Origin of the sequence: Pseudomonas sp. ABFPK (assembly GCF_001586765.1) — a bacterium.
Lineage (GTDB): Bacteria > Pseudomonadota > Gammaproteobacteria > Pseudomonadales > Pseudomonadaceae > Aquipseudomonas > Aquipseudomonas asiatica.
In genome coordinates, this window is the sequence record NZ_LQXW01000008.1 from 1 (window position 1) to 114143 (window position 114143).

At 63.0% G+C, this 114143-nt stretch carries 97 protein-coding genes, 4 tRNA genes and 1 pseudogene (1 of these 102 running past the window's edge); 63 read left to right on the forward strand and 39 right to left on the reverse strand.

Annotation, left to right across the window (positions count from 1 at the left end; translation table 11 throughout):
- Positions 1-103 precede the first annotated feature (103 nt).
- Positions 104-421 carry a hypothetical protein gene (locus WM94_RS30405; RefSeq protein ID WP_177342365.1) on the forward strand — a complete coding sequence of 106 codons (318 nt, stop codon included), beginning with the start codon at positions 104-106 and terminating at the stop codon, positions 419-421.
- On the opposite strand, the gene WM94_RS07055 is transcribed toward WM94_RS30405, so the two are convergent.
- Entirely contained in the window at positions 328-588 is a 261-nt protein-coding gene (locus tag WM94_RS07055) for a DUF2798 domain-containing protein (RefSeq protein WP_061550802.1), read from the reverse strand. The two genes, WM94_RS30405 and WM94_RS07055, sit on opposite strands and share 94 nt — an antisense overlap.
- A 113-nt stretch (positions 589-701) precedes the next feature.
- Between WM94_RS07055 and WM94_RS07060 the strand changes: the two genes are divergently transcribed.
- Entirely contained in the window at positions 702-1631 is a 930-nt protein-coding gene (locus WM94_RS07060; RefSeq protein ID WP_061550803.1) for a LysR family transcriptional regulator, read from the forward strand.
- A 41-nt stretch (positions 1632-1672) separates the two neighbouring features.
- Here WM94_RS07060 and WM94_RS07065 read toward each other — a convergent pair whose 3' ends face one another.
- The 3 genes from WM94_RS07065 to WM94_RS07075 all read right to left on the reverse strand — a co-directional run bounded on the left by WM94_RS07065 (position 1673) and on the right by WM94_RS07075 (position 4057).
- Positions 1673-2953 carry an OmpP1/FadL family transporter gene (locus tag WM94_RS07065; protein WP_039614588.1) on the reverse strand — a complete coding sequence of 427 codons (1281 nt, stop codon included), beginning with the start codon at positions 2951-2953 and terminating at the stop codon, positions 1673-1675.
- Between the two features lie 147 nt (positions 2954-3100).
- Positions 3101-3583: a hypothetical protein gene (locus WM94_RS07070; protein ID WP_003257336.1), complete on the reverse strand. Its 483-nt coding sequence runs from the start codon at positions 3581-3583 to the stop codon at positions 3101-3103.
- A 249-nt stretch (positions 3584-3832) separates the two neighbouring features.
- Positions 3833-4057: a hypothetical protein gene (locus WM94_RS07075; protein WP_003257337.1), complete on the reverse strand. Its 225-nt coding sequence runs from the start codon at positions 4055-4057 to the stop codon at positions 3833-3835.
- 951 nt (positions 4058-5008) lie between these two features.
- On the opposite strand from WM94_RS07075, the gene WM94_RS07080 reads away from it, so the two are divergent.
- Together WM94_RS07080 and rmuC are read left to right on the forward strand one after the other, a co-directional pair.
- The gene (locus WM94_RS07080; protein ID WP_024086418.1) at positions 5009-5428 is read left to right on the forward strand and encodes a tetratricopeptide repeat protein; all 420 of its coding nucleotides are present in this window, start codon (positions 5009-5011) and stop codon (positions 5426-5428) included.
- Positions 5429-5720: 292 nt separating this feature from the next.
- Positions 5721-7094 carry a DNA recombination protein RmuC gene (rmuC, locus tag WM94_RS07085; protein ID WP_176483534.1) on the forward strand — a complete coding sequence of 458 codons (1374 nt, stop codon included), beginning with the start codon at positions 5721-5723 and terminating at the stop codon, positions 7092-7094.
- On the opposite strand, the gene WM94_RS07090 is transcribed toward rmuC, so the two are convergent.
- Both WM94_RS07090 and WM94_RS07095 read right to left on the reverse strand, forming a co-directional pair.
- Positions 7066-10542 (reverse strand): hybrid sensor histidine kinase/response regulator, encoded by a 3477-nt coding sequence (locus WM94_RS07090; protein ID WP_039614586.1) that lies wholly within the window; start codon positions 10540-10542, stop codon positions 7066-7068. The two genes, rmuC and WM94_RS07090, sit on opposite strands and share 29 nt — an antisense overlap.
- Positions 10543-10773: 231 nt before the next feature.
- Positions 10774-11952: an MFS transporter gene (locus WM94_RS07095; protein WP_061550805.1), complete on the reverse strand. Its 1179-nt coding sequence runs from the start codon at positions 11950-11952 to the stop codon at positions 10774-10776.
- A gap of 260 nt (positions 11953-12212) precedes the next feature.
- On the opposite strand from WM94_RS07095, the gene WM94_RS07100 reads away from it, so the two are divergent.
- A complete protein-coding gene (locus WM94_RS07100) occupies positions 12213-14090 on the forward strand; it encodes an MFS transporter (RefSeq protein WP_015269262.1) in 1878 nt (625 codons plus the stop codon).
- A gap of 9 nt (positions 14091-14099) precedes the next feature.
- Here WM94_RS07100 and sugE read toward each other — a convergent pair whose 3' ends face one another.
- From sugE to rdgC, 3 genes are all read right to left on the reverse strand, one after another.
- Positions 14100-14417, reverse strand: a complete 318-nt coding sequence (gene sugE / locus WM94_RS07105) for a quaternary ammonium compound efflux SMR transporter SugE (protein WP_009686221.1) — start codon at positions 14415-14417, stop codon at positions 14100-14102.
- 230 nt (positions 14418-14647) lie between these two features.
- On the reverse strand, positions 14648-15613 hold the full coding sequence (locus tag WM94_RS07110; protein WP_061550806.1) for a bile acid:sodium symporter family protein: 966 nt from the start codon (positions 15611-15613) through the stop codon (positions 14648-14650).
- Positions 15614-15813: 200 nt separating this feature from the next.
- Entirely contained in the window at positions 15814-16734 is a 921-nt protein-coding gene (gene rdgC / locus WM94_RS07115) for a recombination-associated protein RdgC (protein ID WP_013971401.1), read from the reverse strand.
- A gap of 217 nt (positions 16735-16951) precedes the next feature.
- Here rdgC and WM94_RS07120 point away from each other — a divergent pair.
- The 4 genes from WM94_RS07120 (at position 16952) to WM94_RS07135 (ending at position 17453) form a co-directional block, all read left to right on the forward strand.
- Positions 16952-17027: transfer RNA gene (locus tag WM94_RS07120), tRNA-Val, on the forward strand.
- 13 nt (positions 17028-17040) lie between these two features.
- Positions 17041-17117 (forward strand) — tRNA-Asp (locus WM94_RS07125).
- Positions 17118-17287: 170 nt separating this feature from the next.
- A tRNA-Val gene (locus tag WM94_RS07130) sits at positions 17288-17363 on the forward strand.
- Between the two features lie 13 nt (positions 17364-17376).
- Positions 17377-17453 (forward strand) — tRNA-Asp (locus WM94_RS07135).
- A 208-nt stretch (positions 17454-17661) separates the two neighbouring features.
- Here the strand turns inward: WM94_RS07135 and map are convergent.
- Positions 17662-18459 carry a type I methionyl aminopeptidase gene (gene map, locus WM94_RS07140; protein ID WP_371264018.1) on the reverse strand — a complete coding sequence of 266 codons (798 nt, stop codon included), beginning with the start codon at positions 18457-18459 and terminating at the stop codon, positions 17662-17664.
- A gap of 317 nt (positions 18460-18776) precedes the next feature.
- On the opposite strand from map, the gene WM94_RS07145 reads away from it, so the two are divergent.
- The 8 genes from WM94_RS07145 (at position 18777) to WM94_RS07180 (ending at position 29741) form a co-directional block, all read left to right on the forward strand.
- Positions 18777-22802 (forward strand): bifunctional nitrate reductase/sulfite reductase flavoprotein subunit alpha, encoded by a 4026-nt coding sequence (locus tag WM94_RS07145; RefSeq protein WP_061550807.1) that lies wholly within the window; start codon positions 18777-18779, stop codon positions 22800-22802.
- Between the two features lie 292 nt (positions 22803-23094).
- On the forward strand, positions 23095-25647 hold the full coding sequence (gene nirB / locus WM94_RS07150; RefSeq protein ID WP_061550808.1) for a nitrite reductase large subunit NirB: 2553 nt from the start codon (positions 23095-23097) through the stop codon (positions 25645-25647).
- The gene (nirD, locus tag WM94_RS07155; RefSeq protein ID WP_061550809.1) at positions 25647-26009 is read left to right on the forward strand and encodes a nitrite reductase small subunit NirD; all 363 of its coding nucleotides are present in this window, start codon (positions 25647-25649) and stop codon (positions 26007-26009) included. Before nirB ends, nirD begins: the two co-directional genes overlap by 1 nt.
- Positions 26010-26160: 151 nt before the next feature.
- Positions 26161-27093 carry a pca operon transcription factor PcaQ gene (gene pcaQ, locus WM94_RS07160; RefSeq protein WP_039614581.1) on the forward strand — a complete coding sequence of 311 codons (933 nt, stop codon included), beginning with the start codon at positions 26161-26163 and terminating at the stop codon, positions 27091-27093.
- A 335-nt stretch (positions 27094-27428) separates the two neighbouring features.
- Positions 27429-28193, forward strand: coding sequence for an FKBP-type peptidyl-prolyl cis-trans isomerase (locus WM94_RS07165; RefSeq protein ID WP_003257347.1), 765 nt, complete (start codon positions 27429-27431; stop codon positions 28191-28193).
- Positions 28194-28485: 292 nt separating this feature from the next.
- On the forward strand, positions 28486-28926 hold the full coding sequence (locus WM94_RS07170) for a YkvA family protein (protein WP_061550810.1): 441 nt from the start codon (positions 28486-28488) through the stop codon (positions 28924-28926).
- A gap of 111 nt (positions 28927-29037) precedes the next feature.
- The gene (locus WM94_RS07175; protein ID WP_061550811.1) at positions 29038-29376 is read left to right on the forward strand and encodes a helix-turn-helix transcriptional regulator; all 339 of its coding nucleotides are present in this window, start codon (positions 29038-29040) and stop codon (positions 29374-29376) included.
- Positions 29373-29741, forward strand: a complete 369-nt coding sequence (locus WM94_RS07180; RefSeq protein ID WP_013971408.1) for a hypothetical protein — start codon at positions 29373-29375, stop codon at positions 29739-29741. Before WM94_RS07175 ends, WM94_RS07180 begins: the two co-directional genes overlap by 4 nt.
- A 48-nt stretch (positions 29742-29789) precedes the next feature.
- Here WM94_RS07180 and WM94_RS07185 read toward each other — a convergent pair whose 3' ends face one another.
- Positions 29790-30770: an EAL domain-containing protein gene (locus tag WM94_RS07185; RefSeq protein WP_061550812.1), complete on the reverse strand. Its 981-nt coding sequence runs from the start codon at positions 30768-30770 to the stop codon at positions 29790-29792.
- 116 nt (positions 30771-30886) lie between these two features.
- Entirely contained in the window at positions 30887-32968 is a 2082-nt protein-coding gene (locus WM94_RS07190) for a carboxy terminal-processing peptidase (protein WP_013971410.1), read from the reverse strand.
- Between the two features lie 144 nt (positions 32969-33112).
- Here WM94_RS07190 and WM94_RS07195 point away from each other — a divergent pair, with 144 nt between their 5' ends.
- Positions 33113-34075: an NAD(P)H-quinone oxidoreductase gene (locus WM94_RS07195; RefSeq protein ID WP_061550813.1), complete on the forward strand. Its 963-nt coding sequence runs from the start codon at positions 33113-33115 to the stop codon at positions 34073-34075.
- A gap of 123 nt (positions 34076-34198) precedes the next feature.
- Here the strand turns inward: WM94_RS07195 and WM94_RS07200 are convergent, their stop codons facing one another.
- From WM94_RS07200 to WM94_RS07225, 6 genes are all read right to left on the reverse strand, one after another.
- On the reverse strand, positions 34199-34852 hold the full coding sequence (locus WM94_RS07200) for an HAD family phosphatase (RefSeq protein WP_061550814.1): 654 nt from the start codon (positions 34850-34852) through the stop codon (positions 34199-34201).
- Positions 34853-34866: 14 nt separating this feature from the next.
- Positions 34867-35856, reverse strand: coding sequence for an ABC transporter ATP-binding protein (locus tag WM94_RS07205; protein WP_061550815.1), 990 nt, complete (start codon positions 35854-35856; stop codon positions 34867-34869).
- A gap of 1 nt (position 35857) precedes the next feature.
- Positions 35858-36652, reverse strand: a complete 795-nt coding sequence (locus WM94_RS07210) for an ABC transporter permease (protein WP_013971414.1) — start codon at positions 36650-36652, stop codon at positions 35858-35860.
- Positions 36642-37493 (reverse strand): ABC transporter permease subunit, encoded by an 852-nt coding sequence (locus tag WM94_RS07215; RefSeq protein WP_061550816.1) that lies wholly within the window; start codon positions 37491-37493, stop codon positions 36642-36644. The genes WM94_RS07210 and WM94_RS07215 overlap by 11 nt, the downstream gene beginning before the upstream one ends.
- A complete protein-coding gene (locus WM94_RS07220) occupies positions 37490-38296 on the reverse strand; it encodes an alkaline phosphatase family protein (protein WP_025338062.1) in 807 nt (268 codons plus the stop codon). The genes WM94_RS07215 and WM94_RS07220 overlap by 4 nt, the downstream gene beginning before the upstream one ends.
- 147 nt (positions 38297-38443) lie before the next feature.
- The gene (locus tag WM94_RS07225) at positions 38444-39508 is read right to left on the reverse strand and encodes an ABC transporter substrate-binding protein (RefSeq protein WP_013971417.1); all 1065 of its coding nucleotides are present in this window, start codon (positions 39506-39508) and stop codon (positions 38444-38446) included.
- Between the two features lie 315 nt (positions 39509-39823).
- Here WM94_RS07225 and phnR point away from each other — a divergent pair, with 315 nt between their 5' ends.
- Complete coding sequence (gene phnR, locus WM94_RS07230) at positions 39824-40537, forward strand: phosphonate utilization transcriptional regulator PhnR (protein WP_013971418.1); 714 nt, start codon at positions 39824-39826, stop codon at positions 40535-40537.
- Between the two features lie 100 nt (positions 40538-40637).
- Here the strand turns inward: phnR and WM94_RS07235 are convergent, their stop codons facing one another.
- The 7 genes from WM94_RS07235 to minC all read right to left on the reverse strand — a co-directional run bounded on the left by WM94_RS07235 (position 40638) and on the right by minC (position 47348).
- Positions 40638-42767: a mechanosensitive ion channel family protein gene (locus WM94_RS07235; RefSeq protein WP_061550861.1), complete on the reverse strand. Its 2130-nt coding sequence runs from the start codon at positions 42765-42767 to the stop codon at positions 40638-40640.
- Between the two features lie 44 nt (positions 42768-42811).
- Positions 42812-42979 carry a hypothetical protein gene (locus tag WM94_RS30410; protein WP_003260099.1) on the reverse strand — a complete coding sequence of 56 codons (168 nt, stop codon included), beginning with the start codon at positions 42977-42979 and terminating at the stop codon, positions 42812-42814.
- A gap of 188 nt (positions 42980-43167) precedes the next feature.
- Positions 43168-44457 (reverse strand): M18 family aminopeptidase, encoded by a 1290-nt coding sequence (locus WM94_RS07240; protein WP_039614573.1) that lies wholly within the window; start codon positions 44455-44457, stop codon positions 43168-43170.
- Positions 44458-44626: 169 nt separating this feature from the next.
- On the reverse strand, positions 44627-45262 hold the full coding sequence (locus WM94_RS07245) for an RluA family pseudouridine synthase (RefSeq protein ID WP_011532730.1): 636 nt from the start codon (positions 45260-45262) through the stop codon (positions 44627-44629).
- 155 nt (positions 45263-45417) lie between these two features.
- A complete protein-coding gene (gene minE, locus WM94_RS07250) occupies positions 45418-45672 on the reverse strand; it encodes a cell division topological specificity factor MinE (RefSeq protein ID WP_003252572.1) in 255 nt (84 codons plus the stop codon).
- 3 nt (positions 45673-45675) lie between these two features.
- Positions 45676-46488, reverse strand: a complete 813-nt coding sequence (gene minD, locus WM94_RS07255) for a septum site-determining protein MinD (RefSeq protein WP_013971423.1) — start codon at positions 46486-46488, stop codon at positions 45676-45678.
- A gap of 101 nt (positions 46489-46589) precedes the next feature.
- On the reverse strand, positions 46590-47348 hold the full coding sequence (minC, locus tag WM94_RS07260; protein WP_061550817.1) for a septum site-determining protein MinC: 759 nt from the start codon (positions 47346-47348) through the stop codon (positions 46590-46592).
- 111 nt (positions 47349-47459) lie between these two features.
- Here minC and WM94_RS07265 point away from each other — a divergent pair, with 111 nt between their 5' ends.
- On the forward strand, positions 47460-48395 hold the full coding sequence (locus WM94_RS07265; protein WP_024086430.1) for a lipid A biosynthesis lauroyl acyltransferase: 936 nt from the start codon (positions 47460-47462) through the stop codon (positions 48393-48395).
- Positions 48396-48544: 149 nt separating this feature from the next.
- Positions 48545-49693: a patatin-like phospholipase family protein gene (locus WM94_RS07270; protein WP_013971426.1), complete on the forward strand. Its 1149-nt coding sequence runs from the start codon at positions 48545-48547 to the stop codon at positions 49691-49693.
- A 99-nt stretch (positions 49694-49792) separates the two neighbouring features.
- Here the strand turns inward: WM94_RS07270 and WM94_RS07275 are convergent, their stop codons facing one another.
- Together WM94_RS07275 and WM94_RS07280 are read right to left on the reverse strand one after the other, a co-directional pair.
- Positions 49793-50536, reverse strand: a complete 744-nt coding sequence (locus tag WM94_RS07275) for a VacJ family lipoprotein (RefSeq protein WP_043936071.1) — start codon at positions 50534-50536, stop codon at positions 49793-49795.
- A gap of 73 nt (positions 50537-50609) precedes the next feature.
- Positions 50610-51908 carry a serine/threonine protein kinase gene (locus WM94_RS07280; RefSeq protein WP_061550818.1) on the reverse strand — a complete coding sequence of 433 codons (1299 nt, stop codon included), beginning with the start codon at positions 51906-51908 and terminating at the stop codon, positions 50610-50612.
- Between the two features lie 190 nt (positions 51909-52098).
- Here WM94_RS07280 and WM94_RS07285 point away from each other — a divergent pair, with 190 nt between their 5' ends.
- On the forward strand, positions 52099-52467 hold the full coding sequence (locus tag WM94_RS07285) for a hypothetical protein (protein ID WP_061550819.1): 369 nt from the start codon (positions 52099-52101) through the stop codon (positions 52465-52467).
- 127 nt (positions 52468-52594) lie between these two features.
- On the opposite strand, the gene WM94_RS07290 is transcribed toward WM94_RS07285, so the two are convergent.
- Positions 52595-54160 carry a hypothetical protein gene (locus WM94_RS07290; protein ID WP_061550820.1) on the reverse strand — a complete coding sequence of 522 codons (1566 nt, stop codon included), beginning with the start codon at positions 54158-54160 and terminating at the stop codon, positions 52595-52597.
- A gap of 197 nt (positions 54161-54357) precedes the next feature.
- Here WM94_RS07290 and WM94_RS07295 point away from each other — a divergent pair, with 197 nt between their 5' ends.
- The 3 genes from WM94_RS07295 (at position 54358) to WM94_RS07305 (ending at position 57441) form a co-directional block, all read left to right on the forward strand.
- Entirely contained in the window at positions 54358-55218 is an 861-nt protein-coding gene (locus tag WM94_RS07295) for a glycine betaine ABC transporter substrate-binding protein (RefSeq protein ID WP_013971431.1), read from the forward strand.
- A gap of 250 nt (positions 55219-55468) precedes the next feature.
- Positions 55469-55780: a DUF485 domain-containing protein gene (locus tag WM94_RS07300; protein WP_003260090.1), complete on the forward strand. Its 312-nt coding sequence runs from the start codon at positions 55469-55471 to the stop codon at positions 55778-55780.
- Positions 55777-57441 (forward strand): cation acetate symporter, encoded by a 1665-nt coding sequence (locus tag WM94_RS07305; RefSeq protein WP_013971432.1) that lies wholly within the window; start codon positions 55777-55779, stop codon positions 57439-57441. Before WM94_RS07300 ends, WM94_RS07305 begins: the two co-directional genes overlap by 4 nt.
- Positions 57442-57495: 54 nt before the next feature.
- Here WM94_RS07305 and WM94_RS28835 read toward each other — a convergent pair whose 3' ends face one another.
- Positions 57496-57648: a DUF3309 family protein gene (locus tag WM94_RS28835; protein ID WP_013971433.1), complete on the reverse strand. Its 153-nt coding sequence runs from the start codon at positions 57646-57648 to the stop codon at positions 57496-57498.
- A 281-nt stretch (positions 57649-57929) separates the two neighbouring features.
- Here WM94_RS28835 and WM94_RS07310 point away from each other — a divergent pair, with 281 nt between their 5' ends.
- Both WM94_RS07310 and csrA read left to right on the forward strand, forming a co-directional pair.
- Entirely contained in the window at positions 57930-58739 is an 810-nt protein-coding gene (locus tag WM94_RS07310; protein ID WP_061550821.1) for an SDR family oxidoreductase, read from the forward strand.
- Positions 58740-58859: 120 nt separating this feature from the next.
- Positions 58860-59048, forward strand: coding sequence for a carbon storage regulator CsrA (gene csrA, locus WM94_RS07315; RefSeq protein ID WP_003259056.1), 189 nt, complete (start codon positions 58860-58862; stop codon positions 59046-59048).
- Positions 59049-59162: 114 nt separating this feature from the next.
- On the opposite strand, the gene WM94_RS07320 is transcribed toward csrA, so the two are convergent.
- From WM94_RS07320 to mnmC, 5 genes are all read right to left on the reverse strand, one after another.
- Positions 59163-59390: a YheU family protein gene (locus tag WM94_RS07320; protein ID WP_013971435.1), complete on the reverse strand. Its 228-nt coding sequence runs from the start codon at positions 59388-59390 to the stop codon at positions 59163-59165.
- An 81-nt stretch (positions 59391-59471) separates the two neighbouring features.
- The gene (locus WM94_RS07325) at positions 59472-60656 is read right to left on the reverse strand and encodes an osmoprotectant NAGGN system M42 family peptidase (protein WP_061550822.1); all 1185 of its coding nucleotides are present in this window, start codon (positions 60654-60656) and stop codon (positions 59472-59474) included.
- 129 nt (positions 60657-60785) lie between these two features.
- Complete coding sequence (gene ngg, locus WM94_RS07330; RefSeq protein WP_061550823.1) at positions 60786-62531, reverse strand: N-acetylglutaminylglutamine synthetase; 1746 nt, start codon at positions 62529-62531, stop codon at positions 60786-60788.
- 3 nt (positions 62532-62534) lie between these two features.
- Positions 62535-64322: an N-acetylglutaminylglutamine amidotransferase gene (locus WM94_RS07335; protein ID WP_013971438.1), complete on the reverse strand. Its 1788-nt coding sequence runs from the start codon at positions 64320-64322 to the stop codon at positions 62535-62537.
- A 414-nt stretch (positions 64323-64736) separates the two neighbouring features.
- Positions 64737-66701 carry a bifunctional tRNA (5-methylaminomethyl-2-thiouridine)(34)-methyltransferase MnmD/FAD-dependent 5-carboxymethylaminomethyl-2-thiouridine(34) oxidoreductase MnmC gene (mnmC, locus tag WM94_RS07340; RefSeq protein ID WP_061550824.1) on the reverse strand — a complete coding sequence of 655 codons (1965 nt, stop codon included), beginning with the start codon at positions 66699-66701 and terminating at the stop codon, positions 64737-64739.
- Between the two features lie 153 nt (positions 66702-66854).
- Between mnmC and pap the strand changes: the two genes are divergently transcribed.
- Complete coding sequence (pap, locus tag WM94_RS07345; protein ID WP_013971440.1) at positions 66855-68348, forward strand: polyphosphate:AMP phosphotransferase; 1494 nt, start codon at positions 66855-66857, stop codon at positions 68346-68348.
- Between the two features lie 254 nt (positions 68349-68602).
- A complete protein-coding gene (locus tag WM94_RS07350; protein WP_061550825.1) occupies positions 68603-69565 on the forward strand; it encodes a DMT family transporter in 963 nt (320 codons plus the stop codon).
- A 123-nt stretch (positions 69566-69688) separates the two neighbouring features.
- Here the strand turns inward: WM94_RS07350 and WM94_RS07355 are convergent, their stop codons facing one another.
- The gene (locus WM94_RS07355) at positions 69689-71083 is read right to left on the reverse strand and encodes a class II fumarate hydratase (protein ID WP_054573483.1); all 1395 of its coding nucleotides are present in this window, start codon (positions 71081-71083) and stop codon (positions 69689-69691) included.
- Between the two features lie 155 nt (positions 71084-71238).
- Between WM94_RS07355 and WM94_RS07360 the strand changes: the two genes are divergently transcribed.
- From WM94_RS07360 to WM94_RS07390, 7 genes are all read left to right on the forward strand, one after another.
- Positions 71239-71763 (forward strand): DUF2059 domain-containing protein, encoded by a 525-nt coding sequence (locus WM94_RS07360; protein ID WP_003259051.1) that lies wholly within the window; start codon positions 71239-71241, stop codon positions 71761-71763.
- A gap of 10 nt (positions 71764-71773) precedes the next feature.
- Complete coding sequence (locus WM94_RS07365; protein ID WP_061550826.1) at positions 71774-72070, forward strand: BolA family transcriptional regulator; 297 nt, start codon at positions 71774-71776, stop codon at positions 72068-72070.
- Between the two features lie 226 nt (positions 72071-72296).
- The gene (locus tag WM94_RS07370) at positions 72297-73229 is read left to right on the forward strand and encodes a rhodanese-related sulfurtransferase (protein WP_013971443.1); all 933 of its coding nucleotides are present in this window, start codon (positions 72297-72299) and stop codon (positions 73227-73229) included.
- Positions 73230-73232: 3 nt separating this feature from the next.
- Positions 73233-73865, forward strand: a complete 633-nt coding sequence (locus WM94_RS07375; RefSeq protein WP_015269296.1) for a DsbA family protein — start codon at positions 73233-73235, stop codon at positions 73863-73865.
- Entirely contained in the window at positions 73858-75690 is a 1833-nt protein-coding gene (locus tag WM94_RS07380) for an ABC transporter ATP-binding protein (RefSeq protein ID WP_039614565.1), read from the forward strand. Before WM94_RS07375 ends, WM94_RS07380 begins: the two co-directional genes overlap by 8 nt.
- A gap of 238 nt (positions 75691-75928) precedes the next feature.
- On the forward strand, positions 75929-78385 hold the full coding sequence (locus tag WM94_RS07385; protein ID WP_061550827.1) for an EAL domain-containing protein: 2457 nt from the start codon (positions 75929-75931) through the stop codon (positions 78383-78385).
- Positions 78386-78415: 30 nt separating this feature from the next.
- A complete protein-coding gene (locus WM94_RS07390; protein WP_015269299.1) occupies positions 78416-79201 on the forward strand; it encodes a TenA family transcriptional regulator in 786 nt (261 codons plus the stop codon).
- Between the two features lie 125 nt (positions 79202-79326).
- Here WM94_RS07390 and WM94_RS07395 read toward each other — a convergent pair whose 3' ends face one another.
- The 3 genes from WM94_RS07395 to ubiG form a co-directional block, all read right to left on the reverse strand.
- Positions 79327-80067, reverse strand: coding sequence for a YciK family oxidoreductase (locus tag WM94_RS07395; protein WP_015269300.1), 741 nt, complete (start codon positions 80065-80067; stop codon positions 79327-79329).
- A 92-nt stretch (positions 80068-80159) separates the two neighbouring features.
- On the reverse strand, positions 80160-80831 hold the full coding sequence (gene mupP, locus WM94_RS07400) for an N-acetylmuramic acid 6-phosphate phosphatase MupP (protein WP_024086445.1): 672 nt from the start codon (positions 80829-80831) through the stop codon (positions 80160-80162).
- Positions 80832-80833: 2 nt separating this feature from the next.
- A complete protein-coding gene (ubiG, locus tag WM94_RS07405) occupies positions 80834-81532 on the reverse strand; it encodes a bifunctional 2-polyprenyl-6-hydroxyphenol methylase/3-demethylubiquinol 3-O-methyltransferase UbiG (protein ID WP_003260863.1) in 699 nt (232 codons plus the stop codon).
- Between the two features lie 111 nt (positions 81533-81643).
- On the opposite strand from ubiG, the gene mtnA reads away from it, so the two are divergent.
- The 7 genes from mtnA to rpsA all read left to right on the forward strand — a co-directional run bounded on the left by mtnA (position 81644) and on the right by rpsA (position 93202).
- Complete coding sequence (mtnA, locus tag WM94_RS07410) at positions 81644-82720, forward strand: S-methyl-5-thioribose-1-phosphate isomerase (RefSeq protein WP_061550828.1); 1077 nt, start codon at positions 81644-81646, stop codon at positions 82718-82720.
- 366 nt (positions 82721-83086) lie between these two features.
- Positions 83087-85852 carry a DNA gyrase subunit A gene (gene gyrA, locus WM94_RS07415; RefSeq protein ID WP_061550829.1) on the forward strand — a complete coding sequence of 922 codons (2766 nt, stop codon included), beginning with the start codon at positions 83087-83089 and terminating at the stop codon, positions 85850-85852.
- Positions 85853-86119: 267 nt separating this feature from the next.
- The gene (gene serC, locus WM94_RS07420) at positions 86120-87205 is read left to right on the forward strand and encodes a 3-phosphoserine/phosphohydroxythreonine transaminase (RefSeq protein ID WP_015269304.1); all 1086 of its coding nucleotides are present in this window, start codon (positions 86120-86122) and stop codon (positions 87203-87205) included.
- Complete coding sequence (gene pheA, locus WM94_RS07425; RefSeq protein ID WP_013971453.1) at positions 87205-88299, forward strand: prephenate dehydratase; 1095 nt, start codon at positions 87205-87207, stop codon at positions 88297-88299. The genes serC and pheA overlap by 1 nt, the downstream gene beginning before the upstream one ends.
- Before the next feature lie 211 nt (positions 88300-88510).
- Complete coding sequence (locus tag WM94_RS07430; protein WP_061550862.1) at positions 88511-90718, forward strand: bifunctional prephenate dehydrogenase/3-phosphoshikimate 1-carboxyvinyltransferase; 2208 nt, start codon at positions 88511-88513, stop codon at positions 90716-90718.
- A complete protein-coding gene (cmk, locus tag WM94_RS07435) occupies positions 90715-91401 on the forward strand; it encodes a (d)CMP kinase (RefSeq protein WP_003260862.1) in 687 nt (228 codons plus the stop codon). Before WM94_RS07430 ends, cmk begins: the two co-directional genes overlap by 4 nt.
- 124 nt (positions 91402-91525) lie before the next feature.
- The gene (rpsA, locus tag WM94_RS07440; protein ID WP_003252673.1) at positions 91526-93202 is read left to right on the forward strand and encodes a 30S ribosomal protein S1; all 1677 of its coding nucleotides are present in this window, start codon (positions 91526-91528) and stop codon (positions 93200-93202) included.
- Between the two features lie 246 nt (positions 93203-93448).
- On the opposite strand, the gene WM94_RS07445 is transcribed toward rpsA, so the two are convergent.
- Complete coding sequence (locus WM94_RS07445) at positions 93449-93904, reverse strand: transposase (RefSeq protein WP_039614560.1); 456 nt, start codon at positions 93902-93904, stop codon at positions 93449-93451.
- Positions 93905-94397: 493 nt separating this feature from the next.
- On the opposite strand from WM94_RS07445, the gene ihfB reads away from it, so the two are divergent.
- The 20 genes and pseudogenes from ihfB to rfbA form a co-directional block, all read left to right on the forward strand.
- A complete protein-coding gene (gene ihfB / locus WM94_RS07450; RefSeq protein ID WP_013971456.1) occupies positions 94398-94697 on the forward strand; it encodes an integration host factor subunit beta in 300 nt (99 codons plus the stop codon).
- 19 nt (positions 94698-94716) lie between these two features.
- Positions 94717-94980 (forward strand): lipopolysaccharide assembly protein LapA domain-containing protein, encoded by a 264-nt coding sequence (locus WM94_RS07455; protein WP_046615541.1) that lies wholly within the window; start codon positions 94717-94719, stop codon positions 94978-94980.
- 102 nt (positions 94981-95082) lie between these two features.
- A complete protein-coding gene (locus WM94_RS07460; protein WP_061550863.1) occupies positions 95083-96507 on the forward strand; it encodes an MBL fold metallo-hydrolase RNA specificity domain-containing protein in 1425 nt (474 codons plus the stop codon).
- Positions 96508-96741: 234 nt separating this feature from the next.
- Positions 96742-97803 carry an LPS O-antigen chain length determinant protein WzzB gene (locus tag WM94_RS07465; protein WP_061550830.1) on the forward strand — a complete coding sequence of 354 codons (1062 nt, stop codon included), beginning with the start codon at positions 96742-96744 and terminating at the stop codon, positions 97801-97803.
- Positions 97804-97882: 79 nt separating this feature from the next.
- Positions 97883-98443, forward strand: a pseudogene (gene rfbC, locus WM94_RS30720) (dTDP-4-dehydrorhamnose 3,5-epimerase); the annotation flags it as partial.
- Positions 98444-98470: 27 nt separating this feature from the next.
- Positions 98471-98857 (forward strand): FdtA/QdtA family cupin domain-containing protein, encoded by a 387-nt coding sequence (locus WM94_RS30725; RefSeq protein ID WP_223998121.1) that lies wholly within the window; start codon positions 98471-98473, stop codon positions 98855-98857.
- The gene (locus WM94_RS07475; RefSeq protein WP_061550832.1) at positions 98850-99317 is read left to right on the forward strand and encodes an acyltransferase; all 468 of its coding nucleotides are present in this window, start codon (positions 98850-98852) and stop codon (positions 99315-99317) included. The genes WM94_RS30725 and WM94_RS07475 overlap by 8 nt, the downstream gene beginning before the upstream one ends.
- Entirely contained in the window at positions 99310-100422 is a 1113-nt protein-coding gene (locus WM94_RS07480; protein WP_061550833.1) for a DegT/DnrJ/EryC1/StrS aminotransferase family protein, read from the forward strand. The genes WM94_RS07475 and WM94_RS07480 overlap by 8 nt, the downstream gene beginning before the upstream one ends.
- 3 nt (positions 100423-100425) lie before the next feature.
- Positions 100426-101697 carry an O-antigen translocase gene (locus WM94_RS07485; RefSeq protein ID WP_061550834.1) on the forward strand — a complete coding sequence of 424 codons (1272 nt, stop codon included), beginning with the start codon at positions 100426-100428 and terminating at the stop codon, positions 101695-101697.
- 6 nt (positions 101698-101703) lie between these two features.
- A complete protein-coding gene (locus WM94_RS07490; RefSeq protein WP_061550835.1) occupies positions 101704-103137 on the forward strand; it encodes a hypothetical protein in 1434 nt (477 codons plus the stop codon).
- 2 nt (positions 103138-103139) lie between these two features.
- Positions 103140-104405 (forward strand): hypothetical protein, encoded by a 1266-nt coding sequence (locus tag WM94_RS07495; RefSeq protein WP_177342367.1) that lies wholly within the window; start codon positions 103140-103142, stop codon positions 104403-104405.
- Positions 104344-105213, forward strand: a complete 870-nt coding sequence (locus WM94_RS07500; protein ID WP_256207003.1) for a hypothetical protein — start codon at positions 104344-104346, stop codon at positions 105211-105213. Before WM94_RS07495 ends, WM94_RS07500 begins: the two co-directional genes overlap by 62 nt.
- Positions 105210-106328, forward strand: a complete 1119-nt coding sequence (locus tag WM94_RS07505) for a glycosyltransferase family 4 protein (RefSeq protein WP_061550838.1) — start codon at positions 105210-105212, stop codon at positions 106326-106328. The genes WM94_RS07500 and WM94_RS07505 overlap by 4 nt, the downstream gene beginning before the upstream one ends.
- Positions 106318-107427 carry a DUF1972 domain-containing protein gene (locus WM94_RS07510; protein WP_061550839.1) on the forward strand — a complete coding sequence of 370 codons (1110 nt, stop codon included), beginning with the start codon at positions 106318-106320 and terminating at the stop codon, positions 107425-107427. Before WM94_RS07505 ends, WM94_RS07510 begins: the two co-directional genes overlap by 11 nt.
- A complete protein-coding gene (locus WM94_RS07515) occupies positions 107427-108416 on the forward strand; it encodes an SDR family oxidoreductase (RefSeq protein ID WP_061550840.1) in 990 nt (329 codons plus the stop codon). Before WM94_RS07510 ends, WM94_RS07515 begins: the two co-directional genes overlap by 1 nt.
- Positions 108413-109426: a glycosyltransferase family 4 protein gene (locus WM94_RS07520; protein WP_061550841.1), complete on the forward strand. Its 1014-nt coding sequence runs from the start codon at positions 108413-108415 to the stop codon at positions 109424-109426. The genes WM94_RS07515 and WM94_RS07520 overlap by 4 nt, the downstream gene beginning before the upstream one ends.
- A gap of 58 nt (positions 109427-109484) precedes the next feature.
- Positions 109485-111482 (forward strand): nucleoside-diphosphate sugar epimerase/dehydratase, encoded by a 1998-nt coding sequence (locus WM94_RS07525; RefSeq protein ID WP_061550842.1) that lies wholly within the window; start codon positions 109485-109487, stop codon positions 111480-111482.
- A gap of 101 nt (positions 111483-111583) precedes the next feature.
- A complete protein-coding gene (gene rfbB, locus WM94_RS07530) occupies positions 111584-112654 on the forward strand; it encodes a dTDP-glucose 4,6-dehydratase (protein ID WP_061550843.1) in 1071 nt (356 codons plus the stop codon).
- Positions 112651-113547 (forward strand): dTDP-4-dehydrorhamnose reductase, encoded by an 897-nt coding sequence (gene rfbD, locus WM94_RS07535; protein ID WP_061550844.1) that lies wholly within the window; start codon positions 112651-112653, stop codon positions 113545-113547. The genes rfbB and rfbD overlap by 4 nt, the downstream gene beginning before the upstream one ends.
- 5 nt (positions 113548-113552) lie before the next feature.
- On the forward strand, positions 113553-114143 hold the 5' portion of the coding sequence (gene rfbA / locus WM94_RS07540) for a glucose-1-phosphate thymidylyltransferase RfbA (protein WP_061550864.1). 291 nt of this gene lie beyond the right edge of the window; 591 of the gene's 882 nt are visible here — the first part of the coding sequence; the start codon lies at positions 113553-113555; its stop codon lies beyond the right edge, outside the window.

Below are 114143 nucleotides of genomic sequence, written 5' to 3' on the forward strand. Positions count from 1 at the left end.
CCGGCCCCTCCGCTACGCTACGGGGTTCCCTCGCGCCGGTCTTGCTCCCGGGAGTACGCGCTGCAGGCCCCATCCATGGGGCCTCAGCGCTTGACGGGCATCCATGCCCGTCACCTCCCTCCGCAAGCCCTCTGCTCGGCCTCCTGAAGTCGCGAAGATCAAGATCAAGATCAAGATCAAGATCAAGATCAAGATCAAGATCAAGATCAAGATCAAGAGCAAGAGCAAGAGCAAGAGCAAGAGCAAGAGCAAGAGCAAGAGCAAGAGCAAGAGCAAGAGCAAGAGCAAGAGCAGGAGCGGGGGGCTTGCCTGGGCTTTGGGGTTACTTCACTTTGCATGCACAGTAATCGCCACCAATCGCACAACCACCGGCCTGACCATCAATACACAGACGAACGCCACAGGCATCGCCAATTGGTAAGCCTTCAGCACGTTGCCAAGGTACTCAGGGTTGACCCCCGCATTCGCTGCCGTGATCACGAAACACATCAATAGCGCCATGATCGACGACATGTAGAAGGCAAAAACGTAGGGCGTGGCGCCCGGGGGCAATTTGCGTCGGCCGCGTGCCTGGGACAGGTTGCTCATGCGAACTCCTGAAAAGTAAGTAGAGGCGCAGGTTACAACGCACCCGGCAGCAGCTGTAGACCAGCCGCATTGAGTTCTTTATAAAGAGATTCTTACGAATCCAAGGGCTCAGCATGGACCTGCTCAACGCCATTCGCAGTTTCATCAAGGTGGTCGAAGCCGGCAGCATCGCCGCCGGTGCCCGCAACCTGGGCCTGAGCCCGGCCGCGGTTAGCCAGAACCTGGCACGCCTGGAAGGCCACTTGCAGGTTCGCCTGCTCAGCCGCACCACCCGCAGTATGGCGCTGACACCCGCCGGCACCCAGTATTACGAGCGCGTCAGGCACATCGAGCGCGACCTGGCCTTGGCCGAACAGGCCGTCACCACCCCCGACAGTGAGCCCCAAGGGCGGCTGTGCATTGCCTCGACGTCCGCCTTCGGTCGCCACGTGCTGGCGCCATTGATACCTGCGTTCAGCGCCCGCTACCCACTGCTTTCGATAGAGTTGGTAACGACTGATCGCCGGGTCAACCACGCGCGGGAGGATGTGGATGTAAGCCTGCGCATTACCCCGCAGCTAGAAGACCAGTTGCTGGCCAGGCATATCGCCCGCATCCCGTTCGTTTGCTGTGCCTCGCCCGGTTACCTGCAAAGCGCCGGCGTGCCGGCCACGCCCGAGGCCTTGCGTGACCACCGCTGCCTGGTGTTCCGCTACCCGGTGGATGGGCGCTTCCTGCGTTGGGGGTTCATGCGCGACGGGCTGCGGTTCGAGGCAGAGTTCGGCGGTGTCCTGATCAGCGACGACATCGATGCCCTGACCCAGATGGCGCTGCACGATGGCGGCATCACCCGCCTTGCCGAGTTCATCGTAAGGCCGCATCTAAATAACGGGGCGCTGGTGCCGTTGTTCGAATACAGCGATAGCGGCCAGGCCTATGCCCAGACCGAACCGATGGATATCTATCTGTGCCTGGCCGACCGCTTTGCCATGACCGCAAAAGTACAGGTGTTCATGGACTACCTGCGCGAATGCCTGGGCGATGACTGGCAGGTGAAGGTGTAAAAAAACCGCCACGAGGGCGGTTTTCATGTCACGCGTATGAATCAGAAGCGGTAGGTAAGGGATGCACCAATACCGTGAGCACTGTTCTCATACTTGGCCTGATAGGTGCCTTTCAGCGCCTGTTGTGTCGGCGAGCCGGACACATTGTTCACCTTGGTATCCTCTTCCCACAGATACGAGTAGGCAACATCGATGGTCATGTCGTCGTTCGGGCTCCAACCGGCACCAAAGCTGACAGCCTTGCGGTCGCCGGTAGGGATGCGCGGCGAGCGATCATGGTTGTTGGTGGGCGATTGGTCGACGGAGAAGCCTGCACGCAGGGTCCACTCCTTGTTCACCTTGTAGGCAGCACCAATGGCGTGTGCCCAGGTGTCATGCCAGTTTTGCTCTTCGGTGATGGTCTGCAGTGGGTAGCCCGTCGGTGCTTCGTTCTTGACAACGATGCTCTCCAGGCGGCTCCAGCGAGTCCAGGTACTACCCGCATAGAGTGTCCACTGGTCATCCAGTTCATGGGTGATCGAGAAGTCCACCGATTCTGGCGTCTTTATTTTCAGGCTGGCGTCGAATTTGCCGTTCAGGCCGAGGGCTGCAATCGGGTACGACACTCGCGTGTCGCCTTCAAGCTTGTAGTCGACCATGGAGTGATAGGTTAGGCCCAGGCGGGTACGGTCTGTGGCTTGCACGAGGACGCCAATGTTGTAACCGATCGCGGTGTCGTCGCCCTTGATCTTGATTTCGCCATCCGGCCCGTTCGGGCCCAGCAGCGCCTTGCTGGACAGATTCGAGCCCAGTTCACCCTTGATACGGTTGATGGTCGGACCGAAACCGATCGACACCTTGTCGTTGAAGGCATAGCTGATGGTTGGCTGGAAGGTGACAACCTCGACCTTGCTCTTCTTGCCCCAGTAGCGTGCCGCGTCGTCGCTGCCGTAGTCCGTGATCAGGCCGTATGGCACGTAAACGCCGAAACCGACGCTCCAGTGATCATCGATAGGTTTGACGTAATAGCCCATGGGTACACCCACGACCGGGACCATGTCGCCATCGGTTTCCCCCCCGAAATTGCTACCACGACCCGAAATATCAGTTTTGGCAATGACAGCCGCGCCACCCACGGTGACCTGTTCGCGCTTGAGGCGAGACATGCCCGCAGGGTTGCCATACACCGTGCTGGCATCTTCGGCAGAAGACGAACGTCCCGCAAAACCGGTTCCCATGCCGCTGATGCTTTGTTCGTTCAGCGCGAAACCTGCGGCGAGCAGTTGGCTGGAAGCAAGTGCAACGGCTACGCCGAGGGAGGCTTTGAGCATTACTTTTTTCATTATTAGAAAACTCCTTGGGATCTCCGGGGCGAAAAGCTACCAACAAATCACGCGCCGCGCTATAGCCTCAATCGCAGGAGATAGAGCGGTTTTGTAGGACAATCCGACCAAAATTCCCTTTTTTCCGGGCACGTTGTAGGACGCGTCTTAAGATGCCTGCGGCAATCTCTGATCTATGCAGGTATGCCAGGCGTGTGTGAAGTCGCGCAGGCGACCTTGGGGGTTGAAAATCTGTCGCCAGATTCGCGCAAGCGCGAGAAGGTCATCGGCGGCCGGCAGTGGCGTGGCCTGCTCTTCGATGAGCATCCAGGCAATCGCGGTTGAATAACGCAGGTTGACGGTGAGTTCCAGGTGCGGGCCGCCGAGGAAGGCGTGCTGGCTGGCCAGGCCGCGGACCAGGCTGGCCAGGTCGGGGTCACGGGCAAGATAGTCGTCCCAGATAGCCTGGTGACGGTGTTCGCCGATACGGTACAGACCGTGCCCACGACGGTCGTGCAAGGCCGACCCCAGGGCCGACTGGCTGGCGGCGATGCCAAGCAACAAGGCTTCGGCGCTGGCGCAGTGACGGTTCAGGTAGACCAAGGTGGGTCGGATCACATACTGACACAATTCATTCGCCGCGATACCCATGATGCCCTCGAGCAGTTAAGGGCCGGACGGGCGCTGGAGCTTGGCAGCTGGTGAGTGCTCAGGCCCGCCGGAAGCGGCAAGCACCGCTCGAGTTGAAGTGTAGTGTGATAATCGTGGTGTAAAGGGCTGTTTTTAAATCGATTGCTGCCTGACGTACTTGGCTATATGCCTTAAGGCAATTACGCCACGAACGTTCAGGCAGGCTTGCGATGGCATGATTCAGCGCTTGAATACCGCAGCATTCGCCGCTCACGCGGTGAGCGACTGGCGGGTTCGGGCGATGACCGCCTGCAGCGGTTCACTGCGGCTGTACTGTTCGGGGTACAGGCGCTCGGTGTGGCAGGCGACGCCGTGTTCGTCTACCAGGGTGAAGCTGAAGCTGCCTTTGCGAGGGGCAACGATAAGGCACTTCAACGGCGAGAAGGCCTGGGAGAGGGTGCCAATGGCAGCCTGAATCTGATGATGAGTTTGCATATTGTTGGAGGTTCCTGCTTTAAACACGGGGTTATGATCCGTGCATGATAGAAACGTTCCAGTGACGCCTTTATTAAGGGACGAACGAACCTGACTGGAACAGGGCAGCCAGAGGGAGCGCAATCAAAGGTGGGCGCGTGGGCTGACTGGTAGGTACTTCAGAGGGCAGGCAGCACGCCGGGGCCATGGTTCTAGGCCGTCGGGGTGGGATCCTGATCAATCTGTCACGTGATTCGTGCTTGAACAGCGCTGGGCTGGCGAGTGAATCATCGAATGGGCCGGTCCTGGTTTCAGCAGCGCCACCCTTGGGAGGAGTGTGTCTGCAAGGACGCTTGAGGCCAGAATTGACTTTCAGCTTGGTACTAACGATGCGCACCTTAACGAAAATACAGGTGCTTGGCAAGGACTTCGTGTAAGTACAGGTTAGCCGCGCAGTATGGCGCGTATTTTCCCTGATGGGAAGGGTCTGCAAAAGGCCCGCATCCGGCCTGATGTACCGATTTCGTGCATTCAATTGAAGGTTTTTGGTGCACTTGTTCACATTCGGAGCAGCGCTTGCAACTGCCTTGCAGCATGCCATGACAGCCTCGCCAATGCCTTGACTGGCCGGTTAAGTCAATGAAAAAAAACACTATTTTTAGCTGGTGAAAAAATCGTCAGTTTGAGCGAAAGCCCCAATTCATAGGGGTTTGCGAGGGATGCCAGGGGGTTGTCCACCGAGTTATCCACAGGAACTGTGGATTGTCCCTGGCGCTTGCTCTAGGACGGGCGTGCCAGCAATACAGTGAACTGTCCGACAATCGACATGCTTCAGGAACCCAGTTGGTCATCCACTTGAAAACGTCAAGAAAAGATCATTGAAAATTTTTTCAATCCTGCAGAAATCGGAAGGCCATGTCGCAAAAAAAAGGGTAGAGTGGCGCGCCTTTCGAGTTGCCAATCCTGTTGCTCATGAAGTTTCGCGGTAAACACCTCGCCAGCCCTGCTGCATCGACGCCTGCGCCTCCCCCCAAACGTTTCTCCCTCAAAGTGGCCTTGTGGTTGCTCGACAACCCGCGCCTGGGTGACAAGCCGCAGGTCAAGCACTTGGCCGGGCGCCTGTTGAAACAGCCGGCGCGTCAGGGTGTGGTAGTGGCGCAAAGCCGCCTGGGACAGATGTTGTGCCGTGATTGCGGCAATGCCCGTGACCGGCGTATTGGCCATGAACTGCTGCGCCAGGCGGCCCGCGCCGGTGATCGGCGCGCGCAACTGGAGTATGCGCGGCTGTGCCAGCACAACGAGCCGGAGCAGGCGCGGTACTGGCTGGAGCTGGCGGCGGGGCAGGGGTCGCAGGAAGCGCGGCGGCTTTTGCGGCAGTGGTTCCATGCCTGAGGTGTGTTGCCAGCACTGGCCTTTTCGCGGGTAAACCCGCTCCCACAGGAATAGCTATACCTCGGATACTGTGCAATCCCTGTGGGAGCGGGTTTACCCGCGAAGAGGCCGGAACAGGCAACACACCGCTCAGGCTGATAAGCTGCGATGCATTCATCCAGGATCATTCGGGGTAAGCATGACAGTGGATCTGGCCAGCATTCTGCTGGGCTTGGTGGCAGGTGCATTACCTTGCCTGGGTTGGGTCATGCAGGTGCAGCGTCGCCAGGGCACGCGGCAAGGCGAGCAGGCTTTGCTCGAAGAGCGCCTCAGTGCTGCCCAGCTGGCCCTGGCCGGCCTGCAGGCGCAACTGGACGCCTGCCGCGATGAAATCAGCGATCTCAGCGAAGCCAACACCGTCAAGCAGACCCAGCTGGCCGCCCAGGGCCGTGAGCTGGAACTGCTGCAGATCGACCGTGACAATGCCCGTGATGCCGCTCACGCCTGGAACCTCGAACGTGCCAACCGCGAAGCCGAACTGCGTCGCCTGGAGGCCCAGACCGCACGCCTGGACGCCGAGCTGCGCGAGCAGCAGGAAAGCCACCAGCAGCGCCTGGAAGACCTGCAGGAAGCCCGCGACACCCTGCGCGCCCAGTTCGCCGACATGGCTACCAAGATCTTCGACGAGCGCGAACAGCGCTTCGCCCAGACCAGCCAGCAGCATCTCGGCCAGTTGCTCGACCCGCTCAAGGAGCGCATCCAGGCTTTCGAAAAACGCGTGGAAGAGAGCTACCAGCAGGAAGCCCGCGAGCGCTTCTCGCTGGGCAAGGAGCTGGAGCGCCTGCAGCAACTCAACCTGCGCCTGTCCGACGAAGCCACCAACCTGACCCAGGCGCTGAAGGGCCAGAAAACCCAGGGCAACTGGGGTGAGTTGATCCTCGAACGGGTATTGGAGCATGCCGGCCTGGAAAAGGGCCGCGAATACCAGACCCAGGTCAGCTTGAAGAGCGCCGATGGCGAGCGCTTCCAGCCTGACGTTCTGATCATGCTGCCCGGCGACAAGCAGGTAGTGGTGGATGCCAAGGTCAGCCTCACCGCCTACCAGCAGTTCGTCGCCGGCAACGACGAGGCTGCGCTCAAGCAGCATGTGCAGTCGCTGCGCAGCCACGTCAAAGGCCTGTCGAGCAAGGACTACAACCGCCTCGAAGGCCTGCACAGCCTGGATTTCGTGCTGCTCTTCGTGCCGATCGAGGCCGCCTTCTCGGCAGCCCTGCAGGCCGAGCCGAATCTGTTCCAGGAAGCCTTCGACCGGCAGATCGTGATCGTCAGCCCGACCACCTTGCTGGCCACCTTGCGGGTGATCGACAGCCTGTGGAAGCAGGAACGCCAGGGCCAGAACGCCCGCGAGATCGCCGAACGCGCCGGCTGGCTGTACGACAAGTTCGTGCTGTTCATCCAGGACCTGGACGAGTTGGGCAGCCGCCTGCAGCAGGTGGACAAGGCCTATGCTGCCGCGCGTAACAAGCTATGCGAAGGGCGCGGCAACCTGGTCAGCCGCAGCGAACAGCTGAAGCTGCTGGGCGCCCGCGCCAGCAAGAGCCTGCCGGCCGACCTGCTGGAGCGGGCGCTGTCCGATGAGGCGTTGCCGGACGAAGCGCTTACTGAACCAGGCTCAGATGGCGATTGAGCATGGCACGCAGGGCCGCCGGCTTGACCGGCTTGGCCAGGTAGTCCAGGCCAGAGGCATGCACCATGGCGATGGTTTCCTTGCTGCCGTCAGCGCTGATCACCACGCCCGGCACCGGCTCGCCAAGGCGCGCGCGTAGCCAGCCCATCAGCCCGGTACCAGTTTCGCCGTCGTCCAGGTGGTAGTCCACCAGCGCCAGGTGCGGGCGCATGCCCTTGGCCAGCAGAGCTTCGCATTCGGCGCGGTTGCGCGCGGTCCACACCTGGCAACCCCAGCGGCTGAGCAGGCTGTTCATGCCGATCAGGATGCTGTCTTCGTTATCCACGCACAGTACCTGCAGCCCGGCCAGTGGCTGGCCGCCCTGTTCCACCGGGGCGGCGGGCGCCGGTGCGGCCTGGTGGGCAATCGGTACGCTGACGCGGAACACCGTGCCCTTGCCCGGCCACGAGCGCACTTCCAGCTTGTGCCCCAGCACCCGGCACAGGCCGTCGGCGATCGCCAGGCCCAGGCCCAGGCCCTTCTCGGCGCGGGTCTGGTGGCTGTCCAGGCGCTTGAACTCCTGGAAGATCACCTGCAGCTTGTCGTCGGCAATGCCGGGGCCGCGGTCCCACACTTCAAGCCACAACTGTTCACCCTGGCGCCGTGCGCCCAGCAGGATCGGGCTCTTGCCGTAGCGCAGGGCGTTGGTCAGGAAGTTCTGCAGCACCCGGCGCAGCAGCTTCATGTCACTGTCCACCCGCAGGCGGCTGCCGCGCAGGCGGAATTCCAGGCCCTTCTCGGCGGCCAGCACCTTGAATTCGGCACCCAGGGTGTCGAACAGCTCGTTGAGGGCAAAGGGTTTGGCATCCGGGGTAATCTTGCCGTTTTCAAGGCGTGAGATGTCCAGCAGGTCGCTGATCAGCTCTTCGGCCGAGCGCAGCGAACTGTCCATGTGCTGCACCAGCTGCCGGGCCTCTTCATTCATGCCCTCGGCCTGTTGCGACAAGGCGGCGGAGAACAGCCGGGCCGCGTTCAGCGGCTGCATCAGGTCATGGCTGACCGCAGCCAGGAAACGGGTTTTGGACTGGCTCACCGCTTCGGCACGGCTCTTGGCTTCGGACAACGCCTGGTTCAGTTGCGACAGCTCCTGGGTGCGTTCCGCCACCCGTTGCTCCAGGCGTTCGTTGGCATCGCGCAGGGCCTGCTCGGCCTCACGGAACGGGGTGATGTCGGTGAAGCTCATGACGAAACCGCCGCCCGGCATCGGGTTGCCGATCAGCTCGATCACCCGGCCATTGGGGAACAAGCGCTCGGAGGAGTGCGCACGGCCCTGACGCATCCAGTGCAGGCGACGCGCCACGTGCACCTGCGCCTCGCCCGGTCCGCACAGGCCACGCTCGGCGTTGTAGCGGATGATGTCGGCGATCGGCCGGCCCACGCTGATCAGCCCGTCGGGGTAGTTGAACAGTTCCAGGTAACGGCGGTTCCAGGCCACCAGGTGCAGGTTCTGGTCGACCACGCTGATGCCCTGATTGATGTTCTCGATTGCCCCTTGCAGCAGGGCGCGGTTGAACTGCAGCACCTCGCTGGCTTCGTCGGCGATGCGCACCACGTCTTCCAGCTGCATGTCGCGGCCTTCGATGGCGGCCTTGACCACGGCGCGGGTCGACGACGTGCCGAGTACGCCGGCCAGCAGGCGTTCGGTATGTTCGATCCAGTCGCCGTCGGCGTTCTGGTTGGGGTTGAAGCCCTTGCCCTGGCGGTAGGCGAAGCGGATGAAGCTCTGCCGGGCGCGTTCTTCACCAACGAAGCGCGAGGCCAGGGTCAGCAGGTCGTCGATCTGCACCGCCAACAGCGGCTTGCTGCTGGGCCTGGCGCTAGTCTGCTGGCCGATGAAGCGGCCGGCCTGCCAATGCTCGGAAACCCGCGTGCGCGAAAGCACCGAGACCCAGGCGAACAGCGTGAAGTTACCCGCCAGCGACAGCACCACGCCTTGGGTCAGCGGGCTGATCGGCAGGTTTAGCGGATTGCCGTGCAGCCACGCCAACCCCGGAAACAGCTGCAGCGACCATCCCAGGCTGTGCGCCGCGATCGGCAGGACGAGGGTGTAGAACCAAAGGAAGATACCTGCAGCCAGGCCAGCGAATACGCCGCGGCGGTTGGCCTGCTTCCAGTACAGCGCACCGAGCATGGCCGGGGTCAGCTGGGTCACGGCGGCAAAGGCGATCTGGCCGATGGTCGCCAGGCTGGCGGTGGAACCCAGCAAGCGGTAGCTGACATACGCCAGCAGCAGGATCACCACGATGGTCACCCGGCGTACCGAGAGCATCCAGTGGCGGAATGCCTCGAACGGCCGCTCGGCGTTGGTACGGCGCAGCAGCCAGGGCAGCAGCATGTCGTTGGAGACCATGGTCGACAGCGCCACGGCCTCGACGATGACCATGCCCGTGGCCGCCGATGCACCACCGATGAATGCCAGCAGGGCCAGGCTCGGGTGTGCCTCGGCCAGAGGAAGGCTGATGACGAACGAATCGGAGATCACCGTGCCCGGCAGCAGCATCTGCCCGGCCAGGGCGATCGGCACCACGAACAATGCGGCGAGTGCCAGGTACATAGGGAATACCCAGCGCGCCAGGCGCATGTCCTGGGGTTCGATGTTCTCCACCACGGTGACGTGGAATTGCCGTGGCAGGCAGATGATCGCCATCATCGCCACGGCGGTCTGCACCACCATCGACGGCCAATTGATGGTCTCCTGCCAATAGTCCTGAAGGTGGATCGACTGGCGCGCCTGGCTGAACAGGTCGTCGAAGCCGTCATACAGGTTGAAGACGACGAAGATGCCCACGGCGAGGAAGGCCAGCAGCTTGATCAGTGATTCGAAGGCAATCGCCAGGACCATGCCACGGTGGTGTTCGGTCACGTCCAGGCTGCGGGTACCGAAGACGATGGCGAACAGTGCCAGTACCAGGGATACAACCAGTGCGGTGTCCTGTACGCGGGTGCCGGTGGCGTCGGCGTTGGCGCCGATCAGCAGGTTCACGCCCAGCACGATGCCCTTGAGTTGCAAGGCGATGTACGGCAGCACGCCTACCAGGCAGATGAGCGCCACGACCACCGCCAGGGACTGCGACTTGCCATAGCGCGCGGCGATGAAGTCGGCAATCGAGGTGATGTTCTGTTGCTTGCTGATCAGCACCATCTTCTGCAGCACCCAGGGCGCGAAGATCAGCAGCAGCACCGGGCCCAGGTAGATCGGCAGGAATGCCCAGAGCTGTTCGGCGGCCTGGCCGACCGCGCCGAAGAAGGTCCAGCTGGTGCAGTAAACGGCCAGCGACAGGCTGTACACCCAGGCACGCAGCTTCGGCGGCAACGGGGTGCTGCGGCGGTCGCCGTAGAAGGCGATGGCGAACATGATGGCCATATAGGCCAGGGCGACCACGGCGATCAGCCCGCTGGACAACGACATGAAGACTCCGAAGCAAAAAGATAACGCGGTCCCGATCAATCAGTCTGGCACGCAGGTGCCGCTTCGTCAGCGCAGACGATGGTCGCAGTGGCAGGTGGTCGCAGGGTTCTCTTTAACCTGTGCCGGCCCTTTCGCGGGTGAACCCGCTCCCACAGGTACTGCACAGGCTTCGAAAGCGGCGCTGTCCCTGTGGGAGCGGGTTCACCCGCGAAGAGGCCAGCAGAGCGGACATCATCCTTTGCGGGTACCCAGCCAATAAAACACCCCCGCCAGTATCACCGACAACACCAGCAGGTAGAAGATCGCCCCCGGCCACAGATGTACCAGGGCAAACCCCACCATCACCGGCCCCAGCGCCGCACCGAGGTTGGACAGGTTCTGCGCACCGTAATACACCCCACGCAAGTGCTCCGGTGCGATCAGGTCGATGAACATGTACTCGGCCGGGATCACGATGATCTCGCCCAGGGTGAACACCAGCATCGCCAGGCACCACGCCAGCGCCGAACCGGCCAGGGCAAAGCCCAGCAGCCCGGCGATGAACAGGCCCATGCCGGCCAGCAGCCAGGGCATCAGGCGCTGGCGGCTGATGCGGCGGCCGATCAGGTACTGCAGGGCAATCACCGTCACCGCGTTGGTGGTCACCAGGTAACCGATCAGGCGCGCCGCCTCGGCCGGGCTGCTGGTTATCACCAAGTACTGCGACAGGTAGGCAGTGAACTGGCCGAATACTACCGCGCTCAGCACCCCGCCCAGGGTGAAGCATACCAGCCGTCGGTCACGGGCCAGACCCAGCGCCACCTGGCCAAAGCCGACCCCGGGTTTGTCCGGCACACTGGCCTGCAGGCCGCGGTCCCCCAAGCGCCAGTAGGTCAGGCACATACCCAGGCCGAGCAGGGCGGAGGCAATGAACGGCATATGGTCGTTCAGCTCCAGCATGGCCACGCCCAGCAGCGGGCCGGCGGCGTAGCCGACGTTGCTGAGGGTGTACTTGATGGCGAACACTTCGGCCCGTGTCTCCACCGGCAGCAATGCGCAGAAGCCCGCCTTGGCAGCGATGTCGACCACTGCCAGGGCCAGGTTGATCAGTACCAGGCAGATAAAGAACAGCAGCGCCGAGTTACTGGCGACCGCGCCGACGAAAGCCAGGGCAAACAGCAGGGTGCTGGCGCTGACCAGGGTGTGGTTGCGCAAGGTATCCACAAGGTGGCCGCCATACAGGCTCAGCAGCGAGGCGATGATCAGCGCACCACCGATCAGCAGGCCGATCTGGCTGATCGGCAGCTGGAAGTTGTCAGCCAGGTACACCACCAGGTAGGGCAGGGTAAGGGCACGGGCGACGGTGAGGGTGAAGGTGGTGCCGAGCAGCAGGCGCACACTGTGCGGGTAGCGTTTTATGGCGGCGAGCATTACACATCCTTGTTGTTCTGTTTTGCCGGGGGCCAGCATATGCCAACAGAGGCCTGCTGCGCAGGCCTTTCGCGGGCACACCCGTTCTCACATACCCTCAAGGCATGTGATATCCCTGTGGGAGCGGGCGTGCCCGCGAAAGGGCCGGTACAGCCCTCCAAAATCCTTGAGCGCTTGCCAGTCAGTGCATTTCCCATGCAGATTTGTGGCTTGTCGCGCCCTGCGCGCCTCCAATTGAAAAGCCCTCAGGACCAAGGACGATGAGTCACTCCTCGCAATTCACCTTGCTCGGCAAGCGGCGTTTCCTGCCGTTTTTCATCACCCAGTCGCTGGGTGCCTTCAACGACAACCTGTTCAAGCAGTCGCTGATCCTGGCGATCCTGTTCAAGCTCAGCCTGGGCGATGGCGACCGTTCGATCTGGGTCAACCTGTGCGCCCTGCTGTTCATCCTGCCGTTCTTCCTGTTCTCTGCGCTGGGCGGGCAGTTTGGCGAGAAGTTCGCCAAGGATGCGCTGATCCGGGCCATCAAGCTGGCCGAGATCGCGATCATGGCGGTAGGCGCGCTCGGTTTCATCACCAACCACCTGGCGCTGATGCTGGTGGCGCTGTTCGGCATGGGAACCCACTCGGCGCTGTTCGGCCCGGTGAAGTACTCGATCCTGCCGCAGGCCCTGCGCGAGGAAGAGCTGGTCGGCGGCAACGGGCTGGTGGAAACCGGTACCTTCCTGGCCATCCTCGCCGGCACCATCGGCGCCGGGGTGATGATGTCGGCCGACAGCTATGCCACCGTGGTGGCTGGTGGCGTGGTCGGCACCGCCGTGCTCGGCTACCTGGCCAGCCGCTGGATCCCGCGGGCCGCTGCCGCTTCACCGCAAATGCCGCTGGACTGGAACATCTTCAGGCAGTCGTGGGCGATCCTGCGCATGGGCCTGGGGCAGCCGCCGGCGGTGTCGCGCTCGATCGTCGGCAACTCGTGGTTCTGGTTCGTCGGTGCCATCTACCTCACGCAGATCCCGGCCTACGCCAAGGACTGGCTGCACGGTGACGGCACGGTGGTGACCCTGGTGCTGACCCTGTTCTCGGTGGGGATTGCCTTGGGTTCGCTGCTGTGCGAGCGGCTCAGCGGGCGCAAGGTGGAAATCGGCCTGGTGCCGTTCGGCTCGTTCGGGCTGAGCCTGTTCGGCCTGCTTTGGTGGTGGCACTCCGGCGATGTGCCGGCTGCGGCGGCACCGCACGACTGGCTGGCGCTGTTGGGCATGGGCCAGGCCTGGTGGATCCTGCTGTCGATCGTCGGCCTTGGGGTGTTCGGCGGCTTCTACATCGTACCGCTGTATGCACTGATCCAGGCCCGCACCGCCGAAGACCAGCGCGCCCGGGTGATCGCGGCCAACAACATCCTCAATGCCCTGTTCATGGTGGTGTCGGCAGTGCTCACCATCATCCTCCTGGGCCTGGCCGAGCTGACCATCCCGCAGCTGTTCCTGGTGGTGTCGCTGCTCAACATCGCGGTCAACGCCTATATCTTCAGGATCGTGCCCGAGTTCACCATGCGCTTCCTGATCTGGCTGCTCAGCCATTCGATGTACCGCGTGCAGCACCGCGACCTCGAACGCATCCCCGACGAAGGCGCGGCGCTGCTGGTTTGCAACCACGTGTCGTTCGTCGATGCGCTGCTGCTGGGCGGGGCGATTCGCCGGCCGATCCGCTTCGTCATGTACTACAAGATCTACAACCTGCCGGTACTCAACTTCGTGTTCCGCACCGCAGGCGCCATCCCGATTGCCGGGCGCAACGAAGACCTGGCCATCTACGAACGTGCTTTCGCGCGCATTGCCGAGTACCTGGCCGATGGCGAGCTGGTATGCATCTTCCCTGAAGGCAAGCTGACCGGGGATGGCGAAATCGACGTGTTCAAGGGCGGCGTCAACCGCATCCTCGAAGAAACCCCGGTGCCGGTCATTCCGTTGGCCTTGCAGGGGCTGTGGGGCAGCTTCTTCAGCCGTGACCCGGCCAAGGGCTTTTTCAAGCGCCTGTGGTCGCGGGTGACCATCGTGGCAGGCGCCGCCATCCCGGTGGAGGCGGCGCAGCCAGAAGCCTTGCGTGAGCAGGTCAGCCGCCTGCGCGGCAACCTGCGCTAGGGGAGGGCGTCAGCTGGCGCTGACTTTCAGGCCGACCAGGCCGGTAATGATCAGCGCCACGCTGACCAGGCGTACCAGGGCCATGGACTCGCCGAACAGGATGATACCGGCGATCACCGTGCCGACGGCGCCGACGCCGGTCCAGATGGCATAGGCGGTACCCAGCGGCAGCTCTTTCATGGCCAGGCCCAGCAGGCCCAGGCTGATGGCCATGGCGGCGACGGTGAGGACGGTGGGCAGTGGCTTGCTGAAGCCGTCGGTGTATTTCAGGCCGACGGCCCAGCCGACCTCGAACAGGCCGGCGAAGAACAGGATGATCCAGGACATGGTGCGTCTCCATCGTTGTGAATGATGGGGCCGTCCCCGGAATGGTCACGCGGTGCGTCGTGAGGTCGTCCTCACAGTGGGTGCCATGGTGCACATATGCAGCCCTCTGGGCAAGCCTGCGCGGGCCTCTTCGCGGGTAAACCCGCTCCTACAGGGATCTCCACAATTTTCAGACCTGTGCAGTACCTGTGGGAGCGGGTTTACCCGCGAAGGGGCCAGTTCAGGCAACATCAATGCCTGGCCGGCTCCCCACCTTCGGCTTCTGCCACAGGTTCCCCCATGCGCCGGAACCAGGTAGACAGCAGCGCCCCGGAAATATTGTGCCAAACGCTGAACAACGCACTCGGCACCGCAGCCAGCGGCGAAAAATGTGCCGCCGCCAGTGCCGCGCCCAGCCCGGAGTTCTGCATGCCCACCTCCAGCGCCAGCGACTTGCGCTGTGCCAGCGGTAGCTTGCACAGCCTGCCGGTCAGGTACCCCAGCAAGTAGCCGAAGCTGTTGTGCAATATCACCACCGCCATGATCAGCAGCCCTGACTCGGCGATCTTCGTCTGGCTGGCCGCCACCACCGCGCACACGATCATCACGATACTCACCACCGACACCAGCGGCAGTACCTGCACCGCCGCCTGCACCCGCGCGCCAAGCAGCCGCTGGGTCAGTACGCCGAGCACGATCGGCAGCATCACCAGCTGCAGGATCGACCAGAACATGTCCATGAAGGACACCGGCAGCCAGGCCGAGGCCAGGAACCAGATCAGCGCCGGAGTCAGCAGCGGGGCGAGCAGGGTGGTGACCGCAGCGATGGCCACCGCCAGCGCCAGGTCGCCGCGTGACAGCCAGACCATCACGTTCGACGCCGTGCCGCTCGGGCAGCAGCCAACCAGGATCACGCCCACGGCGATTTCCGGCGGCAGGTGGAACAGCTGGCACAGCAGCCAGGCCATGCCCGGCATGATCACGAAGTGCGCGACCACACCCAGCATCACCCGCCAGGGCTGGCGGGCGAGGGCGGCGAAGTCATCGAGCTTGAGGGTGAGGCCCATGCCGAACATCACCAGGCCCAGCAGCGGCACGATGGCCACCTTCAGAGCGATGAACCATTGCGGTTGCAGGAAGGCCAGTACGGCGAACACCAGCACCCACAGGGCGAAGGTATTGCCGACGAAGCGGCTGAGGGTGGCGAGGGCACGCATGGGGGCAATTCCTTTTCTGTTTATAGCGTTTTTGATTTCACTGGCCCTTTCGCGGGTGAACCCGCTCCCACAGGTACTGCACAAGACTCGAAGCCTGTGCGGTTCCTGTGGGAGCGGGTTCATCGAGGCGTCGAACCGCCGCGAAAGGGCCGGCACTGCCAAAAATCACTTCAAGGCCAGCACCGGCATTTCAAAACCAGTCAGACCCCTTGCGGAATCTCTTCCCCACCCAGCGCCTCGAACAGCACCGGCAGGAATTCGGCAAAGGTCATCATCATCAGCTGGAAGCTGGCATCGAACTGTTGCGCAGCCTCATCGCCACCATCCTGTTCGGCCTGCTCCTGCAGCAGCTCTTCGAACTTCAGGCGCTTGATCACCATCTTGTCATCCAGAATGAACGACAGCTTGTCCTGCCAGGCCAGGGCCAGCTGGGTAACCACCTTGCCAGTGCTCAGGTGCAGCTGGATTTCCTCGCCGGTCAGGTCCTGGCGCTTGCAGCGCACGATGCCGCCGTCTTCGGCGGTGTCGCGCAGTTCGCACTCGTCCAGCACATAGAAGCCTTCAGCTGCTTCCTGCGACTTGACCCACTCGGTCATGGTGGCAACCGGTGCGATTTTCACGGTGGCCGGACGCACAGGCAGCGAGCCCATCACTTCACGCAAAGTCGACAGCAGGTCTTCGGCACGCTTGGCGCTGGCCGAGTTGACCAGAATCACGCCCAGGCGCGGGGCGATGGCGGCGAAGATCATCGAGCGGCGAATGAACGCGCGCGGCAGGAAGGCCTGGATGATCTCGTCCTTGATCTGGTCGCGTTCCTTTTTATAGACCTTGCGCATCTGCTCGGTCTCGATCTCTTCGACCTTTTCCTTCACCGCGTCGTTGACCACGCTGCTGGGCAGGATGCGTTCCTCCTTGCGCGCGGCAATCAGCAGGTACTCGCCGCTGACATGCACCAGGGGAGCGTCTTCGCCCTTGCCGAATGGCGCGACGAAACCGTAGGTGGTCAGCTCCTGGCTGGCGCAGGGGCGGGCCGGCTTGCTGGCCAGGGCCGCTTCTAGCGCTTCAGGCTCGAACGGGACTTCCTGGGTCAGACGGTAGGTCAGCAGGTTCTTGAACCACATGAGGGGCAATCTCTCCTTAATGCATAAGGCGGGCATTATTCTCCGAGCGGTGCTCTCAGGCCAACCCTGTCGGAGTGCCAGTAGCTGTAGCTGAATGTAAAGATGCACGTGGCAGCGCTAGGTCTTTGAAAGGCCTGAGGTTTTTTTTGAAAAAAGTTAAAAAAGTGCTTGCCAGGGTACGGGGTCGTCCGTAGAATGCGCGCCACACCGAGACGAAGGGTGATTAGCTCAGCCGGGAGAGCATCTGCCTTACAAGCAGAGGGTCGGCGGTTCGATCCCGTCATCACCCACCACTCGATGTTTAGCGCAGCGGTAGTTCAGTCGGTTAGAATACCGGCCTGTCACGCCGGGGGTCGCGGGTTCGAGTCCCGTCCGCTGCGCCATATTTCACTTCCAGGGCCTACTGAACACCCGGAAGTAACAGAGAAAGCGACCTCAGGGTCGCTTTTTTTGTGCCTGCGATTTGGTGTTTTCGCGAATTTTGCAAAAAGTTTGATAAGTGCTTGCCAGAGCGCCAAGTCGCCCGTAGAATGCGCGCCACACCGAGAGACATGGGTGATTAGCTCAGCCGGGAGAGCATCTGCCTTACAAGCAGAGGGTCGGCGGTTCGATCCCGTCATCACCCACCACTCGATGTTTAGCGCAGCGGTAGTTCAGTCGGTTAGAATACCGGCCTGTCACGCCGGGGGTCGCGGGTTCGAGTCCCGTCCGCTGCGCCATATTTCACTTCCAGGGCCTACTGAACACCCGGAAGTAACAGAGAAAGCGACCTTAGGGTCGCTTTTTTTGTTTCTGCAAAAAAACCATCAGGCGCTGCCTGGCCCTTGTGGGAGCGGGTTTAACCGCGAAGAATGCGACACGGTGCATCGCACCGGCTTTGCCGGTGTTCGCGGGTGAACCCGCTCCCACAGAGGATCTGTAGCAATTTCAGCGGCGACGCTCTTCTTCCCGTAAGGTCAGCACCTCGACCCCATCCTCGGTCACCGCCACGGTATGCTCCCACTGCGCCGACAAGCTGTGGTCGCGGGTAATCACTGTCCAGCCGTCCTTCAGCGTGCGGGTCCCGCGTCCGCCCTGGTTGATCATCGGTTCGATGGTAAACACCATCCCCGGCTTCAACTTAAGGCCCATCCCGCGCTGGCCAATGTGCAGCACCTCGGGCCCTTCATGCATCTGTTGGCCAATGCCATGCCCGCAATACTCACGTACGACGCTGTAGCCCGCCGCTTCGGCATGGGTCTGGATGGCATGGCCAATATCACCCAGCGTAGCCCCGGGGCGTACCTGTTCGATGCCTTTCCATAGCGCGTCATAGGTGGTGTCGACCAGGCGCTGCGCCTCATCGCTGATCGGCCCGATGCTGTACATCTTCGACGAGTCGGCGATATAGCCGCCTTGTTCCAGAGTGATGTCGACGTTGATGATCGAGCCTTCCTTCAGCACTTCATCGACCTTGGGCATGCCATGGCACACCACATGGTCCACTGAGGTGTTGAGCGAATAGGGGAAACCATACTGGCCCTTGCTCGCCGGGCGGGCCTTGAGCGTGCCGACGATGAACGCCTCGGCGCGGTCGTTGATCTGCATGGTGGTCACGCCGGGGCGGATGAAGCTGTCGAGGTCGGCGAACACCTGGGCAAGCAGCTGGCCGGCGCGGCGCATCAGGTCGAGTTGGGCGGGGGTCTTGATAATCACCTGGGACATGGGGGGAGGGCAGTGGCTCATGCTGGAATGTGCCCCAGCATAGCGCCATGGGGTGTGGGGGTGCCATCGCATGGTGCACGGCCTGTACCGGCCTCTTCGCGGGCACGCCCGCTCCCACAGGTGCAGCACCGCCCTCAGGCCTTGCGATATCCCTGTGGGAGCGGGCATGCCCGCGAAAGGGGCGGCACAGCTGGCCCATAAATTGCTGTTTCACCTCCATCCAGGGCTATCAACGTCGACAGCCCACAAAACTTCACGACAAAGGCGCCGTGTTGTCCCGCTTGCCCAGCAAGCAGGGGCAGCCGGCGCCTTTTTGCGTTCCCTACAGGAGCCCGCCCATGGCCAACAGCGAAGTACGCAGCGTCTGCCCCTACTGCGGCGTCGGTTGCGGCATCGTCATGAGCGTCGCCGATGGCAAGGTCGGCAAGATCAGCGGCGACAAGCAGCACCCCAGCAACTTTGGCCGCCTGTGCACCAAAGGTCTCACCGCACACCTGCCGCTGACTGCTGCCGGGCGCATGGAGGATGCCTATGTGCGCCAGCAGCGCAGCCAGCAGCCAGCGCGTACCGGCATCGACCAGGCCATCGCCGCAGCCGCCGGGCGCTTGCGCGGCATCATCGACCAGCACGGCCCCGACGCCGTGGCACTGTACGTGTCCGGGCAGATGTCGCTGGAGGCCCAGTACCTGGCCAACAAGCTGGCCAAGGGCTTTATCCGCACCCGCCACATCGAGTCCAACTCGCGCCTGTGCATGGCCAGCGCCGGCAGCGGCTACAAGCTGTCGCTCGGTGCCGATGGGCCGCCCGGCAGCTACCAGGACTTCGAGCACGCCGACGTATTCCTGGTGATCGGCGCCAACATGGCCGACTGTCACCCGATCCTGTTCCTGCGCCTGCTCGACCGGGTCAAGGCGGGGGCCAAGCTGATCGTCGTCGACCCGCGGCGCAGTGCCACCGCCGACAAGGCCGACCTGTTCCTGCAGGTGCGCCCCGGCAGCGACATGGCCTTGCTCAACGGCCTGCTGCACCTGCTGCTGCGTAACGGCCACACCGACCCCGGCTTCATCGCCCGCCACACCGAAGGCTGGGATGAACTGCCGGCCTTTCTCGATGACTACACCCCTGACCGCGTGGCCGCCATCACCGGGCTGGCCGAGGCCGACATCATCAGGGCCGCCGAATGGATCGGCAGCGCCAGCAACTGGATGAGCTGCTGGACCATGGGCCTGAACCAGAGCATCCACGGCACCTGGCACACCAATGCGATCTGCAACCTGCACCTGGCCACGGGCGCCATCTGCCGCCCCGGCAGCGGGCCGTTCTCGTTGACCGGCCAACCCAATGCCATGGGCGGCCGCGAGATGGGCTACATGGGCCCCGGCCTGCCAGGCCAGCGCTCGGCGCTGGTAGCGCAAGACCGTGCCTTCGTCGAGCAGCAGTGGCAACTGGCCCCGGGCAGCCTGCGCAGCGAAGGCGGCGAGGGCACGGTGGCGCTGTTCGAGCAGATGAAAAGCGGCGTGGTAAAAGCCTGCTGGGTCATCTGCAGTAACCCGGTGGCCAGTGTCGCCAACCGCCAGCAGGTGATCGACGGCCTGCGCCAGGCTGAACTGGTGATTACCCAGGATGCCTTCCTCGACACCGAGACCAACCGCTACGCCGACATCCTGCTACCAGCTGCGCTGTGGGCCGAAGGCGAGGGCGTGATGATCAACAGCGAGCGCAACCTCACCCTCATGCCACGTGCCGTCGATCCGCCCGGGCAGAGCCTGCCGGACTGGCAGATCATCGCTCAAGTCGCCTGCGCCATGGGCTATGCCGACGCCTTCGACTACCCCGATGCGGAAGCTGTGTACGAGGAAATCCGCCGCTTCCACAACCCGGTCACCGGCTACGACCTGCGGGGCATCGGCTATGCCGAACTGCGCGAGCAGCCACACCAGTGGCCCTGCGCCCCAGGCAACAACAACCCGCGAAGCCCGCTGCGCTACCACAACGACGGCAGCAGCCAGACGCTGTTGCGCGATGCACAGGGCGAGCGCCCGGTGTTGGCCTTCCCGACCGCCAGCGGCAAGGCCCGCTTCTTCGCCCGGCCCTGGTTGCCGGCGGCGGAGCTGCCGGATGCCGATTACCCCATGGTGCTGAATACCGGCCGCGTGCAGCACCAGTGGCACACCCTGACCAAGACCGGCAAGGTCCCGGCGCTGAACAAGCTGGAGCCCGGCCCCTTCGTGGAAATCCACCGCGACGATGCTGCCCGGCTGGGCATTGCCGAAAAGGACCAAGTGGCCATTCGCTCGCGCCGCGGGCAGACCGTGCTACCCGCGCGAATCAGCGACCGGGTCATGCCTGGCAACTGCTTTGCCCCGTTTCACTGGAATGACCTGATCGGCGAGCAACTGGCGATCAACGCCGTGACCTGCGATGCGGTCGACCCGCTGTCGCTGCAGCCGGCGTTCAAGCATTGTGCCGTGACCCTGGAGCGGGTTGCCGGTGAGCGCATCGAAGCCCTTGATCTGAACACTGCCAATCCGGAGCCTGCCCGCATGCCGACCGCCACCCTGTCCCGTCTGCTTGGCCTGGACACCCTGCCAGCTCCGGTGCTGGCCGAGGAAGAGCGCCATTACCTGCAAGGCTTTCTGCTGGGCCTGGACCAGGCCCGCGCCGAGGGCGTGCCCTGTCTGCCGGCCAGTGCGCCGCTGGCCGCCAACCGCCGGTTGTTCGTCGATGGCTTGCTGGCCGGGCTGTTCGCCCAGCCGGCGGTGCTGCCCGATGCGGCGTTGATGGCACCACGGCACCAGGTGCTGTGGGCTTCGCAAACCGGCAACGGCGAGCTGTTGGCCGAACGCTGTGCCGAGCGCCTGCGGGGTGCCGGCCTCGACGTGCAGCTCAGCTGCATGGAAGCGGTCAGCCCGCGCCAGCTGCAGGGCGCCGCCAGCGTGGTGCTGATCGCCAGCACCTTTGGCGATGGTGACGCGCCCGACAGCGCAGCGGCATTCTGGCAAGCCTTGCAGGGCGAGGAGGGCGCCCACTGCGCCGAACTGCCTTTTGCCGTGCTGGCCCTGGGCGACTCCAGTTACGACCAGTTCTGCGGCTTTGGCCGCAAACTCGACCAACGCCTGGCCGAGCTGGGCGGGCGGCGCCTGCTGCAGCGGGTGGACTGCGAGCCGGACTTCGACGACGCCTTCGCCGCCTGGCTGGATGCGCTGCTGCCCACGCTAAGCAGCGCTGCTGCACCGCAACCGGTCACCGAGCCTGCGCCCGTGGCGGCCTATGGCAAGCAGCAACCCTGGGCTGCCACCTTGCTGGAAAACCGCCTGCTGAACGGCCCGGGTGCTACCAAGGAAACCCGTCAACTGGTGTTCGACCTCAGCGGCAGCGGCTTCACCTATGCCGCCGGTGATGCCCTGGGCGTGTGGCCGCGCAACTGTCCCGCCCTGGTCGACGAACTGCTGGCGCTAATACAGCTCGATGGCCAGACCATGGTCGAGCTGAAAGGCCAGCCCGCCATGCCGCTGACCGAAGCCCTGCAAGCGCACCTGGAAATCGCCAAGGTCACCACGCAGCAGCTGCAGGCCTTCGCCGGCAATGCTCCGGACCTGCAGCGCCTGCTGCAGCCCGAGTGCAAGGCCGAGCTGCAGGACTGGTTGTGGGGGCGGCAACTGGTCGATGTGCTGCGCGCCTTCCCCCAGCAACTGCCGCTGGCCAGCTGGCTGGAGCTGCTCAAACCGTTGCAGCCGCGCCTGTACTCGATCAGCTCCAGCCCGCTGGCGCACCCGCAGCAGGTGCACCTGACCGTGTCCACGGTGCGCTATGGCGCGCGCAAAGGGGTGTGTTCAAGCTTCCTTGCCGACCGTGCGCAGGCGCTGAAGGTTGCCATCTTCCCGCAGGTGTCGAAGCACTTTCGCCTGCCCGAGGACGACAGCGTGCCGGTGATCATGGTCGGTCCCGGCACCGGCATTGCGCCGTTCAGGGCCTTTCTCGAAGAACGAGAGGCACGTGGGGCGAAAGGGGCTAACTGGCTGTTCTTTGGCGAGCAGTACGCGGCAACCGATTTCTATTACCAGGAGCAGCTACAGGCCTGGCAGGCTGCAGGGCACTTGCGCCTGGACACAGCGTTCTCGCGCGACCAGGCCGAGAAGGTCTACGTGCAGCAGCGCATGCTCGAGCACGGCGCGCAGTTGTGGCAGTGGCTGGAGGCGGGCGCGTACTTCTATGTGTGTGGCGATGCGCAGCGCATGGCCAAGGATGTGGATGCGGCGTTGCGGGTCATCGTCGCCGAGCATGGCGGCATGGATGCCGCGGCGGCTGCGGCTTATGTCGAGGATTTGAGCAAAGCCAAGCGCTATCGGCGCGACGTGTACTGAGTGCACCGGGATGGGGTGTGGTGCACCCCGGTTGTGCAGTTTGATCGCTTGTGCCGGCCTCTTCGCAGCACAAGGCTGCTCCTGCAAGGGGGCGCGAAACCTGTAGGAGCAGCCTTGTGCTGCGAAGAGGCCGGCACAGGCAACCCAGTTGGCACACTCCCTGCTTTACCCTGGATACAACAAAGCCCACTGATCAACGGCGATCAACCCGGGCCCCCTACCGTGATGAATACAGGCAAAGGCGCCTGGAGCTTCGGCTCCAGGCGCTTTTTTTTTGATCGAGGATCGGCTTATGAAGGCAACAGCGAGCAGCGGGCAACGAGAGCGACTGGTCATCGTCGGCAACGGCATGGTCGGCCACCATTGCGTCGAACAACTGGTCAGCCGCGGCGCCTTGCAGCGCTTCGAAGTGCATGTGTTCGGCGAAGAGCGCCAGCGTGCCTACGACCGCGTGCACCTGTCCGAGTACTTCGGCGGCAGCTGTGCCGAAACCCTGGCCCTGTGCGGGCAGGACTTCTACGGCGCCAACGGTGTGCACCTGCACCTCGGCGAAGCAGTGCTGGAAATCGACCGTGAGCGCGGCGAACTGGTTACCGCCGAGGGCCGCTACGGCTACGACCAGCTGGTGCTGGCCACGGGTTCCTATCCCTTCGTGCCACCGATCGAAGGCTCCAGCGGCAATGCCCGCCTGGTCTACCGCACCCTCGACGACCTCGACGCCATCCGCGCTGCCGCAGCCAGTGCCCGACGTGGCGTGGTAGTGGGCGGTGGCTTGCTTGGCCTGGAAGCAGCCAACGCCCTCAAGTCGCTGGGCCTGGAAGCCCACGTGGTGGAATTCGCCCCACGGTTGATGCCGGTGCAGCTGGACGGCGAGGGCGGTGCCGCGCTCAAGGCACAGATCGAAGCGCTGGGTGTTGGCGTGCATCTGTCGCGGGCCACCCAGTCGATCAGTGCGGGTGAAGACTACCGCTACCGCATGAACTTCGATGGCGGCGAGCACCTGGAAACCGACCTGATCGTGTTCTCCGCAGGTATACGCCCGCAGGATGCCCTGGGCCGTGCCTGTGGCCTGGACATCGCCGCGCGTGGTGGCGTGGTGATCGACAACCACTGCCGCAGCAGCGACCCACGCATCTTCGCCATCGGCGAGTGCGCCTCGTGGAACGGCAGCGTGTTCGGCCTGGTCGCCCCGGGCTACAGCATGGCGCGCAACCTGGCGGCATTGCTGATGGGCGAAGCCGCTGGCGAATTCACCGGTGCCGACATGTCGACCAAGCTCAAGTTGCTGGGCGTGGATGTCGGCTCCATCGGCGATGCCCATGGCGCCACTCCGGGCGCACGCAGCTACCGCTTCATCGACGAAGCCAACAGCGCCTATCGCCGGCTGGTGGTGGATGCCAGCGGCAAGCACGTGCTCGGTGCGGTGCTGGTGGGCGACAACAGCTACTACGACACCCTTCTGCAATACGCCCAGAACGGCATCGCCCTGCCAGCCGACCCGGCGGCACTGATCCTGCCGCAAGGCGGCGGTGCACCGGCCCTGGGTGCCGATGCGCTGCCCGACAGCGCGACCATCTGTTCCTGCCACAACGTCAGCAAGGGCGCGGTCTGCGCCGCCATCGACAGCGGCTGCGGCGACCTTGCCGCAGTCAAGGGCTGCACCAAGGCCGCCACCGGTTGTGGTGGTTGCGCGGCACTGCTCAAGCAGGTATTCGAGCACGAGCTGACCGCTCGCGGCGTGGCGGTGGACAAGAGCCTGTGCGAGCACTTCGCCTACACCCGTCAGGAGCTGTACGGGCTGGTGCGGGTAGAGGGTATCCGCACCTTCAACGAACTGCTCGAACGCCACGGCAAGGGCCACGTTGGCTGCGACATCTGCAAGCCGGCGGTGGGCAGTATTCTCGCCTCGTGCTGGAATCAGCCGATCATGGACCCGGCGCTGGTGCCGCTGCAGGACACCAACGACACCTTCATGGCCAACATGCAGAAGAACGGCACCTACTCGGTGGTGCCGCGCATCCCCGGTGGTGAAATCACCCCCGACAAGCTCATCGTGATCGGCCAGGTGGCGAAAAAGTACGACCTGTACACCAAGATCACCGGCGGCCAGCGCATCGACCTGTTCGGCGCCCAGTTGCACGAGCTGCCGCTGATCTGGGGCGAGCTGATCGAGGCCGGCTTCGAAACCGGCCACGCCTACGGCAAGTCGACCCGCACGGTGAAATCGTGCGTCGGCAGCACCTGGTGCCGTTACGGCGTGCAGGACAGCGTCGGCATGGCCCTGCGCCTGGAAGACCGCTACAAAGGCCTGCGCAGCCCGCACAAGCTCAAGTTCGCGGTGTCCGGCTGCACCCGCGAATGCGCCGAAGCACAGAGCAAGGACATCGGCGTGATCGCTACCGACAAGGGCTGGAACCTGTACGTATGCGGCAACGGCGGCATGCGCCCGCGACACGCCGAACTGTTCGCCACCGACCTCGACGACGAAACCCTGGTGCGCCTGATCGACCGCGTGCTGATGTTCTACATCCGCACCGCCGACAAACTGCAGCGCACCTCGGTGTGGCGCGAGAACCTGGAAGGTGGGCTGGACTACCTGAAGCAGGTGATCCTCGACGACAGCCTGGGCCTGGCCAGCGAGCTGGAGGCGCAGATGCAGCATGTGGTCGACCAGTATGAATGCGAATGGGCCAACGCCCTCAACGACCCCGAGAAGCTCAAGCGCTTCCGTACTTTCGTCAACGACCGCCGCGCCGACCCGGACGTGCACTTCGTGCGCGAACGCGAACAGCGCCGGCCTGCTGCGCCACTGCACCTGATCCCAACCGTCGAGGAGGCTGTCTGATGAACTTGTCCAATGCTGCTGTGAAAACCCACGAGAACTGGCAGGTGGTGTGCCAGGCCGATGACCTGGTGGCTGATTCCGGGGTGGTGGTCTGGCTCGACGGGGCCCAGGTGGCGCTGTTCTACCTGCCGGGGCAGGCGCAGCCGCTGTACGCGGTGGACAACCGTGACCCGCGATCCGGCGCCAACATCATCGGCCGCGGCCTGGTTGGCAGTGTGCAGGGCGAGCTGGTGGTGGCCGCGCCGTTGTACAAGCAGCACTTCAGCCTGGAGAGCGGGGAGTGTCTGGAAGATGCCGGGCAGCGTTTGCGGGTGTGGCCGGTGCGTTTGAACGGGGAGGCGGTGGAATTGGCTGTGGCCTGATATTCATCTGCCGCCTGCACCGGCCTCTTCGCGGGCACGCCCGCTCCCACAGGTACTGCGCAGGTCTGGAGAGCTGTGGAGATCCCTGTGGGAGCGGGTTCACCCGCGAAAGGGCCGGTACAGGCTATCTGCATGCGGTAAGCTTGAGCCCATGAACCTCGACACCCGCATCAAGTACCGCCACCTGCTGTGCTTCCTGGAGATTGCCCGGCAGGGCAGCCTGGCCAGGGCTGCCGACATCCTGGCAATCAGCCAGCCAGCCATCTCCAAGACCCTCAAGGAACTCGAAGACCTGCTGGAAACGCGCCTGTTCGCGCGCAGCCGTCAGGGCGTCGAGCTGACCCCGGCCGGCACGCGTTTCATGCGCTACGCCGGGCCCAGCGTGCAGGCCCTGCGCGATGGCGTCAGCAGCCTGCGTGGCGAGGCGCGGGCGCCGTCGCAGGTGCGCATCGGTGTGCTGTCCACGGTCGAAGGCCTGCTCATGCCCGAAGTGCTGTGCCGCCTGCACCAGCGGCATGAGGCGCTGGTGATCAGTGTGGTCACCGGAGTCAGCGCGCAGCTGCTCGGCCAGTTGCGCCTCGGCGAACTGGAACTGGTGGTCGGGCGCATGACCGACAGCCCGCAAATCCAGGGCCTGTCGTTCGAGCACCTGTACAGCGAGTCGATGAGCCTGGTGGTGCGGCCAGGCCACCCGCTGCTGGCCAGCAAGCCAGTAGAGCGCGGGGAGGTTGGACATTACCCGCTGGTGCTGCCGCCAGCCGGCACCACCATCCGCCAGCATGCCGACAGCCTGTTCGTGCAATGTGGCATCCAGATGCCCGCCCAGCGCCTGGAAACCCTGTCGCTGGCGCTGAGCCGGCGCTACCTGCTGGGCAGCGATGCCGTGTGGGTGGCACCGCGCGATGCGGTGCTGCTCGACCTGCGCCGGGGCGAGCTGGTCGAGCTCGACCTGGGTGTGCGCGAGCCGGGCGGCTCGGTCGGCATCTGTCGCAATGCCGCCTTGCCGCAGAGCCTGCCTGGGCAGTGGGTATGCGAGGTGTTGCGCGAGGTAGCGGGGCAGTACCGAGAGGGCAGCTACCCCTGAACGCAGGTTTTTTTAGCCCTTTCGCCGGCAAGCCACACACAGGGATAGCAACTGCTTCCGGGCCTGTGGTGAACCTGTGGGAGCTGGCTTGCCGGCGATAGGGCCAGTGCAGGCTTCTCAGCATTCAGCTAAATAAATCCGCCGCAAAACCGGGCAAAGGCGCCGCAACCGATCAATACTGGCCAGTGGCTGCACATCCTTTGATGAATAAGCGTTTAACTACTGAACTTCCTTACCAAAACCCGCTCCTATGCCGGTAGCCATTGGTCATGGCCGCCTGCTAAGCTCGCGGCTTTACCCTGATTGCCCTTTTGGCGCATGAACAAGGAAATAGCATGAAACAGCATCGTTTGGCGGCTGCGGTTGCCCTGGTAGGCCTGGTACTGGCTGGCTGTGATCAACAGACCAGCAGCCCCGAGCTGAAGACTCCGGCACAGAAAGCCTCCTACGGTATCGGCCTGAACATGGGCAAGAGCCTGGCTCAGGAAGGCATGGAAGACCTTGATTCGAAAGCAGTAGCCCTCGGCATCGAAGACGCCGTTGGCAAGAAGGAACAGCGCATCAAGGACGAAGAGCTGGTAGAGGCCTTCACTGCGCTGCAGAAGCGTGCCGAAGAGCGCCTGGCCAAGGCCAGCGAAGAAGCCGCCTCCGCCGGCAAGAAATTCCTCGAGGAAAACGCCAAGAAGCCAGGCGTGGTCACCACTGCCTCGGGCCTGCAGTACGAAGTGGTCAAGAAGGCCGACGGCCCGCAGCCCAAGGCGACCGACGTGGTCACCGTCCACTACGAAGGCAAGCTGATCGATGGCAAGGTGTTCGACAGCTCCGTCGAGCGCGGCAGCCCGATCGACCTGCCGGTCAGCGGCGTGATCCCGGGTTGGGTCGAAGGCCTGCAGCTGATGCACGTCGGCGAGAAGTACAAGCTGTTCATCCCGGCTGAACTGGCTTACGGCGCACAAAGCCCAAGCCCGCTGATCCCGGCCAACTCGGTACTGGTATTCGACCTGGAACTGATCGCCATCAAGGATCCGGCCCAGCTGCAAGGCGCCGAGCCGGAAGCGGAAGCTCCTGCCGAGGCCCCGGCCGAAGCGCCTGCCAAGTAACACTGGCTGGCCCACGCAAAACGCCCCGTCCCGACGGGGCGTTTTCGTTTGTGCCGGGTAGTTGGACGAACCTGCAACTGCTGATACTGTCCGAGGAAATGCAGCGTGAAGAAGCAGAATGCTTCTGACGCAAACCGTTTGCGGCGTACGTACCCAAGGTGTGAAACGACTGTGTAAAAAACGCCCGATCTGACCGAGGCCCTTGCCTGGCAGGCACCTGGGGTCAGAAACGTCCCCCTGTTCACAAGGTTATCCACAATAAATGTGGATAACCTTTTCCTCTGGAGGCTCCATGAGCGCACCCTGGAATTTTGCCCGTTTCCTGCCGTTGGCCGAGCGCCTGCTCAGCCGCGGCCGGTTGCCCGCCTTGCTGTTCGCGGTAGCTCGCAAAGGCCCGCGCATCGGCCAGCTGCGTGAAGACGTGAAGCTGCTGCAGTCGTTGTGCCTGGCCTGGTGGCGCGGCGAGTACCGTGCCATCAGCCCCAAGGCGCTGGTCACCATCGTCGCCGGGCTGCTGTATTTCGTCAGCCCCATCGACGCCATTCCCGACTGGCTGCTGGGCGTGGGTTTCCTCGATGACATCGCGGTGCTGGGCTGGATACTGAAGACCGTGGCTGACGAACTGGCGCGCTTCAAGGTCTGGCGCGACAGCCAGGCGCCCGAACGGCTGCGCGTGGTCGAGCGCCTGCCGGCCACCCCCGAAGCGCTGCGGTTGGAACGCAACACGCAGTGAAACTGGCCGCAACCGCAGCGCAACTGCACAGACCCCAGAGTTGGTAATATAATTGGCATAAGGGTTATGCCTACGGATTACATGCTGTAATCCTTTTTAAAGGGGTTTGTAATGGGTATTCAGGTCATCAGCCGGGACGGTCAACCCGAGTACGCCGTCGTTCCCTGGGAACAGTACCAGGCACTGCTCAAGGCCGCTGGGCAGGCACCAGCCGAGGTGCTTGCCAGTGAAGCGCAGGGCGATGTGGCCAGTGCGCCATTGCCGGCCTTCAGCGAAGTGGCACAGATTCGCCAGGCCAAGGGCATTGCCCCTGAGCAACTGGCGCGCAATGTCGGGGTAAGCCCGGCATACCTGGCCATGATCGAATCAGATGAACGCCAGCCGGATGCTGCTATCCGCCGTGCTCTGGCCTGGCATCTGGGGGTGGCTGGCTGGAGCGAACCATCATGAGCCAGGTCAGGATCAGCCGTCAGCACTGGGATAACCTGCTGGGCGAGCTTGACCTGGCCCGTCGTCAACGTCACTTGCTGACCTATCGAGCGCTGATCGAGCGTTTGCAGTTGCCCAGCCCGGCCATGCAGACGCTGACAGCCGCGCTGGAGTACCTGGCGGTGCTGGATGCCCGCGCCGAGCAGCCATTGCGCAGCTCGCTGGTGATCAGCCAGGGTGCCAGCCGTTTGCCGCGTACCGGGTTTTTTGAGTGCGTTGAACGGTTGGGCCGATTTTCCGGGCCGGTCGACGGCATGGAAGCAGCCTCATGGCATGCCTCCGAGGTGGTCAGGGTGTTCGAGTACAGCTATCCCGAAACGGCCTGATTCGTTGCCTGTCCCGGCCTCTTCGCGGGTAAACCCGCTCCCACAGGTTCACCACAGGTCTTGAGCCTTGTGTTGTACCTGTGGGAGCGGGTTTACCCGCGAAGAGGCCGGAACAGGCAAAGCATCTCTGTGGATCAGCCCACAAGCCCTGCCATCGGCATCCACCACCTCCAATACCTCCAGGTGCCGGTGCCGGCCAAACAACTTCAGTAACTGCCCAATCGTCGCATTGAGCCGCACCGTCGGCTGTTCGGCCTGCGGAACGTTCATCAGCGCCGGTAGTGGCCGGCTTTCGCGCGCCCCCAGCTCCTGCGGCCGCCCCAGCAGGTAGCCCTGCACCAGGTCCACCCCCATCTCCACCAGCACCGCCAGCTCCTCCGCCATTTCGATGCCTTCGGCAATTACCTGAGCCTTCGACGCTCGGGCAATCTGCAATATCGAACCGACAAATTCACGCTTGAGCGGGTCGCGGTGGATGCCGTCGATGAAGTGGCGATCGATTTTCACATATTCGGGGCGCAGCTCCGACCACAGGCGCAGGCTCGAATAACCCGCTCCCAGATCGTCGATGGCAATCGAGAAGCCCATGTCCCGGTAGTGGTGCAGGGCGTTGGACAGCAGCTGGAAGTCGTCGGTCGGGGTGTGTTCGGTCAGCTCGATTACCACCCGGCTAGGCGGCAGGCCGACCTGTCCGAGCAGTTTCAGGGTCTGCCCGGACGGGTAGTGCGGCTCGAGCAGCGATTCTGGCGAGATGTTGAGAAACAGTTTGCCCTGCAACTGCTGTTCGCTGAAACGCCGGCAGGCGCTTTCCCGGCAGGCAGCCTCCAGTTCGGTCAGGCGGCCGGCCTGGCGGGCGATGGTAAACAGGTTCAGCGGTGCGTGCAGCGGGCTGTTGGACGGCCCGCGGCTCAACGCCTCATGGCCGAAAACCCGTTGCTCGCTCAGGCACATGATCGGCTGGAACAGACTGTGGATGCTGCGTTGAGCCAGGATGGCACTCAAGGCACTGAGCTGTTCGGCGACGGTCATGGCGTATTCCTGAAAATGAAAGGGCCGGGCGATTCCACGCCCGGCCCCTCTATTTCACGACAGCGCGATGACTGTTTAATGACAAGTAGAGCTAATTTGCCATCATTCCTACAGTCTTACTTCTTGGCCACCTTGGTGCTTGCACTCAGGTAGTCGATAAGGATGCGGCCGGTTTCCGACAGGTAGGCATCGTCTTCCGGCTTGGTGTTTTCATCCTCGGTCGGCAGCGCGTCCTCGTCCTCTTTCTTCAGCTCCTTCAGCGGCTCTTCACCCTTGGCCTTGCGGCGGATGTTCTCCAGTGCCAGCTGCTTGGCCTCGATTGCATCGTGGCGTGCACGACGGTCCTGCTCGTTGAGGCTGACGGTCTTTTCGTTCATCAGCTTCTGGGTCAGGGCCAGGCGGTCGCGGATGTAGGTGAACTCTGCATCCTTGTCGCTGCGCGCTTCATGCTGGGCCTTGAGTTGGGCCAGGAACGGCTTGAACGGGTCGGCCGCCGGCTTGACCACCGGGCGAATGGTGTCCCACGGCATGGCCTCGGGCAGGGCGCTCTCGCCGATCTCTTTGGTATCGATGATCGACGGGTAGTCGATGTCCGGCAGCACGCCCTGATGCTGGGTGCTCTGCCCGGAAACCCGGTAGAACTTGGCCAGGGTAAGCTTCAGCTCGCCATGGTTGAGTGGCTGGATGGTCTGCACGGTGCCCTTGCCGAAGGTCTGGCCGCCGATGATCAGCGCACGGTGGTAGTCCTGCATGGCACCGGCGAAGATCTCCGAAGCCGAGGCCGACAGGCGGTTGACCAGCAGTGCCAATGGGCCTTTGTAGAAGGCACCGGGGTTTTCGTCTTCCAGCACGTCTACACGGCCGTCGCTGTTGCGCACCAGCACGGTCGGGCCTTTCTCGATGAACAGGCTGGTCAGCTCGGTGGCTTCCTGCAGCGATCCGCCGCCGTTGTTGCGCAGATCGATGACCACGCCGTCGACTTTTTCTTTCTGCAGCTCGGTCAGCAGCTTCTTCACGTCACGCGTGGTGCTCTTGTACTCCGGGTCACCGGCGCGATAGGCCTTGAAGTCGAGGTAGAAGGCCGGGATCTCGATGATGCCCAGCTTGTAGTCACGCCCGTCCTGCTTGAGCTTGAGTACCGACTTCTTCGCTGCCTGCTCCTCGAGCTTCACCGCCTCGCGGGTGATCGACACGATCTTGCTGGTCTGGTCGCTAGGCGCGTTGCTGGCAGGGATGATCTCCAGGCGCACCACCGAGCCTTTCGGGCCGCGGATCAGCTTGACCACTTCGTCCAGGCGCCAGCCGACCACGTCGACCATCTCCTTGTTGCCCTGGGCCACACCGATGATCTTGTCGGCCGGTGCCACCTGCTTGGTCTTGGCCGCCGGGCCAGCCGGCACCAGGCGCACGATTTTGACCTGGTCGTTGTCGCTTTGCAGCACTGCGCCGATGCCTTCCAGCGACAGGCTCATGTTGATGTCGAAGTTTTCTGCGTTGTCCGGCGACAGGTAGTTGGTGTGCGGGTCGTAGGACTGGGCGAAGGTATTGATGTAGGCCTGGAAGATGTCCTCGGCACGGGTCTGGTCCAGGCGCGACAGTTGGTTCTTGTAGCGCTTGGTCAGGGTTTCCTGGATCTGCTTGGGTTCCTTGCCGGCGATCTTCTGGCGCAGCACTTCGTCCTTGACGCGTTTGCGCCACAAATCGTCGAGCTCGGCCTGGTCCTTCATCCACGGGGCGTCCTTGCGGTCGATCAGCAAGGTTTCCTTGGCGTTGAAGTCGATCTTGTCCACGCCCTTGTTCAGCTCGGCCAGGGCGAAGTCCAGACGTTGCTTGACGCGGTCCAGATAGCGTTTGTAGATGGTGAAGCCCGGGTCCAGGTTACCGCTCTTGAGGAAATCGTCGAATTGCGTTTTCCACTTGTCGAATTCGGCGATGTCGGCAGCGGTGAAGTAGCTGCGCGCCGGGTCCAGCAGCTTGATGTAGCTGTCATAGATGATGACCGAACGGGCGTCGTCCAGCGGCGGCTTGCTGTAGTGGTGGCGCTTGAGCAATTCCACCACGTTGAGGCTGGCGACGATCTCGTCGCGGTCCGGCTGCAGGCTGTCCCATTTGTTGGCGGCCGCCGCATTGCCGCCGAGCGTGAGGCTGCCCAGGCCGATCATCAGCGCCAGGGCGGTGCTTGGGAGGAAATGCTTCATGCTGATTCGACGTGGAGACAATTGATCACGCATAGTAGGCCGTCTTTTCTGTTCACCGGTTGCAAGAAACCGGATGCATACTGCAAAAAGCCTGGGGACTTGGCGTTCCCAGGCTCGGTCATATGATTCAACTATGGAGGCACTGTGAAGGCATTGCAAGGCGTTGACGGACATGTGGCTTGGGTCGAGGCCGAGCGCCCGGCCTGCGACGCGGGTCAAGTGCGCATTCGCGTGGCTGCTGCGGGGCTGAACCGCGCCGATCTGCTGCAGATGAAAGGTTTGTACCCACCACCGCCAGGCGCCAGCCCGTACATGGGCCTGGAGTGCTCCGGGGTGGTTGAGGAAGTGGGGGCCGGTGCCGACTGGCGGGTGGGTGACCGGGTGTGCGCATTGCTGGCCAGCGGCGCCATGGCCGAGGAAGTGGTGGTGGATGCCCGCCACGTGCTGCCGGTGCCCGAAGGCCTGAGCCTGCACGAAGCGGCGGCGTTGCCGGAGGTATATGCCACTGCCTGGCTGAACATCTTCCAGCTGGGTGGCGTGAAAGCTGGCGAGAAGGTGCTGGTGCACGCTGGCGCCAGCGGCGTTGGCTCGGCCGCCATCCAGCTGTGCAAGGCGTTCGGCAGCCCGGTGTGGGTCAGCGTCGGTTCCCAGGACCGCCTGGCCTACTGCGAGGCGCTGGGCGCCGCCGGTGGTGTGGTACGTAACGAAAACCTGGAAGCGCTGGAAGGTTTTGGCCCGTTCGACGTGATTCTCGACCCGGTGGGCGCCAGCTACGGCGAGCTCAACCTCAAGCTGCTGGCGCGTGACGGGCGCTGGGTGATCATCGGCCTGATGGGCGGGCGCAAGTTCGAGCTGGACCTGGCACAGGTACTGGGCAAGCGCCTGGAGATTACCGGCTCCACGCTGCGCAACCGCGATGACGGCTTCAAGGCCGAACTGCTGCGCGATTTGCAGCAGCAGGTTTGGCCGCTGTTTGCCGAAGGGCGCCTGTCGCCGCAACTGGTGGATACCTACCCGGTGGAGTTTGCCCAGGCGGCGTATGCCGAGCTTGAGACCAACCAGGTGTCGGGCAAGCTGGTGATGGTGATAGACCCTAGCCTGGTGTAAGCAGGCCTGGCCTCTTCGCGGGTGAACCCGCTCCCACAGGGATTACCACAGGCTTGAAAACTGTGTGGTCCCTGTGGGAGCGGGTTTACCCGCGAAAGGGCCGGTGCAGGCGATGCGATTACCTCAGGCCCAGCTCAGGATCGGCCACTTGTTGATCTCGGCATGCTCCCGCAACACCGCATCCGGGTTCACCACATGCGGATGATCCACCTTCAACAACAACGGCAAATCGTTGCGCGAGTCGGAATAGAAAGTCGCTCCTTCCAGGTTCTCCTGCTCCTGGTCCAGCCATTCCAGCAACCGCGTGATCTTCCCTTCGCGATAGGTCAGCACCCCGTGGGTCTTGCCGGTATAAACCCCGTTCACCGCCTCCAGTTCGATCGCCAGGTATTCGTCCACCCCCAGCCGCGCCGCAATCGGCCCGACCAGGTGCGTACCCGACGCCGAAATGATCAGGATGCGATCCCCGCGCTTGCGGTGCTCGGCAATGCAGCGGCAGGCGTCGCCGTAGATGATCGGCTCGATCACCTCTTCGACCCAAGGCGCCACCAGGTGCTCGACCTCTTCCAGGGTGCGCCCGGCAATCGGCTCCAGGCTGAAGGCCATGTACTCCTCCATCCGCAGGTGGCCCTTGCCGTAGGCTTCCATCAACTCATGGTCGCGGCGCAGGAAGGCTTTGCCGTCGACCCAGCCCAGCCGGGCCATCTGCTCGCTCCACAGCGACGCGCAGTCGCCGTGGATCAGGGTTTCGTCCAGATCGAAAATTGCCAGTGCCATGGTGTTGATTCTCCTTAGGCCACTTCTCGTAGCGCCGTGGGGTCGATCGACAAGCTTACCCGTTGCCCGTCCGAGTGCAGGTCGGACGGTGAGCGGTTGAGCACATCGACCACCAGCTCCACCCCGCGTACCTGCACCCGGTAGCGGAGCACGTTGCCCAGCAGGCTGTGGCTGCGCACCTCGGCGTCCATTTCGCCGTTCACGCTCAGGGTGATCGATTCGGGGCGGATCGCCAGGCGGCTGGCCACCGGGCGCTGCAGCAGGCGGCTGGCGCTGTCGGCGTCGAGCAGGTTGTAGTTGCCGATGAAGCCCGCGGCAAACAGGTCCACCGGCGCTGTATAGAGTGTTTCGGCATCGCCGCTCTGGACGATGCGCCCCTGGTTCATCAGGAAGATGCGGTCGGACATGGTCAGCGCCTCTTCCTGGTCGTGGGTGACGAAGATGGTGGTCAGCCCCAGCTCGCGCTGGATGGCACGGATCTGCTCGCGCAGGTGCTTGCGGATGCGCGCATCCAGCGCCGACAGCGGCTCGTCGAGCAGCAGCAGGCGCGGGCGGGTGACCAGCGAGCGGGCCAGGGCAACGCGCTGGCACTGGCCGCCGGACAACTGGTGCGGGTAGCGCCCGGCGAAGTTGCCCAGTTCCACCAGTTCCAGCGCCTCGCGCACCCGGGCCTGACTTTCGTCGGCCTTGACCTTCTGCATGCGCAAGCCGAAGGCGACGTTCTGCTCCACGGTCATGTTGGGGAACAGCGCATAGCTTTGAAACACCATGCCGATGCCACGCTTTTGCGGGCTCAGCGGTACGATGTCATGGCCGTCGAGCAGGATCTGCCCGCTGTCCACCGGGGTCAGCCCGGCGATGCAGCGCAGCAGCGTTGACTTGCCGCAACCGGACGGGCCAAGCAGGGTGACGAACTCACCGCGTTCGATATGGCAGTCGATGTTCTCGAACACCGGGCTGCCGGCGTAGCTTTTTTGCAGTTTCTGTACGCTGACGAAGCTCATGTCAGGTCTTGTCCTTGTTCAGGCGGTTGGCGACCCAGGTCAGTACCAGCACGAAGGCGAAGTACGAGATCACCAGCGCGCTGTTGAAGTGGCCGCTGCTGTTGCGCATGTTGTTCAGGTACACCTGCAGGGTCTCGTAGCGGGTGCCGACCAGCAGGTTGGCGAACACGAACTCGCCGAACAGGAACGAGAACGACAGTAGCAGTGCCACCATCAGGCCCTTGCGCAGGTTCGGCAGCACCACCAGCAGCGCCGCCTGCCAGGTGCTGGCGCCCAGCAGCTGGGCGGCGTCCATCAGGTCGCGCAGGTTGATCGCCTGCAGGTTGTTGGTAATGGCCCGGTACATGAACGGCAAGGCGATGGTGAAATAGCAGCCGATCAGGATCCACGGTGTACCGACCATGGCCATGGGCCCGCTGCCATACAGCTGCAGCAGCCCCACCGACGACACCACCGGCGGCACCGCGAACGGCAGCAGGATGAGGATGTTCATCAGCGCATCGAGCCTCGGGAAGTGGTAGTGCACCACGAACAGCAGCGGCAGGATCAGTACCACCGACAGCAGCAGCGCGCCCACGCACACCAGCAGCGACTGGCCGAAGGCGGCCAGGAAGCGCGGCTCGCTCCACAGCGCGATGTACCACTTGAAGGTCAGGCCGCTGGGCAGCAGGCTGGCCGACCAGCTGGTGGCCAGCGAGTAGAGCAGGGTGCCGGCCAGCGGCAGCAGCAGGATGAGGAACAGCAGGTAGACCACGGCGCGGTGGTACCAGCCGCCGGAACGGGCGTCAGCGCGCATGGTAGCTCCTTTTCAGCAGCCATTGGTGCATCACCGTGACCAGCGTCATCAGCCCCACCAGTACCATCGCCAGGGCGCTGGCCAGGTTGGGATCGAGGCTGATGTCACCGGCCACCAGGCCGGCGATGCGGATCGGCAGTACGTTGAAGTTGCCGGTTGTCAGCGCGTACACGGTGGCGTAGGCACCGAGGGCGTTGGCCAACAGGATGACGAAAGTGCCCAGCAGTGCCGGGGTCAGCACCGGCAGGCCGATGTGTCGCCAGAATTGCCAGTGGCTGGCCCCCAGCAGTGCGGCCGACTCGCGCCAGTCTTCGCGCAGTGCGTCGAACGCGGGGTACAGCAGCAACACGCCAAGCGGGATCTGGAAGTAGGTGTACACCAGGATCAGCCCGCTCTTGGAATAGATACTGAAGTCCTCCAGCAGGCCGACCTGCTTCAGCAGCAGGGTCAGCGCGCCGTTGAAACCGAGCAGGATGATGAAGGCGAAGGCCAGCGGCACCCCGGCGAAGTTGCTGGTCATGTTGGCGAAGGCGCTGACGAAGTCGCGCAGCTTCGAGTCCACCTGGCGCAGCGAGTAGGCGCCCAGGGTGGCGATGACGATGCCGAACAGGCTCGACCAGAAGCTGATCTCCAGGCTGCGTTGCAGGGCCTGCAGGTAGAACTTCGAGGCGAATACCTTGCTGAAGTTGTCCACGCCCCAACCTGCTTCCGATTGCAGGCTGTTGATCGCCACCCAGGCCAGCGGGGCGATCTGGAAGATGACGAAGAACACGGCGAACGGTAGCAGGCAGAGCAGGGCCAGGTAGCGGCCACGGGCGCTGCTGCTCTTGGGTGTGGTCACTTCAGCAACTCCCGGCAGACACTCTTGTCATGCGGTGCGCCGAGCAGCTCGCAGATGGTCCCGCACAGCTCGGTCTGCAGCGGTTTGGCCGCTGGGTCGAGGCTGAAGGCATCGCCGAAGACGAACAGTGGCACTTCGCGCTCCTCGGTCAGCAGGCCATTGTGCGAGCGGTCGTTGTTCATGCCGTGGTCGGCGGTGACCAGTACCTGGTAGCCCTCTTCGAGCCAGCCCGGCAGGTAGTCGGCCAGCAGAATGTCGGCGCTGCGCGCGGCGTTGCGGTACTGGCTGCTGTCCAGACCGTGGTGGTGGCCGACATCGTCGATGCTCATCGGGTGCACCAGCAGGAAATTGGGGGCGTGGCGGCGGCGCAGGTATTCGCCATCGGCCAGCAGGTGCGAATCGGGGTAACGGTCGTCCCAGTAGAACAGCCCGTGCTGGATCGGCAGCTTCGGTGCGTGGGTATGGCGGTCGCGCTGCGGGTCGAAGGGAGAGCGGTTGTACAGCTCGCTCATCCAGTGATAGGCCGCAGCCGCAGTGCCCAGGTTGGCCTCGCGGGCGTAGTGGAACACGCTGCGCTGGTTGGACAGACGGTTGACGTTGTTGTGCACGATGCCACTGTCGATCGGCGGTACACCGGTGAGGATGCACTCGTACAGCGGCCGCGACAGCGACGGCAGTTCGCATTCCACGCGGTACAGCGCGGCACGGTCGGCCTCGACGTAGGCGTGCAGGTGGCCCATGGCGTGGTGGGCGACCTGATAGTTGAGGCCGTCGAGCAGGACCAGGATGACGTTGTGTTGCATGGTGGCTCCAGTCATAAACCGCGTTGGCTTCTTCGCGGGTAAACCCGCTCCTACAGGGTCATGCGCCGGCCTTGAGGTGTGCGCTGTACCTGTGGGAGCGGGTTTACCCGCGAAAGGGCCCGTCCAGGCGCTAGAGAAACTAGCCCCTTACTCCATCTCGATGATCACCTGCTCTTGCCACATCTGCGGCAGTTTCTTCGAGCTCGCTTCCCAGGCCTCGGCATTCTTGATCGGCTGTGCAGCCTTGTACTGTTCGTTGGGCAGCAACTTGGCCTGCACATCGTCCGGCAGCTTCAGGTGCTCGGCACGGATCGGCCGCGCATGCCCTTTGGCCAGGTTGATCTGCCCGGCATCGCTGAAGATGTATTCACGTGTCAGCTTGGCCGCATTCGGGTGCTTGGCGTACTTGTTGATGATGGTGGTATAGCCGGAGATCACCGAGCCATCCGACGGGATCAGCACTTCGAAACGCTTGGGGTCGATCTGTTCACGGTAGCTCAGGCCGTTGAAGTCCCACACCACGCCCACTTCCACCTCGCCCTTCTCCAGGGTCTGGATGGTCGGGTTGGCCAGCGACAGGCGCTTCTGCTGGGCCAGCTTGGTGAACAGTTGCAGACCCGGTGCCAGGTTGGTCTCGTCACCCTTGTAGGCGATAGCCGCTGCCAGCACGCCGTTGGCGGCCTGGGCTGCGGTGCCGACGTCACCGATGGCAACCTTGTACTTGCCTTTTTCCAGGTCGTGCCAGGTCGTTGGCCGCTCGCCTTCCTTGACCAGGTCCTTGTTGATGATGAAGGCGATGGTGCCGGTATAGGCCAGCGCCCAGTGGCCGTCCTTGTCCTTGGCCCAGGTCGGCACCTGGTCCCAGGTGCTCGGCTTGTACGCTTGGCTCACGCCCTTGCTCACGGCGATCGGGCCGAAGGCGGCACCCACGTCGCCGATGTCGGCGCTGGCGTTGTCCTTCTCGGCTTCGAACTTGGCGATTTCCTGGGCCGAGCTCATGTCGGTGTCGCTGTGCTTCAGGCCGTACTTGCTGGCCAGGTCTTCCCAGGTGCCTTTCCAGTTGGCCCAGGCATCGGGCATGCCCACGCTGTTGACGTTGCCTTCCTTGCGGGCGGCGTCTTCCAGGGCCTTGAGGTCGGTATCGGCGGCCATGGCCGTGGTACACAGGGCGATGGCCGAACCGAGCAGTGACGCCATGAACAACTTTTTCATCCGAAGCTCCTTGGTGGGTGCCTTTAGCGATGGTTGTTATGAGTGAAGCCGTTGTCTGGTGACCGTTGGTCTAGGTCAGCAAACCTTGAGCCAAGGTAGGCTGCTTGCGTGACAGTTTGATGTAGGGAAGGGCCGGTGAAGGCCCTGAAGCTACAGCGTAGACCACTGAACCGCCCCGGTTCTGCTGGCTTGGCGCGTTTCTGGCAGTGTCTGGCCAAAGCCTTGTCACAGGATGTTCATCAGCCCTGCCTAGGCTTGCACTATTCTCCAAGTGCCCTGTTCTGGGGCTGGACTAGTCCAGATAGGTAACCTTTGATGCAGCCGATGCCACCGCGTGCGGTAACAGCCATCTGTCACGCCCTGCAGGAACAGATAGAGCACGGCTTGCTGGCGCCGGGCGGCAAGCTGCCGGCCGAGCGCAAGCTCAGCGAGGTGTTCGATACCACGCGCATTACCCTGCGTGAGGCGCTGGTGCAGCTGGAAGCCCAGGGGCTGATCTACCGCGAAGAGCGTCGCGGCTGGTTCGTCGCGCCCGAGCGGCTGACCTACGACCTGATCGAGCGCAGCCACTTCCATGCCATGGTCCGCGACCAGGGGCGGGTGCCCAGTACCGAACTCTTGTCGGCTCGGCTACAGCCGGCGTCGGCGGCCATCTGTGCGCGCTTGCAACTGCCTGCGTTGTCCAGCGTGGTACGTATCTGCCGGTTGCGGCGGATCGATGGGCGGGCGGTGCTGTATGCCGAGCACTACCTCAACCCCAGGTACTTCCCGGAGATTCTCGAACAGGACCTGGCCCAGTCGCTGACCGAGATTTATGGGCGGGTGTACGGCATCCAGTATGGGCAGGTGTGCTTCGAGATCTTGCCGACGGCGTTGCCGGTGGAGGCAGCCGGTGCCTTGAAGGTGTCGGCGGGAAGCCCCGGGTTGCATATCACCCGGGTCAACAGTGACCAGCATGGGCACCTGATCGACTGCGACCTGGAGTATTGGCGGCATGATGCCATCCGCATCCGCGCCCAGGCGGGTTGAGGTGTTGGCTTCTTCGCGGGCTCGCCCGCTCCCACAGGGGCCGCACAGGTTTCAGCCTTTGCACAGTACTTGTGGGAGCGGGTTCACCCGCGAAGAGGCCTTAACTGGAAGAACCGGCAGTCACTACCTGTACTGACAACCGTGGCGTTGCCAAATCCAGCCCGGCCTCATCCAGCTGCCGCTTCAAAGCCAGGTTGAAGGCCCGCGACACTTCCCACTGCTTGATCGGCGCAGTCTTGAACCGCGCTCGCAAGATCGCCGACCCCGACTCGAAGCTCTCCACCCCTTGCAGCTCCAGCGGCGACCAGATGTTGCGGCGCATCAGCGGGTCGTTGCGCAGCTTCTGCCCCACTTCGCGAATCAGCGTGATGGCCTGGTCGATATTCATGCTGTGTGGGATCGCCACGCGGAAGATCGCGTAGCCGAACTCACGCGAGTAGTTCTTGATGCTCTTGATCTCGCTGAACGGGATGGTATGCACGATGCCGTCGATGTCACGCAAGCGTACGGTACGGATGGTCAGCCCCTCCACCGTGCCCAGGTGGCCGCCCACATCCACATAGTCGTCGATGGCCAGCGAGTCCTCGATGATGATGAACAAGCCGGTGATCAGGTCAGCCACCAGCGACTGGGCACCAAAGCCGATGGCCAGGCCGATCACACCGGCACCCGCCAGCAGCGGGGTGACGTTCATGCCCATGTTGGCCAGGGCGACGATCACCGCGATGATGAAGATGACCACGAACATCACATTGCGGATCAACGGCATCATGGTTTGCGCACGGGCGTTGGCCAGGCCCCGGCGCGAACGCACCAGGGCGTGGTGCACGGCGGTGTCGGCAAGGATCCACACCAGCCAGGCGACGATCAGCGTGCCGGCCAGGCCCAGCAGGCGCACGCTTATGTCGTGACCGTCGCCTTCGGCGAAGCTGATCATCGACAGGCCCCACACACGCAGCCCCAGTTCGATGAACACCAGCCAGATGAACAGGTGCACCAGCAGGTAGCCGAAGTTGCGCAGGCGTTCGGCGTACACCGCCTGGCGCTTGCTGGCGCGCTTGGGGTTGGCGGCGTGGCGGCGTACCAGGCCGTTGAGCACCATGCACACCACCACCAGCACCGTGCACATCAGCGACTGGCGCAGGGCGGTGCTGGTGTCGCCGGCCGAGATAAAGGTAGCGAACAGCGAAATCGCCACCAGGATCAGTGCTGGCACGAACCAGAAGCTGCCGAGGATCTCGATGGTGTCACTGAGGGTGCGCCGGGTCAGGCGCCGTGACAGCGGCTGGTTGCGGATCAGGTGGGCGATCGGGCGACGGAAGCGCAGGATGAACAGCCCGGTGCACAGCGCCGCGATCACGTTGGCCAGGGTGGCCAGGGCGTGGGCCAGGTGGGTGCCGAGGGCGACCATCAGGCGCGGGTCGCTCATCGCTTCGCCAAACGCGGCGAAACTGCCGATCAGCCACAGCGGGCGGAAGGCCTGGTGGCGCAGGATGTACAGGGCGCGGTGGCGGTGGGGGCCGTCGAGCAGCGAGAAGGCGATCACGCAGATGGCCGAGAAGCAGGTGCCGACCACCAGTGCGTAGGCCAGCACCATGGCCAGCGACTTGCCCAGCGACGGCGGCAGCACGAAGCTCAGGTAAACGGTGAACACCAGCGCCACCAGCCATGGGCCCAGCTTGCGCAGGGCAAAGCGCACCAGGTCCCAGGTGCGCGGGTGCTGCGGCAGTTCCTCGCTCAGGCCAAAACGCAGGCGTACCCGATGCCCGACCCAGTTGAAGGCGTAGGCCAGCACGCTCCAGACGGCGATGACGGCGGCAAAGCCGAACAGAATGGCCGGCCACTGGTGCACCGGCACCATCAGCTCGGTCAGTTCGGCCTGGGCCTGTTCGATCTCCGCGGCCCAGCGATGGAACGGGCTGGCATCGCCGCCGAACTGCTTTTCGAAGTCCTGCAGGGCGCCGCCGATCAGGCCGAGCACGCCCTGTTCGACGGTGGGTTGCGATTGCCTGGTGGCGTCGCGCAGCTTTTTCAGGTCGGCCAGGAGCTTGGCCCGCTGCTGGTCGTTTTCCAGGTTCTTGATCACCTCGTCCAGCGACTTGCCCAGCGGTTCGCTGGCTTCTGGCTGCGCGGGCGCGCTGCCACCCAGCAGGCCTGGCAGGCCCGCAGCCTGTAACGGGGTGACAAACAGGAACAGCAGCAGGAACAGGCAACGCAGGAGAGCAGGCACTGGCAAAACTACCTCAGGTCAAACGATTGACCGAGTGTAGAGGTTCACGACGGCAGTTGCTCCAGGATTTTCCAGCAGGTGAGGCCAAAGATACCCAGTGTGCCAACCCACATCATCACAACGCCGATATTGCGCTCGCGCAGGCTGAAACCGATGGTCAGCAGCAACAGGAACAGAAACACCGGCACGAACAGGGACAGGAACGGGGACATGGACAGCAATCCTTTTGCAGTGGGGCCATGTAACAAGCATAGCGGGTAGCGGGCGAAGCGGGATTGACCTTCAGCAGGTGCAAGCAGGCCCGGCCTCTTCGCGGGTGAACCCGCTCCCACAGGAACTGTGTGGTACCTGTGGGAGCGGGTTTACCCGCGAAGAGGCCAGGCCTGCTTGCATCAAGGCATCAGGGCAACTCGCGGCAACGGTAGAAGGCACTCAGCACCTTCACCAGGTGCGCCAGGTCATGGCTGCCGCACAGTTCGCGAATCGAATGCATGGCAAAGGTCGGCAAGCCGATATCCACCGTACGCACGCCCAGGTGGCTGGCGGCAATCGGCCCGATGGTCGAACCACAGCCCATGTCGCTGCGTACCACGAAGCTCTGCACCGGCACTTCCTCGGCCATGCACAGGTGACGGAAGAACCCGGCGGTTTCGCTGTTGGTAGCGTAGCGCTGGTTGTTGTTCACCTTGATTACCGGCCCGGCGTTGAGCTTGGGCCCGTGGTTGCCGTCGTGCTTGTCGGCGTAGTTGGGGTGCACGCCGTGGGCGTTGTCGGCCGACACCATCAGCGAGCGCTGGATGGTGCGCACGTAGGCGTCGCCATCCGGCAGCAGGCGTTGCAGGGTCTGCTCCAGCATCGGCCCGTCGGCGCCACAGGCCGAGCAGCTGCCGACTTCTTCATGGTCGTTGCACACCAGTACGCAGGTTTCGTCGCTGTCGGCGGCCAGCAGGGCCTGCAGGCCGGCGTAGCACGACAACAGGTTGTCCAGGCGCGCGCCGGCGATGAAGTCGCCATTCAGGCCGACCAGTGCGGCGTCCTGAGTGTCGTAGAAGCTCAGCTCGTAATCCAGCACCACGTCGGCGATCAGCTCGTGCTCGCGGGCCAGTTGCTCGGTGAGCAGGGCGCGGAAGTCGATGCGCTCGTCACCCGCGACCTGGGCCAGGATCGGCGGCAGCTCGTTCTGCGGGTTGATCGCCCAGCCTTCGTTGGCGGTGCGATTGAGATGGATTGCCAGGTTGGGGATGACCGCGATCGGCAGCTTGAAGTCGATCAGCTGGCTTTCGACCTTGCCGTCACGGCGGTAGGTGACCCGGCCGGCCAGCGACAGGTCGCGGTCGAACCATGGCGCCAGCAGGGCGCCGCCATAGACTTCGACGCCCAGTTGCAGGAAGCCCTGGCGCTGCAGCTCGGGCTGCGGCTTGACCCGCAGGCACGGGCTGTCGGTGTGGGCACCGACCATGCGGATGCCGTTCAGCAACGGTGCCTGCTTGCCCAGCTTGATGGCGATGATCGACGAGTCGTTACGGGTGACGTAGTAGCGGCCGCCAGGTACCGTGGCCCAGCTGTCGCGCTCGTCCAGGCGCTGGTAGCCGGCAGCTTCCAGGCGCTGGGCCAGGCTGGCGGTGGCATGGAAGGGCGTGGGGGAGGCCTTGAGGAAGTCGATAAGGCCAGAATTCAGTGCGTCGCGCATAGCTCACTCCAGACAGCAGTGGCGCGAGTTTAGCGTATTAGGTCGACAAATTGTGTCTGCCTCTTCGCGGCTGAAGCCGCTCCCACAGGTACTGCACAACCGTCGAAAGTGGTGCGGTCCCTGTGGGAGCGGCTTTAGCCGCGAAGAGGCCAGTACAGGCTGTACACAATCAGAAGGGCGCAGGGCACTCGAACTTCAACCGCTCCCCGGACACCGGGTGGGTAAAGCTCAGCATCGAGGCATGCAAGCACAACCGCTCATGGGCAGCCAGTGCCTCGGGGTTGGCATACAGCCGGTCGCCCAGCAGCGGGTGCCCGATCGACAGCATGTGCACGCGCAACTGGTGCGAACGCCCGGTAATCGGTGTCAGCTCTACCCGGCAGTAATCACCGCAGCGCTCGACGATGCGCCAGAAGGTCAGCGCATGCTTGCCCTGCTCGTGGTCCACCACATGCCGTGGCTTGGTCGGCGGGTCGTAGCGCAGCGGCAGGTCGATGCTGCCGCTGTCCAGCGCCGGCTGGCCCCAGCATAGTGCGGTGTAGGCCTTTTCGGTTTCGCGGTCGTGGAACTGGCGCGACAGCTCACGGTGGCTGTCGGCATCCCGTGCCAGCAGGATGATGCCGGAAGTTTCCCAGTCCAGGCGGTGCACGATCAGCGCGTCGGGGTAGCCGTTTTCCTGCAGGCGAGTGATCAGGCAGTCCTTGTTGTCCTCGGCGCGGCCGGGTACCGACAGCAGCAGGGTCGGTTTGTTGATCACCAGGATGGCGGCGTCTTCGTGCAGGATCTGGATGTTGGACAGCGGCATTGCAGTATCTCTGTGATATCGGGGAAAACCATCGGGGCCGCCTTGCGGCCCATTCGCGGCACAAGGCCGCTCCTACAAGGAAATGCGTACCCCTGTAGGAGCGGCCTTGTGCCGCGAATGGGCTGCAAGGCAGCCCCGATGGCCAATTGCGCGGATCAGCGATCCGGCAAGGTGATGTTCAGCTCCAGAATCGAGCAGCTACCCTGGTTTTCCAGCTCGATATGCACATCATCGTTGCCGATGTTCACATATTTGCGGATCACTTCCAGCAGTTCTTTCTGCAGCGCTGGCAGGTAGTCCGGTTCGCTGCGTTGGCCGCGCTCGTGCGCCACGATGATCTGTAGACGCTCTTTCGCTACCGACGCGCTGGTCTGTTTCTGTCTGCCACGAAAGAAGTCAAAAAGGTTCATGGTTTACTTGCCTCCAAACAGGCGCGCGAAGAATCCTTGCTTCGGCACTTCGATGAACCGCAGGGGCTTTTCTTTGCCCAGCAGACGGTCGACGGTATCGCTATAGGCCTGGCCGGCATCGCTCTGGTCGTCGAGGATGACCGGGATACCCTGGTTGGAAGCCTTGAGCACTGCCTGGCTCTCGGGGATCACACCCTTGAGCTTGATCGCCAGGATCTCTTCGACGTCGGCGATGCTCAGCATTTCGCCCTTTTCCACGCGCTCCGGGTGGTAGCGGGTGATCAGCAGGTGTTCCTTGATCGGCTCTTCGCCGTTCTCGGAGCGGCGCGACTTGCTCGACAGGATGCCCAGCATGCGGTCGGAGTCACGAACCGAGGATACCTCGGGGTTGGTGACCACGACGGCTTCGTCGGCAAAGTACATGGCCAGGTGTGCGCCTTTCTCGATACCGGCCGGCGAGTCGCAGATGACGAAGTCGAAGTCTTTCTTCAGCTCCATCAGGACCTTTTCCACGCCTTCCTGGGTCAGCGCGTCCTTGTCACGGGTCTGGCTGGCGGCCAGCACGTACAGGTTCTCGAGGCGCTTGTCCTTGATCAGGGCCTGTTGCAGGTTGGCTTCGCCGTTGACCACGTTGACGAAGTCGTACACCACACGGCGTTCGCAGCCCATGATCAGGTCGAGGTTACGCAGGCCCACGTCGAAGTCGACGATGACGGTCTTGTGGCCACGCAGTGCGAGGCCGGTACCAATGGCGGCGCTGGTGGTGGTCTTGCCCACACCCCCCTTGCCGGAAGTAACCACGATAATCTTGGCCAAGGTGTTTCACCCCTAAAATAATCGGGACACACGTCCCTGCAAAAATACAAATAAATGGCAACGGTAAGAAAAGTTGCACTAAAAATGCTGGCAAGTATCCGTTAAAGACGGGTGATGTTCAACACGTCGCCAGACAGGCTGACTTGCACGCCTGTGCCCCACAGCGGGTCGCGGCGCAGGTCCTCGCAGACCTTGTACTGGCCGGCGATGGAGACCATTTCGGCGGTCATCTGCTGACAGAAGATACGTGCCTTGGTATTGCCTTTGATGCCGGCCAGGGCGCGGCCGCGCATGGCGCCGTACACATGGATGTTGCCATCGGCCAGAAGTTCCGCCCCCGGGCTGACCGAAGCGGTCACCACCAGGTCGCCGCCCTGGGCGTAGATCTGCTGGCCGCCACGTACTGGCGCAGTGATGATGCGGGTCGGGCGCACCTCGGGTTCGAGGATTGGTGGCGGGACAGGGGCTGGCTCTGGCTTCTTCACCTCGGGTTCGGGCTCCAGCGGCCGCTCGCGCGCGCCGGATGGCGGCAGCACCGGCAGGTCGATGGCGATGGCGGCGGCGATGTCCTCGATGCGGTTGGCACGGATGGCCAGGGTACGCAGGCCGTGGTGGCGGCAGATCCGCATCAAGCCGGGCAGGTCGATTGCCCCCTCGTTGGCCGGCAGCTTGTCCAGCGCCAGCACCAGTGGCGTGTTGCTGAAGAAGTTCGGTGCCTGGGCGACTTTGGCCGCCAGTTGGCGGTCGAGGGCTTCAAGGTCATTGCGCGCCAATTCCAGCACTGTAATGGCGAGCATGCTGCCCTTGAGCTGGAACACGGAGGCGGTGTCGGGTGTGTGGTTTGGGCTCATGGTCTGCATAGACGGCTTGTTGCGAAAAAAGTGCCCTGACTTATAACGATAAGACCGGTTGCCCGCAACATGCGCTGATCCGTTGTAGAATGCGCGGCCTTTGTCTTTCCGGAAGCTTCAATGGAACGCCCGCGTTTTCGTCCCTATTTCCTTCACCCACGTTTCTGGGGCCTGTGGCTGGGCCTGGGCCTGCTGTGGCTGGTGGTCCAGTTGCCGTACCGGGTCTTGTTGAAAGTCGGTGCCGCGCTGGGAGCGGTGATGTACCGCTTTGCCGGTGAGCGGCGGCGCATTGCCGCGCGCAACCTGGAGCTGTGCTTCCCGGAGCTGTCGGTCGACGAACGGCAGCGCCTGCTCAAGGCCAACTTCGCCTCCACCGGTATCGCCTTCTTCGAAATGGCCATGAGCTGGTGGTGGCCCAAGGCCCGGTTGGCGCGCCTGGCCCATGTCGAGGGGCTGGAGCACCTGCAGGCCGCCCAGCAGGCGGGGCAGGGGGCCATTCTGATGGCGGTGCACTTCACCACCCTGGAGATCGGCGCCGCACTGCTGGGCCAGCAGCACACCATCGACGGCATGTACCGCGAGCACGGCAACCCGCTGTTCGACTTCATCCAGCGCAGCGGCCGCGAGCGGCATAACCTCGACTCGCTGGCAGTGGAGCGCGAGGACGTGCGCGGCATGCTAAAGCTGCTGCGTTCGGGCCGGGCGATCTGGTACGCACCCGACCAGGATTATGGCGCCAAGCAGAGCCTGTTCGTGCCGCTGTTCGGCATCCCGGCGGCGACGGTGACCGCTACCACCAAGTTTGCCCGGTTGGGCAAGGCGCAGGTGATTCCGTTCACCCAGAAGCGCCTGGAGGACGGCAGCGGCTATCGCCTGGTGATCCACCCGCCGCTGGCGGATTTCCCCGGGGAGAGCGAAGAGGCTGACTGCCTGCGAATCAACCAGTGGGTGGAAAGCGTGTTGCGCGAATGCCCCGAGCAGTACCTGTGGGCGCATCGCCGGTTCAAGTCGCGGCCCGAAGGGGAGCCGCGGCTGTATGACAAGAAGAAGCGCTGAATTTTGTTTTGCCTGTGCCGGCCCTTTCGCGGGTGAACCCGCTCCCACAGGTATTGCACAGCCTTCAAGGCCGGTGAAGAACCTGTAGGAGCGGGTTTACCCGCGAAAGGACCGGCACTGACAGCCCACCAACCCCAGGAAGGACTCCTATGGCCCCACCCCCGGTAACCGGTCTTATCCTTTCTGGCGGCGGCGCCCGCGCCGCCTACCAGGTGGGCGTGCTGGCCGGCATCGCCGAGCTGCTGCCCGCCGGCGCGCACAACCCGTTCCCGGTCATCGTCGGCACCTCCGCTGGCGCCATCAACGCCGTCACCCTGGCCAGCGGCGCCACCCATTTCAGCGATGCCGTACAACGGCTCACCGCCTTCTGGCAGAACTTCCGCAGCCACCTGGTCATCCGCAGTGACTGGCCCGGTGTGGTCCGCCAGGCCAGCCGCTTCGTCGCCCACAACCTGCTGGGCGTGGGTGGCCCGGCGCCAGTGGCGCTCCTGGACAGCAGCCCATTGCGCGGCTTGCTGCAGGCGCACCTGAACCTGGACGGCATCGCCCACTCCCTGGCCGCCGAGCAACTGCGCGCCGTCGCGGTGACCGCGTTTGGCTACGAGTCCGGCCAGGCGGTGACCTTCTACCAGGGCCGCGGCACCATCGAAGCCTGGTTGCGCCATCGCCGTATCGGCATGCCCACGCCATTGACCATCGATCATCTGCTGGCCAGTGCGGCCATCCCGTTGCTGTTCGCCCCGGTGCGGCTGGGTGATGAATATTTCGGCGATGGTGCGGTGCGCCAGTCGGCACCGATCAGCCCGGCCCTGCACCTGGGCGCCAGCCGGGTACTGGTGGTCGGGGTCAGTGGCAACCCGCAGCGGCCGGCGCCACCGTTGCCGACCCAGCGCGTGTTCAGCGGCCAGCAGCCGAGCCTGGCGCAGATCGGCGGGCACATGCTCAACAGTACGTTCATTGACAGCCTGGAAGACGACATCGAGCTGTTGCAGCGCCTCAACCACCTGAGCCACCTGTTGCCGGCGCACCTGGACGCCCGGCGCCTGGGCCTGGCGCCGATCGACGTGCTGGTGGTGGCGCCCAGCCAGCCGCTGGACGAGATTGCCGCGCGACATCGGCGCGAGTTGCCGGCGGCTTTGCGCATGTTCCTGCGTGGGCCGGGGGCGACGCGTACCAGCGGGGCGGGGGTGTTGAGCTATTTGCTGTTCGAGGCCAGTTACTGCAGCGAGCTGATAGAGCTGGGGCGAAAGGATGCCTTGGCCAAGAAGCGGGAGCTTTGTCAGTTCCTGGGGATTTGATGTTGCTTGTGCCGGCCTTTTCGCAGCACAAGGCTGCTCCTACAGGGTAGCGCGTCGCCTTGTAGGAGCAGCCTTGTGCTGCGAAGAGGCCTGGCCTGCCTACTCCGCTATCTGCAACTTGCGCGCCTGGGTATACACATACCGCACCTTCTCGTACTCGAACGGCGAGTTGAGCTGGCCATAGCGGAATTTGGTGCTGTAGCGCTTGTCCACCACGCGCAGCACGGAGATTTCCGGGTGGTCGCTGCTGGCTTCGGCCACGTTCAGGTAGTTGATCGCCTGTTCGCCTGCATAGTCCACCACCAGCCCGGTGGTATCGCGCAGGTTCGAAGGCCCCAGCACCGGCAGCATCAGGTACGGCCCGTCCGGTACGCCATAGAAGCCCAAGGTCTGGCCAAAGTCTTCACTTTGCCGCGGCAGGCCCATCTTGGTTGCCGGGTCCCAAAGCCCACCCACGCCGATGATGGTGTTGAACATCAGCCGCGCGGTGATCTCGGCCGAGCGCTTGGCCTTGAGCTGCAACACGCTGTTGAACAGGTTTGGCACGTCGCCCAGGTTGTTGAAGAAGTTGGTCACCCCGGTGCGCACGAAGCGCGGGGTGACGTACTGGTAGCCGCTTACCATCGGCAGCAGCACCCATTGGTCCAGACGGTAGTTGAAGTGATAGACGCGCCGGTTGATCGACTCCAGCGGGTCGTACACGTTCAGCGCTTGCAGGGTGGAGCGCTCGAACTCGCGCTGGTCCAGCCCCGGGTTGAATTTCAGTTCACGCAGCGGGTCGAGGAAACCATCGGTCTCGGGCGCCAGTGGCGCTTCGGTGACTTGCGGGTCGGCCTCGACCACGCTGGCCCGGGGGGCGGTTTCGGCAGCCAGGGCGTGGCCGGCGGCGAACAGGGCAGTGGCGAAGAGGAGTTTGTTAACCACGGAAGAACTCCAGCATGGCGTCACTGTTGACGCGGTAATTGAGGTTGCCGCAATGGCCGCCATGGGGGTAAAGGGTCAGACGCTCACCGAACACCTTGCGCAGGAAGCCGATGTCACCAGGGCCGAGGATGACGTCGTCGGCGTTGTGCATCACGGCGATCTTGTTGCTGCTGCTCAGGTAGTCTTCAAGTGCATACAGGCTGACCTGGTTGACCAGTTGCAGGATGCTGTTGCCGTCGGTCCGGGCGCGCCACATGGGGATGACCTGCTCGGTCATGTAGCAGTCGAAGTCGCACTGCAGGGCACGCTTGAAGAATGGCGTGAGGCTGCTGCCCTCGGTGATCGGGAACTTCGGCGGAATGATCAGGCCGCGGCGGTTGATCAGGTCGGAGGTAAAGGCAATGTCGGCCGCCGAGAAGCGGAACGAGGTGCCGATCAGCATGGCCATCTGCTCGTTGGACAGGTGCTGGCGCGACTGCTGGAAGTCGTACAGCAAGGCCTCATTGAGGTCGATGTAGCCCTTTTCCTGGAAGTAGCGGGTCAGCTTGGCCAACATCAGCTCGTAGAAGGTGGTGCTGCGGTCGATGCCCTTTACCTGGGTCTGCACCAGCTTGTCCAGATTGTTGATCGAGGTGTACAGGTTGACCGGCGGGTTCAGCAGCAGTACGCGCTTGAAGTTGAAGCTGCGGCGGGTTTCGTCCAGGTGGCTGACAAAGGCAGCGTCGAGTGCGCCCAGGCTGTAGCCGGTGAGGTAGAACTCGCTGATCGGCAGGCGCGGGTGCTGGGCACGCACGGCCTGCATCACCCGGTACATGTCTTCGGCATCCTCCTGGCTGACCCCTGGGGTGGCGAAGCGCGAGGCGGCGCTCATGAAGTCGTAACTGGTTGGCGACGACAGCTGCACCACGTGGAAGCCGGCCTGGTAGAACAGCTTCTTCAGGTATTCGTTGATGCTGCTGGTGTAGGGCGCACCGGTGCCGGCGATGATGAAGATCAGCGGCGCTTCGCGGTCCTGGCGGGCCAGACGGTACTTGAGCTTTTTCACCGCCCAGAAATTGTCCGGCAGAGTGAATTCACGGTCCGGGCGCAGGTTGAGGCTGTAGTCGGACTGGTTGATTTCATCATCTTCGGGCAGGGTGGGGCGCTGGTCCGGTGGCGTGGTGGCGATGGTTGCCTCGAACGGGTTGGTCAAGGGGAAACCATAGCTCGCGGCGTCGATATCCCGCGCCGAAGCGGCCACAGCCATGAGCAGGCCACCGAGCAAGGCAGCGAGGCGCAAAGATCGAAGCATGTAATCCCCCAAAAGAACGCAAGGTCGAGCAGTGTGCAGGCTAGGACCACAACGGGCCGGGCAAAGTTGCCAGGTGCGGTGGTCTTTGGTGTGCTTGTTATCTGCAACATAGCTGCAGGGATGTGATTTTGCCTTACAACTGGGCATAAGCGATCATGGATGCTTTCGATTACCGCTATTGGAGAGCTGGATGTCTCGTTCGCTGCCGGCTGCGCTGCTTGTGCTGTTTCTGGGGCTCTGGCTTGCTGCCAGTTATGGCGTGCGCTATGGGCTGATGGAGGACGGGCAGTGGGTGGGGCTGTGCACGGCGCCGGCGGCGTACTGGCAGTGTGAGGTGCGGTCTTTGCTGGGGTTGGGCATTCATCATCAGGTGATGGCCTGGAGCGGGCTGGGGCTGGCGCTGCTGGCGCAGGTCGTTGCCGGCCGTGGCGGCTGGTGGCTGGCGGTGGTGGCGTTGGTGTTCGCGGTGCCGGCACTGGTGCTGTATACCGCCAGCATTGCCGTGTTCGCGCTGGTGTTGGCGGGGTTGCGGTTGGTCAGGTTGCCGGATCAAGGCTGAAAGGGGCCGCTTTGCGGCCCATCGCAGGCAAGCCAGCTCCCACAGGGACCGCGCCGATTTCATAGGCAGCATAACTCCTGTGGGAGCTGGCTTGCCTGCGATGGAGCGCGAAGCGGTCCCAAGGATATCAGGCCGGGCGCAGCCGCAAGCTCCGCCACAAGGCCGCGGTCATCAGCACACTCACCCCGGCCCACCCCCAGGCCTGTTGGTTCTCCAACCCTTCCACAAACAACTGCGGCGCCACCCCGGCACCGACGATGAACGCCAGTAACGCCACCTCCGCACGCCGCGCCCGCACCGGCCACACTGCAAACACCAGCGCCGGCAACGCCAACGCCGCGCTGGGGAAGCTGCGGTAGCGTGGGTCGAACACCATCGCCAGCATGCTCACCGCCGCGGCAAAACCCGCCGCCAGCAACAGCCAGCCGGCCCGCGCCTGCAACCAGGCGTACAGGCGCTCGCGCCAGCCCGCGCGCCGTGCCAGGGCCAGTACGGCATGGGCCAGCACCAGCAGGTTCAGCCCCGCCAGCAGCACCGCCCACAGCCACTCCCCGGCAAAGCGCGCATGGGTGCGCATCAGCTCGCCCCAAAGCCCCAGGCAGCCTGCCCCAAACGCTGCCAGCAACGGCAGCAGCATGGCCGCCGCCGGGGTGGCCGGGCGCCCGGCAAGCATCAGCATCAGCACCATTAGCACAGCACTGGCCAGCAACCACTGCGGCCAGTAAGGCAGGTTGCTCACCGGTCCTTCGAGTATGCCCTTGTCCTGCCGGTCGGCATCGTAAAGCCCCCAGTAACCACCGACCGCCCCCTCATTGGCGCGCTTCCATGGCTGGTCGAACGCCTCGATCAGGTTGTAGTGCCAGCCGTTGCTTTCGGCCATGGCCACGAACCCGCGAATGAAGCGCGCCTCGTTGACCCGGCTGGGCTGTGCGGTTTCGCGCTGGCGGCCTTCGCTGGGCCAGCCGGTTTCACCGATCAGAATGTCCTTCGGCGCGAAGCGCGTGCCGAACACCCGGCGCACATCGGCGACGTGGGCCAGGGCTTCGTCGATGCCCCGCGGGTCGTCTTCCCAGTAAGGCAGCAAGTGGATAGTCAGGAAGTCCACCGCAGGCGCTACCTGCGGGTGCTGCAACCAGAATTCCCACACATCGGCGTAGGTTACCGGCACCTTGACCTGGCTTTTCACCCGGGCGATCAGCGTGGCCAAGTGTGCGCCGGTCACCTCCTTGCGTAGCAGCGTCTCGTTGCCGACGATCACCGCGCTGACCACGTCGGGGTTGGCATTGGCGGCGGCGATCAGTAGCTCGATTTCTTTCTCGGTGTCGGCCGGGTGGGCGTTGACCCAGGCACCCAGCATCACCTTCAGGCCATGCTTGCGTGCCAGCGCCGGGATTGCTTCAAGACCGGTCTGGGAATAGGTGCGGATGCACTGGAAACGCTCGGCCAGCAACGCCAGGTCGGCATCCATGCGGGCCGGGCGCAGGCGCAACGGCTGGTCGTAGGGCGACTGGTCCTTGTCGAACGGGGTATACGAGGCGCATTGCAGCTTGTGCGTCGGGCTGGCCGCATCCGGCAGTTGCACCGGCTTGCCAAGCCCGTACCAGAGCCCTCCGAGCCCGAGCAGGGCGAGCAGGCAGGCAAGCAGGTACAACGGCAGCAGCAGGCGGGTAGAACTGGGCATCGGGCGGTCCATCGTCAGGCGCAAAAGGGTAGATAGTAGCCCGGCGCCAAACTTTTGGCATGCAAGGATCGCGCAGGGCGGCATAGGCCGATGGCGCTAATGGCATAGTGCTGTCGCATATGGGGCGGATATAGGTCGTAGCTGGAGCAGGTCGACTATTGTTGCAGGACGATGATGCAAATTCCGAGACCTGACGAGGGGATGCTTTGATGGCTGCTAATACAAAAATGCGACGTTTCCTGGGTGTGGGCACCGCCATGGTACTGGCCATGAGTGCGGCACAGGCAATGGCCAAAGAAGTCAGCATTGGTTACGTGGATGGTTGGGCTGACAGCGTGGCGACCACCAACGTGGCTGCCGAAGTGATCAAGCAGAAGCTCGGCTACGACGTGAAGTTGCAGGCCGTGGCCACCGGGATCATGTGGCAGGGCGTGGCCACCGGCAAGCTCGATGCCATGTTGTCGGCCTGGTTGCCGGTGACCCATGGCGAGTACTGGGCCAAGAACAAGGACAACGTGGTCGACTACGGCCCGAACTTCAAGGACGCCAAGATTGGCCTGATCGTCCCTGAGTACGTCAAGGCGGTGAGCATCGCCGACCTCAAGACCGATGACACCTTCAAGCAGAAGATCGTCGGCATCGACGCCGGCTCCGGCGTAATGCTCAAGACCGACCAGGCCATCAAGGACTACGACCTGACCGGTTACAAGCTGCAGGCCAGCTCTGGCGCGGCGATGACAGCAGAACTGGGCCGTGCCTATGCCAAGCAGCAGTCGATTGCGGTGACCGGCTGGGTACCGCACTGGATGTTCGCCAAGTGGAAACTGAAGTTCCTCGAAGACCCGAAAGGCGTGTATGGCGCCGCGGAAACCGTGAACAGCATCGGCAGCAAGGAACTGGCGACCAAGGCCCCGGAAGTGGCGGAGTTCCTGAAGAAGTTCAACTGGCAGTCGAAGGACGAGATCGGCGAAGTGATGCTGGCTATCCAGGAAGGCGCCAAGCCTGAAGCGGCGGCCAAGGACTGGGTGGCCAAGCACCCTGATCGCGTGAAGGAGTGGACTGGCAAGTAACAACCCGTTCCGTTGTAGGAGCAGCCTTGTGCTGCGAAGAGGCCGGTGCAAGCTGCGAAGATTCGGGCAGCCTGTACCGGCCTCTTCGCAGCACGAGGCTGCTCCTACAGGGATATGTGCAAGCTGTTTTGTTGCGTGATCCGTAAAACACCGTTGCATCTAAGACTAAGGTCGTCTGGTTGGCGTCCGATAGCCGCATAAAGTAAGGGTCGTGGGTTCCACCCCTATCTGTGCTGCTAGGACAAAAACAATGAACGACAGCATTTACCTCTCGATACAAAACAGCCCCCGCTTCAAGGAGCTGGTCACCAAACGCGAACGGTTCGCCTGGATTCTCTCGGCGATCATGCTCGGCCTGTACTGCGCCTTCATCCTCCTGATCGCCTACGGTCCTCAGATCCTGGGCACCAAGCTCAGCCCTGAGTCGTCGATTACCTGGGGCATCCCCCTGGGCGTCGGCCTGATCGTCTCGGCATTCGTCCTGACCGCCATCTACGTACGCCGCGCCAACGGCGAATTCGATGAGCTGAACAAGGCCATCCTGAAGGAGGCGCAACAATGATTCGCCACGCCAAAGCCCTGGCCGTACTGGCCTGCGGAGCCTTCGCACCCGCCGTGTGGGCCGCCGATGCCCTGACCGGCGAGGTGCAGAAGCAACCGCTGAACGTCTCCGCGATCGCCATGTTCGTGGCCTTCGTCGCCTTCACCCTCGGTATCACCTACTGGGCCTCCAAGCGCAACAAGTCGGCGTCGGACTACTACGCCGCCGGGGGCAAGATCACCGGCTTCCAGAACGGCCTGGCGATTGCCGGTGACTACATGTCGGCCGCCTCGTTCCTGGGTATTTCCGCACTCGTGTTCACCTCTGGCTACGACGGCCTGATCTATTCGATCGGCTTCCTGGTCGGCTGGCCGATCATCCTCTTCCTGATCGCCGAACGCCTGCGCAACCTGGGCAAGTACACCTTCGCCGACGTGGCCTCGTACCGCCTCGGGCAGAAGGAGATCCGCACCCTGTCGGCCTCCGGTTCGCTGGTGGTGGTGGCGTTCTACCTGATCGCGCAGATGGTCGGTGCCGGCAAGCTGATCGAGCTGCTGTTCGGCCTGGACTACCATGTGGCGGTGATCCTGGTGGGTATCCTGATGTGCCTGTACGTGCTGTTTGGCGGCATGCTGGCCACCACCTGGGTACAGATCATCAAGGCCGTGTTGCTGCTGTCCGGTGCCAGCTTCATGGCGCTGATGGTGATGAAGCACGTGGGCTTCGACTTCAACACCCTGTTCTCCGAGGCAATCAAGGTGCACGCCAAGGGCGAGGCGATCATGAGCCCGGGCGGCCTGGTCAAGGACCCGATCTCGGCATTCTCGCTGGGCCTGGCGCTGATGTTCGGTACCGCCGGCCTGCCGCACATCCTGATGCGCTTCTTTACCGTCAGTGACGCCAAGGAAGCGCGCAAGAGCGTGCTGTACGCCACCGGCTTCATCGGCTACTTCTACATCCTCACCTTCATTATCGGCTTTGGCGCCATCCTGCTGGTCAGCACCAACCCGGACTTCAAGGACGCCGCTGGCGCCCTGCTGGGTGGCAACAACATGGCAGCGGTGCACCTGGCCAACGCCGTGGGTGGCAGCGTGTTCCTCGGCTTCATCTCGGCTGTTGCCTTCGCCACCATCCTGGCGGTGGTCGCCGGCCTGACCCTGGCCGGTGCCTCAGCAGTGTCCCATGACCTGTACGCCAGTGTATGGCGCAAGGGCAAGGCCAACGACAAGGACGAGATCCGCGTGTCGAAGATCACCACCGTCGCCCTGGGCGTACTGGCGATCGGCCTGGGTATCCTGTTCGAGAAGCAGAACATCGCCTTCATGGTCGGCTTGGCGTTCTCCATCGCGGCCAGCTGCAACTTCCCGGTACTGCTGCTCTCGATGTACTGGAAGAAGCTGACCACCCGCGGTGCGATGATCGGCGGCTGGCTGGGCCTGGTGAGCGCGGTGACGCTGATGATCCTCGGCCCGACCATCTGGGTGCAGATCCTCGGCCACGAGAAGCCGATCTACCCGTACGAGTACCCGGCGCTGTTCTCGATGCTGATCGCCTTCGTCGGTATCTGGTTCTTCTCGGTCACCGACAAGTCCAAGGCTGCCGAAGACGAACGTGCGCTGTTCTTCCCGCAGTTCGTGCGTTCGCAGACTGGCCTGGGCGCTTCGGGTGCTGTTTCGCACTGATCCTTCCGGCAATGAAAAACCGCGCTTCGGCGCGGTTTTTTTGTGTTTTCGCCGCTAGATCATGCCTAGCAGCAACAAAACCAGCAGAACTACCAGCACCACGCCGATGATGCCGGACGGGCCATAGCCCCAGCTGCGCGAGTGCGGGAAGACCGGTAAGCCACCAATCAGCAGAAGGATCAGGATGATGATGAGAATCGTTGTCATGACGGAGTCCTTGCGTGGTTGAGGGTCAAGGGCCTCGGACTGCTGGCCTCTTGTAAATAAGGACTGGTGGTGAGTGTCAAAGATTCCATTTGTGTAGGGCTTGTACCGGCCTCTTCGCAGCACAAGGCTGCTCCTACAGGTGTGTGCGGTCCCTGCAGGAGCAGCCGGTGCAGGCTAACCACACAGTCATGCCCGTCCATTCACTACCCTGATGAACCCTGCCTGCCCACCAGGCCTTGATTAGACTGGTTGCACAACTCATCAGAACAAGGCCAGTCACCATGCAAAACCGCATCATGATTACCGGCGCCGGGTCCGGCCTCGGTCGCGAGATCGCCCTGCGCTGGGCGCGTGAGGGCTGGCGCCTGGCGCTGGCCGATGTCAACGAAGCCGGCCTGCGCGAAACCCTGGAGCTGGCCCGCGCAGCTGGCGGCGAAGGCTTTGCCCAGCGTTGCGACGTGCGCGACTACAGCCAGCTCACCGCCCTGGCCCAGGCCTGCAGCGAGCAGTTCGGTGGTATCGATGTGATCGTCAACAACGCCGGCGTTGCTTCGGGCGGGTTCTTCGCCGAACTGTCGCTGGAGGACTGGGACTGGCAGATCGCAGTCAACCTGATGGGCGTGGTCAAGGGCTGCAAGGCCTTTCTGCCGCTGCTGGAGTGCAGCAAGGGGCGGATCATCAACATCGCCTCGATGGCTGCGCTGATGCAGGGGCCGGGCATGAGCAACTACAACGTGGCCAAGGCCGGCGTACTGGCCCTGTCGGAAAGCCTGCTGGTCGAGCTACGCGAACTGGAAGTCGCGGTGCACGTGGTGTGCCCGTCTTTCTTCCAGACCAACCTGCTGGACTCGTTCCGCGGGCCGAACCCGGCGATGAAAGCCCAGGTCGGCAAGCTGCTTGAAGGCTCGCCGATCAATGCGGCGGACATCGCCGAATACATCCACCGGCAGGTTGCCGCTGGTGAGTTCCTGATCCTGCCCCATGAAGCCGGGCGCCAAGCCTGGCAACTGAAGCGTCAGGCACCTGAGCGGCTGTATGACGAGATGGCTGAGATGGCGGTGAAAATGCGGGCCAAGGCTCGGTCGCGATGATACGTCTGTAAGGAAAGTTACCGGCAGATGTAGGGTGCTTCTGAATCACGGTAGAACTATTGAGTAGCCCTATGCCGTCAAGGCAGGCTCCGGTTTTCCCTTTCGCTGGAGGAACGGAGCATGCTGGTAATAGGGCGCGAAGTGGGAGAGATCATCGTGATTGGTGATGACATTCGGATCATGGTCGTGGAAACGCGGGACGGGATGGTGCGCTTTGGCGTGGATGCACCGCGGCAGGTACCGGTGCATCGGGCCGAGGTGTACAAGCGTATCAAGGAAGGGCAGCAGGCCAAAGCCCGCAGGGTTTGATGTTGCCTGTGCCGGCCTCTTCGCGGGCTCGCCCGCTCCCACGGGTACTGCACCGCCCTCAAGACTTGTGAAATTCCTGTGGGAGCGGGCGAGCCCGCGAAGAGGTCAGACCTGTTAGTCGAGCAGCTCGCGGGGCACATCATGCTTGGCCAGCAACTGGCACTGCTGGCTTTCCGGGTCGAACAGGATGAACGCCTGGCCCTTGGCCAATGCCTGGCGCACCCGCAGCACGCGGGTTTCCAGCGGGGTGTCGTCGCCGTTGTCGGTACCGTCGCGGGTGACGAAGTCCTCGATCAGGCGGGTCAGGGTTTCGGCTTGCAGTTGGTCGTAAGGGATCAGCATGGTGGCGTTGCCTAGGGTGTTGGTGGGGGCATGCTACGCGAAACATTCGAGATTTTGGGGCTGCAACGCAGCCCCAGGGCCTCAAGCCTTGTTGCCAACCAGGCTATCCACCGCCGGCACCCGCGTATCGCTCTCCATCTGTGCATCATGTTCCAGCTGGTGGCTGAAGCGCTCCAACGACGCATTGGCCGGCTGCGAATCACTGGCAAACACCGGCGGGCTCAGCAGGTACGCCGACAACAAGCGGCTCAACGCCGCCAGGCTGTCGATGTGTGTTCGCTCGTAGCCATGGGTGGCATCGCAACCAAAGGCTACCAGCGCGGTACGAATATCGTGCCCCGCCGTCACTGCCGAATGGGCATCGCTGAAGTAGTAGCGGAACAGATCGCGCCGCACCGGCAGGTCGTGGTCGCCGGCCAGTTTCAGCAGGTGCCGGGACAGGTGGTAGTCGTAAGGCCCCGACGAGTCCTGCATGGCCACGCTCACTGCATGTTCGCTGGAGGCCTGCCCGGGCGCCACCGGGGCGATGTCGATGCCGACGAACTCGCTGACGTCCCAGGGCAGGGCGCCAGCCGCTCCCGAGCCGGTCTCTTCGGTGATGGTGAACAGCGGGTGGCAGTCGATCAACGGTTGGCGGCCGCTTTCCACCACGGCTTTCAGCGCCGCCAGCAGCGCTGCCACGCCGGCCTTGTCGTCCAGGTGGCGGGCGCTGATGTGGCCGCTTTCGGTGAATTCGGGCAGCGGGTCGAAGGCAACGAAATCACCGATGCCTATACCCAGCGCCTCGCAGTCGGCGCGGGTGGCGCAGTAGGCGTCCAGGCGTACCTCAACGTGCTCCCAGCTGACCGGCATCTGGTCGATGGCGGTGTTGAAAGCATGCCCGCTGGCCATCAGCGGCAGCACGCTGCCCCGGTACACGCCGGTGTCGGTGAATACGCTGACCCGGCTGCCTTCGGCGAAGCGGCTGGACCAGCAACCGACTGGCGCCAGGGCCAGGCGGCCGTTGTCCTGCAACTGGCGCACGCTGGCGCCGATGGTGTCCAGGTGAGCGGACACGGCGCGGTCGGGTGAGGTCTGGCGGCCCTTGAGTGTGGCGCGGATGGTGCCGCGGCGGGTCAGCTCGAAAGGGATGCCCAGTTCGTCCAGGCGTTCGGCCACGTAGCGCACAATGGTGTCGGTGAAACCGGTGGGGCTGGGGATGGCGAGCATCTCCAACAGCACGCGCTTGAGGTAGTCGAGATCAGGTTCGGGATGTCGGTCGGACATGGTTGGGGACTCCTTTACTCCTGTGCCGGCCTCTTCGCGGGCACGCCCGCTCCCACAGTGCCCCCACAGAGCCGGAGTGCAGCACCGTACCTGTGGGAGCGGGTTTACCCGCGAAGAGGCCAGCAGCGGTTACGCCAAAGGCCGGCTATGCGGAAACAGCAGATCGATAAAACGCTCGGCGGTCGGTTGCGGTTCATGGTTGGCCAAGCCGGCACGCTCGTTGGCCTCGATGATCACGTACTCCGGTTGCCCGGCATCACGCACCATGAAGTCCAGCCCCACCACCGGGATCTCCAGCGCCCGTGCAGCGCGCACGGCGGCGTCGGCCAGCACCGGGTGCAGGCGATCGGTCACGTCTTCCAGGGTGCCGCCGGTGTGCAGGTTGGCGGTGCGTCGCACGGCCAGGCGCTGGCCGGCGGGCAACACGTCGTCGTAGCCAAAGCCCGCCGCGCGCAGGGTGCGCTCGGTTTCGTCGTCCAGTGGAATGCGGCTTTCGCCACCGGTTGCGGCCTGGCGCCGACGGCTCTGGGCATCGATCAGCTCGCGGATGCTGTGCTTGCCATCGCCCAGCACTTGCGCTGGGTGGCGGATGGCTGCCGCCACCACTTCATAGCCGATCACCACGATGCGCAGGTCATGCCCGGCATGGAAGCTTTCCAGCAACACGCGGCTGTCGAACTGGCGGGCATGCGCCACGGCGTGGGTGATGTCGTCGATGCAGGTGAGGTTCACCGCCACGCCCTGGCCTTGCTCGCCATCGACCGGCTTGACCACCACCGCGCCATGCTCTTCGAGAAACGCCAGGTTGTCGTCGGCATTGCCGGCCAGCTGCTGCGCCGGCACCTGCAGCCCGGCATTGTGCAAGGCATGTTGGGTAAGGCGCTTGTCCTGGCACAGGGTCATGGTCACGGCGCTGGTCAGGTCGCTGAGCGATTCACGGCAGCGAATGCGGCGCCCGCCCAGGCTGAGGGTGAACAGGCCGCCGGCGGCATCGTCGACTTGTACCTCGATGCCTCGACGCAGCGCTTCGTCGACGATGATGCGTGCGTAGGGGTTGAGGTCGGCTTGAGGCCCCGGCCCCAGAAACAGCTGTTCGTTGATGCCGTTCTTGCGCTTGACCGCGAAGGTCGGCAGGTTGCGAAAACCCAGCTTCTGGTAAAGGCGCTTGGCCTGGCGGTTGTCGTGCAGCACCGACAGGTCCAGGTAGGCCAGGCCGCGGCTCATGAAGTGTTCGATCAGGTGGCGCACCAGCACCTCGCCCACGCCAGGGCGGGTGCAGTGCGGGTCTACCGCCAGGCACCAGAGGCTGCTGCCGTGCTCGGGGTCGTCGAACGCCTTGGCGTGGTTCAGGCCCATGACGCTGCCGATCACCGCGCCGCTGTCTTCGTCCTCGGCCAGCCAGTACGCCGGGCCGCCCAGGTGCAGTGGCGTAAGCAGCTCGGCGTCCACCGGCAACATGCCGCGCGCCTGGTACAGGGTGTTTATCGCCTGCCAGTCGCCCGGGTTCTGCGCCCGGCGCACACGAAAGCCGCGGAACACCCGCTGCGCCGGGCGGTAGTCGGTGAACCACAGGCGCAGGGTGTCGGACGGGTCGAGGAACAGTTGCTGCGGGGCCTGGGCCAGCAGCTGCTGCGGCGCGGCCACGTACAGGGCGATATCGCGCTCGCCGGGGCGTTCTTCCAGCAGGTCGGCGGCCAGGTCGGCCGGGTTGGGGTAGGTGTGGCCGATCAGCAGCCGGCCCCAACCGCAATGTACGGCGCGCGGCTGGTCGTGGGGCTGGCTGCCGTCGCCGGCCAGGCGCGCCTGCAGGCGCTCGTAGGACGGCGCCTGGCCGCGCAGCAGGCGCTGACCGTAAGCGATTTCATGGGCTTTCATCGGTCAGATTCCTTGTTCGCTCAGCCACAGGTTCAGCGCCGCCAGCTGCCACAGCTTGGAGCCGCGTAGCGGTGTCAGCTGGCCGTGCGGGTTGCTCAGCAGGCGGTCGAGCATGGCTGGGTTGAACAGCCCGCGGTCCTGGCTGGGGTCGGTCAGCAGTTCACGTACCCAGCCGAGGGTGGCGCCTTCCAGATGCTTCAGGCCCGGCACCGGGAAGTAGCCCTTCTTGCGGTCGATCACCTCGTGCGGGATCACCCGCCGCGCCGCCTGCTTGAGCACCTGCTTGCCGCCGTCGGGCAGCTTGAAGCGTGCCGGAATGCGTGCCGAAAGCTCCACCAGCCGGTAGTCGAGGAATGGCGTGCGCGCCTCCAGGCCCCAGGCCATGGTCATGTTGTCGACCCGTTTGACCGGGTCGTCGACCAGCATCACCGTGCTGTCCAGGCGCAGCGCCTTGTCTACCGCATCGGGGGCGCCAGGGCGGGCGAAGTGTTCACGGACAAAGTCGCCCGCTGCGTCGCTTTCCAGCAGCCAGGGTGCCTGCACGGTGTCGCGGTACTCGGCGTGGCTGCGATCGAAGAAGGCTTCGCGGTAGGCGGCAAAGGCATCCTCTGCGCCGTCCACCTGCGGGTACCAGTGGTAGCCGGCGAACAGCTCGTCGGCGCCCTGGCCGCTTTGCACCCCCTTGCAGTGCCTGGCCACTTCACGCGACAGCAGGTAGAAGGCGATGCAGTCATGGCTGACCATGGGTTCGCTCATGGCGCGGAAGGCGGCTGGCAACTGGTCGATGATTTCGTGCTCGGCAATGCGCAGCTGGTGGTGACGGGTGCCGTAGTGCTTGGCGATCAGGTCGGAGTACTGGAACTCGTCGCCGCGTTCGCCACCGGCATCCTCGAAACCGATGGAGAAGGTCGACAGGTCATCCACGCCCACTTCGCGCAGCAGGCCGACCAGCAGGCTGGAATCGACCCCGCCAGACAGCAGTACACCTACGTCCACTGCTGCCCGTTGGCGAATGGCCACGGCGTCGCGGGTGGCGTCGAGCACGCGGGTGGTCCAGCCTTCCAGGTCCAGCTCACGTTCATCGGGGTTGGCGCCGTAGTGCAGCTGCCACCAGGTCTGGCGTTCCACTTCGCCATGGCGGTCGATGCGCATCCAGGTACCGGGTTCCAGCTTTTGCACGTTGGCCAGCAGGGTGCGTGGCGCCGGCACCACGGCGTGGAAATTCAGGTAGTGGTTGAGTGCCACCGGGTCGAGCATCGGGTCGATGTCACCACCCTTGAGCAGCGCTGGCAGGGTCGAGGCGAAGCGCAGGCGCTCGCCGTTGCGCGACAGGTACAAGGGCTTTACGCCCAGGCGGTCGCGGGCGAGGAACAGGCGCTGGTTGTCGCGTTCCCAGATCGCCAGGGCGAACATGCCATTGAGCTTGGGCAGCAGGGCCGCGCCCCAGGCGTGGTAGCCCTTCAGCAACACCTCGGTGTCGCCGTCGGACCAGAAGCTGTAGCCCAGGGCCTGCAGCTCCTGGCGCAGTTCGGGGAAGTTGTAGATGGCGCCGTTGAAGGCCAGCGACAGGCCCAGGGTGTTGTCCACCATCGGCTGGGCAGAGCCGTCGGACAGGTCCATGATTTTCAGGCGCCGGTGGCCGAGGGCGATGGGGCCTTGGCTATGGAAGCCCCAGGCATCCGGGCCGCGGGGCGCCAGGTGGTGGGTTATGCGCTCTACCGCAGCCAGGTCGGCTGGGCGAGGGGCTTGGTCGATGGGTGTAAAACGCAACTCTCCTGCTAATCCGCACATAGGTCCTTACCGGTTTTTCCGTTGGGGAGGGGGTGCCCCGGATTAGGGCACCTTAAGGAACTGACCCATGTGGTTAGCGAGAGTTTTAGATCGATCTGTTATATGAGGTGGCGTTGGCAGGTGCCTGTCTTGGGTGTTGTGGTGTTGCGGACATCGAGCGCCGCGCGGGCGGCGCTTCGCAGCACAAGGCTGCTCCTACATCTGTTTCGGGCCAGTAACGCCTGTACCAATGCGCGCGCGACCGCCTTGTTTGTCCGACACGATATCGGGGTGAGCGCAAAGGGGCCGCGTGCTTGTATCGCAGGAATGACTGGCCCGAAACAGATGTAGGAGCAGCCTTGTGCTGCGAAGCGCCGCCCGCGCGGCGCTCGACCTCACAGGCGCAACCAATTCAACGGCATGCACCCGATGCAATCACTTCCCGCGGATCAATTTACGCAACCCAAACCGATTCGGGTGGCACGCCTCCGCCACCGCCCGTGGCAACGGCAGCGGTTCACCGCACACCCACGCCGCCACCAGTTCGCCGCTCAACGGCGCCGTGATCAACCCGCGCGAGCCGTGCCCGCTGTTCACATACAACCCATCCAGCCAGGGGCAGGCCACGTCCGGCACCTGCCGCGCATCCCGGCCCAGCACTGCATAGGCCTGGGCGAACGCCTGCGCATCCGCCACCGGCCCGACGATCGGCAGGTAATCCGGGCTGGTGCAACGGAACGCTGCACGTCCCTGCAATTGCCCGGGGTCCAGTTCGGCGGTGCCCAGGCGCTGGGCCAGATCGACCGAAATCTCGTCCAGCAATGCCAGGTTGCCCTGATGCTCGGCTACCGTCGGCGCCAGGTCTGTGCTGTGGAAGTCGAAGCTCGCGCCCAAGGTGTGTTCATCCCCGCGCGGCGGCGCTACATAGCCTTCCGCACACACCACGGTGCGCAGCGCGCGGCTGCTGGGGGTGGCCGGCAGGCGGGTGATCTGCCCGCGGATGCGCTTGAGCGGCAGCTGCGCGCATGGTTCGAAGCGCAGTACGTCGGCGGCACCGGCCAGCACCACCACCGGCGCGCTGGCCAGCAAACGTTCGCCAGCCCAGGCTTGCCACTGCCCGTCGACCTTGCGCAGCTCGAGCACCTCCTGGTGCGTCAGTAGGCGAATACCCGGGTGCTGCAACTGCTGCTGGCACAGCGCCGGCGGGTGCACCCAGCCACCTTCGGGATAGAACAGCCCGCCAGCCGGCAAGGCCACACCTGCGATGGCTTCGGCTTCTGCACGTTCCAGCGAGTGCAGCAGGCCATGTTCGAAGGCCCCAGCCAGTTTGCCCTGGCGTTCGGCTTCCTTGCTGTCGAAGGCCAGTTGCAGCACGCCGCAGGCATCCCAGTCGTGGCCACGTTGCAGGCGCTGCAACTGGCGCCGGGTGTAACCGAAACCGGCCAGGATCATCTGCGACAACGCCGTGCCATGGGCGGACAACTTGAGGTACAGGACCCCTTGCGGGTTACCCGAAGCTTCCCGAGCCGGCGTGTCGTGGCGTTCCAGCACGGTAACCTGCCAGCCACGCCGTGCCAGGCTGGCGGCGGTGGTGCTGCCGGCGAGCCCGGCGCCTATCACCAGCGCTTCACGCGGCCCCGCAACGGCAGCCGGGCGCGCATACCATGGCGCACCGGGGCTGGGCACAGGGCCGACATAGGCGCCGCTCATCACTTCCCATTTCTTGCCGATGCCCGGCACCTTCTTCATGGCGAAGCCGGCATCGACCAGGCTGCGGCGTACCCAGCCGGTGGTGGTGAAGGTGCCTAGCACCGTGCCCGGGTGTGACAGCCGTGCCAGTTGCGCGAACAGCTCCGGGGTCCACATGTCGGGGTTCTTGGCCGGCGCGAAGCCGTCGAGGAACCACACATCGATCTGCGCATCGAGTTGCGGCAGCTGCTCCAGTACGTCGCCTATCAGCAGGGTGAGGGTGACCCGGCCGTTGTCGAAGGTGAACTGCTGGAAGCCAGGGTGCACCGCCACGTACTGCTCCAGCAGGGGCTGGCTGTAGGCCGCCAGTTCCGGCCACAGGCGTATGGCACGGGCCAGGTCGTCGCGACCGAGGGGGTATTTTTCGACGCTGACGAAATGCAGGCGGGCCTCGGCATGGGCGTGCTGCTCGAACAGTTGCCAGGCGCAGTAGAAATTCATGCCGGTGCCGAACCCGGTTTCGCCGATCACCACGCAGGCGTGCGGGGTGAGGTTGGCAAAGCGCTCGGCCAGACGGGTTTGCCCGAGAAACACGTGCCTGGTTTCTTCGATGCCTTCGTTGACTGCGAAATAGACGTCGTCGTATTGCCGCGAATGGGGGCGGCCCTGGTCGTCCCAGTCGATCTGGGCGTGCTGGAGGAGGGTGGACATGGTTGGCTCGGTTGCAGCGGATGGGCGGATTTTATGCCATCTGAGGATTTTGCGCTGGCTGTGCCGGCCCTATCGCCGGCAAGCCAGCTCCCACAGGTACTGCACAAGCCTTCAAATCCGCTAGTCTTGCTTATCCATTGAAGGAGCCAGTGCATGTTCGAATCCGCAGAAATCGGCCACAGCATCGACAAGGAGGCTTACGACGCCGAGGTACCCGCTTTGCGCGAGGCCCTGCTCGAAGCCCAGTACGAACTCAAGCAGCAGGCGCGCTTCCCGGTGATCGTGCTGATCAACGGTATCGAAGGCGCCGGCAAGGGCGAGACGGTCAAACTGCTGAACGAGTGGATGGACCCGCGCATGATCGATGTGCTCACCTTCGACCAGCAGACCGACGAAGAGCTGGCCCGCCCGCCGGCCTGGCGCTACTGGCGGGCCCTGCCACCCAAGGGGCGGATGGGCGTGTTCTTCGGCAACTGGTACAGCCAGATGCTGCAGGGGCGGGTGCACGGGGTGTTCAAGGATGCCGTGCTCGACCAGGCCATCACCGGCGCCGAACGCCTGGAAGAGATGCTGTGCGACGAAGGTGCGTTGATCATCAAGTTCTGGTTCCACCTGTCCAAGAAGCAGATGAAGGCGCGGCTGAAATCGCTCAAGGACGACCCGCTGCACAGCTGGAAGATCAGCCCGCTGGACTGGCAGCAGTCGGAAACCTACGACCGTTTCGTGCGCTTTGGTGAGCGCGTGCTGCGCCGCACCAGCCGCGACTACGCGCCGTGGCATGTCATCGAGGGCGTCGACCCGAACTACCGCAGCCTGGCGGTAGGGCGCATCCTGCTGGAAAGCCTGCAGGCGGCACTGGACAACAACCCCAAAGGCAAGCACCAGGGCAACGTCGCCCCGCTGGGCCGCAGCATCGACCAGCGCAGCCTGCTCGGCGCGCTGGACATGACCCTGCGCCTGGACAAGTCCGACTACCAGGAGCAACTGGTCACCGAGCAGGCCCGCCTGGCCGGCCTGCTGCGCCACAAGCACATGCGCCGGCATGCCCTTGTGGCGGTGTTCGAAGGCAACGACGCTGCCGGCAAGGGCGGTGCCATCCGCCGCGTGGCCGCCGCGCTGGACCCGCGCCAGTACCGCATCGTGCCGATTGCTGCGCCCACTGAAGAAGAACGCGCGCAGCCATACCTGTGGCGGTTCTGGCGGCACATTCCGGCGCGTGGCAAGTTCACCATCTTCGACCGTTCCTGGTATGGCCGGGTGCTGGTGGAGCGTGTGGAAGGCTTCTGCAGCCCGGCGGACTGGATGCGTGCCTACAGCGAGATCAACGATTTCGAGGAACAGCTGGTGAATGCCGGCACGGTGTTGGTCAAGTTCTGGCTGGCGATCGACCAGCAGACCCAGCTGGAGCGTTTCGAAGAGCGCGAGCAGATCCCGTTCAAGCGTTACAAGATCACCGAGGATGACTGGCGCAACCGCGACAAATGGGACGACTATGTCCAGGCGGTGGGCGACATGGTCGACCGCACCAGCACCGAAATTGCGCCGTGGACGCTGGTGGAGGCCAACGACAAGCGCTGGGCGCGGGTGAAGGTGTTGCGCACCATCAACCAGGCGCTTGAGGCGGCGTTTGCCAGGGACAAGAAATAATCGAAGTTCCTGTTTGCCTGTTCTGGCCTCTTCGCGGGTGAACCCGCTCCCACAGAAATACCACAGGGCTGAATCTTGTGTGATCCTTGTGGGAGCGGGTTTACCCGCGAAGAGGCCAGAACAGGCAGCACAACTGCCAAGCCATGCCGCAGAAGAATGACCTGATGAATTCTTTTCCCGGCACCCACCACCGTCCCCGCCCTCCAAGCCCGTAGAATTCAACCACCCCCACCACGGGCTCGATCGAGGATTCTATGCACACCATTACCGGCCGCTGGGGCTATGGCCTTTTCCTGGCACTTTTGACGGCGTTGCTCTGGGGCATCCTGCCGATCAAGCTCAAGCAGGTGCTGCAAGTGGTCGACCCGGTCACCGTCACCTGGTACCGCCTGCTGGTCTCCGGCGGCCTGCTGTTCGCCTGGCTGGCCGCCAAGCGCAGGCTGCCTTCCTTCAGCAAGCTGACGCCCACGCGCAAAGGCCTGGTGGTAGTGGCCGTGCTTGGCCTGATGGGCAACTACGTGCTGTACCTGATTGGCCTGAACCTGCTCAGCCCGGGCACCGCGCAACTGGTCGTGCAGATCGGCCCGGTGCTGTTGCTGGTGGCCAGCGTGTTCGTGTTTCGCGAGCGCTTCAGCCTGGGGCAGGGCGTGGGTCTGCTGATCCTGCTGGCGGGGTTCGGGCTGTTTTTCAACCAGCGCCTGGAAGAGCTGCTGACCTCGCTCGGCACCTATACCACCGGCGTGCTGACCATCCTGCTGGCCACCAGCGTCTGGGTGTTCTATGCGCTCAGCCAGAAGCAGTTGCTGACGGTGTGGCATTCGCAGCAGGTAATGATGGTGATCTACCTCAGTTGCGCCGCGCTGCTGACACCCTGGGTCCACCCGTTGGAGGCGTTGCAGCTGACCCCGGTGCAAGGCTGGCTGTTGCTGGCCTGTTGCCTGAACACCCTGGTGGCCTATGGCGCGTTCGCCGAGGCGCTGGCGCACTGGGAGGCGTCGCGGGTGAGTGCCACGCTGGCGCTGACCCCGCTGGTGACCTTTGTCGCGGTGGCACTGGCGGCCTTGGTCTGGCCTGATTATGTGCACGCCGAGGACATCAATGCCCTGGGCTATGTGGGGGCGGTGACCGTGGTGCTGGGCTCGGCGCTGGTGGCGCTGGGGCCTTCGCTGGTGGCCGGGTGGCGCGCCCGCAGGGCGCGGTTGGCCCAGGCTCAATGATCGCCTGTACCGGCCTCTTCGCGGGTGAACCCGCTCCCACAGGGATCCCACAATATTCAGCCTTGTGGTAATCCTGTGGGAGCGGGTTCACCCGCGAAAGGGCCGGTAAAGGCAGTGCACGACTCAGCCCTTCCCCCCCGGAGCCAGCATGTTCTCCGGCCTCACCCACTGGTCGAACTGCTCATTGGTCAGGTACTTCAACTCCAGTGCCGCCTCGCGCAAGGTCTTGCCTTCGCCATAGGCCTTCTTGGCAATTTCCGCTGCCTTGTCATAGCCAATATGCGGGTTCAACGCCGTCACCAGCATCAGCCCCCGTTCCAGGTGCGCCGCCATCTGCTCGGCATCCGGCTCGATGCCCGCCACGCAGTGCTGCTGGAAGTTGCGGCAGCCATCAGCCAGCAATTCGATCGACTGCAGCAGGTTGTGGATGATCACCGGCTTGAACACGTTCAGTTGCAAATGCCCCTGGCTGGCGGCAAAGCCGATCGCCGCGTCGTTGCCCAGCACCTGACAGGCCAGCATCGACAGCGCCTCGCACTGGGTAGGGTTGACCTTGCCTGGCATGATCGAGCTGCCCGGCTCGTTGGCCGGCAGGCGTACCTCGGCCAACCCGGCGCGCGGGCCGGAACCCAGCAGGCGCAGGTCATTGGCGATTTTCATCAGGGCCACGGCCAGGGTCTTCAGGGCGCCGGCCAGGCTGGTCAGCGGTTCGTGGCCGGCGAGGGCAGCGAACTTGTTCGGCGCGGTGACGAACGGCAGGCCGGACAGCGCCGCCAGTTCGGCGGCAATGGCTTCGGCAAAACCGTGCGGGGCGTTGAGCCCGGTGCCCACGGCAGTGCCGCCCTGAGCCAGCTCGCACACTGCCGGCAGGGTGGCGCGGATGGCACGCTGGGCGTAGTCGAGCTGCGCGACGAAGGCCGAGACCTCCTGGCCGAAGGTGATCGGCGTGGCGTCCATCATGTGCGTGCGGCCGGTCTTTACCAGCTTGTGGTGGCGTGCCGACAGCTCGGCCAGCCCCGAGGACAGCTCGGCGATGGCCGGCAGCAGCTTGTCGTGCACCGCCTGCGCCGCAGCGATGTGCATGGCGGTGGGGAAGCAGTCGTTGGAGCTCTGCGAGCGGTTGACGTGGTCGTTGGGGTGTACGGGCGCCTTGCCGCCACGGCCTTTGCCGGCCAGTTCATTGGCCCGCCCGGCGATCACTTCGTTGACGTTCATGTTGCTCTGGGTGCCGCTGCCGGTCTGCCAGACCACCAGCGGGAACTGGTCGTCATGCTCGCCGCCCAGCACTTCGTCGGCGGCCTGTTCGATCAGCCGGGCGATGTCGGCCGGCAAGTCGCCGTTGCGGTCGTTGACGCGTGCCGCGGCCTTCTTGATCAGCGCCAGGGCATGCAGCACCGCGATGGGCATGCGTTCCTTGCCAATGGCGAAGTTGATCAGCGAACGCTGGGTCTGCGCACCCCAGTAGGCGTCCTCAGGAACTTCGACCGGGCCCAGGCTGTCTGTCTCGATACGGCTCATTCTGTACTCACTCCCTTGTAGTTCGAAATCGCAGTTTAGGCCCTGATTCGACCGAGCGGTTCCGTCGCTCGTCGTGCCACTTGAGCACATCGCCACCACGGCGCAGAATGCTCTACTCTGAGGTACCCGCCTCCCTCTCTTCTGAAGGAAATGCAATGACCCGTCTCCGTGTCCTTTGTGCCGCCGTTGCCCTGGCTTGCGCCAGCGGCCAGGTACTCGCTGCCACCGCCAGCCACAACGCTGCTGCCGAGAAATTCCTGACCCTGGCCAACGCCGACAAGCTGGGCACCCCGGTGTACATGCAGGTCCAGCAGATGTTCGCCCAGCGTTTCGCCCAGACCAAGGCCCCGGCCACCAAGCAGCCGGTGCTGGAAAGCTACCAGGCCAAGGCCAACGCCGCGCTGGACAACGCCATCGGCTGGAACAAGCTGAAGCCGAAGATGGTCGACCTGTACACCCAGACCTTCACCGAGCAGGAGCTCAAGGACCTGGTCAAGTTCTACGAATCGCCGCTGGGCAAGAAAGTGCTGCGCGAAATGCCCAAGGTCACCCAGCAGTCGGCCCAGCTGACCCAGCAGAGCCTGGAGCCAGCGGTACCGGTGGTGAACAAGCTGCTGGATGACATGACCAAGGAACTGGATCCGAACGCTGGCAAGGCCGCCGCCCCGGCGAAGAAGTGAGTACGCCGCGATGAGCATGCAACAGCGTATCGAACAGCAGCTGGCCGCCCTGGCGCCGCAACACCTGCAAGTGCTCAATGAAAGCCACATGCACAGTCGTGGTCAGGAGACCCACTACAAGGCAGTGATCGTCAGTGAGCAGTTTGCCGGGTTGAACAGCGTCAAGCGCCACCAGAAGGTGTACGCCACCATGGGTGAGCTGATGGGCGAGATCCATGCCCTGGCCATCCACACCTACACCGCCGAAGAGTGGGCCAAGGTCGGCGTTGCACCGGCCTCGCCGGTGTGCGCGGGCGGCGGGCACTGAAACCTTGCTGTTGTTCTGGTAGAATCCTGCAAAATCCGGGGGCCGCTTTGCGGCCCATTCGCGGCACAAGGCCGCTCCTACAGGGATAGCGCAGCCCGTCGGCTGGTGCATTCCCCTGTAGGAGCGGCCTTGTGCCGCGAATGGGGCGTAAAGCGCCCCCGCTTTTTTGTCACACTGTCAAACCCGGTCCGCCCCTTACGAGGGCAACCACTGGAGATCCTGCTTCATGTCCCAACCCATCGTCGTCGCGGCGCTGTACAAGTTCGTCACCCTGGAAGACTACGTCGAGCTGCGCGAGCCGCTGCTCAAGACCATGCTCGACAACAACGTCAAGGGCACCCTGCTGCTGGCCCACGAGGGCATCAACGGCACCGTGTCGGCCACCCGCGAAGGCATCGACGGCCTGCTGGCCTGGCTGCGCAACGACCCACGCCTGGCCGATGTCGACCACAAGGAATCGTACTGCGACGAACAGCCGTTCTACCGCACCAAGGTCAAGCTCAAGAAAGAGATCGTAACCCTCGGCGTACCGGGCGTGGACCCGAACCAGGCGGTCGGCACCTACGTCGAGCCCAAGGACTGGAACGCGCTGATCAGCGACCCGGAAGTACTGCTGATCGACACCCGCAACGACTATGAAGTGGCCATCGGCACCTTCAAGGGCGCCATCGACCCGAAGACCGAAACCTTCCGCGAGTTCCCCGACTACATCAAGGCCAACTTCGACCCCAGCAAGCACAAGAAGGTTGCCATGTTCTGTACCGGCGGTATCCGTTGCGAAAAAGCCTCCAGCTACATGCTCGGTGAAGGCTTCGAGGAGGTCTATCATCTTAAGGGCGGCATCCTGAAATACTTCGAGGAAGTGCCTCAGGAAGAAAGCCTGTGGGACGGCGACTGCTTCGTCTTCGACAACCGCGTTACGGTGCGCCATGACCTGAGCGAAGGCGAGTACGACCAGTGCCACGCCTGCCGCCACCCGATCAACGCAGAGGAGCGCGCGTCCGAGCACTATTCGCCAGGGGTCAGCTGCCCGCACTGCTGGGACACCCTGAGCGAGAAGACCCGGCGTAGCGCCATCGACCGGCAGAAGCAGATCGAGCTGGCCAAGGCCCGCAACCTGCCGCACCCGATCGGTTACAACTACAAAGCCGAGGCTTGATGCATGTCTGCACGCCTGATCTATGTGATGGACCCGATGTGCTCCTGGTGCTGGGGTTTCGCACCCGTGGCCGCGGCCCTGATCGCCCAGGCGCGTGACGCAGGCGTGCCCACCCGCCTGGTGCCAGGCGGGCTGCGTACCGGCGGCAGTGCCCTGGACAGCTCTACCCGCAAGTACATCCTTGAACACTGGCAGGCGGTGGCCGACGCCACCGGCCAGCCGTTCCGCTTCGAGGGGGCCATGCCCGACGGCTTCGTCTACGACACCGAGCCGGCCTGCCGTGCCCTGGTCACCGCCCGCGAGCTGGACGCCGAACGCGTCTGGCCGCTGCTGGCGCTGATCCAGCGTTCGTTCTACGAGCAGGGCGTGGACGTGACCATTGCGCCGCATCTGGTCGACCTGGCCGAACAGGCAGGCTTCGACCGCACCGTGTTCGCCGAGGCCTTCGCCTGTGCCGACACCCGCGCCGCCACTGCAGCCGATTTCAGCTGGGCCCAGGACCTGGGCATCGCCGGTTTCCCGACCTTGCTGGCCGAACGCAATGGCCAACTGGCCCTGCTGACCAACGGCTATCAGCCGCTGGAGCGCCTGCAACCCTTGCTCGGCCGCTGGCTGCAGCAGGCCGCCTGTGCTTGATGTGCCTGGGTCACCCGACCCGGTGCCGGGCAAGCCTCACACTGCGGCCGATCGACTGAGCTGGGCGGAAATCCGCCGCCTGGCCCTGCATCACAAGAAAAACCTCTGGTCCGCCAACTTCATTGCCGTATTGGCGGCCTGCTGCAGCGTGCCCATCCCGCTGTTGCTGCCGCTGCTGGTGGACGAAGTGCTGCTGGGCCACGGCGATGCCGCGCTGAAGTGGATGAACCACCTGCTGCCGTCCAGCTGGCAGGTGGCGGCGGGCTACATCGGCCTTATGTTGCTGCTGACCCTGTGCCTGCGCTTGGCCGCGCTGGCGTTCAACGTGATCCAGGCCAAGCTGTTCGCCGGCCTGGCCAAGGACATCGTCTATCGCCTGCGCATTCGCCTGATCGAGCGGCTCAAGCGCATCTCGCTGAAGGAATACGAAAGCCTGGGCAGCGGCACGGTAACCACTCACCTGGTCACCGACCTGGACACCCTCGACAAGTTCGTCGGCGAAACCCTGAGCCGCTTCCTGGTGGCCATGCTGACCCTGACCGGCACGGCGGCCATCCTGATCTGGATGCACTGGCAGCTGGCCATGCTGATATTGCTGTTCAACCCGCTGGTGATCTATTTCACCGTGCAGTTGGGCAAGCGCGTCAAGCACCTGAAAAAGCTCGAGAACGACAGCACCGCACGCTTTACCCAGGCGCTGGCGGAAACCCTCGACGCCATTCAGGAAATCCGCGCCGGTAACCGCCAGGGCTACTTCCTCGGTCGCCTTGGCCTGCGCGCCCGCGAAGTGCGGGACTACGCCGTGGACTCGCAGTGGAAAAGCGATGCCAGCGGCCGCGCCAGTGGCCTGCTGTTCCAGTTCGGCATCGATATCTTCCGCGCCGCGGCCATGCTCACCGTGCTGTTCTCCGACCTGTCGATCGGTCAGATGCTGGCGGTATTCAGCTACTTGTGGTTCATGATCGGCCCGGTGGAGCAGTTGCTCAACCTGCAATACGCCTACTACGCCGCCGGTGGTGCGCTGAGCCGCCTCAACGAACTGCTGGCACGCGACGACGAGCCGCAGTACCCGGCTGCCAGCGACCCGTTCGCCGGCCGCGAGACGGTGGGCATCGAAGTGCGCGACCTGCGCTTTGCCTATGCCGACGAGCCGGTGCTCGAGCACCTCGACCTGTCCATCGCCCCGGGCGAGAAGGTGGCGATAGTCGGCGCCAGCGGTGGCGGCAAGAGCACCCTGGTGCAGCTGTTGCTGGGGCTTTACAGCGCCCAGGCCGGCACCATCCGCTTTGGCGGTGCCAGCCTGCAGGAAATCGGCCTGGAAACCCTGCGTGAAAACGTCGCGGTGGTGTTGCAGCACCCTTCGCTGTTCAACGACACCGTGCGCGCCAACCTGACCATGGGCCGTGACTGCAGCGACGAGGCCTGCTGGCAGGCACTGCGCATCGCCCAGCTGGATGCCACCATCGCCGCCTTGCCGCAGGGCCTGGACAGTGTGGTGGGGCGCTCCGGCGTGCGCTTGTCCGGTGGCCAGCGCCAGCGCCTGGCCATTGCCCGCATGGTGCTGGCCGAACCCAAGGTGGTGATCCTCGACGAAGCCACCTCGGCCCTGGATGCCGCCACCGAATACAACCTGCACCAAGCCCTGGCGCGCTTCCTCAGCGGCCGCACCACACTGATCATCGCCCACCGTCTGTCGGCGGTGAAACAGGCCGACCGGGTGCTGGTGTTCGACGGCGGGCATGTGGCCGAGGATGGCGACCACCAGCAGCTGATTGCCGAGGGAGGGTTGTATGCCAAGCTTTACGGGCACCTGCAGCAGAGCTGAATTTGTGGCTGCCTGTGCGGGCCCTATCGCCGGCAAGCCAGCTCCCACAGGATTACCACAGGCCTGAGCGTTGTGGGGTACCTGTGGGAGCTGGCTTGCCGGCGATAGGGCCGGGAAGGCCGTGCGAAAACCCCCGGGTTTCCTGTCATAAAAAACCCAACCGCGAGGATGGCAAATGGCCTACGCTGTGCTTTGTCTGGGTTGATTTGCGCCTTATCTGCTCTGTGACAGGGACTCCATGAAGGGACATCGCACTCTAGAAGCGCCAAAGTTGCTCGGTATCACCTGGCCCTTCATCGCCGTTGTGGTCTTCCAGGTAGCCTTGGGCAGCCTGAGCCTTTATACGCTCTCTGCCGTGCGTGCCTACGTCGCGGGCGAAAGCCTGTGGTCCAAGGCGCAGAAAGACGCCATCTACTACCTCAACCTGTACGCCGAAACCCGCGACGACAGCACCTATCAGCGCTATCGCCAGGCCATCACCGTGCCCCAGGGCGACCACCAACTGCGCGAAGTGATGGACCAGCCCAGCCCCGACCTGGATGCCGCACGCCAGGCCGTGCTGCAAGGCGGTAACCACCCCGACGATGTCGAGCGGATCATCTGGTTCTACCGTAACTTTCGCAACGTAAGCTACATGCAGACGGCCATCGACTACTGGGACATCGGCGACGACTACCTGGGCAAGCTGGATATGCTGGCCGTGGAAATGCGCAGCAGCTTCGCCGCTGGCTCGGTCGACGCCCGCACGGTCAGCGACTGGAAGGCGCGCATCGTCACCATCAACGAAGGGGTAACCCCGGCCGCCAAGGCGTTCAGCGATGCCTTGGGCGAAGGCTCGCGCATGTTGCTGCGGGTGCTGCTGATCACCAACCTGCTGACCGCGATGTTCCTGATTGCCATTGCCTGGCGCCGCTCCAGCAAGCTGCTGGCCCAGCGCCAGGCCTTTGCCAGCGCCCTGCAAGAAGAAAAGGAGCGGGCGCAGATTACCCTGCAGGCCATTGGCGATGCGGTGATTACCACCGATGTGGAGGGCAGTATCGGCTACATGAACCCGGCCGCCGAACAACTGACCCACTGGCAGGCCGGCCAAGCCCAGGGCCTGCCGTTGTCGGCGCTGTTCAGCCTGGTGGACGAGCAGGCCGAGGAAGACGGCCGCAGCCTGGTCGAGCAGGTGCTCAGCGGCAGCCTCAAGGGTGGCGCCGAGCATGCCCGGCTGATCCAGCGCCTGGACGGCAGTACTGTGTCGGTCAACCTGGTCGGCTCGCCGATCGTCAATGACGGCCAGGTCAGCGGTATCGTGCTGGTGCTGCACGACATGACCCAGGAGCGCCAGTACATCGCCAACCTGTCCTGGCAGGCGACCCATGACGCCCTGACCGGCCTGGCCAACCGCCGCGAGTTCGAATACCGCCTGGAGCAGGCGCTCAATGACCTGGCGCGCCAGGCCGGGCGGCATTCGCTGATGTTCCTGGACCTCGACCAGTTCAAGCTGGTCAACGATACCTGCGGGCATGCCGCCGGCGACGAGCTGCTGCGGCACATCTGCGCCGTGCTGCAGTCCGGCCTGCGCGAGGGCGATACCCTGGCCCGGCTGGGTGGTGACGAATTCGGCGTGCTGCTGGAAAACTGCCCGCCCGACCAGGCCGAGCGCATTGCCGAGCAGCTGCGCCAGCTGGTGCAGAGCCTGCATTTCGTGTGGAAAGGGCGGCCGTTCGTCACCACCGTCAGCGTCGGCCTGGTGCACATGGCCCAGTCCCCCGGCACCCTCGAAACCTCGCTGCGCGCCGCCGACATGGCCTGCTACATGGCCAAGGAAAAGGGCCGCAACCGCGTGCAGGTGTACCATGCCGACGACAGCGAGCTGTCCATGCGCTTTGGTGAAATGGCCTGGATCCGGCGCTTGCACGTGGCCCTGGAAGAAAACCGCTTCTGCCTGTACGCCCAGGAAATCGCCCCGCTGAAAACCTTCGAAGGCCCCGGCCATATCGAGATCCTGCTGCGCCTGCACGACGAAAGCGGGCGTACCATCCTGCCCAGCAGCTTCATCCCGGCGGCCGAGCGCTACGGCCTGATGACCGCGCTGGACCGCTGGGTGGTGCGCAATGTGTTCCTGGTCATCCGCCAGTGCCTGGACGAAGGGCGCGAGGGGCCGCTGTCGATCTGCGCGATCAACCTGTCGGGGTCGAGTATCGGCGACGACAAGTTCCTCGAATACTTGCAACGCCTGTTCGTCGAATACGCTATTCCGCCACGGATGATCTGTTTCGAAATCACCGAAACCAGCGCCATAGCCAACCTTGGCAGTGCCATCCGCTTCATCAACGAGTTGAAGGGGTTGGGTTGTCGCTTCTCGCTCGACGATTTCTGCGCCGGCATGTCGTCGTTCGCCTATCTCAAGCATTTGCCCGTGGATTACCTGAAGATCGACGGAAGTTTCGTCAAGGACATGCTCGACGACCCGGTCAACCGGGCCATGGTCGAGGTCATCAACCACATCGGTCACGTAATGGGTAAGCGCACCATTGCCGAATTCGTCGAAACACCCTTGATCGAGCAGGCCTTGCAGGAAATTGGCGTGGATTATGCCCAGGGCTACCTCATCGAACGCCCCCAGGTGTTCACCTGTGACAGTCTGCAGCGCCAACGGATCGCCGCCCGGCCTCTGTTGCAGCGGGCACCTGGCACGTTTCGCTAGCTAGAAATCACAAGGATCAAGGAGCTGAAAGTGATTGACGCATTCGTTCGTATCGGGCCTTTGATGGATCCCGCCAGCTACCCCCAATGGGCCCAGCAACTGATTGAAGACTGCCGCGAGAGCAAGCGCCGGGTAGTCGAGCATGAGTTCTACGCGCGCCTGCGCGATGGCCAGTTGAAGCAATCGACCATCCGCCAGTACCTGATTGGTGGCTGGCCGGTGGTGGAGCAGTTCTCGCTGTACATGGCCCACAACCTGACCAAGACCCGCTATGGCCGGCACCAGGGCGAAGACATGGCGCGGCGCTGGCTGATGCGCAACATCCGTGTCGAGCTCAACCACGCCGACTATTGGGTGAACTGGTGCCAGGCGCATGGCGTGCACCTGCACGAGCTGCAGGCCCAGGAAGTGCCGCCTGAACTGAACGGCCTGAACGACTGGTGCTGGCGCGTGTGCGCCACCGAGAACCTGGCCATTTCCATGGCGGCGACCAACTACGCCATCGAAGGTGCGACCGGTGAATGGTCGGCGGTGGTGTGCTCCACCGACACCTATGCGCTGGGCTTCCCGGAGGACCAGCGCAAGCGGGCGATGAAGTGGCTGAAGATGCATGCCCAGTATGACGACGCGCACCCGTGGGAGGCGCTGGAGATCATCTGTACGCTGGCTGGCGAGAACCCGACCCTGGGGCTGCGCAATGAACTGCGCAAGGCGATTTGCAAAAGCTACGACTGCATGTACCTGTTCCTGGAACGGTGCATGCAGCTGGAAGGGCGCCAGCAAGGGCGCATGCGCCCGGTGTTGGCAGCGGGCTGATCGCTTTCCTGTCCCGGCCTCTTCGCGGGTAAACCCGCTCCCACAGTACTGCGCTGCCCTCATGGGCGGTGAATAACCCTGTGGGAGCGGGTTCACCCGCGAAAGGGCCGGTACAGGCAAAAGCCTTACTGGGCGTTGAACGCCTGCCCATTCACCCCTTTGCTGTCCGGCCCCATCAGGTACAGGTACACCGGCATGATCTCTTCCGGCAGCGGGTTGTTCTGCGGGTTTTCGCTAGGGTAGGCCTGTGCCCGCATCGCCGTGCGCGTGGCACCGGGGTTGATGCTGTTGGAGCGCACCGGTGCCACGCCTTCCAGTTCATCGGCCAGGGTTTGCATCAGGCCCTCGGTGGCGAACTTGGACACGCCATAGGCGCCCCAGTAGGCCCGGCCCTTGCGCCCGACGCTGCTGCTGGTGAACACCACCGAAGCGTCTTCCGACAGCTTCAGCAGCGGCAGCAGGGTGCTGGTGAGCATGAAGGTGGCATTGACGTTGATGTGCATGACGCGCATGAAGTTGTCACCCGACAGCTGCTCCAGCGGCGTACGTGGGCCGATGATCGAAGCGTTGTTCAGCAGGCCGTCGAGGCGGCCGAACTGGTCTTCGATCATTACCGCCAGTTCGTCGTACTGGTGGGGCAGGGCGGTTTCCAGGTTGAACGGGATCACCACCGGTTGCGGGTGCCCGGCGGCTTCGATCTGGTCGTAGACCTCGTTGAGGTTGGCCTCGGTCTTGCCCAGCAGCAGCACGGTAGCGCCAAGCGCAGCGTAGGCCTTGGCGGCAGCGGCGCCGATGCCGCGGCCGGCACCGGTAACCAGGATGACCCGGCCTTGCAGCAGGTCGGGGCGGGCGGTGTAGTCGAACATGGTAGGTCCTTCGAGTTCGTTGGCGCGGCACAGCCCCTGTGGGAGCGGGTGAACCCGCTCCCACAGGGGCTGTGCCGCGGTCTAGACGGGGTTCAGCAGCCGCACAGCGCGCTGTCGATCACCTTGCGCAGTTCCAGCGGGTGGTCCACCACCACATCGGCGCCCCAGTTGTTGGGGTTGTCCTCTGGATGAATATAGCCGTAGCGCACCGCTGCCGTGCGAGTGCCGGCGTCGCGGCCAGACTCGATGTCGCGCAGGTCGTCGCCGACGAACAGTACGCTGGCCGGGTCCAGGCCGAGGGTCTTGCAGGCGAGGATCAGCGGCTCGGGGTCGGGCTTGCTGTTCTTGACGTGGTCCGGGCAGATCAGCAGCGCCGAACGCTCGGCCAGGCCCAGTTGCTGCATGATCGGCTCGGCGAAGCGCACCGGCTTGTTGGTGACCACACCCCACAGCAGGTTGCCTTTCTCGATGTCGGCCAGCAGCTCGGCCATGCCGTCGAACAGCTTGCTGTGCACCGCGCAGTCACGCTGGTAGCGCTCGAGGAACTCAAGGCGCAGGGCTTCGAAGCCCTCGGCCTCCGGGCTGATGGCGAAGGTCGCGGCGACCATCGCGCGGGCACCGCCGGAGATCACGTCGCGGATCACCTTGTCATCGACGGCCGGCAGGCCGCGCTCGGCGAGCATGGCCTGGCAGATGGCGATGAAGTCCGGCGCCGTGTCGAGCAAGGTGCCGTCCATGTCGAAGAGTACTGCTCGCAAACTCATGTTTATTCCTCGCGCAGGGTCTGGACCATGTAGTTGACGTCGACGTCGCTGCTGAGCTTGTAGTGCTTGGTCAGTGGGTTGTAGGTCAGGCCGATGATGTCTTTCACCTGCAGGCCGGCAACGCGGCTCCAGGCGCCCAGCTCGGACGGGCGGATGAACTTCTTGAAGTCGTGGGTGCCGCGCGGCAGCATCTTCAGGATGTACTCGGCGCCGACGATGGCCAGCAGGTAGGCCTTGGGGTTGCGGTTGATGGTGGAGAAGAACACCTGGCCGCCAGGCTTGACCATGCGGTAGCAGGCGCGGATGACCGAAGACGGGTCGGGCACGTGCTCGAGCATTTCCAGGCAGGTGACCACGTCGAACTGTTCGGGCATTTCCTCGGCCAGGGCTTCGGCGGTGATCTGCCGGTATTCCACCTGCACGCCCGACTCCAGCTGGTGCAGCTGGGCCACGGCCAGTGGCGCCTCGCCCATGTCGATGCCGGTGACCGTGGCGCCGCGCAGGGCCATCGCCTCGCTGAGGATGCCGCCGCCGCAACCCACGTCCAGCACCTTCTTGCCGGCGAGGCTGACGCGCTCGTCGATCCAGTTGACGCGCAGCGGGTTGATTTCGTGCAGCGGCTTGAACTCGCTTTCGCGGTCCCACCAGCGGTGGGCCAGCGCTTCGAACTTGGCGATTTCGGCGCGGTCGACGTTGCTCATTAGAACAGTCCTCTGAAACTTCGCAAAATTGCGCCGGAGTATACCCGAGCGCTCGGCCCCGAGGGTCGCTATAATCGCCGGCTTTTGATATCCGAACGACGGGGAGAGGCGATGCGCGAGCGACTTTTGGCGGCGGAGAAGGTGACCGGGATCCGCTGGCAGGGCGGCGTCCTGCACCTGCTCGACCAGCGCCTGCTGCCGTCGGAAGAGCGCTGGCTGGCCTGCGACAATGTCGCGCAGGTTGCAGCGGCGATCCGCGACATGGCCGTGCGCGGCGCCTCGGCCATCGGCATTGCCGCGGCCTATGGCCTGGTGCTGGCCCTGGAAGAGCGGCTGGCCGAGGGCGGCGACTGGGAAATGGACCTGGAGGAAGACTTCCTTGTCCTGGCTGAAGCGCGCCCTACCGCCGCCAACCTGTTCTGGGCGCTGAACCGCATGCGTGAGCGCCTGCAGCGCCTGCGTCAGGACGAAGACGTGCTGGCGGCGCTGGAGGCCGAAGCGGTGGCCATCCACGAGAGCGATCGCGAGGCCAACCTGACCATGGCCCAGTACGGTATCGAGCTGATTCGTCGCCACCAGGGCAACGCCCAGATCCTGCTCACCTATGGCAACGCCGGTGCTTTGGCCTGTGGTGGTTTCGGTACCGCACTGGGGGTGATCCGTGCCGGTTACCTGGAGGGCATGGTCGAGCGTGTATACGCTGGCGAGACCCGCCCCTGGTTGCATGGCTCGCGCCTGACCGCCTGGGAACTGGCCAACGAGGGCGTCCCGGTGACCCTGTGCGCCGACTCGGCGCTGGCCCACCTGATGAAAAGCAAGGGCATCACCTGGGTGGTGGTGGGCGCGGATTGCATCGCCGCCAACGGCGACGTGGCCAGCAAGATCGGCACCTATCAGCTGGCGGTCAGCGCCATGCATCACGGCGTACGGTTCATGGTGGTGGCGCCGAGCACCAGCATCGACCTGAACCTGGCCACGGGCGAGGACATCCCGCTGGAAGAGCGCGCTGCCGACGAGTTGCTGGACATTGGCGGCACCCGCGTGGCGCCGGATGTCGAGGTGTTCAACCCGGTATTCGACGTGACCCCGGCCGACCTGATCGACGTGATCGTGACCGAGCGCGGCATCGTCGAGCGGCCGGATGCCGCCAAGCTGGCGCAATTGATCTGCCGCAAGCGCCTGCACTGATATTCGTGGCGCCTGTGCCGGCCTCTTCGCGGGTAAACCCGCTCCCACAGGGATAGCACAAGGCCTGAGGGCGGTGGTGTACCTGTGGGAGCGGGTTTACCCGCGAAGAGGTCGGCACAGGCTATAAAAAATCCAGATTCAACCTCGTGTGAGGCCACCTGCCACATCTCCCCACCGCCCCTGCCTTTGTGATAACATCCGGCAGTTTCCAAGACCGCCCACCACGGCGGCCTTCATTGCGCAGATCCATGGCACAACTCATTGATTTGTCGTAAGTCGTCGCACCCTTATGCGCTGCGGCGGCGAGCTTCGTTCGGCCCTTGATGGAGCTGCGAAGTTTCACCAGAAAAAGGAATCAGGCTTCTCATGGGCGAACTGGCCAAAGAAATCCTCCCGGTCAATATCGAAGACGAACTGAGACAGTCTTACCTCGACTACGCGATGAGCGTGATTGTCGGGCGAGCGCTGCCCGATGCGCGTGACGGCTTGAAGCCCGTGCATCGTCGCGTTCTCTATGCGATGAGCGAACTGGGCAACGACTGGAACAAGCCGTACAAGAAATCCGCCCGTGTGGTCGGTGACGTGATCGGTAAGTACCACCCGCACGGCGACATCGCGGTCTACGACACCATCGTGCGTATGGCCCAGCCGTTCTCGCTGCGCTACCTGCTGGTCGACGGCCAGGGCAACTTCGGTTCGGTGGACGGCGACAACGCCGCAGCCATGCGATACACCGAAGTGCGCATGGCCAAGCTGGCCCACGAGCTGCTGGCCGACCTGCACAAGGAGACCGTCGACTGGGTGCCCAACTACGACGGCACCGAGCAGATCCCGGCGGTCATGCCGACCCGTATTCCCAACCTGCTGGTCAACGGTTCCAGCGGTATCGCCGTGGGCATGGCGACCAACATCCCGCCGCACAACCTCGGCGAGGTCATCGATGGCTGCCTGGCACTCATCGACAACCCCGAAGTCACCATCGATGAGCTGATGCAGCACATCCCTGGCCCCGACTTCCCGACTGCCGGCCTTATCAATGGTCGCCAGGGCATCATCGAGGCCTATCGCACCGGCCGTGGCCGCATCTACATGCGCGCCCGTTCCGAGATCGAAGACATCGACAAGGTCGGTGGTCGCCAGCAGATCGTGGTTACCGAGCTGCCGTACCAGCTGAACAAGGCTCGTCTGATCGAAAAGATCGCCGAGCTGGTCAAAGAGAAGAAGATCGAAGGCATCACCGAGCTGCGCGACGAGTCCGACAAGGACGGCATGCGCATCGTCATCGAGCTGCGTCGCGGCGAGGTGCCGGAGGTGGTGCTCAACAACCTCTACCAGCAAACCCAGCTGCAGAGCGTATTCGGTATCAACGTGGTGGCCCTGGTCGACGGCCGTCCGCGCCTGCTCAACCTCAAGGACCTGCTCGAAGCGTTCGTCCGTCACCGCCGTGAAGTGGTGACCCGTCGTACCGTGTTCGAGCTGCGCAAGGCCCGCGAGCGCGGCCATATCCTCGAAGGCCAGGCGGTCGCGCTGTCCAACATCGACCCGGTCATCGCCCTGATCAAGGCCTCGCCGACCCCGTCCGAGGCCAAGGAAGCCCTGATCTCCACTGCCTGGGAATCCAGTGCCGTGCAGGTCATGGTCGAGCGCGCCGGCGCCGATTCCTGCCGCCCCGAGGACCTGCCGGAGCAGTACGGCCTGCGTGAAGGCAAGTACTACCTGTCGCCGGAACAGGCCCAGGCCATTCTCGACCTGCGCCTGCACCGCCTGACCGGCCTGGAGCACGAGAAGCTGCTGGCCGAGTACCAGGAAATCCTCGAGCAGATCGGCGAACTGATCCGCATCCTCAGCAGCGCCGAGCGCCTGATGGAAGTGATCCGCGAAGAGCTGGAAGCCATCCGCGCCGAATATGGCGATGCCCGCCGTACCGAAATCCTCGATGCGCGCCACGACCTCAACTACGGCGACATGATCCCGGAAGAAGAGCGCGTGGTGACCATCTCCCACGGCGGCTACGCCAAGACCCAGCCGCTGTCCGCCTACCAGGCCCAGCGCCGTGGCGGCAAAGGCAAGTCGGCTACCGGGGTGAAGGACGAGGACTACGTCGAGCACCTGCTGGTTGCCAACAGCCATGCCACCTTGCTGCTGTTCTCCAGCAAGGGCAAGGTGTACTGGCTGAAGACCTACGACATCCCTGAAGCGTCCCGCGCCGCCCGCGGCCGCCCGCTGGTCAACCTGTTGCCGCTGGAGGAAGGTGAGCGCATCACCGCCATGCTGCAGATCGACCTCGAGGCCCTGCAGCAGAACGCTGACGCCGACGAAGAGCTGGAGGACGCGGAAGACACCGTGCTCGAAGGCGAAGTGGTCGAGGCCGAGGAAGTGGACGAGGAAGACGGCGATACCCCTGAGTGGGTGGCCGAGCCGACCGGCGCCTACATCTTCATGGCCACCGCTTCGGGTACCGTGAAGAAGACCCCGCTGGTGCAGTTCGCCCGTCCGCGCTCCAACGGCCTGATCGCCCTGAAGCTGAAGGAAGGTGACACCCTGATCGCCGCGGCCATCACCGACGGCGCCAAGGAGGTCATGATGTTCTCCGACGCCGGCAAGGTGATCCGCTTCGCTGAAAGCGTGGTGCGCGAGATGGGCCGTAACGCCCGTGGCGTGCGCGGCATGAAGCTGGGCAAGGGCCAGCAGATCATCTCCATGCTGATCCCGGAATCTGGCGCGCAGATCCTCACCGCCTCCGAGCGTGGCTTCGGCAAGCGCACTCCGCTGTCCAAGTTCCCGCGTCGCGGCCGTGGTGGCCAGGGTGTGATCGCCATGGGCACCAAGGGGCGCAACGGTCTGCTGATCGGTGCCATCCAGGTGCAGGAAGGTGAGGAGATCATGCTGATCTCCGACCAGGGCACGCTGGTGCGTACCCGCGTTGGCGAGGTGTCCAGCCTGGGCCGCAACACTCAGGGCGTGACCTTGATCAAGCTGGCTACCGACGAGACACTGGTGGGCCTGGAGCGTATCCAGGAGCCTTCCGAGGACGAACTCGATGATGTGATCGAGGCGGGTGAAGAGGGCGTCGAGGCTGAAGTGCCAGACAACGAAGAAGCTGCTGGCGCCGAAGAGGCCCCGCAGGAGTAAGCAAGCGTAAAACCCGAACGGGGCGACCAAGGTCGCCCCGTTTGACTGATTACAGCAGGCAATGGCTGGCCCTGAAGGGGCATGCTGTTTTTGTAGGAGCAGCCTTGTGCTGCGAATGGGACGCGAAGCGGCCCCGGAATTTCAGCGTCAACGCATGGATAGCCGGGGCCGCTACGCGTCCCATTCGCAGCACAAGGCTGCTCCTACAAGAGCGATGCGAGGCCTGCAAGAAACGAATTTGTACCATTTGGCAGAGCGAGAGTGGATGTGAGCAAACGAGCCTTTAACTTCTGCGCAGGCCCTGCCGCGCTTCCTGACGCTGTTCTGCAGCGCGCCCAGGCCGAGATGCTGGATTGGCGTGGCAAGGGCTTGTCGGTGATGGAAATGAGCCATCGTAGCGACGATTACGTGGCCATCGCCGAAAAGGCCGAGCAGGACCTGCGTGACCTGCTGTCCGTCCCCTCCAACTACAAGGTGCTGTTCCTGCAGGGCGGCGCCAGCCAGCAGTTCGCCGAAATCCCGCTGAACCTGCTGCCGGAAAACGGCACCGCCGACTACATCGAGACCGGCATCTGGTCGAAAAAGGCCATCGAGGAAGGGCGCCGCTTCGGCAACGTCAACGTCGCCGCCAGCGCCAAGCCCTACGACTACCTGGCCATCCCGGGCCAGAACGAGTGGAAGCTGACCAAGAACGCTGCCTACGTGCACTATGCGTCCAACGAGACCATTGGTGGCCTGCAGTTCGACTGGGTGCCGGAAACCGGTGACGTGCCACTGGTGGTCGACATGTCGTCCGACATCCTCTCGCGCCCGATCGACGTGTCGCAGTACGGCCTGATCTACGCCGGCGCGCAGAAGAACATCGGCCCGAGCGGCCTGGTAGTGGTGATCGTGCGCGAAGACCTGCTGGGCCGCGCCCGCAGCAGCTGCCCGACCATGCTCGACTACAAGGTCTCGGCCGACAACGGCTCGATGTACAACACCCCGGCCACCTACTCCTGGTACCTCTCGGGCCTGGTGTTCGAGTGGCTGAAAGAGCAGGGTGGCGTCGATGCCATGGAACAGCGCAACCGCGCCAAGAAAGACCGCCTGTACGGCTTCATCGACAGCAGCGAGTTCTACACCAACCCGATCAGCCACAACGCCCGTTCGTGGATGAACGTGCCGTTCCGCCTGGCTGACGAGCGCCTGGACAAGGCCTTCCTCGCCGGCGCCGATGCCCGTGGCCTGCTCAACCTCAAGGGCCACCGTTCGGTAGGCGGCATGCGCGCCTCGATCTACAACGCCCTGGGCCTTGAAGCGGTCGAAGCCCTGGTGGCCTACATGGCCGAATTCGAGAAGGAGCACGGCTGATGTCCGAGCACGAACTGAAGGCGTTGCGCGTTCGCATCGACAGCCTCGACGAGAAGATCCTCGAGCTGATCAGCGAGCGCGCCCGGTGCGCCCAGGAAGTGGCCAAGGTCAAGACCGCCTCGCTGGCGGAAGGCGAAAAGCCGGTGTTCTACCGCCCTGAGCGTGAAGCCGCCGTGCTCAAGCGCGTGATGGAGCGCAACAAGGGGCCGCTGGACAACGAAGAGATGGCGCGGCTGTTCCGCGAAATCATGTCGTCGTGCCTGGCCCTGGAAGAGCCGCTGAAAATCGCCTACCTCGGCCCAGAAGGCACCTTCACCCAGGCTGCGGCCATGAAGCACTTCGGCCACGCGGTGATCAGCCGGCCGATGGCGGCCATCGACGAAGTGTTCCGCGAAGTGGCGGCTGGTGCCGTCAACTTCGGCGTTGTGCCGGTGGAAAACTCCACCGAAGGCGCGGTCAGCCACACCCTGGACAGCTTCCTCGAGCACGACATGGTGATTTGCGGCGAGGTCGAGCTGCGCATTCACCACCACCTGCTGGTGGGCGAGAACACCAAGACCGACAGCATCACCCGCATCTACTCCCACGCCCAGTCGCTGGCCCAGTGCCGCAAGTGGCTGGACGCGCACTACCCGAACGTGGAGCGCGTGGCCGTGTCGAGCAATGCCGAGGCAGCCAAGCGGGTCAAGGGCGAGTGGAATTCGGCGGCGATCGCCGGCGACATGGCGGCCAACCTGTACGGGTTGACTCGCCTGGCCGAGAAGATCGAAGACCGCCCGGACAACTCCACGCGCTTCCTGATGATCGGTAACCAGGAAGTACCGCCGACCGGCGACGACAAGACCTCGATCATCGTTTCGATGAGCAACAAGCCGGGTGCCTTGCACGAGCTGCTGGTACCGTTCCACCAGAACGGCATCGACCTGACTCGCATCGAGACCCGCCCGTCGCGTAGCGGCAAGTGGACCTACGTGTTCTTCATCGACTTCGTCGGCCACCACCGCGACCCGCTGATCAAGGCGGTGCTCGAGCAGATCAGCCAGGAGGCTGTGGCGCTGAAGGTGCTGGGGTCGTATCCGAAGGCGGTGCTTTGATCGAAGATTGCCGGGGCCGCTGTGCGGCCCATCGCGACACGAGGCCGCTCCTACAGGTATTGTGCAGGCCTCGAAACTGTACTGGCCCTTGTAGGAGCGGCCTTGTGCCGCGATGGGCTGCAAGGCAGCCCCAATGGCCCTCACAGGCTGTCTAGATTTCTGAACAGGGTTCGCATCAGTGGTAAAAGCAGTAACAACCAAACCCGCGCCAATCATCAACCGCCTGGTCGTAGTCGGCCTCGGCCTGATTGGTGGCTCGTTCGCCAAGGGCCTGCGTGAAAGCGGCCTGTGCCGCGAAGTGGTCGGTGTCGACCTGGACGCCCCCTCGCGCAAGCAGGCCGTGGCCCTGGGCGTGGTCGATCGCTGCGAAGAAGACCTTGCCGCCGCCTGTGTCGGTGCCGATGTCATCCAGTTGGCCGTGCCGATCCTGGCCATGGAAAAAGTCCTGGCCCGCCTGGCCAAGCTCGACCTTGGCGCTGCCGTCATCACCGACGTCGGCAGCGCCAAGGGCAACGTCGTGCGTGAGGCGCGGGCGGTCTTTGGGGAGCGCTTGCCGCGCTTCGTCCCCGGCCACCCCATCGCCGGCTCCGAGCAGAGCGGGGTAGAGGCCTCCAACGCCACCCTGTTCCGCCGGCACAAGGTCATCCTCACGCCGCTGGCCGAAACCGACCCGGCCGCCCTGGCCCTGGTCGACCGCCTGTGGCGCGCGCTGGACGCCGATGTGGAGCACATGTCGGTCGAACGCCACGACGAAGTGCTTGCCGCCACCAGTCATTTGCCGCATCTGCTGGCCTTCGGCCTGGTCGATTCACTGGCCAAGCGCAATGAAAACCTCGAAATCTTCCGGTACGCTGCGGGAGGCTTCCGCGATTTCACGAGAATCGCTGGCAGCGACCCGACCATGTGGCACGACATCTTTCTCGCCAACCGCGACGCTGTCCTGCGCACGCTTGATACATATCGCAGCGATCTCGACGCCTTGCGCGACGCGATCGCTGAAGGGGACGGGCACCAGCTGCTGGGTGTATTCACCCGCGCACGCGTTGCCCGCGAGCATTTCAGTAAAATCCTGGCCCGCCGGGCCTATGTGGACGCTATGAACGCCAACGATCTGATTTTCCTGGCCCAACCGGGTGGCCGCCTGTCCGGGCGAATCCGCGTACCGGGCGACAAGTCGATTTCCCACCGCTCGATCATGCTCGGCTCGCTGGCCGAAGGCACCACCGAGGTCGAAGGCTTCCTCGAAGGTGAGGACGCGCTGGCGACCCTGCAGGCATTCCGTGACATGGGGGTGGTCATCGAAGGCCCGAACCACGGTCGCGTGACCATTCACGGAGTCGGCCTGCACGGCCTCAAGCCGCCACCCGGGCCGCTGTATGTGGGCAACTCGGGTACCTCGATGCGCCTGCTGTCGGGCCTGCTGGCCGGCCAGCCGTTCGACGTGACCATGACCGGCGACGCTTCGCTGTCCAAGCGCCCGATGAACCGTGTGGCCAACCCGCTGCGCGAAATGGGTGCCGTGGTCGAGACCGGCCCTGAAGGCCGCCCGCCGCTGACCATCCGCGGTGGCCACAAGCTCAAGGCGCTGACCTACACGCTGCCGATGGCCAGTGCCCAGGTCAAATCCTGCCTGCTGCTGGCCGGCCTGTACGCCGAAGGCAAGACCACCGTCACCGAGCCTGCACCAACCCGTGACCACACCGAGCGCATGCTGCGCGGCTTTGGCTACAGCGTCGAAAGCAACGGCCCGGTGGCCTCGCTGCAGTCCGGCGGCAAGCTAACTGCTACCCGTATCGAAGTACCGGCCGACATTTCCTCGGCGGCGTTCTTCCTGGTGGCGGCGTCCATCGCCGAAGGCTCCGAACTGGTGCTGGAACACGTTGGCATCAACCCGACCCGTACCGGCGTGATCGACATCCTGCGCCTGATGGGCGGCGACATCACCCTGGAAAACCAGCGTGAAGTCGGCGGCGAACCGGTGGCCGACCTGCGTGTGCGCGGTGCCAAACTGAAGGGTATCGACATCCCTGAAGAGCTGGTGCCACTGGCCATCGACGAGTTCCCTGTGTTGTTCGTCGCTGCTGCCTGCGCCGAAGGGCGTACCGTGCTGCGTGGTGCCGAAGAGCTGCGGGTGAAGGAATCCGACCGTATCCAGGTCATGGCCGACGGCCTGATCACCCTGGGCATCAAGTGCGAGCCGACCCCGGACGGCATCATCATCGACGGCGGCCAGTTGGGCGGCGGCGAAGTGCATGGCCACGGTGACCACCGTATCGCCATGGCCTTCAGTGTGGCCTCGCTGCGCGCCAGCGCGCCGATCCGCATCCACGACTGCGCCAACGTTGCCACCTCGTTCCCCAACTTCCTGGCGCTGTGTGCCGAAGTGGGCATCCGCGTGGCCGAAGAGGGCAAGTCGTGAGTGCCCTGGCGCCGGTCATCACCATCGACGGGCCAAGCGGTTCGGGCAAGGGCACGGTCGCCGGGCTGCTGGCCCGCGAGCTGGGCTGGAGGTTGCTGGACTCTGGCGCGCTGTACCGTCTGCTGGCGTTCAACGCCAGCAACCACGGCGTCGACCTGACCAACGAAGAGCTGCTGACCAAGCTTGCCGCCCATCTGGATGTGCAGTTCATCGCCGCCGAGCCCGGTAAGCTGCAACAGATCATCCTCGAGGGCGAGGACGTCAGCAACGTCATCCGCACCGAGACCGTCGGTGCCGGTGCCTCGATGGTTGCTTCGCTGCCGGCCGTGCGTGATGCACTGCTGGTGCGCCAGCGCGAATTCCGCGAGGCGCCGGGCCTGATTGCCGACGGCCGCGACATGGGCACCGTGGTGTTCCCGGACGCGCCGTTGAAAGTCTTCCTCACCGCCAGCGCGGAGGAGCGGGCGCGTCGCCGCTACCTGCAGTTGAAGGGCAAGGGTGAAGATGTTAGTCTGTCGAGTCTGCTGGATGAGATTCGTGCGCGTGATGAGCGCGACACCCAACGTGCAGTGGCCCCGCTGAAGCCAGCGGTCGATGCCATTCAGTTGGACTCTACCGAGTTGTCCATCGAGCAGGTGTTGCAACGTATCAGGAGCGAGATCGCACTGCGCGACCTTCTCTGATAGCCAGGAAAGCAGGCAGGGGCACCAGTCAACGTCCTGCAGGCTTTCCTTTACTTAAAACAAACCCACATTGTCTGGAATGTGGCTATGGGCGTCTGTTTCGCCCGAATCTACAGGAATTAAAATGAGCGAAAGCTTTGCAGAACTCTTTGAAGAAAGCCTGAAAACCCTCAATCTTCAGCCGGGTGCCATCATCACCGGTATCGTTGTCGACATCGACGGCGACTGGGTTACCGTACACGCGGGCCTGAAGTCCGAGGGCGTCATCCCGCTCGAGCAGTTCTACAACGAAGCTGGCGAGCTGACCATCAAGGTCGGTGACGAAGTTCACGTTGCGCTGGACGCGGTCGAAGACGGCTTTGGCGAAACCAAGCTGTCCCGTGAAAAAGCCAAGCGCGCCGAGTGCTGGATTGTTCTGGAAGCAGCTTTCGCCGCCGAAGAAGTGGTCAAGGGCGTTATCAACGGTAAGGTTAAGGGCGGCTTCACTGTCGACGTTAACGGCATCCGTGCGTTCCTGCCGGGCTCCCTGGTTGATGTCCGCCCTGTGCGCGACACCACCCACCTGGAAGGCAAAGAGCTGGAATTCAAGGTCATCAAGCTGGACCAGAAGCGCAACAACGTTGTCGTTTCCCGTCGCAGCGTGCTGGAAGCCGAGAACAGCGCCGAGCGCGAAGCCCTGCTGGAAACCCTGCAGGAAGGCCAACAAGTCAAAGGTATCGTCAAGAACCTCACCGACTACGGCGCCTTCGTGGACCTGGGCGGTATCGACGGCCTGCTGCACATCACCGACATGGCTTGGAAGCGCATCAAGCACCCATCGGAAATCGTTAACGTTGGCGACGAAGTCGACGTACGCGTTCTGAAGTTCGACCGCGAGCGCAACCGCGTTTCGCTGGGTCTGAAGCAGATGGGCGAAGATCCGTGGGTAGCTATCACTGCCCGTTACCCAGAAGGTACTCGCGTACAGGCTCGCGTTACCAACCTGACCGACTACGGCTGCTTCGCTGAGCTGGAAGAAGGCGTTGAAGGTCTGGTACACGTTTCCGAAATGGACTGGACCAACAAGAACATCCACCCGTCGAAAGTCGTTCAGGTTGGCGACGAAGTGGAAGTCATGGTTCTGGACATCGACGAAGAGCGTCGTCGTATCTCCCTGGGCATCAAGCAGTGCAAGTCCAACCCATGGGAAGACTTCTCCGGCCAGTTCAACAAGGGTGACAAGATCACCGGTACCATCAAGTCGATCACCGACTTCGGTATCTTCATTGGTCTGGACGGCGGCATCGACGGCCTGGTTCACCTGTCCGACATCTCCTGGAACGAAACCGGCGAAGAAGCCGTACGTCGTTTCAAGAAGGGCGACGAGCTGGAAACCGTCATCCTGTCGGTCGACCCAGAGCGCGAGCGCATCTCCCTGGGCATCAAGCAGCTGGAAGACGATCCGTTCTCCAACTTCGTTGCTGTCAATGACAAGGGCGCTATCGTCAAAGGCATCGTGAAAGAAGTTGACGCCAAAGGCGCCATCGTCACCCTGGCCGACGACATCGAAGCTACTCTGAAAGCTTCCGAAATCAGCCGTGACCGCGTTGAAGACGCGCGTAACGTCCTGAAGGAAGGCGAAGAGATCGAAGCCAAGATCATCAGCGTTGACCGCAAGTCCCGCGTTATCAGCCTGTCCATCAAGTCGAAGGACGATGCTGAAGAGCGCGAAGCCATCCAGAGCCTGAAAAACGCTCCGGAAGCGGCTGCCGACACCACCATGGCTGCGCTGCTGCGCGAAGCAATGGCCAAGCAGAACTGAGTTCTGTTTGATCGGTAAAAAAGGGCGACCCGCGGGTCGCCCTTTTTTTTGGCGTGGATTCAGGTTTGTGTTGTTCGTCGTGGGTTATGTGGCGTCTGGCAGATCGAGCGCCGCCCGCGCGACTGGCCGAGACAAACGTAGGAGCGAGCGCAGCTCGCGATGCATCGCGCGGGCGACGCTCGATTGACAGGTGCGGGCACTCCACCGTCAAACCCTCCGCTCTACCGCCACCCCCCCCCCCCCCCCTCAAAGCCAAACCGCATCCCAATGCGGGTAATCGCCGGCCCTGTTAACCAGTCCCGCCCGAATCGGATTTGCCACGATATATCTGGCTACCTTGATAATATCCTCGTCCCGGCGCAAGGCCCGGTCGTAATAACCTGCTTGCCAGATCGGCGACGCCTTCGCTCCGGCCTTGTGCAATGCTCTGCTGGACTGGCACTTGAACCGTTGCATCAGTGTGCCAAGCGTCGTGTTTTTCAATTCGAGCAGCCAATGCACGTGGTCTGGCATCACTACCCACGCTAGAGAATGACAGTGCTGTCTCTGTTCTGCGTGGCGCATGTTGTGGATAGCCAGGCGGGCATAGTGGAAGTTTTGAAACAAAGGTCGGCGTTGGTGGGTAACGGTTGTCAGCAGGTAAAGCCTGCCTGGTACCGAGCATCGTGCATGGCGAAGCCGGTGGCCGTGGGGTTTGAGCATTGTGTTCATCCTTGAGCACGGGCGTATGGTCGCAGCTTAGTTGCGTTGGGCGGATACCGGTGGGGATTAGGGTTGCAGCATGTAAGTGGATGGCGCGAGGTTTGTGGTGTGTGGTAGGTCGAGCGCCGCCCGCGCGGCGCATCGCGAGCTGCGCTCGCTCCTACGTTTGCCTCAGGCCGGTAACGCCTGGTTTGTTCCACGCGATATCGAGACATGCGCCAAGGCGTTTGCGCGCAATCCCCCGGGAATGACTGGTCCGAAACAAACGTAGGAGCGAGCGCAGCTCGCGATGCGCCGCGCGGGCGGCGCTTGATCTCCGCGTCACCGCAACCCCCTGGCCGCACGCCTCCAGCCCCCGCCAGCTAGACCATTCCTGTAAAACTTCAATCTTGAATTTTTTTATTAAGTCAAGAACCGCCCTGTTCAAATCCCTCCCAGCGTGCTACAAACTGGTTAAGCAATGATCTAGCTGCTTGATAACGAAGGGAAAAATATGACGAAGTCGGAGCTGATCGAACGTATTGTCACCCATCAGGGGCTGCTCTCGTCCAAGGACGTGGAGCTTGCCATCAAGACCATGCTTGAGCAGATGTCACAATGCCTTGCCACCGGCGATCGCATCGAGATTCGCGGTTTTGGCAGCTTCTCGCTGCACTATCGCGCCCCTCGCGTAGGCCGCAACCCGAAGACCGGCCAGTCGGTCAGCCTCGAAGGCAAGTTCGTGCCGCACTTCAAGCCCGGCAAAGAGTTGCGCGACCGGGTCAATGAAGAAGAGCATGAGGCCCACACCTGATTCCACAAGGAGCAATCTGATGCGTAACCTCAAGCGCGCCCTGGCGGCGGTGTTCGTGCTGCTGTTGGCGGCTGTGGTGCTGTTCTTCGTGCTGGAGAACCAGCAAACCGTCTCGTTGGTTCTGTTCGGTTGGGCCGCCCCGGCCATGCCTGTCGCCGTGCTGGTTCTGGCCGCCCTGGTCATTGGCCTGGCAGTCGGGCCATTGCTGGGTGCCTACGGCGTGCAGCGCAGCAAGCGCAAGATCAAGGCTTCGGCCCGCCAGGCAGCATTGAGCGGTAACTGAGGGTATTTCCTACATCCGTTTGGGAAAGTCCCGGCTATGCCTGCGCCGGCCGTCATGGAGTAATAACGCACTTCATTTTCGGCCCAGGCGAGTGTGCGCAGCATGGAATATCCCGTCCTTTCCCATCATGGTGGCACCCGCGGCGTCACTGGCTCCTGCCATCAACTGCACCTCGACCTGTCCACCAGCCTGCTGATCGACTGCGGCCTGGAGCAGGGCGCCGAGGCAGCGCCAGGCGCAGCATCGGCACCGTTGGGCTTCGACTTGCAGGGTATCCAGGCCCTAGTCATCACCCATGTGCATCTCGACCATGTAGGTCGCATTCCGGCATTGCTGGCTGCCGGCTACCGTGGCCCGATCCTGTGCAGCGAGCCGTCCGCCCGGCTGCTGCCACTGGTGCTGGAAGATGCCTACAAACTGAGTATCAGCAGTGAGCCCGCCCATGTGGCGAGGTATCTGGAGTTCATCCGCGACCTGATCAAGCCCGTGCCTTTCGAGCAGTGGCACACCCTGGTCGAGCGCCCCGGCCTCAGTTGCCGCATTCGCCTGCAGCGCGCTGGTCATCTGCTGGGTTCGGCCTATGTCGAATGCGATGTGCAGCGTGAACAAGCCAATACCCGATATGTGTTCTCCGGTGATCTGGGCGCCGGTGGCAACCCGTTGCTGCGCCCTGTGGTGCCCCCGGAGCGGGCCGATGTGCTGGTACTGGAAAGTACCTACGGCGACCGCCTGCACCCGCCTGCAGGCGACCGGCAGCAGCGGCTGGAAGCGGCCATCGACCGCGCTCTGGCCGATCAGGGCACGCTGCTCATTCCGGCCTTCAGTCTAGGCCGCACCCAGGAGCTGCTGTACGAGCTCGAAGGTATTCTTCATCGCAAGGCCTTGCTGAACAAGGCCGGCCCGGCCTCAGAGGGCGACCCGCTCGACTGGTCACAGCTGCCCATCATCCTTGACTCGCCACTGGCCCAGCGCATTACCGGTGTGTATCGGGAGTTGCACGACTACTGGGATGCCGAAGCCAGGGCGCGCCTGGCCGAAGGGCGCGACCCGCTTGGCTTCAGCCAGTTGATCAGCGTGGACACCCACGCCCGCCACCAGCAGGTGGTCAATTACCTGAAGAGCACCGGGCGGCCGGCGATCGTGATTGCCGGCAATGGCATGTGCTCGGGTGGGCGCATCGTCAATTACCTGAAGGCCATGCTGGGGGATCCGCGACATGAGGTGATGTTTGTCGGTTACCAGGCCAAGGGGACGCCGGGCGCGGTGATACAGGCCAGCGAAGGGGCGGAAGGGTTTGTGCAGATTGATCTGGATGGGCGGATGTATGAGGTGTGCGCAAAAGTCGTAACCTTGCCGGGCTACTCTGGTCATGCGGATCAGCAGGGGTTGGTGAGCTTCGCGCTGGATGGTGCGAAAGCCGCAAGGAAGGTTGTGCTGGTGCATGGAGAAGCTCGGGCGAAATCAGCTTTGGCCGAAGCATTAAGCAAGTGCGGCGGTAGGGAGGTCGACGTCATGGTTGCCCAGTAGCGAGCCGCAGGCCGTCGGCTCGTGGGGCGGCGGCGGAACTTTGTTGACGGTATCTTTCTCTTAGATCGGATAAGTGCTAAAGCTGTAGGTCGTTTCGAGCGGTCTGCGGTGGATGAGCAAAATGCCGCTACGCTTAGCTTCAGCTGGTCTTTCGTCAGGTCAGCTGCAGCCAAGGCTAAGCCTAGCTGGCATAGGAATCATGCAATTGGCCGGATCTAAGGAAAACGAGAACAAATGCGAAATGAACGTAGTCCCGGAGTCGAAAATGACGAAGTTGATGTTCTCGAACTCTGGCATGCCTTGTGGAGTCGTAAACTGCTCATCCTTTCGTGCGTTATTTTAGTTACTGCAGCTACTCTTGTTTATGTTTGGCTAAAGACGCCGATGTATGAGGCCAAGTCTTTTATATTGCCACCTACCAAGAATGATATTGCCCAGTTGAACTATGGCCGCACTGAAGCCAGCGGCCTCAAAGCGTTTACACCCAAAGATGTTTATCAGATTTACCTGCGCTCCCTGCAATCCGAGTCACTGCGGCGCCAGTTTTTTCGCGCGGTCTATTTGCCAAATTTGCCAGAGGTCGCCCGCCAAGGCTCTCAAGATGCACTTTATGACCAGTTTGGCAAGGTATTGACTGTGGGGGCTGTGGCGGGAGATAGTGCCGAGCGCTTTTTGATCAGGGCGTTAAGCGACGACCCCAAGATGAGTGTGAAGTGGGTAACGCGTTTTTCGGAAATGGCCAGCGACCTTGCTAAAAAGATGCTGGTTGAAGATGCCGATACTGAAGTGAAGGTGCTGGTCAAGAACCTGGAGCAACAGATCCGCAGCGCACGAGATGCGGCGCACAAGCAGCGGGAAGATCAAATCGCCCGCCTTGAAGAGGCGCTGAAAGTTGCCAAGGCAGTGAACCTGAGCAAGCCCCCCATCATTGCCAGTGGCATGGATACTGAGGTTTCTGGCGGCATGCAGGGCGCACTGACCTACATGCGCGGTAGCCAGGCCCTTGAGGCAGAGCTTGCAAACCTTCGCACGCGGGAGTCTGATGACCCATTCGTCGCCGGTTTGCGGGAGCTCCAGGAGAAACTCGACTTCTACCGCAACCTGCAGCTGAACCCGGCCGTGATCGAGGTGTTTCAGCAGGATGGTGCCATCGAGGTGCCTGATACCCCGGTCCGGCTGCGCAAATTGCTTATTGTCGTAGGGGGTGTGTTCGCAGGGCTGGTACTCGGTGTGCTCCTGGCCGCATTTACCCACCTGGTATCTACTGAAAGAGAGCGTCGTCTGGGGCGCGTGTGAGCTACCCCGCCCCCCCGAGCCTGTATGCTGCGGGAAGAGTCGAACTGATAGTAATAAATTTCAACAAGAGGCTGGTTGCGTGAAGCTCATAGAAACAAATATCTCGGACGTAGTCGTTTTTGAACCTACCGTTTTCGAGGACGACAGGGGCTGGTTCTATGAGTCTTATAGCGAGCCTAAGTTTCATGCCTTGCTCAGTGCGCAAGGTATTACCCTTCCGCCTTCTTTTGTTCAGGAAAATTGCTCTTTATCCAAAAAGGGCGTCATGCGCGGCTTGCACTATCAGCTTTATCCATTTGCCCAAGGCAAGTTGGTAAGCGTAGTCAAGGGCGCAGTGTTCGACGTGGCAGTGGATATTCGAAAAGGCTCCCCTACCTTCGGGCAGTGGGTAGGCATGGAACTGTCGGCGGCCAACCGCAAGATGATGTGGGTGCCTGAAGGCTTCGCCCATGGTTTTATCGCGCTGGAAGAAGATACGGTGTTTCAGTACCGCACGACCAATGTCTATTCCAAAGAGCATGAACGCAGCATTGCCTGGAATGACCCGGACCTTGCCATCGAATGGCCAGAGCTGGAGGGGCTGCTGATCAGTGACAAGGATGCGATTGCGCCAACCCTTGCCGAGGCTGACTTGCCACCGCTGATCCTGAAAGGGCAGGCGGAAGACTTGGTACTACCGATCATTGGTGATGATCGCGGGAGCCTGATCAGTATTGAAAAGGCGTTGAATATCCCGTTTGCCATCCGTCGCGTCTACTACATCTTCGGTACCAAGGCCGGCGTCAGCCGCGGCTTCCATGCCCACCGGGATCTCCAGCAACTGATAATCTGCCTGGCCGGCAGTTGCCGCATGACCCTGGATGACGGTACCGGCCGAGTCGACCATATGCTTGACGCGCCACAGAAAGCCTTGCTGATCAAGAATATGGTCTGGCGTGAAATGCATGATTTCAGTGAAGACTGCGTACTCATGGTCATCGCCAGTGAAACCTACGACGAGCGTGATTACATTCGCAGTTACGATGACTTCAAGAGGCTGATCGCCCATGCCTAGCATTCATGCCTTGGCCGATGTACAAACCGATGCCATCGGTGAAAAAACCAGAGTCTGGCAATACGCGGTCATCCTCAAAGGTGCGCGAATTGGCAGCAACTGCAACATATGCGCCCACACCTTGATCGAAGGAGGGGTTGTAGTCGGGGACAACGTCACTGTGAAAAGTGGTGTGTTTCTGTGGGAGGGGCTCGTGATCGAGGACAATGTCTTCATTGGCCCCAATGCTACATTCACCAACGACAGAGTACCGCGCTCCAAGTGTTACCCCGAGGCTTACGAAGTCACGGTGCTGAAGGAAGGCTGCAGCATCGGTGCAAACGCAACATTGCTCCCGGGCGTCACGATTGGTCGACATGCCATGGTAGGTGCCGGTGCCGTCGTGACAAAGGATGTACCTGATTACTGCGTGGTAGTGGGTAATCCGGCAAAAATAATAAGGGAGCTAGAGCATGGTTGATTTCCTGAATCTCAAGGCCGTCAATAAACAGTACCGCGAAGAATTGTTGCAAGCGTGTGCCGATGTCATCGATTCCGGCTGGTACATCGGCGGTAGCGCTCTGGCCCGCTTTGAAAGCAACTTTGCCGCTTATTGCGGTACCGCTCATTGCATTGGCGTGGCAAACGGCCTCGATGCGCTGACGTTGACCTTGACTGCCTGGAAACAGCTGGGGCGGGTGAAGCAGGGTGATGAAGTCATCGTCCCGGCCAATACCTACATTGCGAGCATCCTGGCGATCACCGCCAGTGGGCTGGAGCCTGTGCTCGTCGAACCTGACCCCGCAACCTTCAATATTGATACCTCCCTCATACGCCAGGCTATTACCGACAAGACGCGCGTCATCCTGCCGGTACACCTGTATGGGCAAATTGCAGACATGAAGGCGATCACCGAGATTGCCGCCGAATACGGTTTGCTGGTACTCGAAGACTCGGCCCAGGCTCACGGTGCCTCAATCGATGGCAAGCGGGCGGGGAGCTGGGGGAATGCCTCGGGCTTCAGCTTCTATCCGGGCAAGAATCTGGGTGCGCTCGGCGATGCCGGGGCGATAACCACCTCGGATGCCGAGTTGGCGGAAGTGCTGCGCGCCCTCAGAAACTACGGCTCCCATGAGAAGTACAAGAACTTGTACGTCGGAGTGAACAGTCGTTTGGACGAGATCCAGGCGGCTATGCTGGACGTGAAGCTCAAGTATCTGGGTGAAGAAATCAGCCGGCGCCGGCACATCACCACGTGCTACCGCGCGGGCATTCAAAATGCTCAAATCGTCCAGCCGCAAAATAGTGTTGTCGAGGAGCATGTCTGGCATCTGTATGTAGTACGCACGCCGCACAGAAACGATTTGCAGCAACATCTTCGCGAGCAAGGGATACAGACGCTGGTTCACTACCCAATCCCGCCTCACAGGCAGCAGGCTTACAGTCAGTACAACGGTTTGAGCCTGCCGCTGACTGAAAAAATTCATGATGAAGTGCTCAGCCTGCCTGTCGACCCCACCATGAGCGACGCGGATATTCAGACGGTCATCGATGCCTGCAACAGTTTTACTGTGTCCGGGCAATAATACATGACGTTGATCAAGACCAGTCTGCTGAATGCTATTGCTGTTTTTGTAAAGATGGCGACATTGCTGGGGCTCAACAAGGTGCTGGCCCTTTATGTAGGGCCAGCGGGTTACGCAGCGATCGGGCAATTGCAGAATGCCGTTACCATGTTCACGACACTGGCCAGCGGCGCTGTCAGCACAGGGGTAACCAAGTACACGGCGGAGTTTGCTGATCGGCCGGACGAACAACACAGGATCTGGCGAACTGCCGGGACGCTGTCACTGCTGGTTTCGTGTGTATTGGCAGTGCTGATCGTGGCCATGCGGGCACCATTGGCAGGTTGGTTTTTCAACGACGAAAAACTCGCCCCGGTGTTGGTGTGGTTTGCCGCTACCTTGGTATTTTTTGCTTTCAACTCTTTGCTGCTGGGCATTCTGAACGGCAAGAAAGACGTTCAGCGCTACGTGCTTGCCAATATTTTTGGCAGCCTGATATCGCTGGTGGTGACCTGTGCCCTGACCATTAGGCTGGGGTTGTACGGTGCGCTGGTTTCGCTGGCTGTGTACCAGTCGTTGAGCTTCGTGGCCACCTTGGTCATCTGCATGCGCACATCATGGTTCCGCCTCTCAGATTTCATCGGGGCGCTGGACAAGCAGTCCTTGTCCCGGCTGGCAAAGTTTGCCCTCATGGCCGTTGTGACAGCATGTTCTCTGCCCGTTTGCCATGTGTTCATCCGGGATTACCTGGGGGCGGAGTTCGGCTGGGATCACGCTGGTTACTGGGAGGCCATGTGGCGGTTGAGCACGGCCTATCTCATGTTGATCACCACGACGCTTGCGGTCTATTACCTGCCGAGGCTCTCGGAGCTTTCAGATGCAGGTGAACTTCGTCGGGAAATCATTCAGGGATACAAGCTCATCCTGCCCCTGACCATTGCTGCCGGCCTGGTTATCTACCTGCTCAGGGACTTCATCATCCATGTCCTTTTCTCGGCGTCATTCCTGCCCATGCGTGAGCTGTTCGCATGGCAGATGGTAGGGGACAGCTTGAAGGTCATCAGTTGGTTGATGGCCTACCTGATGCTCGGCAAGGCACTCACCCGGTTGTATCTGATTACCGAAGTCCTCTCGACGCTTTCGCTTTATGCTCTGACGGTCTATTTCACCCAGTTGTGGGGGTATGAAAAAGTTACCCTTGCATACGCGGCAAACTACCTGTTGTACGGAGTCGTGATGTATTTCTCGGTATTCCGTCGTTTGCACATTATTGTTGGCGATACGGCGCGGAGCTGAGTAGAGATGAAGGACGTCATCGAACAGTTACATGGGCGCATCCTTGGCGCTGAACCTGCCCAGGCATTGGTGCAGGCGCAGGTCTATGGGGCACTGCTCTGGGCGGTGGACCTGGGTATTTATGATGCCACCGCGCTGGAGCGCCACCTGGTGGCCCGATGCGCCAGCCAGGTCACGCTGCCGGCTGTCAGCAGCATATCGCGCGGCTGCCTGCATGTGGTCAGCGAACCCTATATGCAAGGCGGGCACACCCGGCTGATGGAGCGCCTGGCGCACATGCACGAGGGGCCTGTGGACCTGCTGGTCGCGCGCAGCGCCAAGCCCCAGGTGCTCGAACGCCTGGCAGGCTATTTCGCCCATATCGAGGTGGCGCGCGGCGATGACCCGTGCGCCCGCCTGCAGTCCATCGTCGACACCCTGGCCCAGTACGACAAGGTGGTGTTGCACATTCACCCGGACGACATCATCACCACCGTCGCCTGCGGCCTGCTGAAGCAACAACGAGGCGCCGCGCTGACAGTGTATTTCGTCAATCATGCCGACCACGTGTTCAGCTTTGGCGCGTCGGTGGCCGACGTGTATTTCGAGATCAGCGCCTACGGGCACCACCTGGACAAGAAAAAGCACCTCACCTGCCAGAAGAGCTTCCTGGCGATCCCGATCGAGACCAGCGGCGCCAAAGTGCCGGATGCCGTGCCAACCCACGAGCGGATCAAGGTGTTCAGCGCTGCCTCGGCGGCCAAGTACAAGCCCCACGGCGGCCTGGACATGCGTCCGTCGATCACGGCGATTCTTCAGCGTTTCCCCAATGCCGAGTGCTGGATCATCGGTGCCAATCCCCTGACCAACACCTGGTGGTGGACAGTGAAGCTGCGCTACCCCAAGCGCTTCTTCATCCGCCGTCACCTGCCGTACAAGGACTACCTGGCCTTTGCGGAAAAAGCCGACTTCTACCTGGACAGCTACCCTATACCCGGTGGCACGGCGTTCGCAGAGCAATTGCTCAAGGGCCGGCGTTGCGTGGGGCTGGTGGCGCCGATTCAGGGCTATTCCCCGGCAGACGGCCTGAAGGTGGCTAGCATCGACCAGCTACTGGCCAGCATCGAACAACCCCGGCCCAGTGCCTCGGTGGTGGAAGCGGTGCAGCGGGTCAACTCGCTGGAGTCGGTGAAAGCACGTTACCTGGCTTGCATCGAGCGGGGCGAATTCAGCGAGAACGAACTGGCAGCCATGTTGCCGTGGACGGGCAACCTCGATTTCATGAAACCGACAGGTAAGGTCACTAGCATGATCCCTGCGGATGTCTTCGACGCCCTGTGCCGCATAGACACGAACCTGGCGTTGCGAACGCTGTTTGCCTACGCCTGGGTGCCGAGAATCAAGCTCTTGATCAAGGTCACGCTGTTCCGGCTGGCCAGGCTGACCAGAGCGCGAGGGTGAGTGTGATCAGGATCTTTATCGGCGTGCTGTTCTGCCTGCTGTTCTTCAGCGACTTCGTCGTGTTGACGCTGGGGCTGGGCAGTGTGTTTGCCGGTTGGCGAGAAATGCTCAGCCTGCTGATGATCATGTGGCTGCTGCTGCGGGTGCTGGCCAGTGTCACGGCACGTGGCATGGTCAACCTCGAAGTCGGGCGGTGGTTGCTGGTCGTGCTGTTCTTCGTCTTCCTGTATCTGCTGTTTGGCGACCTTAGCGCGTCGTCGGTGCGCATGTTCCGCGCACTGGCCGTGCCGGTGTTCGTCGGCATGGCGGTGGCCATCTGGGCCCACGCGGTGTCGACCGAGAAGAAGCTGCGCCATGTGTACTGGTCGGTTCTGGCGATGAGCGTACTTACCGGCGTGTATGCGTTTTACCAGTACCTGACCATCGCCTCGGCCGAGCAGTTCTGGTACTGGCCGCTGCTTACCGCCAAAGGCTATGAGTTACAACCCTACAACTCGATGCGTGACGGGCTGCCGCGGGTTTCGGGCTTCTTTACCGGCACGCTGGAATTTTCTGCAGTTATCCTCAATACCGCCGCCATGACCCTGGCCGTGTTGCTAAGCGGGCGCAACTGGTCATTGTTCCGGCGCCTGCTGCTGAGTGCTGCCTTCCTGCTGCTGTGCGGGCTGATTGTGATCGGTTCGGTGCGCACGGCCATGATCGGCCTGGTGTGCATCTGCTCGATGCTGGTGGCGGCCCGGGTACTGCGTACGGCCTGGCTGATCTCGCTATTGGGCTACCTGCAGTTCGTGGGTCTGACCGCAGCGATTTTCGCCTACCTGTCGATGGGCTACACCGGGGACTTGTCGGCACTGGACCGTGAGCGGCAGTGGCTGCACATGTTTGAGGTGCTTGGCGCGCACCCCATGGGCTATGGCTTTGGCGCAGTAGGCCCGGGCCAGCCGCACTGGTTCGATTCGTTCTGGCTCAACCTGCTGGCCACCTGCGGTCTGGTCGGCCTGCTGATCATGGCCGGGTTGATCCTTTGGTATCACAAGCTGGTGACGATCATCGTCCGGGACAGGCCCCACGCCAGCTCCTGGAAAAACGGCCTGGGCAACTTCGTGATTGCCAGCTACCCGTTCTTCCTGAGCTCGTTCTTTTTCCAGTCCTATACGAACAGTGTTGTCCTCTACATTTTCGCGATCGTGGTGATGGTGATCATTGGTGAAAACAGAAGAACAAAAGTTGAGCCTGGCAGTCCTGATCGTTCTGTATCGGAAAACTAGCCAGGACTCGATTGCCCTGCAGTCACTGCTCGCGCAGCAGGCGCTTTTGCATGACGAGGGTATCGACCTGCAGCTGTACGTCTGGAACAACTCCCCAGGCGTGGCGCAGCCGTGCCCAGGCGTGCGCTGGTACGAGGCGGACAACCAGCGGCTTTCGGTGGTCTACAACCAGGTGGCCGAACAGGCGTTTGCCGCCGGGGTCGACCTGTTCATGATCTCGGACGATGATACCAACTATTCGGATGTAAGCCTTTCCCACTGCCTGGAACAGATTCAGCAAGTGCTCAACACGCATGATGGTGATCAGGTTGGTGTATACCTGCCAATGATGGTCAGTAACAACCAATTGGTCAGCCCAGGAGCACGTTGGCAATTCAAGGGCCGTTTGACACCCTCCGTCACCCCCGGCGTAGTCCGTTCAAAGAACCTTGTGGGTATCAATAGCGGTTTGATCTTCACCAAAGCCTGCTACCAGCGCATGTCTCCGTTTTATGATGAGCGCTTACGCTTTTATGCCACCGACAGCAACTTTTTTATTCGCTATGAAAAGGTATTTCCTAAAGCCTGCGTGCTGGATGTGACGATTGCACATGACCTGTCCGAGCACAGCGCCGATACTCCTGCGCGCGCTTTGTTTCGGTTTGAGGAGATGGTATTCGGCCTGCGTATCAGTTTCGAATCGCACTCGTTGGCAATCCGTGGCTTGCTGAATACCTATCTGTTGTATGCCGCTGTGCGCAAGGCCGTGGCTTACCGTCGCCTGTCTTTCTTGAAGGCATTGTTTGTCACTAGGGAGTTGGCGAAATGAACGAAGAGCAAAGAAGCAGCGCCGGGAAGCAGTTACATTGTGCCCACCTACTGAATGATTACAGCGGCAGCCCGCGTATGCTGGGGCAGACCATCTCCGCTTTACAGTCGCGGGGGCACGCATGCAGCGTGTATGTCGGAAGCAATGGACGAGGCGTATTGGATGAGCTGGATGTTCCCGCTTATAAGTATACGTACAGGCGTTTCGGCAATCGGTGGCTGACTTTACTGGCATATTTCTGGTCCCAGTTCGCTCTGTTTCTTGTCCTTTTCAGGCGCTTGCGGCCAGGTGCGGTAGTTCTGGTCAACACAATGATGCCGTTTGGCGCAGCCCTGGCTGGAAAAGTTCGGGGCGCGACCGTGGTCTATCACCTGCACGAGACGTCGATCAAACCGGCTGTGCTCAAAAAATTTCTCCGTTGGGTTATAGGTTACTGTGCCAGCAAAGTTCTATATGTTTCAAAATACCTGCAGCAAAATGATGCGATTGTGGGCGTGCCTGGGATCACGGTTTACAACGGTCTGGCCGAATCCTTTCAGCGCCAAGCTGTTTCCACCGTTTATAAGCACCTGCATCATGGGCAGTTTAACGTCTTGATGTTGACGTCCTTGAAGGCTTACAAGGGCGTTAACGAATTTGTGGATTTGGCGTCGGCTATGGTTGACCAACGTCAGGTGAAGTTCTCATTGGTTCTTAGCGCCAGCCAGGGTGAGGTGGACGACTATTTCAAGAACCTGGCGGTACCCGAAAACCTGGATCTTCACTCTGCCACTTCGGATGTGGGGCGGTTCTACTCAAGCGCCAGCTTGGTAATGAATCTGTCTCGCGTCGACAGCTGCGTCGAAACCTTTGGCCTGACCATTCTCGAGGCGATGGCCTTCGGCATCCCGACTATCGTGCCCCCGGTAGGCGGTCCGGTCGAACTGGTCAGTGACGGGGTTGAGGGCTACCAGATCGATTCGAAAAACCATGAACAACTGGTGCGCACTGTTGCGCGCCTGTCGCAGGACCCACACGTGTGCCAGGCACTGTCCGAGTGCGCACGTAGGAAAGCGAGTGAGTTTTCCACTGCCAACTTCCAGAAAAATATCGTGATGGTGTTTGATGACCTATAAGATTGCAGTGATTGGTACGGTCGGTTTACCCGCTCAATACGGTGGTTGGGAAACACTGACCGAGCAATTGGTGCGCAACCTGCCGGGTGACTGCGAACTCACCGTATATTGCAGTGCGCCCCATTACCCCCAGCGCCCGAAGTTTTTCGAACGTGCCCGCCTGGTCTACCTGAACCTCAAGGCCAATGGCGTGCAAAGCATTCCGTACGATGTGCTGAGCATGCTGCACGCCTACCGCAAGCATGACCTGATGTTGATTCTGGGTGTTTCCGGCTGCATTGCCCTGCCATTCATGCGCCTGCTGAGCCGCAAGCCGATCGTGGTGAACATCGACGGCTATGAATGGAAGCGTGCCAAGTGGTCCAACTTTGCCCGCTGGTTCCTGAAGTTGTCCGAAGCGGTGGCCGTGCGTTTTGCCCACGCCGTCATCACCGACAACAAAGTGTTGCAGGAATACGTGACCGCCGAATACAACAAGCCCAGCGAACTGATTGCCTACGGTGGCGACCAGGCCCGGGCCGGCGAGCCAAGCGAGCAAGCCCGCCAGGCTTACCCCTTCCTGGGTGCGCCCTATGCCTTTACGGTGTGCCGCATCGAGCCGGAGAACAACATCCATGTCATTCTCGAAGCCTTCGCCGGCTCTGGCATGCCGCTGGTGATCATCGGCAACTGGAACCACAGCGAATACGGCGTGCAACTGCGCAAGCAATACGAAGAGGTAAGCAACATTCACCTGCTGGACCCGATCTACGACGTGGAGCAACTGAGCCCGCTGCGCAGCAATGCCACGGTTTACCTGCATGGACACAGCGCCGGCGGCACCAACCCGTCGCTTGTCGAAGCCATGTGGCTGGGCCTGCCGGTGGTGGCCTTCGATGTGTCGTTCAACCGCGCCACCACCGAAGACCAGGCGCTGTACTTTGCCGACAGCACCTCGCTGCGCAACCACGCCCAAGCCCTGTTTGCCGATGAAGGCGCCCGTGCGCAACTGTCGGCGCGCCTGCATGAAATTGCCAACCGCCGTTACCGATGGTCGGTGGTGGCAGACCAGTACCGTAGCGTGTTCACCCGCCTGCTGGGCCGGGTGGGGAGAGGCTGATGGCCGAGCAAGGCAACGGGCAACGGCCAGGTATCCTGGCCACCGGCGGTAGCGGTTTTGTCGGCAAGGTGTTGCTGCAGCGGCTTGCTGCAGACACACGCTGGGCGCCGCGCGCGCTGGTACGGCAAGCGCCTGGCCAGCGGCTGGCGGGCGTCGACTACCGGCCATACAGCGAACTGGCGGCGGTGGATGTTGCGTCCGGGCATTTCGAGCAGGTCGACACCGTAATCCACCTGGCCTCCCGCGTGCACGTAATGCAGGAATCCGCCGCCGATCCGCTGGCCGAGTTCCGCCGGGTAAACGTGGAAGGTACCCTGAGCCTGGCCCGAGCCGCCGCCCAGGCCGGTGTGCGGCGCTTCATTTTTGTAAGTTCGGTGAAGGTGAACGGCGAAACCACCAACGGCCGCCAGCCGTTCACCGCCGATGAAACCCCCGCGCCTTCGGACCCGTACGGCATCTCCAAGCGCGAAGCCGAAGACGGCCTGCGCCAACTGGCGGCTGAAACCGGGCTGGAAGTGGTGATTGTGCGCCCGGTGCTGGTGTATGGTCCAGGCGTGAAAGCCAACTTCCGCAGCATGATGAACTGGCTGAGCAAAGGCGTGCCGCTGCCGTTTGGCGCCATCCACAACAAACGCAGCCTGGTGGCGCTGGACAACCTGGTGGACCTGCTACTGACCTGCATCGACCACCCGGCCGCCGCCAACCAGACTTTTCTGGCAAGCGACGGCCACGACCTGTCCACCACCGAACTGCTGCAACGGTTGGGCAAGGCGCTGGGCAAGCCAGCCAGGTTGTTGCCCGTGCCCGCTGCCTGGCTGAAGGGCGCGGCCACCTTGGCCGGCAAGGCCGGGCTGGCTCAGCGCCTGTGCGGCTCGCTGCAGGTAGACATTGGCAAAACCCGTGAACTGCTGGGCTGGCAGCCCCCGCTGGATGTCGACCAGGCACTGCGGGCCACGGCACTCAACTTTCTGAAAGAGCAAGACAAATGATGGCATGGTGGCTTATCCCCCTGGTCGCAGGGGCATCCCTGCTTTTGACCGCAGTGCTGCGGCGCTACGCCCTGAACAAGCAGATCATCGACGTGCCCAACGCACGCAGTTCGCACACCGTGCCAACCCCACGGGGTGGCGGTGTGGCCATTGTGCTGAGCTTTCTTGGCTGCTTGCCGCTGCTGGGCCTGGCGGGCGCTGTGCCGCTGCCGGCACTGGTTGCCATCGGCGGGGCAGGGGCACTGATCGCGGTAATCGGCTTCATGGACGACCACGGCCACATCGCTGCCCGCTGGCGCCTGCTTGGCCACTTCGCCGCGGCCGCCTGGATGCTGTACTGGCTGGGTGGCCTGGCGCCGCTGCAAGTGTTCGGCTTTACCCTGGACCTGCAGTGGTTCGGCTACATCCTGGCCGCGTTCTACAGCGTGTGGATGCTCAACCTGTATAACTTCATGGATGGTATCGACGGCATCGCCAGCGTCGAAGCGGTGACCGCTTGCCTGGGCATGGTGCTGCTCTCGGCCCTGGCCGGTGTGCCACAGTTGATGGCGCTGCCACTGTTGCTGGCCGCGGCCACGCTGGGCTTCCTGTTCTGGAACTTCCCGCCGGCCAGGATCTTTATGGGTGACGCCGGCAGTGGTTTCCTTGGTATCGTGCTGGCAGGCCTGTCGCTGCAGGCGGCCTGGGCCGCGCCGCAGTTGTACTGGTGCTGGCTGATCCTGTTGGGCGTGTTCGTGGTCGACGCTACCTTCACCCTGATCCGCCGCCTGCTGCGCGGCGACAAGGTGTACGAAGCGCACCGCAGTCACGCCTACCAGTTCGCCTCGCGCCACTATGGCAAGCACCTGCCGGTAACCCTGGCTGTGGCCGGGCTCAACCTGTTCTGGCTGCTGCCGGTGGCCTTGTGTGTGCTGTTGCTGGGCCTGGACGGCGTGTTGGGCGTGATCATCGCCTACCTGCCATTGGCGTTTCTGGCCGTGCGCTGGCGCGCCGGTGCACTCGAACACTAGCTAGAGTGATAGAAAGAAGACGCTAGACATGTCACTTTGCAACACTCTCAGAGGTTCTATGGATAAGCTGCGCTCAAGACTGCTTGGACTATCTCGACGTCACAAACGGCTGATCCAGGTAGCGACCGATGTAATTCTGGTCTGGTTCGCGCTGTGGCTGGCGTTTGTCGTGCGCCTGGGCATCGATGACCTGGCCAACCCTGTCCGTGATCACACCTGGCTGTTCATCACGGCGCCGATCATCTCGATCCCGCTGTTCATCCGCTTTGGTCTTTACCGTGCGGTGATGCGCTATTTCGGCAATGACGCACTGATCGCCATCATCAAGGCGGTGACCCTGTCGGCGCTGATCCTCGGTTTCATCATCTACTGGGCCAGCAACCACCAGAACGTGGTGCCGCGTTCGATCACCTTCAACTACTGGTGGCTGAGCCTGATCATGGTCGGCGGCCTGCGGCTGGCCATGCGCCAGTACTTCCTCGGCGACTGGTTTGCCACTGCCGTGCAGCACGTGCCCTTCGCCAACCGCGACGACGGCCTGCCACGGGTGGCCATCTACGGCGCTGGCTCGGCCGGTAACCAGCTGGTGGCGGCGCTGCGCATGGGCAAGGCCATGCGCCCGGTAGCGTTCATCGACGACGATGCCAGCATCACCGACCGGGTGATCGCCGGCCTGCAGGTGTACCAGCCGGAACAGCTGCAACGCATGATCGACGATACCGGCGCCGAAGAAATCCTGCTGGCGCTGCCCTCGGTCAGCCGCAGCCGTCGCCGCGAAATTCTCAACCTGCTGGAAGGCTACCCGCTGCACGTGCGCAGTGTGCCCGGCTTCATGGACCTGGCCAGTGGCCGGGTCAAGGTGGACGACATCCAGGAAGTGGACATTGCCGACCTGCTGGGACGCGACGCGGTGCCGGCGCAAGGCGACCTGCTAAAGCACTGCATCATCGACCAGACAGTGATGGTGACCGGTGCCGGCGGCTCGATCGGCTCCGAGCTGTGCCGCCAGATCCTCGGGCAGACACCGCGCACCCTGCTGTTGTTCGATCACAGCGAATTCAACCTGTACACAATTGCCGGCGAACTGGAGCAACGCATCACTCGCGAAGGCCTGGCCGTGCAGGTGATCCCCATCCTCGGCTCGGTCCGCGATCAGGCCAAGATGCTCGACGTGATGCGCGCCTGGCAGGTGGACACCGTCTACCACGCCGCAGCCTACAAGCACGTACCGATCGTCGAGCACAACATTGCCGAAGGCCTGACAAACAACGTGTTCGGCACCCTGTACACCGCCCAGGCGGCGCTACAGGCCGGGGTTGCCAACTTTGTGCTGATTTCCACCGACAAGGCCGTGCGCCCCACCAACGTGATGGGCAGTACCAAGCGCCTGGCCGAAATGGTGCTGCAGGCCCTTAGCCGTGAGCTGGCGCCAGTACTGATGGGTGAAACCGGCAACGTCTCGCAGGTGAACAAGACCCGCTTCACCATGGTGCGCTTCGGCAATGTGCTGGGTTCGTCGGGTTCGGTCATTCCGCTGTTCCACAAGCAGATCAAGGCCGGTGGGCCGCTGACCGTCACCCATCCAAAAATCACCCGCTATTTCATGACCATCCCCGAGGCCGCGCAGTTGGTGATCCAGGCCGGTTCCATGGGGCAGGGCGGTGATGTGTTCGTGCTGGACATGGGCGAACCAGTGAAGATCGTGGAGCTGGCGGAAAAGATGATTCACCTGTCCGGCTTCAGCATCCGCTCCGAGCGCAACCCGCTGGGCGACATCGCCATCAATTTCACCGGCCTGCGCCCGGGCGAGAAGTTGTACGAAGAGCTGCTGATCGGGGACAACGTGATTGCCACCCGCCACCCCATGATCATGAGCGCCCACGAGGACTACCTGCCCTGGGATGTGCTGAAGCAGCGCCTTGACGCCCTGCGCGCGGCGACTGCGGAAGATGACTTTGCCACCGTGCGACAGCTGCTGCGTGACACCGTAAGCGGCTATGTGCCTGGCGGCGAAATTGTGGATTGGCTGTACCAGCGCCGGCGCTTGGAGCCCTGAACGCTGCACTTACAAAATGAACGGCGGTGCCGATACAGGAACGCCTACATGAACTTCAAAAGCTGTGAAGTTTGAACGCGGGAATTGGGAAGAACTGAACGATGACTATTCTGGTAACTGGTGGTGCGGGCTTCATTGGCGCGAACTTCGTGCTGGACTGGCTGGCCGGCAATGACGAGCCCGTGGTCAATCTCGACAAACTCACCTACGCAGGCAACCTGCAGACCCTTAGCAGCCTGCAGGACGACGCGCGGCACATTTTCGTGCATGGCGACATTGGTGATTCCGCGCTGGTGGAACAGCTGCTGAAAACCCACCAGCCGCGCGCCATCGTCAACTTTGCCGCCGAGTCGCACGTCGACCGCTCGATTCACGGCCCGGAAGACTTCATCGAAACCAACATCGTCGGCACCTTTCGCCTGCTGGAAGCGGTACGCGCGTATTGGGGTGGCCTGGATGAGCCGGCGCGCAAGGCTTTTCGCTTCCTTCATGTGTCCACCGACGAAGTTTACGGTTCGTTGGCCGCCGGCGAACCGGCCTTTACCGAAACCCACCAGTACCAGCCCAACAGCCCGTACTCGGCCAGCAAGGCCGCCAGCGACCACCTGGTGCGCTCGTACCACCACACCTACGGCCTGCCGGTGCTGACCACCAACTGCTCGAACAACTACGGCCCTTACCACTTCCCGGAAAAGCTCATCCCGCTGATGATCGTCAACGCCCTGGCCGGCAAACCGCTGCCGGTATACGGCGACGGCCAGCAGATTCGCGACTGGCTGTACGTCAAGGACCACTGCAGCGCTATCCGCCGCGTGCTGGAAGCCGGCAAGACCGGCGAGGTGTACAACGTGGGCGGCTGGAACGAAAAGCCCAACCTGGAAATCGTCAACCGCGTGTGCGCCCTGCTGGACGAACTGCGCCCCCGCGCCGACGGCAAGCCCTACGCCGAGCAGATCACCTACGTGACCGACCGCCCAGGCCATGACCGCCGCTACGCCATCGACGCCCGCAAGCTCGAGCGCGAACTGGGCTGGAAGCCTGCCGAAACCTTCGAAACCGGCATTCGCAAGACCGTGGCCTGGTACCTCGACAACCAGGAGTGGGTGCAGAACGTACAGTCCGGCAGCTACCGCGACTGGGTCGAGAAAAACTACGCAGGGCGCTCGGCATGAAGATTCTGCTACTGGGCAAGGACGGTCAGGTAGGTTGGGAACTACAACGCAGCCTGGCCCCACTGGGCCAGGTGCTGGCGCTCAATTCCCGTAGCCAGGCCCACTGCGGCGACCTGGCCAACCTGCCGGGCCTGGCCGAAACAGTGCGCGCCTACGCCCCCGATGTAATCGTCAACGCCGCCGCCTACACTGCCGTGGACAAGGCGGAAAGCGACCGCGAACAAGCCTTCAAGGTAAACGCCGAAGCCGTCGGCGTGCTGGCCCGCGCCGCCGCCGACTGCGGAGCATTGCTGGTGCATTACTCCACCGATTACGTGTTCCCGGGGCAGGGCACTCAAGCCTGGCGCGAAGACGACAGCGTCGGCCCATTGAATGCCTATGGCGAAAGCAAGCTGGCTGGCGAACAGGCCATCCAGGCCGCCGGTTGCCAGCACCTGATCTTCCGAACCTGCTGGGTATATGCCGCACGCGGCAACAACTTCGCCAAGACCATGCTGCGCCTGGCTGCGGAACGCGACAGCCTGGGCGTGATCGACGACCAGCACGGCGCCCCGACCGGTGCTGAACTGATCGCCGACATCACCGCCCACGCCATCACCGCCACCCGCCGCGACCCGGCCCTGGCCGGCCTGTACCACCTGGCGGCGGCCGGCGAAACCACCTGGTGCGGCTACGCCCGTTACGTGCTGGAGCAGGCAGCGGCCCTAGGTGTGCCATTGAAAGCCCACGCCGAACAGGTCAACCCGTTGACCACCGACGCCTACCCGACCCCGGCCAAGCGGCCGGCCAATTCGCGTCTGGACACCCATAAACTGCAGCAAGCCTTTGCCCTGAACCTGCCAGATTGGCGCCTGGGTGTGGCTCGCATGCTTACGGAAATACACGAGAAATGACCACTATGAAGCGTAAAGGCATCATTCTGGCGGGCGGGTCGGGTACCCGTCTGCACCCCGCGACCCTGGCTATTTCCAAGCAGCTGCTGCCGGTTTACGACAAGCCGATGATCTACTACCCGCTGACCACCCTGATGCTGGCGGGTATCCAGGACATCCTGATCATCTCTACCCCGCAGGACACCCCGCGTTTCGAGCAACTGCTGGGCGACGGCCACCAATGGGGCATCAACATCAGTTACGCCGTGCAGGCCTCGCCAGACGGCCTGGCGCAGGCCTTCCTGATTGGTGAAGACTTCATTGGCAACGACCTGTCGGCACTGGTGCTGGGCGACAACATCTATTACGGCCACGACTTCCAGCAACTGCTGCGCAACGCCATGGACCGCGGCGAAGGCGCCAGCGTGTTCGCCTACCACGTGCACGACCCCGAGCGTTACGGCGTGGTCGAGTTCGATGAGAAGGGCAAGGCGATCAGCCTGGAGGAGAAGCCGACCAAGCCGAAATCCAGCTATGCCGTGACCGGGTTGTACTTCTACGACAAGGACGTGGTCGAGATCGCCAAAGGCATCAAGCCATCTGCGCGGGGTGAGCTG

What these genes read in the sequence shown, in the direction of transcription:
- WM94_RS07145 (WP_061550807.1), top strand. Translation starts at nt 18,777, where the DNA reads ATGGCCAACAGCGAAGTACGCAGCGTCTGCCCCTACTGCGGCGTCGGT.
- mnmC (WP_061550824.1), bottom strand. Translation starts at nt 66,701, where the DNA reads ATGTCCACCCTCCTCCAGCACGCCCAGATCGACTGGGACGACCAGGGC.
- WM94_RS07165 (WP_003257347.1), top strand. Translation starts at nt 27,429, where the DNA reads ATGAAACAGCATCGTTTGGCGGCTGCGGTTGCCCTGGTAGGCCTGGTA.
- WM94_RS07290 (WP_061550820.1), bottom strand. Translation starts at nt 54,160, where the DNA reads ATGGACCGCCCGATGCCCAGTTCTACCCGCCTGCTGCTGCCGTTGTAC.
- ubiG (WP_003260863.1), bottom strand. Translation starts at nt 81,532, where the DNA reads ATGAGCAACGTCGACCGCGCCGAAATCGCCAAGTTCGAAGCGCTGGCC.
- WM94_RS07240 (WP_039614573.1), bottom strand. Translation starts at nt 44,457, where the DNA reads ATGCGCGACGCACTGAATTCTGGCCTTATCGACTTCCTCAAGGCCTCC.
- WM94_RS07350 (WP_061550825.1), top strand. Translation starts at nt 68,603, where the DNA reads ATGCACACCATTACCGGCCGCTGGGGCTATGGCCTTTTCCTGGCACTT.
- WM94_RS07180 (WP_013971408.1), top strand. Translation starts at nt 29,373, where the DNA reads ATGAGCCAGGTCAGGATCAGCCGTCAGCACTGGGATAACCTGCTGGGC.
- WM94_RS07385 (WP_061550827.1), top strand. Translation starts at nt 75,929, where the DNA reads ATGAAGGGACATCGCACTCTAGAAGCGCCAAAGTTGCTCGGTATCACC.
- WM94_RS07070 (WP_003257336.1), bottom strand. Translation starts at nt 3,583, where the DNA reads ATGGGTATCGCGGCGAATGAATTGTGTCAGTATGTGATCCGACCCACC.
- WM94_RS07455 (WP_046615541.1), top strand. Translation starts at nt 94,717, where the DNA reads ATGCGTAACCTCAAGCGCGCCCTGGCGGCGGTGTTCGTGCTGCTGTTG.
- WM94_RS07395 (WP_015269300.1), bottom strand. Translation starts at nt 80,067, where the DNA reads ATGTTCGACTACACCGCCCGCCCCGACCTGCTGCAAGGCCGGGTCATC.
- WM94_RS07245 (WP_011532730.1), bottom strand. Translation starts at nt 45,262, where the DNA reads ATGCCGCTGTCCAACATCCAGATCCTGCACGAAGACGCCGCCATCCTG.
- WM94_RS07320 (WP_013971435.1), bottom strand. Translation starts at nt 59,390, where the DNA reads ATGCTGATCCCTTACGACCAACTGCAAGCCGAAACCCTGACCCGCCTG.
- ngg (WP_061550823.1), bottom strand. Translation starts at nt 62,531, where the DNA reads ATGAAAGCCCATGAAATCGCTTACGGTCAGCGCCTGCTGCGCGGCCAG.
- WM94_RS07080 (WP_024086418.1), top strand. Translation starts at nt 5,009, where the DNA reads ATGAAGTTTCGCGGTAAACACCTCGCCAGCCCTGCTGCATCGACGCCT.
- WM94_RS07295 (WP_013971431.1), top strand. Translation starts at nt 54,358, where the DNA reads ATGGCTGCTAATACAAAAATGCGACGTTTCCTGGGTGTGGGCACCGCC.
- WM94_RS07170 (WP_061550810.1), top strand. Translation starts at nt 28,486, where the DNA reads ATGAGCGCACCCTGGAATTTTGCCCGTTTCCTGCCGTTGGCCGAGCGC.
- gyrA (WP_061550829.1), top strand. Translation starts at nt 83,087, where the DNA reads ATGGGCGAACTGGCCAAAGAAATCCTCCCGGTCAATATCGAAGACGAA.
- WM94_RS07490 (WP_061550835.1), top strand. Translation starts at nt 101,704, where the DNA reads ATGAAGGACGTCATCGAACAGTTACATGGGCGCATCCTTGGCGCTGAA.
- WM94_RS07110 (WP_061550806.1), bottom strand. Translation starts at nt 15,613, where the DNA reads ATGCGTGCCCTCGCCACCCTCAGCCGCTTCGTCGGCAATACCTTCGCC.
- nirB (WP_061550808.1), top strand. Translation starts at nt 23,095, where the DNA reads ATGAAGGCAACAGCGAGCAGCGGGCAACGAGAGCGACTGGTCATCGTC.
- WM94_RS07225 (WP_013971417.1), bottom strand. Translation starts at nt 39,508, where the DNA reads ATGAAAAAGTTGTTCATGGCGTCACTGCTCGGTTCGGCCATCGCCCTG.
- rfbD (WP_061550844.1), top strand. Translation starts at nt 112,651, where the DNA reads ATGAAGATTCTGCTACTGGGCAAGGACGGTCAGGTAGGTTGGGAACTA.
- ihfB (WP_013971456.1), top strand. Translation starts at nt 94,398, where the DNA reads ATGACGAAGTCGGAGCTGATCGAACGTATTGTCACCCATCAGGGGCTG.
- WM94_RS07205 (WP_061550815.1), bottom strand. Translation starts at nt 35,856, where the DNA reads ATGAGCTTCGTCAGCGTACAGAAACTGCAAAAAAGCTACGCCGGCAGC.
- WM94_RS07185 (WP_061550812.1), bottom strand. Translation starts at nt 30,770, where the DNA reads ATGACCGTCGCCGAACAGCTCAGTGCCTTGAGTGCCATCCTGGCTCAA.
- map (WP_371264018.1), bottom strand. Translation starts at nt 18,459, where the DNA reads ATGAGCCACTGCCCTCCCCCCATGTCCCAGGTGATTATCAAGACCCCC.
- WM94_RS07200 (WP_061550814.1), bottom strand. Translation starts at nt 34,852, where the DNA reads ATGGCACTGGCAATTTTCGATCTGGACGAAACCCTGATCCACGGCGAC.
- WM94_RS07445 (WP_039614560.1), bottom strand. Translation starts at nt 93,904, where the DNA reads ATGCTCAAACCCCACGGCCACCGGCTTCGCCATGCACGATGCTCGGTA.
- WM94_RS07055 (WP_061550802.1), bottom strand. Translation starts at nt 588, where the DNA reads ATGAGCAACCTGTCCCAGGCACGCGGCCGACGCAAATTGCCCCCGGGC.
- sugE (WP_009686221.1), bottom strand. Translation starts at nt 14,417, where the DNA reads ATGTCCTGGATCATCCTGTTCTTCGCCGGCCTGTTCGAGGTCGGCTGG.
- pap (WP_013971440.1), top strand. Translation starts at nt 66,855, where the DNA reads ATGTTCGAATCCGCAGAAATCGGCCACAGCATCGACAAGGAGGCTTAC.
- WM94_RS07060 (WP_061550803.1), top strand. Translation starts at nt 702, where the DNA reads ATGGACCTGCTCAACGCCATTCGCAGTTTCATCAAGGTGGTCGAAGCC.
- WM94_RS07525 (WP_061550842.1), top strand. Translation starts at nt 109,485, where the DNA reads ATGGATAAGCTGCGCTCAAGACTGCTTGGACTATCTCGACGTCACAAA.
- WM94_RS07265 (WP_024086430.1), top strand. Translation starts at nt 47,460, where the DNA reads ATGGAACGCCCGCGTTTTCGTCCCTATTTCCTTCACCCACGTTTCTGG.
- WM94_RS07460 (WP_061550863.1), top strand. Translation starts at nt 95,083, where the DNA reads ATGGAATATCCCGTCCTTTCCCATCATGGTGGCACCCGCGGCGTCACT.
- WM94_RS30405 (WP_177342365.1), top strand. Translation starts at nt 104, where the DNA reads ATGCCCGTCACCTCCCTCCGCAAGCCCTCTGCTCGGCCTCCTGAAGTC.
- pheA (WP_013971453.1), top strand. Translation starts at nt 87,205, where the DNA reads ATGTCCGAGCACGAACTGAAGGCGTTGCGCGTTCGCATCGACAGCCTC.
- WM94_RS07360 (WP_003259051.1), top strand. Translation starts at nt 71,239, where the DNA reads ATGACCCGTCTCCGTGTCCTTTGTGCCGCCGTTGCCCTGGCTTGCGCC.
- WM94_RS07465 (WP_061550830.1), top strand. Translation starts at nt 96,742, where the DNA reads ATGCGAAATGAACGTAGTCCCGGAGTCGAAAATGACGAAGTTGATGTT.
- WM94_RS07505 (WP_061550838.1), top strand. Translation starts at nt 105,210, where the DNA reads ATGAACGAAGAGCAAAGAAGCAGCGCCGGGAAGCAGTTACATTGTGCC.
- WM94_RS07270 (WP_013971426.1), top strand. Translation starts at nt 48,545, where the DNA reads ATGGCCCCACCCCCGGTAACCGGTCTTATCCTTTCTGGCGGCGGCGCC.
- WM94_RS07355 (WP_054573483.1), bottom strand. Translation starts at nt 71,083, where the DNA reads ATGAGCCGTATCGAGACAGACAGCCTGGGCCCGGTCGAAGTTCCTGAG.
- WM94_RS07075 (WP_003257337.1), bottom strand. Translation starts at nt 4,057, where the DNA reads ATGCAAACTCATCATCAGATTCAGGCTGCCATTGGCACCCTCTCCCAG.
- pcaQ (WP_039614581.1), top strand. Translation starts at nt 26,161, where the DNA reads ATGAACCTCGACACCCGCATCAAGTACCGCCACCTGCTGTGCTTCCTG.
- WM94_RS07325 (WP_061550822.1), bottom strand. Translation starts at nt 60,656, where the DNA reads ATGTCCGACCGACATCCCGAACCTGATCTCGACTACCTCAAGCGCGTG.
- WM94_RS07305 (WP_013971432.1), top strand. Translation starts at nt 55,777, where the DNA reads ATGATTCGCCACGCCAAAGCCCTGGCCGTACTGGCCTGCGGAGCCTTC.
- WM94_RS07090 (WP_039614586.1), bottom strand. Translation starts at nt 10,542, where the DNA reads ATGTCGTTGTCCAGCGGGCTGATCGCCGTGGTCGCCCTGGCCTATATG.
- rpsA (WP_003252673.1), top strand. Translation starts at nt 91,526, where the DNA reads ATGAGCGAAAGCTTTGCAGAACTCTTTGAAGAAAGCCTGAAAACCCTC.
- WM94_RS30410 (WP_003260099.1), bottom strand. Translation starts at nt 42,979, where the DNA reads ATGTCCCCGTTCCTGTCCCTGTTCGTGCCGGTGTTTCTGTTCCTGTTG.
- rfbB (WP_061550843.1), top strand. Translation starts at nt 111,584, where the DNA reads ATGACTATTCTGGTAACTGGTGGTGCGGGCTTCATTGGCGCGAACTTC.
- WM94_RS07520 (WP_061550841.1), top strand. Translation starts at nt 108,413, where the DNA reads ATGATGGCATGGTGGCTTATCCCCCTGGTCGCAGGGGCATCCCTGCTT.
- WM94_RS07190 (WP_013971410.1), bottom strand. Translation starts at nt 32,968, where the DNA reads ATGAAGCATTTCCTCCCAAGCACCGCCCTGGCGCTGATGATCGGCCTG.
- nirD (WP_061550809.1), top strand. Translation starts at nt 25,647, where the DNA reads ATGAACTTGTCCAATGCTGCTGTGAAAACCCACGAGAACTGGCAGGTG.
- WM94_RS07365 (WP_061550826.1), top strand. Translation starts at nt 71,774, where the DNA reads ATGAGCATGCAACAGCGTATCGAACAGCAGCTGGCCGCCCTGGCGCCG.
- WM94_RS07515 (WP_061550840.1), top strand. Translation starts at nt 107,427, where the DNA reads ATGGCCGAGCAAGGCAACGGGCAACGGCCAGGTATCCTGGCCACCGGC.
- minE (WP_003252572.1), bottom strand. Translation starts at nt 45,672, where the DNA reads ATGAACCTTTTTGACTTCTTTCGTGGCAGACAGAAACAGACCAGCGCG.
- WM94_RS07475 (WP_061550832.1), top strand. Translation starts at nt 98,850, where the DNA reads ATGCCTAGCATTCATGCCTTGGCCGATGTACAAACCGATGCCATCGGT.
- csrA (WP_003259056.1), top strand. Translation starts at nt 58,860, where the DNA reads ATGCTGGTAATAGGGCGCGAAGTGGGAGAGATCATCGTGATTGGTGAT.
- WM94_RS07285 (WP_061550819.1), top strand. Translation starts at nt 52,099, where the DNA reads ATGTCTCGTTCGCTGCCGGCTGCGCTGCTTGTGCTGTTTCTGGGGCTC.
- minC (WP_061550817.1), bottom strand. Translation starts at nt 47,348, where the DNA reads ATGCAGACCATGAGCCCAAACCACACACCCGACACCGCCTCCGTGTTC.
- WM94_RS07480 (WP_061550833.1), top strand. Translation starts at nt 99,310, where the DNA reads ATGGTTGATTTCCTGAATCTCAAGGCCGTCAATAAACAGTACCGCGAA.
- WM94_RS07375 (WP_015269296.1), top strand. Translation starts at nt 73,233, where the DNA reads ATGTCTGCACGCCTGATCTATGTGATGGACCCGATGTGCTCCTGGTGC.
- WM94_RS07175 (WP_061550811.1), top strand. Translation starts at nt 29,038, where the DNA reads ATGGGTATTCAGGTCATCAGCCGGGACGGTCAACCCGAGTACGCCGTC.
- WM94_RS07300 (WP_003260090.1), top strand. Translation starts at nt 55,469, where the DNA reads ATGAACGACAGCATTTACCTCTCGATACAAAACAGCCCCCGCTTCAAG.
- WM94_RS07095 (WP_061550805.1), bottom strand. Translation starts at nt 11,952, where the DNA reads ATGCTCGCCGCCATAAAACGCTACCCGCACAGTGTGCGCCTGCTGCTC.
- rdgC (WP_013971401.1), bottom strand. Translation starts at nt 16,734, where the DNA reads ATGTGGTTCAAGAACCTGCTGACCTACCGTCTGACCCAGGAAGTCCCG.
- WM94_RS07510 (WP_061550839.1), top strand. Translation starts at nt 106,318, where the DNA reads ATGACCTATAAGATTGCAGTGATTGGTACGGTCGGTTTACCCGCTCAA.
- phnR (WP_013971418.1), top strand. Translation starts at nt 39,824, where the DNA reads ATGCAGCCGATGCCACCGCGTGCGGTAACAGCCATCTGTCACGCCCTG.
- mupP (WP_024086445.1), bottom strand. Translation starts at nt 80,831, where the DNA reads ATGAGTTTGCGAGCAGTACTCTTCGACATGGACGGCACCTTGCTCGAC.
- WM94_RS07485 (WP_061550834.1), top strand. Translation starts at nt 100,426, where the DNA reads ATGACGTTGATCAAGACCAGTCTGCTGAATGCTATTGCTGTTTTTGTA.
- WM94_RS07310 (WP_061550821.1), top strand. Translation starts at nt 57,930, where the DNA reads ATGCAAAACCGCATCATGATTACCGGCGCCGGGTCCGGCCTCGGTCGC.
- WM94_RS07210 (WP_013971414.1), bottom strand. Translation starts at nt 36,652, where the DNA reads ATGCGCGCTGACGCCCGTTCCGGCGGCTGGTACCACCGCGCCGTGGTC.
- WM94_RS07065 (WP_039614588.1), bottom strand. Translation starts at nt 2,953, where the DNA reads ATGAAAAAAGTAATGCTCAAAGCCTCCCTCGGCGTAGCCGTTGCACTT.
- WM94_RS07335 (WP_013971438.1), bottom strand. Translation starts at nt 64,322, where the DNA reads ATGTGCGGATTAGCAGGAGAGTTGCGTTTTACACCCATCGACCAAGCC.
- WM94_RS07220 (WP_025338062.1), bottom strand. Translation starts at nt 38,296, where the DNA reads ATGCAACACAACGTCATCCTGGTCCTGCTCGACGGCCTCAACTATCAG.
- WM94_RS07100 (WP_015269262.1), top strand. Translation starts at nt 12,213, where the DNA reads ATGAGTCACTCCTCGCAATTCACCTTGCTCGGCAAGCGGCGTTTCCTG.
- WM94_RS28835 (WP_013971433.1), bottom strand. Translation starts at nt 57,648, where the DNA reads ATGACAACGATTCTCATCATCATCCTGATCCTTCTGCTGATTGGTGGC.
- WM94_RS07280 (WP_061550818.1), bottom strand. Translation starts at nt 51,908, where the DNA reads ATGCTTCGATCTTTGCGCCTCGCTGCCTTGCTCGGTGGCCTGCTCATG.
- mtnA (WP_061550828.1), top strand. Translation starts at nt 81,644, where the DNA reads ATGCGCGAGCGACTTTTGGCGGCGGAGAAGGTGACCGGGATCCGCTGG.
- WM94_RS07370 (WP_013971443.1), top strand. Translation starts at nt 72,297, where the DNA reads ATGTCCCAACCCATCGTCGTCGCGGCGCTGTACAAGTTCGTCACCCTG.